Source organism: Nonomuraea fuscirosea (assembly GCF_003001935.1).
GTDB classification, from domain to species: domain Bacteria; phylum Actinomycetota; class Actinomycetes; order Streptosporangiales; family Streptosporangiaceae; genus Nonomuraea; species Nonomuraea fuscirosea.
Map to the genome: position 1 here is coordinate 1 of NZ_PVNG01000022.1, position 110,217 is coordinate 110,217.

Here is a 110,217-nt window from a genome sequence, read left to right on the forward strand (position 1 = left end):
CGGTGCCGGTGTCGGGTTCGTACAGGCCGGACAGGATCTTGGCCAGGGTGGTCTTGCCCGAGCCGTTCTCCCCGACGAACGCGATCACCTCACCCCGCTTGATCTCCACCGAGACGCCGTTGAGGGCGGGGGTCTCGGCTCCTGGATAGGTGAAGGTGACGTCGTCGGCCGTGATGCGCTCGAAGGTGTCGGGGACGGGCAGCGGGCGGGAGCCGGTCAGGCGCTGCTCCGCGTCCTCGCAGAACGTGACGAAGTCGGTGAAGTAAAGGCCCTCCTCGTAGAGCTCGTTCGTGGCGTACACCAGGTTGCCGAGCGAGTTCTGGGCCGAGCGGATGGCGAGGACCGCAGTGCCGGCCACCGCGAGCGGGATGGCGGCGACGGCGAGCAGCACGCCGAGCGCGACGTAGACCAGGGCGGCGCCGAGGCCGCCGAGCGCCTCGCCGACGAGCCTGGCCGTCATCTGCCGCCGGGCCAGGCGCAGCATGACGTCCTGCTCGGCGCGGGCGACGGCGTCGTACACGCGCAGCAGGAAGCCGCGCATGGTGAACGAGCGCACCTCCGCGGCCGGCTCCCGGTCGGCCAGCAGCTCGGCCACGATCCACTTGCGGCGGTGCACGGGGATCAGGGCGTAGAGGGTGGCGTAGCGCATCTTGGCGCTGCGGACCAGCGCCCAGGCGTCGGGCAGCACGGCCAGCAGCAGGAGCGGGAGCAGCACCGGGTGCAGCACGCCGAGCACGCCGGCCACGGCGGTGATGCCGACGGCCGCGGTGACCACGTCGATGGCGCTGCGGACCACCGCGTCGGACATGGCCACGCCGCGCAGCCTGGCGCGTTGCAGCGCGTCGTGGAACTCGGGGTCGTCGTAGGCCACCAGGTCGACGCGGCTGGTCAGGCCGTACAGGCGCTCTTCCGTCAGCCGGGACACCTGCGGGGTGAGGCGGGACTGCGCGAAGCCCGCGCCCGCCTGCGCCGTCGTGCGCAGCACCGCCGCGCCCGCGACCAGCGCCAGGCTGGGCAGCGCGGCCACGACGCGGTCGGGGGTCGGGCCCTGGCTGAACAGCGCGGTCAGCACGCCCGTGGTGGCCAGCAGGCCGAACGCGGTGAACACCCCGGTCAGCAGGTTGAGCGAGATCGTCGCCACGGTGTCGCGCGGGCTGGCCCGCCAGGCGGTGCGCATCGCCTGGCCGACGAGCGCGGGCAACCGGCGGGCGATGGTCAGGAAGCCCACCTCGGCGAGCTTGTCCATGTGGGCGTGCCAGTCGGAGAAGGAGATCTCGCCGAGTTCGAGCGGCTCATCAGCCATGAGGTGAGTGTTCCCGCCGGCGTCGGCTTTCACGTACGCACAAGGGCGTGCATACACAGATCGTCGTATGGACGAACGGCCATCACCGCCCTGTGTACACGTCTACACATGGTCATGCCTGCCGCGCTTACATCCTCGAATGGCCATGTCAGCGCATGTGCCGGCCCCTTCTGCACATCTACCGTTCTACGTGTGATCGACCGCACCGCGCGTTCCTCGCCCCTCGCGTCGGGGGCGTCGCGGCCGATCGGTCGGGGACGTCACGCGTCCGCACGGGGCCGGGCCTTCTCGGAGGGGTGGGGGCCCGGCCCCGGGCGCGTGACAGCGGGCTCGGGCCGCGCAGGGCTCGAGCCCGCCCTTACTCATGGCCGCGCTCCTTCTTCGCGCTGAGGCCGGAATATGCGGAGCTGTTACCGCTCATCCCTTGACGCACGGCTGCCGGAAGTGGGTTGATAGCCGTTGTTGACAACGTTGTCAAAATCACCGACTTCGGGGGGCTTCGAAGGGATGGTGTGGGATGCGACGGTGGTTAGCGGCCGTATCGATCACGATGGTGAGCGTGCTGGGCCTGGCTGCCTGCGGCGGCGGAGGCGGGAGCACCACGCCGGCCGGACAGTCGCCCGCGGCGAGCGGCGGCAAACAGCAGGTTGAGGTCTTCTCATGGTGGACGGGCCCCGGCGAAGCCGACGGCCTCCAGGCCATGAGGAAGATATTCGAAGAGAAGAATCCGAACTACACCTTCTTCGACGCGGCGGTGGCCGGTGGCTCCGGTGACAAGGCCAAGGCGCTGCTGCAGTCGAAGTTGCAGGCCAGCACCCCGCCCGACACCTTCCAGGGGCACGCGGGCGCGGAGTTGCAGGGCTACATCAAGGCGGGCAACCTTGAGGACCTGACCTCGCTCTACGACGAGCTGAAGCTCAAGGACGCCTTCCCCGCGCAGCTCGTCGAGCAGATCAGCGTCGAGGGCAAGATCTACTCGGTGCCGGTGAACATCCACCGCTCCAACGTCCTGTGGTTCAACCCGGCCGTGCTCAAGGACGCCGGGGTGGCCGCCGCGCCGAAGACGATCGAGGAGTTCATCGCGGCGCTGGAGAAGGTCAAGGCCAAGGGCAAGGTCCCGCTGTCCATCGGGTCGGAGTGGACGGTCACCCACCTGATGGAGAGCGTGCTGCTCGGCTCGCTCGGCACCGACGCCTACAACGCGCTGTTCAAGCCGGGCGCCGACTGGAACAGCCCCGAGGTGACCAAGGCGCTGGAGAACTTCGCCAAGATCCTGTCGTACGCGGGCGACCCGCAGGACGACTGGCAGCCGGCCGCCAAGCAGGTGGCCGACGGCGACGCGGCGTTCAACATCATGGGCGACTGGGCGTACGGCTACTTCCACAACCCGCCGGAGGGCGGGCTGGGCAAGACGTCGAAGACCGACTTCGACTGGGCGCCGGCTCCCGGCACCGAGGGCACCTACCTGTGGCTGTCCGACAGCTTCACGCTGCCCAAGGGCGCCAAGAACCGGGAAGGGGCGCTGGCCTGGCTCAAGGTCGCGGCCAGCAAGGAGGGGCAGGACGCCTTCAACCCGAAGAAGGGCTCCATCCCCGCCCGCAAGGACGCCGACCAGTCGCTCTACACCGACTACCTGGGCGACGCGCTGAAGGACTGGTCCAGCAACAAGCTGGCCGGCTCCATCCAGCACGGCGTGGCGGTCAACCAGCCGTGGCTGGCCGCGATCAACGAGGCGGTCGGGCTGTTCATCGCCAGCAAGGACGCCAAGGCGCTGCAGCAGGGCCTGGCCGACGCGGCCACGGCCAACGCCCAGTAAGTCGGGTCAAACCGCAAGATCACTGCAGGATGCGGCGGGCGCCGGTGCGCGCCTGCCGCATCCGTGAGAGGGAATGCTTGTGAGGCGGGCGCGTACGTGGCTGCCCGGACTCCTCCTCGTCACGCCGTCGATCGTGCTGATCGGCGTCTTCGTGTACGGCATGCTCGGCTGGAACTTCCGGGTCGCCATGACCGACCAGCACGATGCCGTGTCCGAGGGGAAGTTCGTCGGGCTGCAGAACTTCGTCGACATCTGGGACCTGCCCCGGTGGCACCTGTCGGTGAACCACGCGATCATGTTCACGGTCGTGTTCGTGCTGGGGGCGCTGCTGCTCGGGTGGCTGCTGGCGTTCCTCATGGAGAAGGGGATCAGGGGCGAGGGCACCTTCCGCGCGATCTACCTGTTCCCGATGGCCATCTCGTTCGTGGCGACCGGGATCGTGTGGCGCTGGCTGATGAACTCCGGGACCGGGGAGCGGGCGGTCGGGCTCAACCGGCTGTTCGACTGGATCGGGCTGCCGCAGTGGCAGTGGTTCCGGGATCCGGACTGGGGGATGGCCGCGATGGCGCTGCCGGCCATCTGGCAGATGTCCGGATATGTCATGGCACTTTTCCTGGCGGGATTCCGCGGCGTGCCCGAGGAACTGCGCGAGGCCGCGCGGGTGGACGGCTGCACCGAGTGGGGCGTCTACCGGCACGTGGTGCTGCCCCTGCTCAGGCCGGTCACGCTCTCCGCGCTGATCATCCTGGGGCACATCTCGCTCAAGGTCTTCGACCTCATCGTGGCGGTGTCCGGAAAGCAGATCATCACGGACGTGCCCGCCGTGTTCATGTGGGTGGCCGTGTTCGACTCGAACGATCCGGCGAAGGGGGCCACGATCGCCTCCTACATCGTGCTCAGCGTGGCGATCTTCGTGATCCCGTACCTGGTCTGGTCGGTGCGTAAGGAGAGGCGATCATGACGGCGGTGGCCGGGCGCAGGGCGGCGGTGTTCGGCTGGACGAAGGCCGGCCTGCTGATCCTGTTCGTGTTCGTCTTCCTCATCCCGATCTACGTGCTGCTGGTGACCAGCTTCAAGCCGCTCACCGAGGCCGACCCGGGCCAGGCGTGGAACCTGCCGCAGACGTGGACGACCGAGGCGTGGCGGGTGGCCTGGGAGAAACTGGCCCCCGGCCTGTGGAACAGCGTGCTGCTGGCGGTGCCGGGGTCGCTGCTGTCGTGCGCGCTCGGCTCCATGAACGGCTACGTGCTGTCCAAGTGGCGCTTCCCCGGGGCGGACGTGCTGTTCACGCTGTTCCTGTTCGGCATGTTCATCCCGTACCAGGGGGTGATGATCCCGCTGGTGCAGCTGCTGGTGTGGGTGGACGAGCAGGCCGGCCTGCAGGGCGTCTTCTACGGCGGCATCCCCGGGCTGGTGCTGGCGCACGTCGTGTACGGCATCCCGATCTGCACGCTGATCTTCCGCAACTACTACGTGACCATCCCCGACGAGCTGATCGAGGCCTCACGGGTCGACGGGGCCGGGATGTTGCGGGCGTACTGGTCGGTGGTGCTGCCGGTGTCCGCGCCGGCCATCGCCGTGGTGATCATCTGGCAGTTCACCTCGCTCTGGAACGACTTCCTGTTCGCCGTCTTCCTGACCGGGCCGACGAGCTGGCCCACGACCGTGATGCTGAACAACATCGCGGGCGCGCAGGCCACCCCGTACAGCCAGCAGATGGCGGCGGCCATCCTGGCGTCCGTCCCGACGATGGTGATCTACGTCGTGCTGGGCCGGTTCTTCATGCGCGGCCTGATGGCGGGGGCGCTCAAGGGGTGACCCCACAGCGACCCCCGAGCGCCCCCATGCGGACCCCTTCAGGGGGTCGCCAGATGGGCGAGTGGCTCGCCGCGTACGTAGCGGGCCACGTCCGCCGCCACGATCGAGGCCGCCTTCATCGCGGTCTCCTTGCTCGCCCCGGCCAGGTGCGGGGTCATGACCAGGTTCGGCGTGGTGAGCAGGCGTGAGCCCGCCGGGATGGGCTCCTCGGGGAAGACGTCCGTCGCCGCGCCGAACAGGTGGCCGGAGTCGAGGGCGTCGCACAGGGCGTCGTAGTCGAGCAGCGCGCCCCTGGCGCAGTTGACCAGGACCGATCCCCTGGGCATGGCCGCCAGCTCGGCGGCGCCGATCATGCCGGCCGTCTCGGGGGTGGCGCGGGCGTGCAGGGAGACGAAGCGGGAGCGCCGGAGCAGCTCGTCCAGCTCGACCTTGCCGGGCAGGTCCACGTACGGGTCGTGTACCAGCACCTCCGCGCCGAAACCCTCCAGCATGCGGGCCACGCGGCTGCCGATCGCGCCGTAGCCGACCAGGCCGACGGTGCTGCCGTCCAGCTCGGGGCCGACGTTGTCGTAGGTGTAGTAGTCGCCCCGCCACACGCCGCCCGCCAGGTCGCCGTGGGTCTGCGGGATGCGGCGGGTGGCGGCCAGCAGCATCGCCAGCGTGTGCTCGGCGGTGGCGACGGCGTTGCGGCCCGGCGCGTACGTCACCGCGACCCCTGCCCGCGCGGCGGCCTCCAGATTGGCGTTGACCGGTCCGCCCCTGCTCACGCAGAACAGCCGCAGGTCGGGGGAGGCGTCCAGGACGCGCTTGGTCAGCGGCGCCATCTGGGTCACGCACACCTCGACGCCGCGCAGCGCCTCGATCAGCTCGTCCTCCACGTCGGAGGCCTCGTCCACCTCCCCGACCCGGCCGAACGGCTGCACCGGCCACGGCAGCGTCAGCTCGCTGAGGTCCACCCCGCCGGGGACCTCGCGTCTGAGAGCGTCGCCGAACAGGCTGTTGCGGACGAAGTGATCACCGGCGGCAAGGATCCGGATGGTCAACGAACGGCTCCAATCGGGGAGTTGTACTGCAGCAGCGCCACCCGGCCCGCCCTCAGGCGCAGCTCGGTCAGGGCGCAGTTGTCCAGGCGCGGGAACAGCCGCCGGTACTCGCCGAGCGGCACTCCGATGAGCCGGCACAGGGTCAGCCTGATGGCCGTCGTGTGCGCGACCACCAGGACCCGGCCGCCGGGATGCGCAAAGGCGACGTCGTGCAGCGCGCCGGCGAAGCGGGCGGCGGCCTCGTGCGGGTCCTCGCCGTCCGGCAGCGGGTTCGCGGCGGGGTCGGCCTCGAAGGCGGCGCGGGCCTCGGGGAAGCGGGCCGCCATCTCGGCCGTGGTGAGGCCCTCGCCCTGGCCGAAGTCCAGCTCGCGGAGCCGGGCGTCGGTCCGCACCGGCAGGCCCGCCTGGTCGGCGGCGGCCTGCGCGGTGATGCGGGCGCGGCTGAGCGTGGAGGCCCACACGGCGGCCAGGCCCGCGCCCGCGGCCCATCCGGCGAGCCGGGCGGCCTGCTCGTGGCCGCGCGGGGTCAGCTCGATGTCGCTGACGCCCGCGTAGCGGTTCTCGGCGTGCCAGACGGTCTCGCCGTGACGGACGAGCACGAGGTCGGTCATGGGGTCGTCCTCTCGTGGGTGAGCACGAGGTCGGTCATGAGGGGGTCCTCTCGCGGGTGCGCCCGAGGCAGGTCATGCGGTGGTCCTCTCGCGGGCGTGGGTGGCGGCCTCGGGGTCGAGCCAGCCGCGCCGCTCCAGCTCGGTGACGAAACGGACGTACGCCTCGCCCAGGCGGGCCTCTGAGGGCTCGACCACCGCGCGGGTCCTGATCATGCGGGCCGGGTCGCCGCCCGCCAGCACGGCCATGCCCAGGGCGGGCTCGGCGTTCTCGCGCAGCGTCACGGGGCGCTCCAGGACGTCGGCGCGCAGCTGGGTCCAGTACGCGCTCCTGGTGGCCCCGCCGGTCAGGATGAACTCGCCGTCCACCGGGGCGCCGAGCAGGTCGAGGTAGTCGAAGCAGAGCCGCTCGACGAAGGCCGCGCCGAGCAGGATCGCGGTGTACCGCTCGACGTCGTCGGCCGGCTCGCCGAGCGTGAACGACTCGGCGTCCGGCGCGGCGAAGGGGAACCGCTCACCACGTGAGACCAGCGGATAGGTGACAACAGGTGCGCGGCCCGGCCGGGGGCCGTAGCGGGCGGCGGCCTGGGTGCTCAGGGCGTCGAGGTCGCGGCCGGGCAGGTCGCGGGTCAGGACGCCCGCACCCGTGCTGGACGCCCCGCCGGGCAGCCACGAGCCGTCGGGGGCGCGGTGCGAGTACACGACGCCCAGCGGGTCGTGGATCAGCTCCTTCGTGACCCCCTTGAGCACCAGCGTCGTGCCCAGGACCGAGTTCCAGCTGCCGGCCCGCTGCGCGCCCGCGCCGAGCTGGGCCGCGCAGCCGTCCGTGGTGCCGGCGATCACCGGGGTGCCCTCGGGCAGGCCGGTCTCCCCGGCCGCCGCAGCGCACACCTCGCCCAGGCGGGCGCCGGGACGTACGACGTCGGGCAGCATCCCGGCGGGCACGCCCAGCGCGTCGAACACCTCCATCGGCCAGCGCTCGCCGATCAGATCGACGCCGGTCTTGAGCGCGTTGCTCAGGTCGGTGGCCACCTCGCGCCCCACCAGGCGGCGGTTGACGAAGTCGCTCTGGTGGGCCAGGCGGGCGCCTGCCGGAGCGCCGGGCAGCAGCCACAGCAGCTTCGGCAGCCCCCAGTTGGGCTGCATCCGCCGGTAGCCGAGCCGTTCCCACACGGCCGCGCCCGCCTCGTTCGCCCGTTCCGCGCCGGCGCGGCGATCGTCGTACATGAGGGCGGGCGTCAGCGCCCGGCCCGAGGGGTCGGTGAGCAGGATCGTTCCAGAGGTCGCGTCCACCGCCACGCCCTCGACCCGCTCGCCGGCCGGCACGCCGCGCAGCGCCTCGCGGGTCGCCGCGGCCAGCTCGCGCCACCACTGCTCGGGGTCCTGCTCGTGGCGGGGGCCGTCGCGGTGGCTGGTCAGGGGGCGGCTGCCGGTGCCGAGCACCGTGCCGTCGCCGGTGACGGCCAGGGCACGCACGCTCTGCGTGCCGAGGTCGATGCCGATCCACACGCTCATGTACGGCCTCTCATCGCGCCGAGCAGCGGCCAGGCGCCGGCGTTGTTCGCGCGCAGGGTCAGGAAGTCCTCGTAGAGCTGGTCGTAGCGGGCCCGCCGCGAGGGGTCGGGCTCGACCGCCTCGCGCAGCCGTACGTGCTGCCCGGCGGCCTCGGCGATGGACGGCGCGGCACCTGTGGCGGCCAGCCCGACCAGGCCGGCCCCGCGCGCCCCCACCTCGGTGTCGGCCGAGCGCCGCACGGGCAGCCCGGTGACGTCGGCGATGAGCGCGAGCCAGGTGGCGCTGGCAGAGCCGCCGCCGCACACCCGCAGCTCCGTGGGGTCGGCTCCGGTGGCCGCGAGACAGTCGCGGATGACCATGGTGAGCCCTTCCAGTACGGCCCTGGCGACGTGCTCGCGGCCGTGCTCGAACGACATGCCCAGCAGCGAGCCCCTGGCCAGCGGGTCGGAGAACGGCGCCCGCTCACCGGCAGGCGACAGGTACGGCAGGAACGCCAGCCCACCCGCCCCCGGCTCGCTCAGCAGCGCCAGCTCGCCCAGGTCGGCCGGGCCGTCGAGCCCGAGCAGGCCGCATGTCCACTGCACCACCTCGGTGCCGGCGAACGTGGGGAAGGCCCGCAGGTAGCCGCCGGGCAGCGCGATGGTGATGCCGGTCGGCGCGCCGTCCAGGTCGGGGGTGTCCACGACGACCTCGGTGCACAGCGTGGTGCCGAGGATGCCGCACGCCTGCCCCGCCGACACCGCGCCCGAGCCCAGTGCCGTCGAAGCGATGTCGTACGGGGCCATGACGACCGGCGTCCCCGCGGCCAGGCCGAGCGCGGCGGCGGCGTCGCGGGACAGCTCGGCGACCGGGCAGGCCCGGACCGGGGGCAGCAGCCGTTCTGCCCACTCCAGGCCGAACAGGGACAGCAGGTCCGGTGCGTACGCCCGCGTCCGCAGGTCCATGAACGGCGCCGACGCGTCGGACTCGTCGGCCACCAGCTCCCCGGTGAGCCGGGAGTAGATCCAGCCGCCGCAGGTCAGGTTCGCGTGCGAGCGGGCGAGCCTGCCGGGGTCGTTCGCGTGCAGCCAGGTGAGGATGGCGTGCGGAAGGCCGGAGGCGGCGGCGGAGCCGTTGCGCCGGAAGGCGGTCTCGGCCAGGCCGTCGCGCGTCCAGGCGTCCACGTACGAGGCGGCCCTGGCGTCGTTCCAGAGGATCGCGGGGCCGGTCGGTTCACCGGCGGCGTCCACCAGCCAGCAGCCGTCGCCCTGGGCGGTGACCGCCACCAGGTCGGCGCCGCCCACCTGGGCGGCGACCTCGCGCACGGTGGCCGCGACCGCGTCCCAGACCGCGCCCATGTCCTGCTCGGCGTGTCCGGGGGCGGGTCTGGACACGACGGTCGCGCGCCGGGCGACGGCCGCCTCGGCGCCGGAGGAGTCGTACCCGACCGCTTTGATGACCGTGGTGCCCGCGTCCACGCAGATGATCGCCATCAGGCCCTGCCGTGGGAGGTGCGCGACCGGCGCGACACGGAGTCGACGACCACGGCGAGCAGCAGCACGGCCCCCGTGACCACGAACCTGATCGAGGAGTCGAGGTTGAGCAGGGTCAGGCCGCTGGAGATGGACTGGATGACGATGATGCCGAGCAGCGCGCCGAACGCGGTGCCGCGCCCGCCGAACAGGCTCGTCCCGCCGATCACGGCCGCCGCGATGGCGTTGAGGTTGACGTCGCCCGCGCCGCTGCTCTGGTTGGCCGCCGCCAGCCGGGCCGCGGCCATGATGCCGCCGACCGCGGCGAACGTCGAGCAGAGCACGAACACGGAGGTGAAGACGGCCTTGACGTCGATGCCCGCCCGGCGCGCGGCCTCCACGTTGCCGCCCACGGCGTAGACCGAGCGGCCCCACTTCGTCCGCGACAGCAGGTAGTGCATGATCAGCACGAGCGCGACGAAGAAGACGAACATCCAGCCCACGCCGCGCGTCTGGCCGAGGTACCAGACCACGAAGGCCAGCACCGCCAGCAGCGCCACGCTCCTGACGACCAGCGTCGACAGGCCCTTGGCCGACAGCCCGGCCTTGCGCCGCGCCTGGGCGTGCAGGTAGCCGCTGAGGAACAGCCAGGCGGAGGCGATCACGGCGAACGCGTACGACAGCGGGGCCGGGACGAAGTCGAGCTGGGCGAAGTTCACCAGCGCCGAGTCGAACGGCAGGTTGATCGACCCCTTGGTGCCCAGCACGTACAGCTGCAGCCCGAGGAAGGCGAGCAGCCCGGCCAGCGTGATGACGAAGCTGGGCACCCCGAACCGGTTGAACAGCTGCCCGTACAGCCACCCGATGACCGCGCCCATGAGGACCGAGGCCAGGATCGCCACCCAGACCGGCAGCCCCTGGCCGACGAACAGCACGGCCAGCACCGCGCCCGACAGCCCGCTGACCGAGCCGACGGACAGGTCGATCTGGCCCACCAGCAGCACGCACACGATGCCGAGCGCGATCACGCCGACGGCGGCCGACTCCAGGGTGAGGTTCACCAGGTTCGCGCTGGACAGGAAGATCGGGTTGAGCGCCTGGAACACCGACCAGATGACGATGAGCCCGACGACGACCGGGATGACCCCGAGGTCGCCGCCGCGGGCCCGTTCGACCACGTCGGTGATCGCGCCGCGCCACCCGTCACGGCTCTGCAACCGCTCGTCCTGGCGGTCGGTCGTCACGGCGCTCACTGCTGCCCCCTCTGGTTGCGGCGGGACACCACGTTGTCCGTGGCACCGGTGATGGCGGCGATGATGTCCTCGGTGGAGACCTGGTCCACCGCGAACACCCCGTTGTTGCGGCCTAGCCGCAGCACCGCCACGGTGTCGGCGACGGCCTTCACGTCCGCCATGTTGTGGCTGATCATGATCACGCCCAGCCCGTTCTCGCGCAGCCGCTCGACCAGGTTGAGCACCTCGGCCGTCTGGGCCACGCCGAGCGCGGCGGTGGGCTCGTCGAGGATGATGACCTTCGGGTCGCCGAGCAGCGACCTGGCGATGGCCACCGTCTGCCGCTGCCCGCCCGACAGGGCCGCCACCGGCACCCGCACGCTCGGGATCTTGGCGGAGAGCTGGCGCAGCAGCTCCCACGAGCGGGTCTCCATGGCCACGTCGTTCAGCCGGAGCGGACGGATCTCCTGGCCGAGGAAGAGGTTCTGGATGACGTCGAGGTTCTCGCACAGCGCCAGGTCCTGGAAGACGGTGGCGATGCCGAGCTTGTGGGCGGCGGCCGGGGTCGGGATCTCCACCTGACGGCCCTCGAACGTGATCGTGCCCGAGTCCGGCGGATGCACCCCCGACAGGATCTTGACCAGCGTGGACTTGCCCGCGCCGTTGTCGCCCACGACGGCGACGACCTGGCCGGCGGCGACGTCGAGCTCGATGTCGGTGAGCGCGGCCACGGCGCCGAAGGTCTTGTTGATGCCGCGCAGCGACAGGACGGTCATCGGTCCGCTCCTACTTGATGCCGAGCTCTTCGCAGCCCTTGGCGTACGCGCCCGTGCACACGTCGGCGGCCTTCATGATGCCGCTGTCGAACAGCACTTCCTTGGTGTTGTCCTTGGTCACGACCGTGGGGACGAACAGCTCGGAGGGCGTGTCGTAGAGGGTGGTCTTGCCGGCGGGCTTCTTGCCCTGCATGAATTCCCAGGCCACGTTGGCCGAAGCCTCGGCGACGATCTTGATGGGCTTGGAGATCGTGTTGTACTGGTCGCCCGCGATGATGCGCTGCGCGGCGGCGATCTCGGCGTCGTTGCCGGTGACCGGCGGCACCTTCCCGCCTGCGGCCTTGAACGCGGCGATCGCGCCGCCGCCGGTGCCGTCGTTGGCCGCGACCACGCCGACGATCTGGTCCTTGAACTGGGTGATCTGGCCGCTGACCCAGGTCTGGGCCTTCTCCGGCTGCCAGTCGGGGGTGTCGTACTCGGCGAGCAGCTTGAAGCCGCTCGGGTCGACCGCGCTGTGGATGCCCTTCTTGATCAGCTGGGCCGCCGCGTCGGTGGGGGAGCCGTTGACCTGGAGGATGCCGCCCTCGGCCTTCTCGGCCTTGAGGTGGTCCACCAGGGACTGGGCGATCATCGAGCCGATCTTCTCGTTGTCGAACGAGATGTAGTAGTCGGCGGGCGTGGCCGGGATCGGCCGGTCGTAGGCGATGATCGGCACCTGCTGCGACTGGGCCGACTTGACGATCGTGGCCGCGGCGGCGGAGTCGACCGGGTCGATCACGATCGCCTTGACGCCCTGGGCGAGCGCGGAGTTGGCCTGCTGCTGCTGCTTGGCCGCGTCGGAGTCGGCGTTCTGGTAGATGACCTCGCAGGTCGGGCAGAGCTGCTTCATCCTGGCCTCGAACAGCGGCTTGTCCTGCAGCTCGTATCGGGTCGAGGCGAGGTCGGGCATGAGGAAGGCGACCTTGGCGTTCTGCAGGTCGCCGCCGCCGGTGTCGCCGGCATCGCCACTGCCGCCGGAGCCGCCGCCGCACGCGGCCAGCACCGAGGTCGCGAGCACCGCCACTGCGGCGAACGCGGAGGTCCGCATCTTAGCTCTGTTCACGGGTGTTCCTTAGGTTCCTTGACGCTCGCCGGCCCCCGAGAAGGGGACACGCCCTCACGGGAGGGCATGTCCCGTGGTGCGGCTCACGTTAGCGCGCGTTCAGAAACTTTGTCCAGCAAATGTGTTCAGAGTTGGTGGGCGGCTGCCAGCAGGCCCTCCGCGGTCGGGGTGTCCGTGACGAGCTGGTTGAAGTAGCCGCCCCTGGCTCCGGCGACGATCGAGAGCACCTTCTCCGCGCCGACGGCGACGGCGATCGTGTGGGGGATGCGGCGCAGCTCCTCCGGCTTCGCCGCGACCAGGCGCTCGCTGCCCGGATAGGTCACCGGGGCCCCGTCGCGGTCGTAGATGCGCATGCACACGTCGCCCACGGCCTGGCGCAGGCTCTCAGCGTCGCGCGGCATGAGGGAGGGCACCATCTGCCGCATCAGCGGGGCCGAGCCGACGCCCACGATCGCGCACTTGGCGTGCGCCCACAGGTCCATCACCCGGCGCACGGACGGCTCGTGCTGCAGCGAGTAGAACAGCTCGGGACCGGGCAGCGCGGGGGCGTAGAGGTAGGCGGGCACGCCGCCCGCGCGTTCGGCCAGGATGCGGGTGGTCTCGTTGGTCTGGAACCAGGGCTGCGGCTCCTCCTGGCCGCCCACGGCCGGGGCGATCGTGACGCCCGGGTACTGGCCCAGGCCCTCGCGGGCGCACTCGTACACCGTGGTGCCCGAGGAGACGAGCACGACGTCGCCGGATTCGAGGCCGACGGCGGCCAGCGCGCGGGTCACGCCGGGCGCCAGCCACGGGCCCAGCGTGGGGCCGCTGACCTTGGGGACGAGATAGACGCGCGCCAGCCCGAGCGCCCGCGCCACCTCGTCGGCCAGCGGGCCGTCCTCCAGCGCGGCCGGCCGGTGCACCTTGATCTCGACGATGCCCTGCCGGCGCGCCTCGGTGAGCAGCCGGCTCACGGTCGCCCTGCTGACGCCCAGGCGCCCCGCTATGTCGCCCTGTGTGGCGTCCTCCATGTAGTACTGCTGGGCCGCCGCGTACATCAGCTCGGGGGCGAACCTCGGCTGTGCCTCGGGGGCGACGTCGGCGGCATTCATGCGCGCGCTCCTGATACGGCTTGTGAACAAAGTTGCAGAATGGATGCCCAACGACTATACCTGCGTGCCCAGGCTAGCCGTTGATCAAGGCCTCGCCCAGAGGGGTGCGCGTGTACAGGACACTCCGGCCGACGCGGGTGCCCACGATCACGCCCGTCCTGCGCAGCGCCGCGAGATGGCCGCCCGTGGTGCCCAGGCTCTGCCCGAGCAGCGCGGCGAGCTGAGTGGTGGTGGCCGGCTCCGCCAGCTCGGCGAGGATGCGGGCCCGGCTGCGGCCGATCAGCGCCGCCAGGTCCGCGTCGGGCGCGGGCGGAGCGGCCGCGAGGCCCCTGACGGGATAGACCAGCGCGTACGGCCAGGCGTCCTCCAGATAGGTGCCGATGGCGCCCATGAACGCCGACGGCAGGAACAGCAGGCCCTTGCCGTCGAGCCGGTGGGTCCCCCGCCTGGTGGTCAGCTCGACCTCGATCCGGCCGCTGCGGTGCCAGCGCACGTTCGGGCGCAGGTCTTCGAGGGCCGCCTGCCAGCCGTACGCGGCCAGCCGCCCGGCCCGCTGCGCCACGTCGCGCTGGAGCACCGCGCGGAAGCGGGGCCAGTCGTGGGAGAGGATCTCGCGCCACAACGCCTCGTACGCCGCCGCGAACCGCCGCACCACGTCGGGCCCCAGCAGCAGCTCCCTGATCCAGTCCGGCACGGGCGGCCGGGCGGCCAGCGCCCGCCGGATCTCCCCGTGCGCCGTCTCCAGCGGCGTCGCGCGCATGGCCGCGAGTTCCGCCTCGAACGGCACGTCCACGGCCGTCGGCGGGGGCGCGACGAAGTCGACGTTGGCGTCCCCCTTGTTGCCGCTGATCACGGCCGACGCCCGCAGCACGGGATGCTCCGCGACGAGCTTCTGGTACGTCTCGCGCCACCGCGCCACCCACGGGCCGTTGGCGCCGGCGGGGTAGCGGCCGGCCAGCACCCACTGCGCGTGCATGGTCTCGATGAGCGGTGAGATCGCGAACCTGCTCGCCATCACGTCCTGAGGTACGACCTCAATCGTCACCATGTTTCGGTTATATCCGAATAAGTCGCGTGGGGAGGGAGCGGGCCAGCACCATCTGGCGTGTGAAAGGCGCGACGTTCGGCGAGGTGTTCGCCGTCAGGGAGTTCCGGGTGCTGTTCGGCAGCTTCGTGCTGCTGGTCGGCGGAGACTCGATCAAGATGCTGGCCCTGTCGGTGCTGGTCTACACGCGGACCGGCTCACCCGGGCTGTCCGCGGCGGCGTACATGGCCGGGTGGCTGCCGTTCATCGTGGGCGGGCTGTTCCTGCTCTCGCTGGCCGACCGCCTGGCGCCGCGGGCGCTGATGGTGGCGGGCGAGCTGATCAGGGCCGTCACGTGCCTGCTGCTCGCCTACGCCGGGCTGCCGGTCTGGGCGATGCTGGCGCTGGTGCTGGTCACGGGTGTGTTCTCGCCGGTGTTCTTCGCGGCGCGGGCCGCGATGCTGCCCGAGGTGCTGCCGGGGGACGCGTTCGTGCTCGGGCGGTCGATGCTCAACGTGGCCTCGGCCAGTGCGCAGGTCGTCGGGCTGGCGGCCGGGGGCGCGTTCCTCGCCTTCGCCGGACCGGCCGGCGCGCTCGCCGTCACGGCCGGGCTGTCGGTGGTGGCCGCGCTGGTGCTGCGGTTCGGGCTGCCGTACCGGGCGGCACGGGGCGGGGAACGGCGCGGCGCGGTCCGGCAGACGCTGCGGGTCAACCGGCGGCTGTTGGCCGACGGCCGGGTCCGCGGGCTGCTGCTGGCCGGCTGGCTGCCGTGTGTGTGCCTGGCGGGCGCCGAGGCCATGGTGGTGCCGTACCTGGGCGGGCAGGGACAGGCGGGGGTGGTGCTGGCGGTGGCGGCCTGCGGGATGGCGGCCGGCGAGTTCGCGGTGGGGCGGTTCGCGGCCCCAGGACTGCGGGAGCGGCTGTCGTTGCCGCTGGCGGTGCTGCTGGGGGTGCCCTGGCTGGCGTTCGCGCTCTCGCCCGGGGTCGCCTGGGCGGCCGTGCTGGCGGCGATCGGGGCGGCCGGGCTGTCGTACCAGCTGGGGTTGCAGCGGCGGTTCGTGGACGCGGTGCCGGAGGAGGTGCGGGGGCAGGCGTTCGGGCTGCAGTCCGCCGGGCTGATGACGGGGCAGGCGGCGGGGGCTGCGGTGGTGGGCGTGCTGGGGGAGGTGGTCGCGCCTGGGCAGGCCATCGCGCTGTCGGGGGCCGCGGGCGTGGTGGTCGCCCTCTCCCTGGCCCGCGTGCTGCGGCCCGCGCGACTTGCTACAGGTGTTCAGGGGTGAGTTCGCCCGAGCCGCGGGGGATGAGGCGTACCGGGAGCTCGATGTGCTCCGACGGGCCCGTGTCGCCGCGCAGGCGGCGGAACAGCAGCTCGGCCGCCACCCGCCCCATCCAGGACGGATCCTGCGCCACCACGCTCACCCCCGGGTCGAGCAGGTCGGCCAGCTCGAAGTCGTCGAACCCCACCAGCGCCGGCCGCCGCCCGTCCAGCACCCGCAGGGTGGTGACGGTGCAGCGGCCGTTGCCGGTGAACAGCGCCGTCGGCGGGTCGTCCAGGCCGAACATGCGCTCCACGGCCGCCCGCACCGCCTCGGGCGCAGGTGTCCGCATCGAGACCAGCCGCTGGTCGAAGAGCCCGCCCAGCTCCTCCTTGTAGCCCTGCAGCCGCCCGGCCGCGGTGAAGATGGCCGGGTCGTCGCCGAGGAAGGCGATCCTGCGGTGACCGTGGCTCAGCAGGTGGCGCACCGCCTGCCTGGCGCCGCCCACGTTGTCGCTGAGCACGGTGTCCACGTCGATCCCCGCACCCGGCGGCCGGTCGGCGAACACCACGGGCGTGCCCGCCTCCAGCTCGGGCCGCAGGTAGGTGTGGTCGTCCCCGGCCGGCACCATGATCAGCCCGTCCACCCGGCGCGCGCAGAAGGTCTCGACCAGCTCGCGCTCCCTGCCCGGCTGCTCCCCTGACGACCCGCTCAGCAGCAGGCAGCCATGGTCGATCACCACGGTCTCCACCGCCCGGCTCAGCCCCGCGTAGAACGGGTCCGCCACGTCCTCGATGACCAGCCCGATCGTGGCGGTCGTGCCTCTGCGCAGCACCCGGGCGCTCTCGTTGCGGCTGTAGCCCAGCCGGTCGATGGCCGCCCGCACCCGCTCGGCCGTCTCCGGATGCACGCCGGGCTCGCCGTTCACCACCCGGGAGACGGTCTTGAGCGCCACGCCCGCCGCCGAGGCGACGTCCTTCATCGTCGGTCTCACGTCTGGATCATTCCCTAATCGGGACCTGTAGACAACGTTGTCAAGAGGTTATGCGAGAGTGGTCCTCTATGTCGTTCAGATCCGCTCTGCTCGTGGCGGGGTTCGCCCTGGCCGCGCTGAACCTGCGACCGGCCATCGCGGGGCTCTCGCCGCTGCTCGACGAGATCATGGACGACGTGGGTCTCAGCCCCGCGGGCGGCGGCGCGATCACCACGGTCATGGTGGTCTGCCTCGGGGTGTTCGGGCCGCTCACGCCGATGCTCGCGCGCCGCTTCGGCCTCGACCGCACCCTGCTGGCGGGCCTGCTGGTCATCGCGGCCGGCCTGGCGCTGCGCGGTCTCGACGGCGCCCCCGTGCTCTACCTCGGCTCGGCCCTGGCCGCCACGGCCATCGCGGTCATGAACGTCTCCATGCCCGGCATCGTCAAACAGCACTTCCCCGACCGGATCAACCTGATGACCGGCGTCTACGTCTCGTGCGTGGTGGCCGGCGCGGCGGCCGCGTCCGCCCTCGTCGTCCCGATCGAGCACACCACCGGGTACGGCTGGCGCGGCGTCTCCGCGCTCCTGGCGGTGCCCGCGCTGCTGGCGGCGCTGCTCTGGCTGCCGCAGGCGCTGCGCGGGCGGCCCGGCGGGCAGAACGGCCCCCGCCCCTTCGGCGCGGTGCTGCGCAGCCGCGTCACCTGGTACGTCACCGCCCTCATGGGCCTGCAGTCCCTGACCTTCTACGTCATGCTGGCCTGGCTGCCGACGATCTACCTCGAAGCCGGCCTCGCCGCCGACCAGGCCGGCTACCTGCTCAGCCTGACGAACCTGGTCCAGGTCGGCACCTCCCTGGCGGTGCCCGTGCTGGCCGGGCGGCGGGCCTCGCAGGTGCCGTACGTGATCGGCGCCGGCGTGCTGACCGTCTTCGGGTACCTGGGCGTGCTGCTGGCCCCGACCACGCTGCCGTGGTTGTGGATGATCGTGCTCGGGATCGGCCAGGGGGCCTCGTTCGCGCTGGCCCTGCTGATCATCGCGCTGCGCCCGGCCGACCCCGCCGGGGTGACCGCGCTGTCGGCCGTGGCCCAGTCCGTCGGATACGTGATCGCCGCGCTGGGGCCGCTGCTGTTCGGGTACCTGCGGCAGGTGTCGGGGTCCTGGACGGTGCCGCTGACGGTGGGGCTGGGTGTGGTCGGGGTGCAGCTCGTGGCCGGCTGGTTCGCCGGCCGCCCTGGTACGTTGATCAGGTCCGCCCCCTAGTTTCCCCGGGAGAGGCAGCGTGCTGACCGAGACGCTCCAGCGGATCGCCGACTCGCGCGGCGGGGTGCTCGGCGTGGAGCCCCGCCTGGTCATCGAACCCGACGAGAGCTGGACTCCGGTCGCGGAGCTGCTGCGGGAGCCGTACGAGCTGCTCGGGCGGCTCGTCGACGACACCGCCGCGCGCTGGAACGCGCCACGGCACGTCGGCGCGGCGTTGTTCTGGAAGACCTACAGCTACTGGCACACGCTGCCGATGGCGCTCGGCTGGGCGCTGGACGGGCGGGTGCCGATCATGCGCCTGGCGGACACGTGGTTCAAGGTGTCGGGGGCCGGGGTCACGCTCGCGGCCACGCACGTGAGCTGGGACGCCGGCGCCGCCGCGATCTCCAGGGCGCTGGAGGAGTCGCAGCGACCGCTCGTCGAGGCCATCGGCGTCCTGGCCAAGGTGGGCGAGCGCACGCTGTGGGGATCCACGGCGGAGGCGATCGCCCATCCGCTGACCTCGATCGTGCCCGGCGACTACATGAGGCTGCTGCACGAGCTCGGCCGGCCCGTGGACGGGCTGATCGAGCCGGCCGGCGACGACTACTTCCGCCTGACCTGCTGCCTGTGGATCACCCTGCCCGACGTGGAGCCCTGCGGCAGCTGCTGCGTCCTGCGGCCGCCGGGTCCCCGTAGCGCCTGAGACCCTGCGAAGCTCAGGCCACCGAAGTGATCGGGTCGTCCATCGGGCGCAGCTCGTCGGCGTAACTGACCGAGACACGGCGCATGACGCCGGTCCCGTCGATCGAGTACTGGCCCAGCCGCCACAGCGGCGGCGAATACGCGTGGATCGACACGCTCTCGTCCACCGCGCCCGTCAGCCGGTGGATGTGGTCGGGCCCGAACGAGAACGACTGACCCGCCGGCACCACCGTCTCCAGATGCTCGCCGCCGATGCGCGGGTTGCACTCCCGCAGCGCGCCCCGCACCACGTGCACGGCGCCCGAGGAGATGTCGTGGTCGTGCCAGCCCGTGTCGTCCTCGGGGCGCCAGCACAGCAGCCAGACGTCCACGTACGCGTCGCGGTAGAGCGAGGCGTAGTGACGTCCGCCGTCGGCGGGGAAGTCCACCTGGTCACGCCACTCCTCGGGATGCGCGGCCAGGTCGTTCACCAGGTCGCGCAGCTCACGACGGTCGAGCGTGCGCTCAGGGAGCTCGGCACAGGTGCCCCCGCCCTGGATCTGGTCAGTGGTGGTGCTCACTTACGGAGTCTCCCTTCGCGTTTGTTGCCTGTGTGCATCGCCTTCAAGAAGACGGGCTGGGTTGACGGTCCTGATGGCGTGGGCGGCGGCTGCGCCGAGGCCGGGGTCGGGGGCGGTGGCATAAGGGGCGTCCGAGCCGTTGACGACGACGTCGATGCCGAGTTCGCGGACGATCGCGTCGATCGCGCGCGGGCCGTACGAGGAGGTCTCCACGAAGAAGTCGCGGTCCACCAGGCCGCGTCCGCCACCGCCGCGGGCGATCAGGCGCTCGGAGTGCAGCGGCGCCAGCCCGGCGAGCAGCGCGAAGCAGACCCGCAGCCGGGGATGGCGCGGCCGGACGACGGCGTGGAAATAGTGCCACGACGCGTGCATCTGCTGCACGTACGGCACCAGCGCGGGCCACCACGACGGCCTTCCCGCCGGCGCCAGGGCCGGTCCGGGGTGCACGAGGAGCGGCAGGTCCCTGGCGGTCAGCACGTCGAGGAGCCGGTCGTCCGGAATCGCGGTGGCCGGGATCTGCAGGCCGGCCAGGCCGCGGTCGAGGTCTCCGGCCAGGCGGTCGGGGTCGGGCTCGCTGTGGCAGGTGGCCGCCCACACCCCGAACGGCTCGCCCAGCGACAGGCCGCCGTCGTGGTGGGCGTCGATCAGCGGCCAGCACTCCTCGGGCGGCAGGAACTCGATGCCGAGCGGGCTCGACAGCGACACCAGCGCCAGCTCCAGGCCGGTGGTGTCGCGGCGCTCGTGGTCGGCGGGATCGACCTCGTACGGGGGCTCGCCGTCGAGGATGAGCGTCCAGCCGTCGAGGTAGGGCGGCTTCGTACGGGCGCGCAGAGCATCGACGAACGTGCTGGTCCACAGGTGCTGATGCACGTCGACGCTCATGGCGGCCTCCCCTCTCCCGCTATTTCCTACTCACAATACATGTAAACGCTCTGCGCTGTGTCGTCTTGGAGGTGAACCGTTTCACTGATACGTTTCAGTGAACCGCTTCACAAGAGGCTTGTCAACGGTCCGCCCAGCTCGGAAACCCGACAGAAGGGTGTCGGGAAATCGGCTTCTGTCGGTGCCACGCAATAAGCTGGCTGAATGCCTCGCAAGAGAGCCACCATCCGTGAGGTGGCCCAGGCCACCGGCCTGTCACCGGCGGCCGTCTCCTACGCGCTACGCGGCCTGCAGGTGTCGGAGGAGACCAAGGAGCGGGTGCGCGCGGCTGCCGCCGAGCTCGGCTACGAGGCCGACCCCATCGCCAGGGCGCTGGCCAGCGGTCGCACCGGGATGATCGGCCTGCTCTGCGGCTCCCTTGAGGACCTGTGGCAGCAGGCGCTGGCCGTCGGCATCAGCCGCGGTCTGCGGGAGAAGGATCGTTACGCGCTGATCCTCGACGCGGTCGGCGATCCGGCCAGGGAGCGGGCGCTGGCCCAGCAACTGCGTGACCAGCGCGTCGACGGGCTGATCGTGCAGTCGATCGATCCGGCGGCCGGGTTCTGGCCCGAGCTGTGCGAGTCGGTGCCGGTGGTCGCGATCGGCGACTCCATCGCCGGCACGGCGGGCGAGGTCGTCTTCGACAACCGGCGCGGAGTGACGCTCGCCCTGGAGCACCTGCGTGCCTCCGGCCACCGCCGCATCTCCGTCCTGACGCCCACCATGGCCAGCACGCCCGACCGGCCCGCCGACGTGCACGTCACGGCCGAGGCCGACCGGCTGGGGCTCGACATCGAGGTCGCCACCGCGCCCCACGGGCTGGCCGGGGCCACCGCGGCGGCCCGCGAGCTGCTGGCGGGCAAGCGGCCGAGCGCCGTCTTCTGCTTCGCCGACTCGATCGCCTACGGGGTCTACGCGGCCGCGCAGGAGCTGGGGTTGTCGGTGCCGGACGACGTGTCCGTCATGGGTTACGACGACCATCCGATGTCGGGCCTGCTCTCGCCGGGGCTCACCACCGTCGACTGGGACATCGACGGCATCGTCCGCGCGGCGGTCCGGCTCATCTCGGCGGCGGCCGACGGCGGCACCCGGCGGCGGCGCGTCATGCAGACCCCCACGCTGCGCGAACGGGGCTCGGTCACCCGGCTGGCCTCCTGACCCTCCGCCACGTGATCGCCGGCGGGACGGGCCAGAAAGGCGGAAGGGTCCTGGGGCAAGAACCGTAGGGGTAGCCGGTAGCTCAGAGGTGCCGGGCGAGGGCCTGGCGGGAGGTCTCCAGGTCGGCGGTGAGGGGGCGGTCGGGGGCCGAGGCGTGCAGGGCGCGGGCGGCGGCCGTGCGCTCGCAGGCCAGCACGAGCTCCAGCGGCTCCAGGCAGCGCAGCGCGTGCCGGGCGGCCTGCGTGGCGAAACCGGCGTGGTCCTCCGCGCTGCGCGAGATCACCGCGGTGCCCGTCGTCACCGGGTTCGCGAGGTGACGCAGCTCGGCCAGGGCGTCCTGGGCCACGTACTCCAGGATCAGCACCCCTGACGCCCCGGGGCGGTCGGCGAGGAACGGCAGGTGGCCGGTGTAGGCGGGGTCCATGAGGGTCGCCAGGCGGGCCGTGCTGAGCTGGGCCGTCTGCACGAGCGCGGCCCGCAGCGCGTCGAGGGCCAGCGCCACGGGGGCCGCGTGGAAGTTGCCGTTGTGCCAGGCCAGGCCGTCGGCGAAGAGCGGGTTCTCGGTGGAGGCGTTGAGGTCGATCTCCACCGTGGTGGTGGCGCGGTCGAGGGCGTCCACGGCCGCGCCGTGCACCTGGGCGAAGGCGCGGTAGCCGTACGGGTCCTGGACGCGGGTGGTCGGCTCGTGCGCGAGCAGCCCGCGCAGCCGTGCGGCCACGACGGCCTGGCCCGGATGCGGGCGGGCCTCCTGGACGACGGCGGCGAGCGGTTCGGCGGAGGCGTCCACGGCGGTGAACGACAGCGCGGCCACGTCCACGGCGGCGTCGAGCAGCCGGCGCAGGCGGTGACAGGCGATGGCCGCGTCGGCGAGCGTCGCGGCCCCCGAGCTGATGAACGGCAGCGCGTCCCCGGAGGCGAAGGCGTGGTGCGGCGGCTCGGATGGCGGATGCCGGCGCTCCTCGCCGGTGCGGACAAACCCGGCGTGGCCGGACTCCCCGCCGGGGCGGGTGAGCTCGGCGGGACCGGGCTCCCCGTCAGGGTGGACGGGCTCGGCGGGACCGGGCTCCCCGCCGGGACGGACAGGCTCCGAAAGAGCGGACGCCCCGGCGGGGCCGGGCTGGGTGGAAGGGGCCGGGGGCTCGTGGTGCCAGGGGAGTTCGCCGTGCAGGCACAGGGCCGTGGTGGCCAGGGCGGTGAGGTCGCCGGTGCCGATGGCGCCGTACGTACGCAGCGGCGGGGTGTAGCCGTGGTTGATCGCGTACGCCAGCGCCCGGCACACGGCCGGATCCACCCCGGACCCGCCCGCGAGCAGCTGGTTGAGCCGGACCACGAGCATCGCCCTGGCCCTGGCCGGCTCGATCGGCGGCCCGGCCCCGCACACGTGGCTGCGCAGCAGGTCGAGCCCCGCGCCCTCCATCACCACGTCCCTGTTGGCACCCACGCCGGTGCTCCTGCCGTACACCGGGCCGGTCAGTCCCTGCGCGACGGCCCACGCGGCGCGGGCCCGATCGAGCGAGGCGATCGTGACCCGTGCGCCGTCGTATCCGGCCTGGTGGACCTTCGCGCAGGTCAGGCCGGCGCCGTCGAGCTCCACAGCGGGATCAGTCGTTGTCGGGGATGAACAGGCCGAGCAGCCAGCTGACGACGCTGATGATGATCGCGCCCCAGAACGCGGCCGGATAGAAGTTGTCGACGTGGAAGGGGATGTCGAGCTGGCCCGAGATCCAGCTCGTCAGCAGCAGCATGGCCGCGTTGATGACGAGCAGGAACAGGCCCAGCGTCAAGACGATGATCGCGCAGCCGAGCGCCTTCACGATGGGCTTGACGATCGCGTTGATCAGACCGAAGATCAAGGCCACGAGCAGCAGGACGCCCCAGTATCTGGCCGTGTTGGTGGGGGCGTTCACGTCGATGCCGTCGATGAACTGGATGGCCACCCACAGGGCCGCCGCCGCTGCGATGGTTCTGATGATGAATCTCACGCTGGTTGATCCTCCCACTAGAGATCGCCGCTCGATAGGGGTGCCGTCACTACGATGCCCATCGGTTACCGTGCGTAGTCGCCGGTTATCGTGGGCCCATCGGGGAAGAGGCTGCAGGGGGAGGAGTGAGATGGACGCCAACGGGCTTGAGACGATGCCGGCCGCCGAGCTGCACGAACGGGCGGTGCGCTACGCCGTACGCCACGGGGACCTGGGGTTTCTGTGGGAGCTGCTGAAGGTGATCCCGGCCGCCGAGGCCGCCAGCGGTCACCCCAACGAGAGTGCCAACGACCTCAGCAAGGTCTCGGCGCTGCTCAGCGACGCTCTCGCGGCCGGTGAGGGCAAGCTGGGCGAGGCGTTGCGGCCGATCTACATCGACTATCTGCGCAAGCATCCCGACGCTTGACCCCGATCCGGCGTCCCGTCCGCTCCGGTGCTCCCCGGCGGCGTCCGCGCTCAGCCGGCCAGGCGGGACCGGGCGCCGCCGTGCTCGGCGAAGCCGGGCGTCGTCACCTCCTGCCCGTCCGGAAGGACGATCATCGTCTCGTACGGCCCCGAGCGGGCCAGGTCGGCGGCGAAGCGGCGGCCGGGCATGGGCCCCATGGCGAAGACGGCGGTGGCGTAGGCGTCGGCCAGGCCGAGATCGGGGCCGATGACCGTGACCGCGCGCAGCCCGTCCTGGATCTCGCCGGTGCGCGGGTTGACCACCGGCGCGCCGCCCGAGGTGGCGATGCCGAGGTCGTGGGCGCAGACGACCTTGCGGACGACGCCGTCGCGCGGGTCGCGGACCCCCACCCGCCAGCGCACGCCGGGCGCGGCCGAGCCGCGCACCCTGGTGTCGTTGCCCGCGGTGATGCGGTGGTCGCCGGCGCCGGCGTTGGATAGGGCGCGCGACAGCCGTTCGAGCGCCCACCCCTTGATGTAGCCGGACGGGTCGGTCACGCCGTCGATGCGGGCCTCGAAGTAGCCCTCGGTGGCCTCGCTGAGCTCGTCGCAGCGGTGCAGGACCTCGACCAGTTCGGGGATCTGCCGCAGGGTGCGGCCGCGGTTGAGCCGGCCGATCTGGCTGTCCTCCTTGACCGGGCTGAAGGTGTCGTCCACCCAGCGCAGCCAGGCGAACGCGTCGTCCAGCAGGGGGTTCAGCTCACGGGCCGGCAGGGCGGTGCGGATGTCGACGCTGACCGGCATGCCCATGATCAGTTCTACCCGGGCGCTGCCGGGGAAAGCCGCGGTCTCCGCGACGTCGGAACTCGCTATGAAGGCGGTCGTGGTGGACTCGGCGTGCTGAGAGATCGTCATCGTGCCTCCTCCTTGTCCGGCGTCCACGCTCTCAGACCGGCCGTATGGTGGGCCTAAACACCATGGCCGATTTCGAAATGAATCTGTGACTTCGGGATGGCAAGGCGTGACAACGCCCCGGCCACGTACCGCTTGAACGGGCGCGGCCCGGCCACCACCACTTCGCGCTCGGCGATGTCGGGGATCTGCCGGCGCAGCCCGGAGGCGCTCACCCGCTCCTTGACCGCGGGGTCGTGCTCGTCGCCCACGACGAGGATGAGGCCGAAGCGGGACTCCAGCTCGCGCAGCTCGTCGGTGACGCGGTCGGCGCGGTAGACGGCCACGATGTCGCCGGCGGCGTCGGCCTGCGGGACCAGGCGCTCACGCAACGCGCGCGGGTCGAGCCCGGTGGCGATCAGCAGGACCGGCCGCCCGGTGCCGGGGACGCGGTGGCTCCGTACGGCCATCACGGCAGCCAGCGCGTACAACAGGAGCGCGCCGACGCGGAAGGGGCCGGTCACGTAGGCGGTGGAGCTGAACTGGTGGGCCACGAGGAGCGCGCCCGCCAGGTAGCTCCCGAGGCGCAGCCGCTGCCTGGCCTCCGCCGTACGCAGACTGTCGGCCGCCTTGACGCTGAGCCAGCCGAGCGCCACGACGAGCGCCACGCCCGGATAGGCGGCCGGGGTCCACGGGTAGCCGGAAGCCGGCTGGATCGCGCCGAACTCGGCGACCGCGACCCCGGACCAGAAGAGGATCGGACCCTGATGAGCATTCGCCTCGCTAGCCATGCCTTCACGATGCTGAACGAACATGAAAGCAACCTGAGTAGGGTCTGAAACATGGCTAACGTGCGTGTCGAACGGACTGAAGAGGGCGGATTCCGGGCTACCAACGCCCGTGGCGCCGAGGTGGCGATCGGTGGCGGCGACCAGGAAGGGGTGTTCACTCCGGTCGAGCTGCTGCTGGCGGCGGTGGGCGGGTGCAACATCGTGACCGTCGAGCCGCTCACCGCGAAACGAGGGCATCGGCTGGTGCGGCTGGCCATGACGGTCGGCGCGGAGAAGGTCGAGCAGAACCGGCTGGGCCCGGTCACGGTCACGTACGACGTCGAGCTGCCCTCCGAGGAGGCCGACGAGGTGTTCCGGGCGGTGGCCGAGCGGGTGCACCAGAAGTACTGCACGGTGAGCAGGTCGCTGGAGGAGGGCACGGAGGTTCGATTGGAGCTTCCGTAGGCGGATTAAACAGATATTCGACCCCGTTATGACGCGAGCGTTGCATTCGTCTCGGTAGCGTTGTAGCAGGTCAGGAGCACTGCGACTGGCCGAGAGACCTTCACCGAAGCGGACGCGGAGGGGGACCGCGGTTCGCGAGTGCGGGCCCGTCGGCGCTTTTGGGGGAAAGCGCCGGCCTGGACCGCCGCCGATCGGGCCGGGCAGCTTTGGGGGAACTGCCCGGCCCGATCCATGCGTATCCTCCGGTGACGTGAAGAAGATAGTTGTTGACTGCGACCCCGGCATCGATGACGCGCTCGCCCTCGCCCTGGTGGCCGGCTGCTCCGACTCCCTCGACCTCGTCGGCGTGACCACGGTGGGCGGCAACGTCGACCTGGAGCTGACCACGGCCAACGCGCTGGCGCTGCGCGAGTTCCTGCGGCTGGACGAGGCGCCGGTGACGCCGGGCAGCGCGGGCGCGCTGCTGCGGCACACGGTCAGGGCCAGCCATGTCCACGGAGTCACGGGGCTCGGCGACGTGGTGCTGCCCGCGCCCGAGCGGGGACCGGCCGACGGGCACGCGGTCGACTACCTCGTGGAGACGCTGCGGGCCGCCCCCGGCGAGATCACGCTGGTGGCCGTCGGCCCGCTGACGAACCTCGCCCTCGCCGTACGTCGTGAGCCCCGCATCGTCGAATGGGCCCGCGACCTGGTCATCATGGGCGGCTCCTACACCCGCGGCAACCACAACCCGGCGGCCGAGTTCAACATGCTGGCCGACCCCGAGGCGGCCGCGATCGTGTTCGAGGCCGGGTGGACGGTCACCATGCTGGGGCTCGACGTGACGCTGACGGCGGCGGTGACGTCGGCCGTGCTGGAACGACTGCGGCCGCTCGGGCGGCTGTCCGACCTGCTCGTGCCCGCGGCGCAGTCGTACGGGGTGGTGACCGAGGTGAGCGGGCCGGCCGTCCACGACGCGTGCGCGGTGGCGTACGTGGTGGATCCGTCCCTGTTCACCTGCGTGCCGGCGGTGGTGAACGTGGAGACCGTGGGGCAGTTCACCAGGGGCATGACCGTGACCGACTTCAACGTCGGGGACCGCAGGCCCAACGCGCTGGTGGCGACCGCCGTGGACGTGCCGCGGTTCTGGGACCTGGTGGTGGGGGCGTACGAGAAGCTGGCGGTGCGGCTGGGCTGAGGCCGGCCGGTGCGGGCCGGCTGAGTGGCGGGTGACGCGGTGCGGGCACTGTCCGGTGGCTGATAGAGTTTTCCTTGTTGCGCCGCTAGCTCAGTTGGTCAGAGCAGCTGACTCTTAATCAGCGGGTCCGGGGTTCGAGTCCCTGGCGGCGCACCAGCCATCGGCACCGGGCACTGTCCAATCTTCGGACAGTGCCCGTTGTCGTTTCCGCGTCCTCAGACGAGGCGTTCGTCGACGCCGACGGCGCCGACGCCGGTGCCGAGGCGGCCGCAGGCGCCCTGCGACTGCCCGGAGTCACGCGGCCGCAGCGTCACCCACTCGCCGACGACGTCCGGCGCCCAGCCGCAGGTGACGACGGCCCGGAACCGCCAGGTCTGGCCGGTGGGGTTGTCGCACATCGCGATGCCGACGTAGTCGTCGTTGTGGTGGACGAAGGTGTCGCAGTGCAGCACCGTGGCCGCCGCCGCTGTCGCCGGTGCGGTGAGCCCCGCCGACAGCAGTGCGACGGAACCGGCCACGGCCGCCGCGATACGCGTTCCCTTGGACATTGCCCCTCCTGGACCAGAGATCGACGATCACTTTCCGTTGCCGATCGTACGCGGAGAGTCGCCGAAGGGAAATCGATTATTCGCTGTAGTAGCCCTCGACCGGGACGCGGGCCTCCTCGTACAGGGCCGGGCCTTCGGCGGGGGCGTCGGTGAAGGCGGTGCCGGGCGGCTTGAGGCCGTCGAGCTGCTCGCCGGACAGCGCGTACACCACCCGGCCGAGGCCGGAGCGGGCGATGGCGCCCGCGCACATGCCGCAGGGCTGGCAGCTGGTGAACATCGTGGTGGCCGCCGCCACCTCGGGGGTGAGCTCGCGGGCGGCCCAGCGGGCCAGCTTGAGCTCGGGGTGGGCGGTGATGTCGCGGTCGGTGAGCGAGCTGTTGCGCTCCTCGGCCAGCACGGCGCCGTCGGGGCCGGCCAGCAGCGAGCCGAACGGCGGGTTGCCGCCCGCCCGGGCCTGCGCGGCCAGTTCGATCGCGCGGCGCAGCAGCTTCTCCTCGTCGTGGGTCACGGTGTCGTTCGCTCCTCGGGTGGTACGGATCTCACGGTTCGCGTGAGGTGACCAGACTGCCACGAGAGGCTCACAGCGTGCCGCTCACGACTCCCCGGCGGCGGCGGATCATGGCCTGCGCCTGCGGGTCAGGACTCCTGGAGGCGGCGGATCATGGCCTGTTTGGCCGTCGCGAACTCCTCGTCGGTCAGCACGCCCGACTGGTGCAGCCGGCCGAGCTCGGCCAGCCGGCGCAGGACCGCGTCGTGGACGTCGTCGGCCACCGGAAGCGCGGGCGGCTCCGGCGCCTCGCGCGGCAGCCGGGCCAGCACGGCGGCGGCGACCAGGGCGGTCGAGCCGCCGAAGCGCTGGATGCCCCACGACACGCAGCGCAGGTCCTTCTGCGGCTGCTGCACCGGGCCCTCGCCCTTGACCCGGAAGCGCAGCGTGCCGTAGCTCATGCCGGTCTGCGGCTTCCACTCCACGCCGGTCAGGCCGGACAGCGGGTATTCCTGCGGCCCCGCCTTCTCCTTCTCGGACCCGGCCCACCCGGTCCACTCCAGCCGCACCCGCTCCCCGTCGAAGAGCGCCGTGCCGTCGCCGGCCGTGGCGGAGACGGGCACGTCGGGGACGCGTAAGAGGTAGCCGTCGCAGGGGCCGGCGGGCGTGCGGTTGACGAGAAGGGTGTCGCGGATCTCGTCGGCGAAGTATTCGGCGGCGCCCACGCGGGTCTTCGGCACGGCCAGCCGGTAGGGGTCGGCGGGCGGCGTCAGCGTGCCGGCCACGACGTCGGACAGTGCGTCGGCGCCCTTGCGCAGCCGCAACCGCAGGTGGCCGCCCTTGCGGGCTGGCTCGAACGTCACGCCGGCGATGGCCTCCAGCGGCACGCTCACCTCGCCGAGCGTCCTGCGCAGCTCGTCGACGTCCTTGTCGCTGCCGGGGACGATGCGCAGCATCTCCCCGTCGAACGTCCATGACCCGTCGGGGACGGCGATCTCGGCCATATTCTCAGCCTAGGACACGCTCGCGGCACGATCGCAGACGAAGGAGCCCGATGGAGATCTTCACGAGCTGGCCGTCCTGGGCGCACGCGGAGGGCCCCCTGAGCGCGGCGCTGCCCGAGCCCACGGTGCGTGACCTGCGTGAGGCGGTCACGTTCGCCGGGCGCCGGCACGGGGTGCAGCAGCGGCCCACCGGGCGCCCGTACCTGGAGCATCTGCTGGAGGCCCTGGAGGTGGCGGTGGCGGGCGCCGGGCTGGTCGACCGGGACGTGCTGGTCGCGATCGTGCTGCACGACGTGCTGGAGGACACGTCCTGCACCGAGGCGGAGATCGCGCGCAGGTTCGGGCTGGAGGTGGCGGCGCTCGTGCGGTGGGTGACCAAGCCCCGCGGCGGGGCGAAGGTCGACTATCTCGCCTCGCTGGTCCGGGCGCCGCAGGGGGCCGTGCTGGTCAAGCTGTCCGATCGGGTGAGCAACGTGCAGGAGTTGCAGCGGATGCCGTGGCGGTTCCAGCGGCGCTACTACATGGAGACGGTCGCGTACGTCATGCCGCTGGCGGGCGCGCATCCGTGGTACGCGAAGTGGTTCAGCGAGTGGCGGGGGCATTGGCGGCGGGTGGAGCGCTGGCCCGCCTGAGCGCCGTCACCCCTCGATGCGGGCCGCGCGGTTGCGTACGCCCAGGAAGTGGGCCTGCACGGCGACCTGCGCGGCGGCGCGGTCGCCCGCGAGGACGGCGGCGTAGATCTCGCGGTGCCGTCTGGCCACGTCGGCGGCGGGCTCGTCCGGCGCTCCTAAGGCGTCGCGGAGCTGGTAGTAGACGTCCCAGAACGCGCCCAGCAGCGTGGTGACCAGGGGGTTGCCCAGCGGGCGGTAGAGCAGGTCGTGGAAGAGCCGGTCGGTCTCGGGGGAGACCAGGCCGGCCCGCGCCTCGCTCTCCATCCTGGCCATGACCTCGGCCACCGGCGTCAGGTCGGCGTCGGGGCCGAGCTCGATCAGCCGCACCACGAGGCCGCTCTCCAGGATCTCGCGGATGTCGATCAGGTGGGCCAGGTGGTTGGCACCGTTCTGGAGGGTGATGCGGCTGTGGAAGGTCAGCTCGTCCACCAGGCCCGCCAGGGACATCCGGCCGACGAACATCCCGAAACCATGGCGGATGTCCACGATTCCCACCGCCTGGAGGGCCTTCAGCGCCTCCCTGATCGAGTTGCGGCTGACGCGAAGCTCCTCCATGAGCTCCGACTCGGTGGGCAGGGGGTCGCCCGCGATGAGCCCGCGCCGCACGATGAGGTCCTTGACGCCCTCCTGGGCCTCGACGGCGCGGCTGGGGCGCGCCGGGCGCGGGACTGTGGTCATGAAGGTTCCTTTCGTCGTAGGTAACAATCCGGAAATCTTCCGTTGACCTGACGCAGGTGCGGCGTTTAGCGTCCACTTTACGCACAACATAGGACATGGGATGTCCCACGTTCTACATTCGGCCGGCGTTCACCGGGCGAACGCAAGGAGCGCGCGCCAGCGCGCGACATCATCCCCCTTGGAGGCATCCGTGAGCTCTGAGTTCAGCCGCCGCGACTTCCTGCGTTACAGCGGGGCGAGCGGGGCGGCGGCGTTCATCGCGGCCACGCTCTCCGCCTGTTCAGGAGGCCCGGCCTCGACCGGGTCGGTCGGCGCCGGATCCGACAAGGACCTCATCACCGCCGTCATCGGGTACGGCAACGACCAGAGCTGGGACCCCACCCAGACGGCCTCGGCCTTCGCCATGGCCGGGATCAACCACGTCTACGAGGGCCTGCTCGACACCGACCCGATCACCCGCGAGCCGTACCCGGCGCTGGCCACCGCGCTGCCGTCCGACCTGAACGCGACCACGTGGACGTTCACCCTCAGGGACGGCGCCACGTGGCACGACGGGCAGCCCGTCACCGCCGACGACGTCGTCTTCACGTTCGAGCGGGTGCTCGACCCCGAGGCGAACGTGCTCATCGGCAACTTCTTCAGGACCTGGCTGAAGGAGGTGAAGAAGGTGGACGAGAAGAACGTGGAGCTGGTGTTCAAGTACGCCTTCCCCGACGCGGCGCCGCGGCTGACCATCGCCAAGATCATGCCGAAGCACGTGTTCGGCCAGCCGGGCGCCTGGGACCAGGCCAAGGGCGGCAAGGCGGTGGGGTCGGGGCCGTACAAACTGGCCGCGCACAACCCGAAGTCCAACACCGCGTTCGAGGCGTTCGACCGCTACAACGGGCCGCGCCCGGCCACGGTCAAGAAGATGAACTGGCTGACGATCGTGGACGCCGCCGCCCGCGTGGCCAAGATCTCCGGCGGCTCGGCCGAGGCGCAGATCGCCGACAACATCCCGTACGCCAACGTCGACCAGCTCAAGCAGCAGGGCCTGACGGTCGAGGGCGGCAAGGGCATGAACCACATGTTCCTGATGTTCAACACCGGCACCAAGCCGTTCGACGACGTACGGGTGCGCCAGGCCCTGCACTACGCCATCGACAAGCAGAAGATGATCGACGTGGCGCTCAAGGGCCACGGCACCGCCTCCAGCTCCTTCCTCAACGAGGGTCACCCCGACCACCAGCGCGCCTCGGTCGTCTACGACTACGACCCGGACAAGGCCAAGGCGCTGCTGAAGGAGGCGGGGGTCACCGACCTGACGATCAACCTGATGGCGGTGAACGTGAGCTGGATGGTGGACTGCCTGCCCACGATCGCCGCCTCCTGGGAGGCCGTCGGCGTCAAGACCACGCTGGAGCCGCAGGACACGGCCGCGCTGTTCACCAAGATGGACCAGATGCAGGACTACCAGGCCGTCGCCGCGGCATCCAACCCCAACCAGTTCGGCATGGACGCCGACCTGATCCTGCACTACAACTACGTGCCCGGCGGCCTGTGGATGAAGTACGCCCACTGGGACGGCACCAAGGACGCCGAGAAGCTGTTCACGATGATGGACGAGGCGGGCAAGGAGACGGACAAGGCCCAGCGAACCGAGCTGATCCACAAATATCTGGACTTCGTGGCTGAGCAGGCCGTCCTCTACCCGGTCGTGCACAACGAGCTGATGACCGCCTACGACCCGAAGAAGCTGTCCGGCGTCCGCGCCCAGCCGTACCCCGGCATCACCCTGCTGCAGGCCAAGAGGACATGACGCTCGTCATCCGGATGCTGCTGCGGCGGCTCCTCATCCTGATCCCCCTGGTGCTCGGCGTGATCGCGTTCGTGTTCATCGTCATGCGCTTCTCCAGCAGCAAGCCGGAGTACGCCTACTTCCAGGGCGCGAACCCGACCCCCGAGCAGATCCACCAGTTCCAGCTCGAGAACGGCCTGCTGGACCCGCTGCCCGTGCGTTACGTGCGCTTCGTCGCCGACCTCGCGCAGGGCGACATGGGCACCAGCGTGCTGACCAGGAAGCCGGTCATCGAGTCGGTCATGACCGCGCTGCCGCTGACCCTGCAGCTCACGCTGCTCGGGCTGGTGGTGGCCGTGGTGCTGTCGCTGGCGTTCGGCGTGACGGGGGCGCTGTTCCGCGACCGCTGGCCCGACCAGGTGATCCGGGTGGTGTCGCTGATCGGGGTGGCGGCGCCGGCGTTCTGGCTGGCGCTGCTGATGATCCAGTGGCTGGCCGTCGGGGAGGGGCTCTTCCCGACCGGCGGCTACATCAACCCGGCCGACTCGGTGACCGGGTGGCTGCGGTCGATGACGCTGCCCGCCCTGTCGCTGTCGCTGCCGATCGCCGCCCAGCTCATCCGCGTCATCCGCACGTCGATGGTGGAGGAGCTGGACCGCGACTACGTCCGCACCGCGATCGGCAGCGGCCTGCCGATGATCGTGGTCGTCGGCCGGAACGTGCTGCGCAACGCCCTGATCAACCCACTGACCGTGCTCGGCCTGCGCATCGGCTACCTGATCGGCGGCACGGTCGTGATCGAGACGATCTACGGGCTGCCCGGCATGGGCCAGCTCATGATCAACGCGGTCCGCGACGGTGACCCGGCGGTCGTCCAGGGCGTGGTGCTGACCATCGCGATCGGCTTCATGGTCGTCAACCTGATCGTCGACGTCCTCTACCTGCTGGTCAATCCCCGCCTCAGGAGCGCCACATGAACCGGTTCCAGCTGCGAGGAGGACTGGCCGAGCGCCTGTCCAGGCCGGGCGTCGGCTTCCGCCGGCTCAGACCGCTGTCGTGGGTGGCGGTCGGCATCGTCGCCGTGGTCGTGCTGGCGGCGCTGCTGGCGCCGTGGATCGCGCCGCACTCGCCGTACTTCCAGGAGGCCGCCGGCGGCGGCCCCTCCGCCCAGCACTGGATGGGCCTCGACAGCGCCAACCGCGACATCCTGTCCAGGCTCCTGTACGGCGCCCGCTGGTCGCTCATCATCGGCCTCGGCGCCACCGGGCTCGCGCTGGTCGCCGGCGCGATCGTCGGCGCGGTCGCGGCCACCTCGCGCCGGGCCGTGGACGAGACCGTCATGCGCCTGCTCGACGTCGTCATGGCCTTCCCCGGCATCGCCCTGGCCGCGGTGCTCGTGGCGGTGTTCGGTGGCAGCATCCCGGTGCTGGTCATGGCCATGGCCTTCCTCTACATGCCGTCCGTGGCCAGGGTCGTGCGGGCCAACGTGATCGCCCAGTACGGCGAGGACTACGTCGCCGCCGAGCGCATCATCGGCGCCCGCACCCCGCACATCCTGATCAAGCACGTCGCGATCAACTGCGCCGCGCCGGTGCTGGTGTTCTGCACGGTCATGGTGGCCGACGCGATCGTGTTCGAGGCGTCGCTGTCGTTCATCGGCGCCGGCGTACGCCCGCCGAACCCCTCATGGGGCAGCGTCATCGCCGACGGCAAGAACATGGTGCTGCTCGGCGGCTGGTGGGCCACGGTCTTCCCCGGCCTGCTGATCCTCGTCACCGTGCTCGCGCTCAACATCCTGTCCGAGGGCATCTCCGACGCCTGGGCCGCCCCGGCCGCGCGCAAGCCGGTCGCCCGCAAGGACGACGCCTTCGAGCGGGCCACCCCCGGCTCCGGCGAGGTCGTCGAGCTGCCGGGACTGGCCGAGGCCGCGCGCAGGCTGGCCGAGCGGGCCCGCCCGCTGCCGCAGGGCCCGCCGATCCTCACCGTCGAACGGCTGCGGATCGGGTTCGCCGAGGGCGTCGACATCGTGGACGGCATCGGCTTCGAGGTACGCCCGGGAGAAGTGCTCGGCCTGGTCGGCGAGTCGGGCTGCGGCAAGACGCTGACCGCCCTGACCGTGATGGGCCTGCAGCCCCGCCACGCCCGCGTCAGCGGCCACATCCGCTTCGACGGGCGCGAGCTGCTCGCGGAGCCGAAACGGGCCCGCCGCCGGCTGCTCGGGCACGAGATGGCGATGATCTACCAGGACGCCCTCTCCTCGCTCAACCCGGCCATGACCATCAAGGCCCAGCTCAAGCAGCTCACCCGGCGCGGCGGCCGGCGCAGCCCCGCCGAGCTGCTCGAACTCGTCGGCCTCGACGCCCGCCGCACCCTGACCTCCTACCCGCACGAGCTGTCCGGCGGGCAGCGGCAGCGGGTGCTGATCGCGATGGCGCTCTCGCGCGACCCCAAGCTGATCGTCGCCGACGAGCCCACCACCGCGCTCGACGTCACCGTCCAGGCGCAGGTCATCGAGCTGCTGCTGAAGCTGCGGGAGGAGCTGGGCTTCGCGCTGATCCTCGTCTCCCACGACCTCGCGCTGGTCGCCGACGTGACCGACCGGGTCGTGGTCATGTACGGCGGCCAGATCGTCGAGACCGGCGTCACCGCCGCCCTGGTCGGGGCGCCCGCCCACCACTACGCCCGGGGCCTGCTCGGCTCGGTGCTGTCGCTGGAGTCGGGGGCCGAGCGGCTGACCCAGATCCGCGGCGTGGTGCCGGCTCCGGCCGACTTCCCGCCCGGCTGCCGGTTCGCCGACCGGTGCCCGATGGCCACAGACGTGTGCCGTACCGAGAGCCCGGCGCTGGACGGGGACGCCACGCATCGCGTCGCCTGTCACCATCCCGCGCAGGCGCTGGTGAGGAGTGAGCAGCATGCTTGAGCTGAAGGACGTGCACGTCGTGCACAAGGCCCGCTCGGGCGGCCTGTTCGCGCGCGACCGCGTGCACGCGCTGACCGGCGCCAGCCTCACGGTCGGCGCCGGCGAGACGGTCGGGATCGTGGGTGAGTCGGGCTGCGGCAAGTCCACGCTGGCCAAGGTGCTGGTCGGGCTGCAGCGGCCGGTCTCGGGCAGCGTCACCTTCCGCGGGCGCGAGCTGTGGGGGCTGAAGGAGTCCGAGCGGCGCGCGCTGATCGGCTCCAGCGTGGGGATGATCTTCCAGGACCCGGCCACGGCGCTCAACCGGCGGCTGCCGATCCGTCAGGTGCTGCGCGACCCGCTCAACGTGCACGGGCGCGGCACCCCCGCCCAGCGCGACGCCCGCGTGCGCGAACTGCTCGACCTGGTCGGCCTGCCGGCCAGCGCGGCCGACGCGCTGCCGAGCCAGCTCTCCGGCGGCCAGCGGCAGCGGGTGGCCGTGGCCAGGGCGCTGGCGCTCGAACCCGAGCTGGTCGTGGCCGACGAGCCGACCAGCGCGCTCGACGTGTCCGTCCGCGCGCAGATCCTCAACCTGCTGCTCGACCTGAAGGAACGGCTCGGCCTGGCCCTGGTGTTCGTCTCGCACGACATCCAGACCGTACGCCGGATGAGCGACCGGGTCGTGACCATGTACCTGGGGCGCATCGTCGAGCAGACCCCCGCCGCCGCGGTCCCGCTGGGCGCGCGGCACCCCTACACGCGGGCGCTGTTCTCGGCCACGCCCGGGCTGATCTCGCCGATCAACCCGATCCCGCTGGTGGGCGCCGTGCCCTCGGCCACCAGGCCGCCCAGCGGATGCCCGTTCCGTACCCGGTGCTGGCGGGCGGACGACGTCTGCGCGGCCGAATGGCCGGCCGCGCAGACCCAGGACGGCCACCTCTTCCACTGCCATCACCCGGTGGCGGCTGGCGCCACCGACCTCGAACTGATCCAGGAGCATGCATGACGACCTCTGCCGCCCCCCTGACTGGAGTAATCCCCCCGGTCTGCACCCCCATGACCCCCGACTACGAGGTGGACGTCGCCTCGATGGTCCGGCTGGTCGATCATCTGGTCGGGGGCGGGGTGGACGCGCTGTTCGTGCTGGGGTCGTCGTCGGAGGTGGCGTACCTGACGGACGCGCAGCGGCGCACGGTGCTGGACACCGTGGTCGGGCACGTCGCCGGGCAGGTGCCGGTACTGGCCGGGGTGATCGACATGACCACGCCGCGGGTGCTGGAGCACGCCCGGGTCGCGATCGAGGCGGGGGCGGCCGGCCTGGTGGCGACCGCGCCGTTCTACACGCGGACGCATCCCGACGAGATCCGCACCCACTTCAGGACCCTCGCCGCGCGGACCGGGCTGCCGGTCTACGCCTACGACCTGCCGGTGTCCGTGCACACCAAGCTGAGCGCGGACCTGCTGCTCGAACTGGCCGCGGAAGGCGTACTGGCCGGGGTGAAGGACTCCAGCGGCGACGACGGCGGCCTGCGCGCGGTCATCCTGGGCCGCCGGCCGCCCTTCAGCGTCCTCACCGGGTCCGAGGTGACCGTCGACTCCGCGCTGTGGATGGGCGCCGACGGCGTCGTGCCCGGACTCGGGAACGTGGATCCGCACGGCTACGTCGAGCTCTACCGCTGCGCCGCGCGCGGCGACTGGCAGGCGGCCAGGGCGGAGCAGGAGCGCCTGGCCCGGCTGTTCGGCATCGTGCACGTCGGCGGCGCGCGCATGGGCGGCAGCTCGTCGGGGCTGGGCGCGTTCAAGGCCGCGCTGCACCTGCGCGGCGTCATCGACTGCCCGGTGACCGCGCTGCCGCAGATCCCGCTGAACGAGGACGAGATCGGCCGGATCGGCAAGCTGCTGGCCGGTGCCGGCCTGCTCTGACGGCCTGTTCTCAGGGGGTTCACGTCCCGCCTCCCCGGAGGGAGAGGCGGACGTGAAGGGACGGCGGGTCAGGCGTGCGTGGCCCGCTCGTTCGGCACGCAGTGCGTCATCTTCAGGCCCTCGACGTCACGGGGGCCGTTCCTGCCCAGCTTGGCCAGGCGGTCGCGGTCCTCGTCGGTGAGGTCCTGGCTCTGCAGCGGCTCCAGGCCGGCGACGTCGTCGGGCGTGATGCCCAGACCCTCGCCCACCCGCAGCCCCAGGTCGTCCTCGACCAGCAGGAAGTGCCAGACCATGCGCTCCTGGATGGCCCGGTCGCACTGCTTGAGAGCCGTGACGAAGTTGAGCACCAGATCGTCGCGCTCCCACTCCTCCATCAGCAGATAGCGCTGACCGGCCTGCTTGTAGTCGTTGGTCCGCGGGATCCGCTTGCGCGTGAGCCGGCCGCTGACCTGCGGGCCGACCTCGTCCGGATGCGGATAGTGGGCCTCGCGCAGGCCGTCGCGCAGCGAGGGCTCGTAGTTGATGTGCGGGCTCTCGCCGGCCGAGTCGACGAAATACGTCATCTGGCCGTCGCGCTGGTTGGTCCGGCAGGTCGCCTTCGTCTGGTTGACCGGGAGCTGCAGGTAGTTCGGGCCGACCCGGTAGCGCTGCGTGTCGCTGTAGGAGAACGTCCGCCCGACCAGCATCTTGTCGTCGGAGAAGTCGAGCCCGTCCACGAGCACGCCGGTGCCGAACGACGCCTGCTCGTTCTCGGCGAACTGGTTCTCCACGTTGCGGTCCAGCACCAGCCGCCCGACCGGCAGCGCGGGGAAGTCGTTCTCCGGCCAGGTCTTGGTGTCGTCGAGCGGGTCGAAGTCCAGCTCGGGGTGCTCGTCGTCGCTCATGACCTGCACCAGCAACTCCCACTCGGGGAAGTCGCCGCGCTCGATCGCCTCGTACAGGTCCTTGGTGGCGTGCCCCAGGTCCTCCGCCTGCACGGCGGCGGCGTCGGCCGCGGTCATGCTGCGCACGCCCTGCTTGGGCATCCAGTGGTACTTCACCAGATGCGTCTCGCCCTGCGCGTTGACCCACCGGTAGGTGTTCACGCCGAAGCCCTGCATGTGCCGGTAGTCGGCGGGGATGCCGCGCGGGCTGAACAGGTTGACCAGCATGTGCATGCACTCGGGCGTCTGCGACATGAAGTCGAAGATCCGGTTCGGATCCTGCCTGAAGGTGACGGGGTCGGGCTTGAGCGAGTGGATGACGTCGGGGAACTTGATGGCGTCCCGGATGAAGAAGACCGCCAGGTTGTTGCCCACGAGGTCCCAGTTGCCGTCCTCGGTGTAGAACTTGATCGCGAAGCCGCGCGGGTCGCGGGCCGTCTCGGCCGAGTCGCGCCCGCCGATCACGGTGGAGAAGCGCAGGGCGACGTCGGTGCGCTTGCCCGCCTCCTGGAACAGCTTGGCGCGCGTGTAGCGGGCGATCGGCTCGTCGCCGAGCTTGCCGTACGCCTCGAAGTAGCCGTAGCTGAGCGCGCCCCTCGCGTGCACCACGCGCTCGGGGATGCGTTCCCGGTCGAAGTGACTGATCTTCTCCAGGAACTGGTAGTTCTCCAGCGTCGCCGGCCCGCGCGGGCCGATCGTGCGCTGGTTCTGGTTGTCGTAGACCGGGTGCCCCTGCCTGTTGGTGAGCACCTCACGCTGGTCGTCGGGCCGCGAGCCCTGGCCAGAGACGTCTGTCATCGCATTTCCCTTCCCCCGGACGAGGTTTTCCCCGCCTGCCCTCAAGGCCGGAACGGAAACGGGCAAAGATCCGCTAACCGCGGCGGCTGCCCGGCGGGACGACCTGGAGGGCGGCCTCCAGCGCGGTGGCCTCCTCGGGGGTGAGGCGTTCGAGGAAGTGGACCAGGGTGGCGGCCTGGTTGCCGCTGCCGGCCAGCGCGTGGCGCATCAGCTCCGCGGTGTAGGCCTCCTTGGTGGCGATCGGCTCGTAGACGTAGGCCCGGCCGACCGGCTCGCGCTTGAGCAGGCCCTTGGTGTGCAGCTTGTCCATCACGGTCATGACCGTGGTGTAGGCGATCTCGCGCTCCGTACGGAGGTCTTCGAGCACGTCACGGACGGAGGCGGGCCTGCGGTAGGACCACATCCTGTCCATGATCGTGGACTCGAGCTCTCCCAGAGGCCGCTTCATGCCCACATGCTACGGGTTGCAGCCGGCCACAACCGGTTCACAACCGGGCCGGGCGACCCTGACAGGCGTGACTGCTGACAACAAGCCCGCCATCTGGGAGATGGTGGTCGTCCACCGCATGTTCCGGCGCGAACTCAAGCTCGCTCCCGGGCTCATCCGCCAGGTGCCCGCCGGGGACACCGCCAGGGCCGGCACGCTGGCCGCCCACGTCGAAGAGGTCCTTGAGGGCCTGCACCACCACCACGAGGCCGAGGACAAACTGCTCTGGCCGCTGCTGCTGCGGCGGGTCGCGTTCGAGGCCGAACTGGTCAACACGATGGAGGCCCAGCACGAGCGGGTGGCCGCCCACATCGAGACGCTCGGCCGGCTGGTGCCCGCCTGGCGGGCGAGCGCCGCCCCTCAGGACGGCGAGCGGGTCGCCGCCACCGTCGAGCTGCTGCACGGGGAGCTCGTCGTCCACCTCGACCAGGAGGAGGAGCGGATCCTGCCGCTGGTGTCGGAGCACGTGACCAAGGAGGAGTGGGACCGGCTCGCCGAGTACGGCCGCTCCCACCTGTCGAAGGACCGGCTGCTGGTCCAGCTCGGCGCGCTGCTGGAGGACGCCACCGACTGGGAGCGGCGCGAGTTCCTGTCCCTGTTGCCGCTGCCCGCCCGGGTGCTGTGGTCGCTGGTCGGCAAGCGGCAGTACCGCAAGGAGGTCGTCCGCGTACGCGCCGCCTGACGCCTTCCTGCACTGCCGGCCGGCGCTGTCGTCCGGCGCTGTGCTCAGGCGCTGGGCTCAGGCGCTGGGCTCAGGCGCCCGCCACGGGCGCCGGAACCAGGTGGTCAGCGGTTGACGCCGTCGGCGGGGCGGCGCAGGAGGTCGAGGTCGGCGCGGCGCGGCAGGCTCTCCCAGTCGCCCTGTGAGGTGACCGCGAACGCCCCCGCCGCGCACGCCGTGCTGAGCCGCCGCTCCGGCTCGGCCCCGGCCAGCCAGTCCGCCAGCCAGCCGGCCGCGAAGGCGTCGCCGGCCCCGACGGAGTCGACCTCGCTCACCCGGTACGGCTCCGCCCGCCGCACGACGTCGCCGGACAGCTCCATCGCCCCCTCGGCGCCGAATTTAATCAGCACGTGCCGCGGCCCCATCCCCGCCAGCGCCTCGGCCAGCTCTTCCGCCCCTTCGACATCGGCGATGAGCCGGCCCTCCGCCTCGGTGGCGAACAGCACGTCCACGCTCCCGGCCGCCTCGCGCAGCCAGGCCCCGGCCTCCTCGGGCGTCCACAGCGCCTTGCGGTAGTTGACGTCGAGCGAGACCAGCACGCCCGCGGCCCGAGCCACGGCGATCGCGTGACGTACCGCCTCCCGCGCGGACTCCGAGAGCGCGGGGGTGATGGCCGAGACGTGCAGCACCCGGGCGGACCTGATCAGGTCGTCGTCGAGGTCGGCGGCGCACAGCCGCGAGCCGGCGCTGTCCTTGCGGTAGTAACGCACGTCGATGAGGTCGGCCGTGCGCCTGCCCTTGATCATCAGCCCGGTGGGCGCGGCCGGGTCGGGGATGGCGCGCACGTCCACGCCCTCGCCGGCCAGCGTGGCTCTGATGAGGTCGCCGAACTCGTCGGCGCCCACCCGGCCGACCCACGCCGTGCCGTGCCCGAGGCGGGCCACGCCGATCGCGACGTTGGACTCGGCGCCGCCCAGCCCCAGGTCGAAGTCACGGGCGAAGCGCAGCGGCCCCGTGCGCCTGGCGGCGAACAACGCCATGGTCTCGCCGAAGGTCACCAGCTCGGTCGTCGGCCTCGTCATCGCTTCTGGCTACCCAGCTTTCTGGAGATCCGCGCCGCCGCCCCGGCCACCAGCGGTCCCAGCTCGCGCACCCGCGCGGCGGTGATCCGCGAGGTGAGGCCGGAGACGGAGATGGCCGCGGTCACGGCGTCGTCGTGGTTGAAGATCGGCGCGGCCACGCAGCGCACCTCGGGTTCGTTCTCGCGGTCGTCGACCGCGTAGCCGCGCCGCCTGATGTGCGCCAGGTCCGCGCGCAGCCGCTCGGCGTCGGTGATCGTGTGCTTGGTCCGCGGTTCGAGGGTCAGGCCGGCCACGGTCTGCTCGGGCAGCCAGGCCAGCACGGCCTTGCCGACCGCGGTGCAGTGGAGGGCGCCCCGGCTGCCGATGCGCGAGGCCATCCGGACGTTGGCCGCGTTCTCCACCTTGTCGATGTAGACGACGTGCGGCGGGTCGTGGACGACCAGGTGGACGGTCTCGCGCACCTCGCTCATCAGCCGGTGCGACTCCTCGGCCGCGACGGAGCGCAGGTCGAGCGTGGCCAGGTAGGACTGGCCGAGGCTGAGCGTGCCGTGGCCCAGCCGGTAGGCGCCCGTCTCGCGGTCGCGTTCGAGGAGGCTGGCCTCGATGAGCGGCGCGGACAGGCGCAGCACCGTGCTCTTGGACAGGCCCACGGCCTCGGACAGCTGCGTGAGCGAGACGCCCGGATGCTCGCGCACGTGTTCCAGCACGGCCAGGGCGCGTCTGAGGGAGGCGGACTGGTTACGTTCTGGCACGCGCCCCAACATACCGGCCGATGCTCATCTGCAACACGTCGTTGTGCACTGCACAACAGGGCGAGCGATCAGGGTCGGGAGGGGCCGTCCGAGACCGTGACCTCGTGCGCGTCGCCAGGGGCCAGGAACGCGAGCAGCCGCCGGCCCTCCTCCTCGACCGCGTCCAGGTCCTTGACCGGCTCCCACAGATGCAGGCCGAGGGTGGAGGCGCCCTTCGCCCGGGTGATCGTCCAGTCCCCGGCCGTGACGCCGTCCACCAGGATGACCCTGGGCATCACGTTGGTGCCCATGAAGCCCTGGAACGCGGCCAGGCCGGTCTCGGTGATGACCCGCGAGCGGTCGGCGTGTGAGAGGAACAGGTTGTCGAAGTCGTACATGAGGCGGGGCGGGGCGGGCACGTCCGGGTCGGGGCGGACGGCGTCCGGGAGGTCGTACAGGGTCCTGCCGCTCTCGTCCCTGAACCTGAGCAGGTCGAGCGGCTCGACCACCTCGGCCAGCCGGGTCAGCCCCGACCACGTCTGCACGTCCTGCACCGACGCGGGCCCGAACGCGGCCAGATAGCGCCGCACCAGCTCGGCCGGCGTCATGGGGGCCTGCTCGAAGCCCAGCCACGACTCCGCGCTCGTGTGGGCGACCGGCCCGCTCCTGCCCCACAGGCCGCGCGGCGGCACCTGCACGAGCGGCACCAGCCAGCGCACCCCCTGGCCCAGCGCGTGCGGGTCGTGGTCGGGCCAGCGCTCGTTCAGCGCCCGGCCCAGTTCGGCGAAGGTCATCGGCCGCTCCTCCAGCAGCGCCCGCCCGACCGCCTCCAGCTCGTCGAGATCCACCCCGGCCAGCCGCTTGCCGAACGTCGTGCGCGTCCCGCGTTCGGTGACCTGCTGCAGCAGCGGCCGCATGGCCAGGCAGTCGCGGGCCGAGACCAGGTGGATGGTGGAGCGCTGCAGCGCGATGCGCACCAGAGCGCGCGAGGCCAGCAGGTCGGCCGCGTCGGCGGCCGCGAAGCCCTTGATGCGGGTCCACAAGCCGGTGTACCAGGTGTGCGGGGTCTGCGCCTGGAGCCCGCCCAGGTGCTCCACGACCTCGATCACGGGCCGGACGGTGCGCCGTAGCAGGAGCTGTCTGTCCAGGGTGGCCCGGTTGAGCGCCCGGTGACTGATGAGGGGATCCATGGCACCAAGGTAGGGGCTATTGCGGCCGGTCCCGGGCCGCAATAGCCCCAACGGCGCCGGTGGATGCCGGCGTGTGGCCTCTACCGCCCGATGGTACGCGCGTTGTGGAGATTTCGCCCTCCCGCGCTTGCCGGTTCACGGGGAGCGAGGTCTTCCGGTGAACAAGGGCGTTCGTCCACGTTGGACGCCATGAGCGGGCTCCGCCGCGCGCATCAGGGAACGCCCTGGGGATGACCCCGGGCCCAGCTCGGCCACGCCTGCGAGGGCCGGTCGGGGCTGGTCGTGCTGGAGGGCGAGCTGCTTGGAGAACCGGGCCGGGCCGTGGCCCGATCCGAGCCGGCGGCACACGGGTACAGGCGAGTCGCCGACACACGGATGCGCACGCCGGGGGTACACGGGTGCACGCGAGCCGCCGGGATCGCCGTGGTTATGATCGTTTTGATCTGATGTGCGTTCGGGGGAGCGAAATGACCGAATACCGGCCCAAGGCCCTGCTCGCCATGAGCCCGCAGATCGCCGGACGGCTTGTCACCGGCCCGGTACGCGACCGCCTGACCGCCGTCGCCGACGTGGACCCCGACCTGGTGGCCGCGGACTTCGCCGACCCCGCGGTGGCGGCCGCGCTGGCCGCGGCCGAGGTGCTCTACACCAGCTGGTACTGCCCGCCCGTCACCGCCGAGGTGCTGGCCGCCGCGCCCCGGCTCAAGGCGATCGTGCACGCGGCCGGCTCCGTCAAGCACCACGTCACCCGGGCCTGCTGGGAGCGCGGCCTGCTCGTCTCCTCCGCGGCGGCGGCCAACGCCGAGCCCGTCGCCGAGTACACGCTGGCCTCCATCCTGTTCGCGAACAAGCGGGTGCTGGAGCTGGCCGCGCTCTACCGGGACAGGCGCGCACCCCTCGACGTGTACGGGCTGTCCAGCGGCATCGGCAACTACCGGCGCACGATCGGGATCATCGGCGCCTCCAGGATCGGGCGGCGGGTGATCGAGCTGCTCCGGCCGTTCGACCTGGACGTGCTGGTCGCGGACCCGTACCTGACCGAGGACCTGGGCGTTCCGCACGTCGGGCTGGACGAGCTGTTCGAGCGGTGCGACGTGATCAGCGTGCACGCGCCCGCGCTGCCCGAGACCGAGCACCTCGTCGACGCAGCCAGGCTGGCCCGCATGCGCGACGGAGCCACGCTGATCAACACGGCGCGCGGCGCGCTCGTGGACACCGGCGCGCTCACCGCCGAGCTGACCTCCGGCCGGCTGTACGCCGTGATCGACGTCACGGAGCCGGACCCGCTGCCGCCTGACTCGCCCCTCTACGACCTGCCCAACGTCCTGCTCACCCCGCACATCGCCGGCTCGCTCGGCGGCGAGCTGGCCCGCATCGCCGACCTGGCCGTGGACGAGCTGGTCAGGTACGCCAAGGGGCTGCCCTTCGAGTACGGTGTGGCCGCCGCGGAACTCGCCACCAGTGCTTGACCGCCCCCTGACAGCAGAGCCGGCCGGCCGCCCTCGATGGCGGGGGCGACGGCGCGGCCCTACGCTGCTGCGCATGCACAAGCGCGTGATCGACGACCGCTTCGAGCTCGTGGAGCGGCTCGGCGGCGGGGGCATGGGCCTGGTGTGGCGGGCCTGGGACGTGGCCCTGCACCGCGAGGTCGCGCTCAAAGAGGTACGCCCGCCCGACCCGTCGATGGACGAGCAGGACCCGGACGGCGCCCGCGACCTGCGTGCCCGCGTGCTGCGCGAGGCCCGCGCGCTGGCCCGGCTCAACCACCCGCACGTGGCCACCATCCACCACATCGTCGACCCGGGCGAGCAGGGCTACCCGTGGATCGTCATGGAGCTGGTCCCCGGCGGCTCGCTGCAGGACCGGATCCAGCACGGTCCCATGCCGCCCGAGCAGGTCGCCAAGCTGGGCCGGGAGGTCCTGTCCGCGCTGCGGGCGGCCCACGCCGTCGGCATCCAGCACCGCGACGTCAAACCGGCCAACGTGCTGCTGCGCGAGGACGGGCGCTCGGTGCTGACCGACTTCGGCATCGCCGCCGTACGGGAGTCCACCAGCCTGACGGCCACGGGGTCGTTCATCGGCTCGCCCGAGTACATGGCGCCCGAACGGATCAACGGCGTGGAAGGCGACCCGGCCTCTGACCTGTGGTCGCTCGGGATGATGCTGTACGTGGCGGTGGAGGGACGGCATCCGCTGCGCAGGGCCACCACCCTGGCGACGCTCGCGGCGGTGCTCAACGCCGACGTGCCGCCCGCCGAGCGCGCGGGGCCGCTCGGGCCCGTGCTCGCGGCCCTGCTCACCCGGGACACGGCGGCCAGACCGGACGCCGAGACCCTGGACCGGATGCTGGCCGCGGCCGAATCAGGCCGCACACCCCCGCCACTTCACCCCTACACCCCTCATCCACCCACCCCTCATCCACCCACCCCACAGCCTCCCGGCCCGCAGCCGTCAGGGCCTCAGTCGTCAGGCCCGCAGGCTTTCACCCCCCAAGCGCCGGGCCAGCGGCCGTCCGCTCCCTACAGCTCCGGCCCTCACGGCGTCGGCTCTCAGGGCCCCGGCCCTCACGGTGCCGGCCACCACGGCACCGGTCCCCAAGGTGCCGGTCCCCATGGCGCCGGTGTCCAGTCCGGTGGTCCCGGGTGGGGCGCGGCGGCCTTCCCGCCCGGCGGGAACGCCGGCGGGCCGATGCCACCTGGATCAGGGCCGTCCGGGGCGGGGCCGGGCGCGTACGCGGGGAACACCGTGCCGCCTCAGGCCGGGCACACCGTGCCGCCCGGTCACGGGGGCCCGTGGGGCAAGGCGCCGGTCTCGCACCACGACACCATGAACCGGCGCCGTCCCCGGCGCGGCGGGACGATGCTGGTCGCGGTGATCGTCTCGGTGGTCGTCGTGGTGGGCGTGGTGGGATGGCGCTTACTCCCCGCCATCGGCGACCTCGGCGGCGGCCGTCCCCAGACCGACCGGCTGGCGGCGTCGGACGCCCCGAACACCGGCAGGACCCCGCGCGTCCCCGCCACGGACGACACGACCGGCGATCGCACGGGCGACACGACGGACGACCGAACGGAAGACCAGACGGACGACCCCACCGAGCAGGCCGTCGAGGAGAACCTGCTGACCCCCGCCGGCATGCGAGGCATGATCGCCAAGCTCAAGCCGGCCATCGGCGGCACCAAGGTCGTCAAGATGGTCGTGTACCCGACGTACGCCTCCGTCGACGCCCCGCTCAAACGCGACCCCGACCTCTACGACAGCTACGACTACCGCGACGGCGCCGTCTCGGAGCCCAGGAAGGGCAGCCAGGTGCGCACCGGCACGGCGGACCTGGCCAAGTACAACTGGAACGCCCTCCCCAACCTGATCAAACGGGCGACGAAGGACCTCGGTGCCTCCAACCCCACGACGGTCTACGTCATCGTGGACCCGAACTACGTGTTCACCGCCACGAAGGAGGTGCTGCTCGTCTACGCCTCCGACGACTACGGCCGCGGCGGCTACCTGGTGGCCAGCCCCCAGGGCAAGGTGCTCAAGCTCGTCGGCGACTAGTGGGGTGATCACCAACCGGCCGAAAGTAGGGTTGTGGACGGCACTTTCGACCGATGCCGCGGTAAGGGCACGGCCCCGCACACTTGGGCCTCATGTCAGAGAGAAGACGGCGCATCGACGCGCTCGATGTGATCCGCGGATTCGCGCTCTGCGGGATCCTGCTGGCCAATGTCGGGCCGATCTCTAACATCAGCGGCAGGATCGTGCCGCCCGGCCCGAGCGAGGGTACGAGCGACTGGACGGGTTACCTCGTCGATCATCGTTTCTTCCCCATCTTCGCCGTGCTGTTCGGTGTGGGGTTCGCGCTGCTGCTGGAGTCGGCAGAGGGCCGTACGGCGAGTCCGCGGCTGCTCCTGGTGCGCAGGCTGCTCGTGCTGCTCGTGATCGGCCTCCTGCACATGTTCCTGATCTGGCCGGGTGACGTGCTCGCCATCTACGCGGTCTCCGGGCTGCTGTTCCTGCTGCCGTCGACCTGGCTGCCGCGGTGGGCGGTCGCGGTCCTCGCCGCCGTGGTCCTCGTGGCATCCCTGTTCGTCACCGACGGCTACCTGCTCGCCCCCGGCCTGCTGCTGGGGGGCGCCGCCCTGGTCAGATACGGCGTGATCGACCGGATCGAGCGGTCCGCGAAGGGGCCGGCCATGACAGGGGTCCTGCTCGCGGCGGCCGCGGTGCCGACGCTGGCGCTGCAGGTCGTCTTCCAGCTGAACGATCCCGCCGGCCGGACCGCCGGCGTCGTGACGGCGGTCGCCGGCATGGTGATCGGCGGGATGTACGTGTGCGTACTGCTGCTCCTGCTCAGGACGCCGCTACGGGCGGCGCTGCACGCGCTCTTCGCGCCGCTGGGGAGGATGGCGCTGACGAACTACCTCACCGCTTCGATGCTGGTGCTGGCGGTGGCGCACCTGCACGGCCGCCCGCAGGACTGGACCCGGCCCGTGCAACTGGCCGTCGTGATCGGGGTTCTCGCCGCGCAGTGGCTGTTCTCCACGCTCTGGCTGCGCCGTTACCGGTTCGGTCCGCTGGAGTGGCTGTGGCGCTGGGCCACCTGGGGCCGCCGTCCGGCCCTCCAGCACGCCTAGCCGGGCCGGGTGATCCTGCTGCCCGGGGTGGCCGGTGCGGCCCGTCGTCAGCAGACGTCCTGGTAGCCGGTCTCGGGGATCAGCCGGGCCCATTCCTGCCGGCTCAGCGCCCCGCCCGCCCGGGTGCAGACCTCGCTCGCCGTCAGGGCGGGATCGACCGCGATCTCGTGTACGGTCCCGTCCAGCGCCACGCCGCGCAGCCGCCTGCCGTCCTGGCTGAAGGCCAGGCCCGCCGCCCACGAGCCCACCTGGCCGACCTCACGCAGCGTCTTCGTGTCCCAGAGCGAGGTGCGGGAGCCGTCGATGGCCAGCAGGTCGCCCTTCGGGGAGAACCGCAGCTCGTCCACCGGGGTGGTGCCGGCCTCGATCGTGCCGAGCGGCCGGCGCTCGCGTACGTCCCACAGCAGCACGCTGCCGCCCTCCAGCCCGAACGCCAGCCTGTCGCCACCCGGCGAGAAGGCCAGCGCGGTAGCGGCGGCGCCCCCACCGGCCTCGGCGGCCAGGCTGAGCGGAGTGATCCGGCCGGTGGGCAGGTCGAGCAGGCTGTCGCCGGCGGCCAGCGTCCTGCCGTCGGGGCTGAAGGCCAGGGCCAGGTCACCCGCGCTCTCGTACGTCTTGATCCGGCGGCCCCTCCGCACGTCCCACGTCTCCAGGATGCTGCCGCGAGCGGTGGCCAGCGTGCCGCCGTCGGGGGAGAGCGCCACGGCCGGTACGTCGCCGCCCGCGTTGATCGCGGCCACCTGCCTGCCCCCGGTCACCTCCCACACGGTCACCGGGTCCCCGGCGACGGCCAGCAGCCGGCCGCTCGCGTCGAAGGCCAGGTCGCCGGCGGCGGCGATCCGGCCCAGCGTCCTGCGCGCCTCGGTGTCGGTGAGCTCGATCGTGTCCCCGACCTCCTTGGCGGCGACGCGGCCGTTGCCGGAGAAGGCGGCGACGTGACCGTCCTGGGCGGGCATCGGAAGGCCGGAGACGTCGAGCGAGACGACCGAGCCGGTGCCGCTGAGGTAGCGCAGCGTCCGGCCGTCCCTGGAGAACGCCAGGCCGTGGCTGGGGTCTTTGAGGGGGTACGCGCCCGCCAGGCGGCGTTCGGCCACGTTCCAGACGCGTACCTCGCCGTCGCCGGGGAGGGCGAGCAGGCGGCCGTCGGGGCTGAACACGAGCGGCCCGGCCAGGGCGCCAGGAGGCGTCTCCAGCCCGTCCACGATCTCGACCCCCCAGCCCCGCTCCTTCGCCGGCCCTTCATCGGGATCACGCTCCCGCGCCCCCACCTCGGCATCGGGCTCAGGCGACGCCGCCGAAGCTCCGCCGTCGGGCTCCTGCGCGGCTGCTCCGGCATCGGGCCCAGGAATGGCCGATTGCGCTCCGGCATCCACCTTGGGCACAGCCGACTCGGCTCCGGCGTCGCGCTTGGGCACGGGCGATGGCGTGACGGCCTTGAGCGCGGACGGTGGCGGCGGCGCCGGAAGCGCGCGCAACCCAGGCCCGGGAACCGCACCCTGCGCCGCCAGACCTCCGGAGGGCGCCGCCTGCGCCCCCAAGACGCCGGCGGGCGGGGCCGCGAGGGTGCTGGGCCATCCGGCCTGCCCTTGAAGGGGCAGGGCGGGTGCCGCCGCGGTGGCGCTGGGCTGTGCCGTCCGCCGCTCAAGGGGGCCGGTCGGTGCGGCCGCGCGGGCGCTCGGCCGCGCGGCCGGGCCGGTTGGCGAAAGCTGGGCGGCGAAGGATCCGGACGGTGGAGACTGCGCCCCGAGAGGTCCGGACGGTGGGGCCTGCGCTCCCAGACGACCGGTGGGCGGGGCCGCGAGAGGGCCGGAAGGTGCCGGCTGCGCCCCGAGGGGGCCGGTGGGCGGAGCCGCGAGAGGGGCGGAGGGTGCCGTCTGGGCCGCCGGGTCGCCGGTGGGTGGGGCCGCGAGGGCGCCGGGGTGTCCGGCCTCGCCTCCCAGAGCGCCGGTGGGGGAGGGGGTTCGGGCCTTGAGGGGCTGGGCGGGGGCCGAACGGGCGGTACGGGTCCGTTCGTCCTCCACGAGCGTGACCCCGTCGCGCCCCGCCACCGCCAGCGTCCCCCCGTCAGGACTGAAGGCGAGGGCCGGCGCCCCGGCGTCGACACCGGTGAGCGGCTCGACGGCGACGACACCCGTCCTGACCCGCCGGGGCACCAGGTCCCACAACTCCACCCGCCCCGTCAGCCCCGACACGGCAGCCCTGGAACCGTCGGGGGACAAAGCCACTTTCTTGTCGCTCACGTCGAACAGCACCCGGCCGCCCCGGTAGACGACCGTTCTGCCGGCCCGGCTGATCGCGTACACGGCGTCGCCCGCCGGCGCCTGCCCCGTCGTCACGTCGATGGGCCGCCCGCCGGCCCCCTCCGCGTGGCGGCCGTCGTCGCTGAGCGCGGTGCTTCCGGCCGGCAGCTCGTACGTGGCCGTCCGCCGCCCGCCGGCCACGTCCCAGACGGTGACGGCGTCGGCGTCCCAGCGCACCAGCTCGTCCCCCCGCAGCAGGTAGCGCGCCCGCGCGTCGGCGCCCGGGTCGGTGAACACCCCCAGCTCCGGCTGCACGAGCGAGGCCTGCAACGCGGCCCGCGCCTCGAACACCGGCGCCAGCCGCCACGCGGCCACGCTGAGCCGCATCGCGGTGCGCGGGTCGGAGCCGCGCATGGTCTCCGCCCTGGCCGCCACGGCCCTGGCGTCGGCCTCGATGAGGCGTCCGCGCAGGTCGTCCTGGCCGTGCACGGACACCACGCTCATCGTCACCGCGACGGCCAGCACGGCCGCGACCGTGGCCAGCGCGGGCACCATGAGCTTCCTGCGCTGCTTGGACAGGGTCACGCTGTCGTTGATGAAGTCGCGTTCGAGCTGGTTGAGCCGCAGGTGGCGGCGCTTGGTCGCGGCCCAGCCGAGCGCGGAGTCGAGCTCATGGCCGCGGAAGAGGTGGCTGCGGTCGCGACGGTGCTCGGACCAGGTCCTGGCGGCCTCGCGGATGCGCCGGTGCGACGGCATGCCGTCGCGCTCGTCGGCGACCCAGCCGCGCAGCCGGGGCCAGGCCCGGTAGAGGGCGGCGCTGGCGGCGGCCACCCGGTTGTCGCTGACGGCCACGAGCTTGCCCACGGACGTCTCGGCGGGCGGCACGCGGACGCTGCGCCGCACGAGCAGGCCGGCCTCCATGAGCGGGGCGAGCACCTGGCCCTCGTCGTGCGGGTCGTCGCCGTCGAGCAGGCGCAGCAGCAGGCCGGGCACCTCCTCCTGCTGCCTCGGGGTGAGCGAGAGGTAGACCTCCTCGGCCACCTCGCCGAGCGAGCGCGTCGGGGCCCACGTCTCGGGCGGGCGCAGCCGGGCCTCGCTGTCGATCAGCAGCTCGGCCGCCGCCGGCCGGTCGGCGCGGTTCTTCGACAGCGCCCGCTCCACCAGCTCGCGCAGGGGGTCGGGCAGGCAGCTCAGGTCGGGGTCAACGGTCAGCAGCCGGTGCATGATCCCGCCGAGGCTCTCCCCCTGGAAGGGGTCGCGGCCGGTGGCCGCGAACAGCACCACCGCGCCCCACGCGAACACGTCGGCCGCCGCTCCGGCGGGCTGCCCGGTCAGGACCTCGGGGGCGAGGTACGTGCACGTGTCGCCGGCCGGGTCGCCCGCGGGCAGGCCCAGCTCGATCACCCGGGGCCCGTCGGCGGCCAGCAGCACGGCCTCCGGGTTGAGCCCGGAGTGCGTCAGCCCGGCCTCGTGCAGGGCCCGCAGCGCGGAGGCGAGCGCGGCGGCCAGCGCGACGAGCTCGTCACCGCAGTAGGGGCCGTGCAGCGCGACCGCCTCACGCAGGTCGGGCCCGCTGACGAACTGACTGACCACGTAGGGGACGCCTCCGTCGGACCCGACGGCCACCACCTCCGCCAGATGGCGGCAGGTCACCTTCTCGAACCGGTGCCCGACCTCGCCCCTCGGCACGGTGACCGCGAAGCGGCGGCCCTCGTCGTCGTAGGCGTCGTAGACGACACCGCGCTTGCCCGCGCCGAGCCTGGCCGCCGGCCAGAAGCCGCCGAGCCTCTCGGGATCACCGGGCACCAAGCGCATCGTCACTGATGCTTAGATGCACGACATCGCCCTTTGGTTGCCAGGAAAGACGCCACAGGTCCCCCGCGCGCCTCGGGGGACCCATGAGTCATGATCATTATGCCAGGCTTCCGGATCTTGACTGCCACTCGGGCCGGAGCACGGACATCAGCACGGCGTCGTGCCACTCGCCGTCCCAGAGCAGAGCGTCGCGCTCGACCCCCTCCTCGACGAAGCCGATCTTCTTGTAGACGTGGCGGGCGCGCTCGTTGAAGGTGTAGACGCCCAGGCTGATCCGGTGGATCGGCGTCGCGGTGAAGGCGTGGGCCAGCAGCAGCTCGATCGCCTCCGTGCCGTAGCCCTTGCCGAAGGCGCGCGGGCCGACCAGCGCGATGCGCAGGTTGCAGGACAGGTTGTGGGCGTCGAGTTCGTTGAGCACGATCTCGCCCACGACCTCGCCGTCCGCCATGATCACCAGGTCGAGCCGGTCGGCGTGCTCGCCGCGCGTGGCGTACCAGGCCCGCAGCCGATCCACCTCGAACGTGCCGTGCGAGCCCGTCAGCCGGCCCACCTCGGGGTCGGAGACGAGCTCGACGAGACCGTCGAGGTGTTCGAGGCCGATCGGGCACAGCGTCACGCGCTCCCCCTTCAGCGTGGGTTTCTCGGCGAACATGCTCTCTGGCATCCCCTTTGGCTATCAGGTGTGATCGCCGTCGGGCAAACCCATTTTGCGCAGCACCTCGTCGCGTACCTGCTCGGGGCTGAGCACGCCGACGTCGCAGATCAGGTCCGCCACCTCGTGGAAGAAGCGTTCGCGCCGGGCCCGCATGGTCGCCGGGTCGTAGTCGGGACGGTGATCGCTCGTGCGCATCCGCCGCGCCAGCACGTCGTCCGTCGCGTCGACCCAGACCACGAACGCCCGGCCCATCGCCGCCCGCACCTCGGGGCTCTCCAGCGTGCTCGCCGCCGCCGCGATCACCTTCGGCTCACCCGCCAGCATGTCCAGCACGTGCTCGGCCTCGTAGCGGTGCAACGTCTCCTTGCCCTCCCTGGCGGCTATCGGCGCCGAGGTGGCGCCGTAGCGGTCCTGGAGGTACTGGTCGCTGTCGGTGAACGGCAGCCCCAGAGCCGCCGCGATCAGGCGTCCTGAGGTCGTCTTGCCTGATCCCATCAGCCCGATCATTACGACGGGTTTGTTTTTCGCCATGTGGATAGAGGTTCCTTCGTGTCAAGGAGGTAAATCTGATGACCATCGCCGGAAGCATCATCCTCATCATGCTCGGTGCGATCCTCACCTGGGCCGTCGAGTTCGACCTCGCCGGTCTCGACATCAACGTAGTGGGTGTCATCCTCATGCTCGGCGGCATCGTCGGACTCCTGTTCGGCATCTACAGGATCCGCGTCACCCGGCGAGCGGTCGGCCCGATCGAGGAGCCGGTGCATCGCCACGAGATCTACGAGGAGCCCGAGGCGCGCAGGACCACCGTGTACGAGGAGCGCCGCCACGAACCGCCCCTCTAGGAGGTGAGATCGACATGCCAGGCGTTGAAGAGCTGCCATCGACCGTCAGGCGTTCTCCCAAGAAAGCGCAGCGTACCTGGATCAAGGCGCACGATTCGGCCGTCGAGGAGTACGGCGAGGGCCGGCGCGCCCACATGACGGCGTTCGCCGCGCTCAAGCACTCCTTCGAGAAGGTCGGCGACCACTGGGAGCCGAAGGACGAGAAGGGCCCTTCCGACAAGGGCGCCACGGACCGGTCCGGGCGCACCCAGGAGGGGGTGGACGCCAACGCCAGCAAGGAGCACCTGCGGGGCGTGGCGGCCAGGCTGGGCGTGGTGGGCCGGTCGAAGATGACCAAGCAGGAGCTGGTGGCGGCCATCAAGAAGGCCAACAGGAAGGCCACGGCCAAGTCCCGCTGAGAGCCCCCGTCAGTCCTGGAAGAAGGGCCGGTGGTCGGAAGACCACCGGCCCTTCACCGTGCCGCCGCCCGGTCGTCACAGCAGCCGCTTGACCGCCGCGACGATCGCGGCGCGGTCGATGCCGGCGTCGGCGAGCTGTTCCCGCGGGGTCGCGGATCCGGGCAGGTCGGTCACGGCCAGCTTCACCACTCGCGGCCCCAGCTCGCTCACCGCGTCCGAGACCGCGTCGCCGAGCCCGCCCTCGGCCCGGTGGTCCTCGACCGTGATCAGGGTGCCGGTGGTGGTCGCCGCCTCGATCAGCGCCGCCGCGTCGACGGGCTTGATCGAGTACAGGTCGATGACGCCGACCGGGATGTCGCCGGCCCGCAGCTCGTCGGCCGCGGCCAGGGCCTCGTGCACGGTCACGCCGGCCGCCACGATGGTGGCCCGGTCGCCGGGGTTCTGCCGCAGCACCCGTGAGCCGCCGACGGGGAACCGCTCGCCCGGCTCGTAGATCACCGGGGTGTCGCCCCGCGTGGTACGCAGGTAGGACACGCCTTCGAGGTCGGCCATCTCGGAGAGCAGCGCGGCCGTCTGGTTGGCGTCGCACGGGTAGAGCACGGTGCTGCCGTACGTGGTGCGCAGCATGGCCAGGTCCTCAAGGCCCATCTGCGAGGGGCCGTCCTCGCCGATCGCCACCCCCGCGTGCGAGCCGACCAGCCGGATGGAGGCCCCGCTCACCCCGGCCATCCTGATGAAGTCGTGCGCCCTGGTGAGGAACGCCGCGAACGTGGCCGCGTACGGCTTCCACCCGCGCACCTGCATCCCGACGGCCGCCGCCACGAGCTGCTGCTCGGCGATGTACATCTCGAAGAACCGCTCGGGGAACTCCTCGGCGAACACCTGGGTCTTGGTGGAGTCGGCGACCTCGCCGTCCAGCGCCACGACGTCGCCCCTGGCCGCGCCGAGCGCCTTCAGCGCCTCCCCGTACGCGGCCCGCGTGCTGACCTGGTCCCCGACGGGCCAGGCGGGCACCTGCATCCCGCTGGTGGCGAACCGGTACGGCGTCGCGTCGGACTCGGGCCTGTGCACCTCGACCCGCACGTTCCTGCTGCCGCCCAGCTCCGTCACGGCCTTGTCGGGGTCCTTCAGCGCCTTGCCGTGCGCGCCCTCGCGGTTCTCGACCTCCAGGACCCCTTCGCCCTTGCGGGTCTTGGCCAGGATCGCCGTCGGCCGCCGGCGCGTGTTGCAGGCGTCGTTCAAGGCGTAGTCGATCTGTCCTGGGTCGTGGCCGTCGATCTCGATCGTGTGCCAGCCGAACGCCCCGAACCTGCGCGCGTACGCGCCGGTGTCCCAGCCGTGCCGGGTGGGGCCGCGCTGCCCGAGCCGGTTGACGTCCACGATGGCGATCAGGTTGGCCAGTCCTTCGGCCCCCGCGTGTTCCGCGGCCTCCCAGATGGATCCCTCGGCCAGCTCGCTGTCACCGCAGAGCACCCACACGCGGTACGGCACCCGTTCCAGCCGCCCGGCCATCGCCACGCCCACGCCCACGGGCAGGCCCTGCCCGAGCGAGCCGGTGGCGACGTCCACCCAGGGCAGCCGGGGTGTCGGATGCCCCTCCAACCGGCTGCCCCGGCGCCGGAACGTCAGCAGCTCCTCGTCGTCGATCACGCCCGCGGCCTTGTAGAGCGAGTAGAGCAGGGGAGAGGCGTGCCCCTTGGAGAAGATCAGATGGTCGTTGGCCGGATTGGCCGGGTCGTCGAAGTCGTAGCGCAGGTGACAGGCGAACAGCACCGCCATCAGATCGGCCGCGGACATCGACGAGGTGGGGTGGCCGGAGCCCGCCTCGGCGGCGGCTCGCACGGAGTCGACGCGTAGCTGTGCCGCCAGTTCGGCGAGGTACTGGAGATCGCGTTCAGGCATCATCGCCTCCTCGAAAGCGGTTTCTGCAGCGCCTACCCCCGCGCGATCCCGTTAACGCGATCGGGAGCGCGCGGTGACGCGGTGTGCCGGAGTCGCGCTATGAGCGCCTGAACCGGACCACGGCGGCGACGGCGGCGGCTGTGCCCGCGGCCAGGGTCAGCAGGACCGGCCGCCGGTGCTGGGAGAGCCAGAGCTGGGGGCTGCGCTCGTGGGAGCGGGAGTCGAAGGAGCCGTGGGCACCGTAGTCCGTGGACTCGTCGGCCGGCTCCCACAGGTTGGCCACGCCGGTGGGCGCCTTCTCCTCCGTCACCTGGGACTTCGCGCCCGACCTGGCCAGGTAGCGGTCCACCAGCGCCGGGGCGGCGCGCTGCGCGAGCAGGGTGAGCGCGGTGCTGGTGCCGACCCAGTACTCCTTGCGCTCCGGGTGCTCGGCCGCGTACACGATCGCCCTGGCCGCCACCTCGGGCTGGTAGATCGGGGGTACGGGCTGCGGATGGCGGCGCAGCTTGGACAGGACCCAGTCGAACTGGGGCGTGTTGACCGCGGGGAGCTGGACGAGCGTGATGTCGATGCCGCTGCCGTCGCCCATGAGCTCCGTGCGGACCGACTCGGTGAAGCCCTTGATCGCGTGTTTCGCCCCGCAGTACGCGGACTGCAGGGGGATGCCGCGATAGGACAGGGCCGAGCCCGTCTGGACGATGGCGCCGGCGTTGCGCGGGCCCATGACGTCCAGGGCTGCCTTGGTGCACCAGACGTAGCCCAGGTAGGTGACCGCGGTGGTGCGTTCGTACTCTTCCGGGGATATGTCGGTGAACTTGGCGAACACCGAGGAGAAGGCGGTGTTGATCCATACGGCTATGGGGCCCATCTCCTTCTCGATGCGCTCGGCGGCGTGGCGTACCTGCTCGTAGTCCGCCACGTCGGCCTCGTAGACCTGACCCGTGCCGCCTTCGGCGCCGACGTCCACGGCGGCGGCGCCGAGGCCCGCGGTGCCGCGGGCGATCAGCGCCACCTTCGCGCCCTGCGCGCCGAGCATGCGGACGACCGCGCGCCCGACTCCGCCGCTCGCGCCCGTCACCACCACTACCCGCCCTCGAAGTGGTGCCATGTCGAGATCAGCCCGCCTCTCCGTGTGCGCCCTTGTTCTTCTGTCGCTTCACCGCCAGCGTGATGTCGACCACCGTCGCGATCGCCAGCAGGACGGCGATCCCCGCCAGTACCCATGCTTGGGCGATGATGCCGAGCACCGTGAACGCGAACAGGAAGACCAGGAGGAACGAGCCCACCCTGATGTGCACCACGTCGCGCGGAGTGGCGGGCACCATGGCATGACCTCGCCGATCCCGCTGCTCGTGCCACTCTCCGTTATCAGACATGTGCCTCACCTGCCCGTACCGTTTGCCGCCTAACGTCCGGGGTAGCCGCCTCCCGTGCCTGATCGTGATCCTCGTATGGAGTCGTCCCCCGGGCCGGAGCTGCGCCCGAGCGACCAGAACGAGCCGGGGATCGTCCGCCGGCGGCGCGGCCGGGGGTTCAGCTATCTCGGCCCCGACGGCGCGCCGGTGCGCGACCCGGACACGCTGGCCCGGATCAAGGCGCTGGCCATCCCGCCGGCCTGGCAGGACGTGTGGATCTGCGGCTCGCCCGACGGCCATCTGCAGGCCGTGGGGACGGACGCGGCGGGCCGGCGGCAGTACCGCTACCACGACGTGTGGCGTGAGCAGCAGGACCGGGTCAAGTTCGACCGGGTGCTGGACGTCGCCGAGCGGCTGCCCGCGTTCAGGAAGGCCGTGGACGACCAGCTGGAGGGGCGCGGGCTGACCAGGCAGCGGGTCCTGGCCGCCGCGGCCAGGCTGCTCGACATCGGCTTCTTCCGCATCGGCGGGGAGAGTTACGACACCTACGGGCTGGCCACGCTGCGGATGGAGCACATCACCTGCTCCAGCGGCATCATCGTCTGCTCCTACCAGGCCAAGGGCGACATCGCGCGCGAGGTCGAGGTGGCCGACCCGGCGGCGTGCAAGGTGCTCAGGGCGCTCAAGGGCCTCGGCGTGCAGGGCGAGCTGCTGCGTTACCGGCACTCCGGCGGCTGGAGCGACATCAGGAGCGAGGACATCAACGAGTACCTGCGCGAGATCATCGGCTACGAGGTCACCGCGAAGGACTTCCGCACCTGGCACGCCACCGTGCTCGCGGCCGTCGGGCTGGCGGTGTCGCGGCCGGCCAGGACTCACGGCCGCACCGGCAAGCAGCGCGCGGTGACCCGGGTGATGCGCGAGGTCGCCGAGTACCTGGGCAACACGCCGACCGTGGCCAGGGCGTCGTACGTGGACCCGCGCGTCGTGGAGGCCTACGACCGGGACAGGACCATCGCCGCGGCGCTGACCGAGCTGGGCGCGGACGCCGACTTCGGGCAGCTGGCCACGGCGGGCCGGGTGGAACAGGCAACTATTGAGCTGATTCGTGCCGTTTGAGGGGTTCTAACCCGGGCATGCGGCGACAGAAGAGGGAGGCTTGCGATGGAAGCTCCGCAGTACGTCGCGGCCCGCGTCCAGCAGGCGCTGGCCGAGGACGGACGGACGCACGAGCTCGGAATTCGCGTCGACATCAGAGGTGACCAGCTGTTCCTGCGCGGCCAGGTGAGCGGGACGGAGCAGCGCGAACGGCTCGGACAGGTGGCGCACGAGGCCGCGCCCGAGCTCCATGTGCACAACGAGATCAACGTCGTGGAGGCGACCGCGCCGGGGGAGGATGAACATCTTGACTGACCTGCGCATAGCCGCGGTGGGGGACATCCACCTGGGCGAAGACGTCAGAGGCCGCTACCGCAAGAAACTCGACGGCATCGAGGACCGCGCGGACGTGTTCATGCTGGCGGGCGACCTGACCAGGCACGGCACGCTGGAGGAGGGCAGGCTGGTGGCCGACGAGCTGCGCGGCCTGCCGATCCCCACCGTCGCGGTGCTCGGCAACCACGACTACCACTCGGACCTCCAGTACGAGATCGCCGCCGAACTGCGCGACGCCGGCGTCATCGTCCTGGACGACGACGGCGTGGTGATCCAGTGCGGCGACAAGAAGCTGGGCGTGGTCGGCGGGAAGGGCTTCGGCGGCGGGTTCGCCGGCAAGTGCGCCAGTGAGTTCGGCGAGCGCGAGATCAAGAACTTCGTCTCCCACACGCGCCAGATCGCCGAGAAGTGGAAGGTGGCGCTCAAGGAGATCGTGGCCGACGAGCGGGTGGTGCTCTCCCACTACTCCCCGACCAAGGAGACGCTGGAGGGGGAGCCGCACGAGATCTACCCCTTCCTCGGCAGCTACCTGCTGGCCGAGGCGGTCGACACGGCGGGCGCCGACCTGATCCTGCACGGGCACGCGCACAAGGGCAGCGAGAAGGGCATGACGCCGGGTGGCATCAGGGTGCGCAACGTGGCGCTGCCGGTGCTGAACCGGGCCTACGCCGTCTACTGCCTCGACTGCGAGAACGGCTTCGCCGCCGAAGGCGGCTGAACGGCGCGGACACCGAAGCGCACAGGCTCCTCGGAAATGAGGAGCCTGTGCGCTTTTCCGGGTGCTTTTCCGGGTGCTTTTCCGACGGGCATGAGAGACCGCTGGGCCGTTCTCGGAGATCGGCCCAGCGGTCGGGGACGGGTGGGCGGCCGGTGACGGGCGCCCCTAGACATTGAAGATGCTGACCCCACCAGGCCCGACCAGGAAACCGATCACGATGAGGACGATCCCCCAGAGCAGGTCGCGCCGGGCCAGGATCACGTAGATCCCGGAGATGACGAGAATGACGGCGATGATCCAGAGCAAAGTAGCCATGCGCACCAACTGCCCTCAGCGGTCACCCCTTAACGTCTTTTCCTTCCGGTAAGAGGAAGAAGATCTTCTCGTCCGTTCGTCACTCGCCGGCCGACTTCATCAGTTTCGCGTAACCCAGCTGCAGCCAGTCGGAGATCGCGACCGCGGTCATGGTCGCGCCCACGAGCCTGGTCGCCTTGGGGGCGAGCACCAGGCCCGCCGCGTACCCGGTGGCCACCCACTGGGCCAGGCAGAACGGGCAGGCGAGCAGCTCGCCGATGGCGCCCTTGGGCTTCTCCTGGAGCTCGGAGGGGCCGCCCTGGCCCTCGTACTCGGTGAAGGGGGCGCGCAGCGGGCTGGTGACGGGGTCCTTGGCCAGGCGCCGCGACACCTTGTGCGTGCACGCCGCCATGAGCACGAGGTCCATGACCCCGACGTGGTCGGGCGCGCGGCGGCCGGCCAGCAGCGCCGCCGCGGCGGCCATCGCCACCGTGCCGCCGTACGCGCTGAGCAGCCCGAGATAGCCGCGGAGCGGGCGATCGTGCTCTCCCTCGTACGCGCGCTCCGTCTTTTCCAGTATTTCGGTCATACGCCCTGGCGCTACCCGGAAGCCTTACCCTCCAACGTCTAGCCGCCGATGGGCTGGGTAGCCCGGTCACATGAGCAGCCACGGTCACGCGGTCACCGACGCCATCCTGGACACGCTCAAGCGTGCCAGCTCTGGGCTGAAGGACGCCGGGGTGAAGTTCGCGCTGGCCGGCGGCTGCGCGGCCTACGCGCGTGGGGCGGCGCCCTCGCTGCACGACGTGGACTTCGTGCTGACCGAGCACGACGTGCCCGCCGCGCTGGAGGCGCTGCGCGGGCTGGGCTTCCAGACGGCCAAGCCACCGGAGGACTGGCTGGTCAAGGCCTACGACGAGGGCCGCCTGGTCGACCTCATCTTCCGGGTGTCCGACCTGCCGATCACCGACGAGCTGCTCGACCGGGCCGAGCCGCTGAAGGCGTCGGCGGTGATCGTGCCGGTGCTGGAGGCCACCGACCTGGTCATCTCGTGGCTGCTGCCGCTGTCGGAGCACGCCTGCGACTACGGCGCGCTGCTGGCCCAGGTGCGGGCGCTGCGCGAGCAGGTCGACTGGTCCCGGGTGGCCGCCGTGACGGCCAAGTCGCCGTACGCGGCCACGTTCATCACCCTGCTGGAACGGCTGGGCGTGCTGGACGGCCCGGTGGTCGCCTCCGGCGACCCCACCTGGCCGTGAGCGCGCTCAGCCCCTGCGGGTGGCGGCGGTGACGCGCTTGAGGATGCGGTCCCACTCGGTGCCGAACGGGTTGTCCTGGACCAGGTAGGTCCACGTCGCCGTCGGCCGCCCCAGATCGGGCTCCGGCGCCTCGAACGACTCCAGCGAACGCCGCTCCACCTCGGCGAGCAGTGACTTGTACTCTTTGACCGCCTCGCGGTGGAACTCGTCGATCGGGCTCATCCGGCCCAGCGCCCGCAGGTGGATGCCCTCGCGCAGGTCGGTCAGGAACGCCAGGTGCTCGGTCCAGCAGCGGTCGATGGCGTGCAGCACGATCTGGCGGGCCGTCTCGTTTCTGGTGTCCTCAGGCAGCTCCGCCCAGCGCTCGGGATCGGCCTCGGCCAGCGCCTTGGCGGCGGCGTCGCCGTGCAGCACCTTGTCGCGCCACTCCAGGATGAGCTCGCGCTGGTGCTCAAGCAGGCGCGTGTAGCGCCACGTGTTGCGGTGGATCTCCAGGTTGACGCCCTCGGCGACGCGCTGGGCGTGGCCGACGAGGTAGGCGCCGCGCCGGTGGCGGACCAGGCCGTCGGCGTCGGCGGCGGGCGGGCGCTCGTCGGGGACGAACTGGGTGATCAGGTCGTCCTTCATGCTGACGAAGAAGACCGAGCCGCCCGGGTCGCCCTGGCGGCCCGCGCGCCCGCGGAGCTGGTCGTCCAGGCGGCTGCTGGCGTGCCGGCCCGAGCCGATCACGTAGAGGCCGCCCAGCTCGGCCACGCCGTCGCCGAGGCGGATGTCGGTGCCGCGCCCGGCCATCTGGGTCGAGACCGTGATGGCGTCGCGCTCGCCGGCCCTGGCGATGATCGCGGCCTCTTCGGCGTCGTTCTTGGCGTTGAGCACGACCGGCTCCAGGCCGCGCCGCTGCAGCAGCTTGGCCAGGTTCTCCGACTCGGCCACGTCGAGCGTGCCGATGAGGATCGGCCGGCCGCTCTCGTGCACGGACTGGATCTCCTCGACCAGCGCCGCGTCCTTGTCGGGCACGGCCGGGTAGACGCGGTCGGGCTCGTCGGTGCGCACGCACGGCCGGTTGGGCGGGATCACCGCGACCTTGAGCCCGTAGAACTCGCCGAGCTGCTCGCTGACCGCCACGGCGGTGCCCGTCATGCCGCAGATCTGCGGATAACGGCGGATCAGGCCCTGCACGGTGATCGAGTCGAGGATCTCGCCCTTCTGGCTCGGCGGCAGCGCCTCCTTGGCCTCCACGGCCGCCTGGAGGCCGTTGGGCCAGCGCTGCAGCAGCGCCACCCGGCCGCGCGAGGGGTTGATCAACTGCACCTTGCCGTCGCGCACGATGTAGTCGACGTCGCGGGCCAGCAGCGCGTGGGCGTGCAGGGCCAGGTTGAGCTCGATCAGCGTGCCGGGCTCGTGCTCGTCGTAGAGCTCGACGCCGAGCAGGTTCTCGACACTGTCGGCGCCCTTGGGGGTGAGGTAGACGTTGCGGGCCTGCTCGTCGATCTCGTAGTGGTAGCCGCGGACGAGCTGGCGCACCAGCGCCGCCATCTCCGGCACCGCGCTGCCCGGATCGGCCGCGCCCGCCATGACCAGCGGCACCCGGGCCTCGTCCACGAGCACGGAGTCGGCCTCGTCGATCAGCGCCACCTCGGGCGCGGGCACGATGATCTCGCTCGCGTCGGTACGCAGCCGGTCGCGCAGCACGTCGAACCCGATCTCGCTGACCGGCCCGTACGTCACGTCCTTCGCGTACGCCGCGCGCCGCTCCTCGGGCGTGGAGTTCTGGTCGATCCAGCCCACGCTCACGCCGAGCGCCTCGTAGAACGGGCCCATCCACTCGGCGTCACGCCTGGCCAGGTAGTCGTTGACCGAGATGACGTGCACCCGCTTGCCCTGCAAGGCGTAGCCGGCCGCCGCCATGGCCCCCGACAGGGTCTTGCCCTCGCCGGTGGCCATCTCGGCGACCTTGCCGTCGAGCAGGGCCAGCGTGCCGAGCAACTGCACGTCGTAGGGGCGCAGGCCGAGGGTGCGGTCGGCGGCCTCGCGCGCGACCGCGCAGAACTCGGCCAGATCGTCCATGCCGGGCGAGGGCAGCTCGTCGAGCTCGCCGACCCGGCCGGCGCGCGCGTGCGCCGCCTTCACGACCTTCTGGTAGGGCGTCAGAGGAACGCCTCCCGGCCGATCCAGAAGGTTCCTCAGTATTCCCTTGAACGAGGCCACACTTCCTCCAACGCGCGCTTCGCCGACACCGTTCCCTCGGCCGGCCCTGTGCCGGCTCCGCCGGCCTTCTGCCGTGTCAGGGGGAGCGGAGCGACGGTCCGGCAAGCGTCGCCGTACCGGACCTTAACTCATCCGGCCGCCTGCGCCGTCACATCACGCCGCATCGGCCCGTGCGGCGAGTACGGTGACGGCGGCCAGCAGCAGGCAGCCGGCCCAGGCCGGCGCCGTGAGCCGTTCACCGAACAGCACGACCCCGAGCAGCGCCGCGCCCACCGCCTCGCCGAGCGAGATGATCGACACGGTGGTGGCCCGCAGGGCGGTCAGCGCGCGGAAGAACAGCCCGTACGCCAGCGCGGTCGGCACCGCGCCCAGATAGACCAGCAGCCAGGCCGAGGTCCAGCTCAGCTCGGGCACCACCCCTTCGGCCAGCGCGAACGGCGCCAGGCAGACAGCGCCGACGACGAACCCGCCGATCGACACGGACTGGGGGTCGTCGTCGCGGTAGCGGCGGGAGAAGAGCGTCACCCCCGCGTACCCGGCGGCCGAGCCCAGGGCGAAGGCGATGCCGAGCACGGAGGACGCGCGGGCCTGCAGCACGCTCTCGCCCGTGAGCAGGAGCAGCCCGGCCAGGGCGGCGGCCAGGGCGGCGAGCGCGACCCGGCCGAGGTGCTCGCGCAGCAGGAAACGGCTGCCCAGAGCGGTGAAGACCGGGGTGGCGCCCATGGTCACCACCGTCGCGAGCGCGACGCCGGTGTGCGCGATGGCGGCGAAGTACGCGGTCTGGTAGACGGCCATCCCGGCGCCGACGACCAGGACGCGCCAGGTGAGCAGCCCGCCCCGAGGCCGCCGGCGGGCCAGGGCGAGCAGGAAGGCGGCGCCGAGCAGGTAGCGCCAGAGTGACACGCCGACGGGGCCGAGGCCGCCCGTCTCGAAGAGCAGGACGCCGGCCGCGCCGCCGGTGCCCCAGGCGGTCGCGGCCACGGACACGTAAAGGGCGCCCCGCCGGGCGGAGACATGGGTCATGACAGGGGTTCTCCGGATGGAGTGGTCGGAATGGGCCCGTATGCGGGCAGCGACCACCCCCGGATCCGTCAGACCCGGCGATATCTGGACAGGCCGCCCGCTAGAGGGCGGGCGGAGGGGAGCAGATCAGACGTCGCGGCATGGGCCACAGCGTAGCGGCCGCGCGGGGCTCACCGCGACGGCGTATCCGCGCCGCACGTCCACGGCGTTCCGGGCCGCACATTCACGGCGTTCCCGGCCTCATGGTTTGCGGGCCACCCCGCCCACCAGCAGTTCCTCCCAGGGCGCCAGCGGGCCGGGGAGGCGATCGTCGGGATGCCACTCGGGGAAGTGCACGACGCCGGGCTCCACGAGCGTCAGACCGTCGAAGAAGCGCTCGACGGTCTCGCGGTCGCGGAAGTGCCCGGTGCCCATGGTCGCCTGGAGCATGATCTCCAGCGCCTTGGCCTTCGGGTTGTCCGAGGCCAGGAAGTTGGAGGCGGCCAGGTGACTGCCCGGGGCCAGCGCGTCCATGTACCGCCGGATCAGGGCGTGCGGCTGCTCCTCGTCGGAGAACAGGTGCAGCACGCCGATGACCAGGATCGCCGTCGGCTGCGACAGGTCGATCAGCCGGCGCAGGGCCGGATGGCCGAGCACGGCATCCACGTCGCGGGCGTCGGCGGTGATGGCGTCGGCGTTCGGGTTGCCGCCGAGTATGGCGCGGGCGTGCGGCTCCACCATGGGGTCGATGTCCACGTAGACCACCCGGGCCGCAGGGTCGGCGAACTGGGCCACCTCGTGGGTGTTCTCGACCGTGGGCAGCCCGGCGCCGAGGTCGACGATCTGCTTGACGCCCGCCTCGCGGACGAGGAAGTCGACGACCCGGCCGATGAAGGCCCGGTTGCACCACACGAGGTCGACGACCTCGGGCACCGCGTCCTTGAGCCGGCGCGCCACCGAGCGGTCGGAGGAGAAGTTCTCCTGGCCGCCCAGCAGGGCGTCGTGCACCCGGGCCACGCTGGGCCGCTCGGGATCGACGCCCGGAGGGGCCCACTCCTGCTCGCCGCTGAGACTCATCCGAGCTCCTTCTGCCATCCGTGACGCGGATCGTATCCAGAGCCGGGGCGCCCACGCTCCGGCTGGCGTGCGGTTGTCAGGAGAGTCAGCTCACGCAGTCGGGCTGCCCGCCGGGACCACGGCGTGCGCGGGCGGCTCCCGTTTCGACAGCAGCCGCTTGAGCCGGGGCGCGAGCGGCCGCTCCACGAACCGGTGCACCAGGTACGCCGCCCCCAGCATGACCGCGATCATCGCCACCAGCAGCACGTATTTGTTGACCGTGTCCTCCAGCCGGGCGAACAGGATGAACCCGACGTGGGCGTGCAGCAGGTACAGCGGATAGGTGAGTGCCCCCGCCGTCACCAGCGCCGGCCTGGCCAGCACCCGCGTCACCCGCAGCGCCACGAACGTCATGATCAGGAAGATGAGCACGACCACGGCCGTGATGATCGCCGGTGAGTACGTCACCGAGTACCGCGTGCCGACCGCCTCCGCGTACCCGATGGCCCGGTAGACCGCGTTGCCCAGGCAGATCGGCACCAGCAACGCGATCTGCACGCTCAGCCCGAAGCGGTAGAGCATGAACAGCGCCATCCCGGCGATGAAGTAGTGGGAGAACTCCGACTGCACGACCAGGTCCGCGATGCCCGGCAGCAGCCCCAGCTCGACCAGGAAGGTCAGCGCCAGCCAGCCCCACAGCCCGGCCATGATCCGGCCCTTGGTCATCCCGATGAAGGTGAAGGCCAGCATCAGCAGGTAGAACCGCATCTCGGCCCAGAGCGTCCAGTAGACGACGTCCACGTTCTCGATGTTCGGCACCGACTGGAACATGGTCAGGTTGGCCAGCACCTGCGGTAACGAGACCTGGAACAGCCCCTGTCCGAGCGTCACGGTCACCACGGCGGTGATCGCGATGCCGATCCAGTACGCCGGATAGAGCCGGACCACGCGGGACACCACGAACTGCCGGGGCGTCCTGCCCCAGGCGCTCATGAGCACGACGAAACCACTGATGAGGAAGAACAGGTCGACGCCGAGATAGCCGTACTTGGCCCAGGCGCTCTCGGTGACGAACGTCACAGTGGTCTTGCCGCCCGCCCACCCGGAGAAGACGTAGTGGAACAGCACGACGCAAAGTGCCGCCAGCAGCCGGAGCCCGTCGATCTCATAGAGCCGTTCTGGCCTGGTTCGCACGGTTGTCTCCCTTCTGATGTGGACAGGGTGGCGGCATCAGCTTGCAAGTTGGTTAACGAACGTCCAAGGCATTCTTACGGGTTTACACGAATACCGACGGGTAGTTGATGTTCTGCCCGAAAAGACGGAAGAAGAGAGGAAGAGAGCCCGATGGCGCTCTGGGACTATCGACCTGACGTCTACGACCGTGGGCAGGCACTGGACATCGCTGGATTCCACGTCCAGGCCACCGACGGGAAGATCGGGTCCGTCGATGAGGCGACGTACGAGGTCGGCGAGAGCTATGTGATCGTCGACACCGGTCCGTGGATCTTCGGCAAGAAGGTCATGCTCCCGGCCCAGGTGATCACGAGCATCGATCCGCAGCAGCGGAACGTGTTCGTGTCCCGCACCAAGGCCGAGATCAAGGACGCCCCCGAGTTCGACGAGGGCACGTTCAAGGAGCCCGAGTACCGCACGCGGCTGGGGGACTACTACGGCCGTATGCACGGGTGACGCCGTGTCGCCAGAGGAGGGCCGCGCCCGAGGGTGCGGCCCTCTGGCATATGTCCGCGATGTACCTGACAGAAGATGGCAGGTACGGCTGCGAGGCTGAACGGCATGACAACGAAAGCAAGGCTGCTGGCCTTCACCATCGACTGCGCCGACCCCCGCACCCTGGCGACCTTCTACCACGAGGTGACCGGGATGGAGATCACGTACGCGGAGGACGAGTACGCCGCCATCACCGACGGCACCACCAGCATCTACTTCGGCCGGGTGCCCGAGCGCGAGCCGGCCGCCTGGCCAGGGCCCGGCAAGCAGTTCCACCTCGACTTCCGGGTGCCGGACGTGGAGACGGCGGTCAAGGAGTACGTCGCGCTGGGGGCCACCAGGCCCGAGTTCCAGCCGGGCGTCACCGAGGAGGGCACGCGCTGGGTCGTGCTGCGGGACCCGCAGGGACACCTCTTCTGCGTCTGCCCCGAAGCATCGTAAGGGGGCTGGAACGGGGCGAAACGCCTGGTCGGGCTCAAGGATGAGCCACATGTCCGTGCGAGTCGCCCCCGACTTGTAATGTTTTATCAGCCTAAAGGATGATTCTGCGGCCTCCCCGGCCTCATAAGCTGGAGCAATGCTCTTGAGAGGATCCCCGAGTCTGCGCGGGCCGCGATGACGTGGGTCGGCATGCTGATCGCCCTCGCGGGCGCGCTGGGATACGCGTTCGGGGCCGCGCTGCAGCAGTACGAGGTCGTGGCGGAAGGCGCCTCGCTCAAGCTCGCCAAGCGTCCGCGCTGGTTGGTGGGCGGCGCCATCTCCCTCAGCGGCGCGTGCCTGCACGCCGTGGCGCTCAGCTTCGCGCCCCTGGTCGCCGTGCAGCCGATCAGCGTGGCCACCCTGGTGTTCGCGGTGCCGCTGGCCGCCTTCATGTACGGGCGGCGGCCGTACCGCGCGGAGATCCTCGGCTCCATCGCCGTGGCCGTGGGCCTGCTCTGGCTCATGCTCCTGGTGCCCACGCACAACGTGACGCCCAGGCTCGGCGACGGGGCGGCGCTCGGGTTCATCGCCGTCATCGGGGTGGTCACGCTGGCCACCCAGGTGATCGCGAGCCGGGTGCACGGGCCGGCCAAGGCGCTGCTGCTGTCGATCGGCGCGGGCGCCGCCACGGCGAGCGTGTCCACGTTCGTGCGCGTGATCGGCGGCGGCATGCAGGGCGACTGGGGGCGGCTGATCCACTGGTTCAGCCTGGTCGTGCCGGTGCTGCTGATCTGCGCGGTGGTGCTGCTGCAGCGCTCCTATGCCGTGGGTTACTTCGGCATCGCCTACGCCGGGGTGCAGGTCATCGACCCCATCACCTCCGTGCTGGCCGGAGCGCTGCTGCTCGGGGAGCCGCTGCCCACCGACGCCTCGACGGCCGTGCCCGCCGTGCTGGCCGCCGCGCTGACCATCGGCGGCACGATCACGCTGGGCCGCCTCGCCCCCGACCACAACGCCAAGCCGGTCACCGCCCAGCCCGCAGCCCAGCGCGCCGCCCAACCGGCCAACGGCTCCGCGCAGCAGGCCGCCAAGCCCGCCAACGGCTCGGCGCAGCGCGCCGGCCGGCCTTCTCCTGAGCGGGCCGCGCCGCCGGTCGAGCGCACGATCACCGTGCAGGTTCCCCAGGTGGACGCCAGCGCAGCAGCTCGTCCATCGACCGCAACATCAGACCTGGGCTGAGCCGGGCCGCCGCCGACAGGCCGGCGTCGCGCAGCCACACCGCCGCCGGGTTGCGGATCTTGCTCATCCGGCACAGCGTCATCGATCGCTGAACGATCTTCGTGGTGCGCTCCACCCGGGCGGCCGAGTACGCGGCCAGGTCGCCCCCGGCCACGTGCGCCAGCACCACGCCGTCCTCGATCGCCTGGCAGGCGCCCTGCCCGAGGTTCGGGGTCATCGCGTGGGCGGCGTCCCCGACCAGCGCCACCCGGCCCCGGTGGAAGGCGGGCAGCGGCCGGGCCTGGTGGATGTCGTTCCTGATGATCATCGCGGGGTCGGCCGCCCGCAGCAGCGCGGGGATCGGCTGGTGCCAGCCGCCGAACCTGCGCAGCAGCTCCTCCCGCTCGTCGGCGTGCACGGTCCCGGCGGGCAGCACGTCGGTGGCGTAGAAGTAGACCACGTCCCCGGCCAGCAGGTGGACGCCGAACACCGTGCCCCGGCCCCAGCTCTCCGAGCGCGGGACGGTCAGGCCGCCGCGCGGGACGAGGCCGCGCCAGGCCGTCACCCCCGAGTACGCCGGCCCTGGATGGCCGGGGAAGAGCGCGCGCCGGGTGGCCGAATGGATGCCGTCGGCCGCCACGACCAGGTCGGCGTCCAGGTCGCCCGCCTCCGTGCGGACGACGCCCCGGTCCGCGTCCACGTCCTTGACGGCCGTGCCGAGCAGCAGCCGGTCGTGGCCGAGCGCGTCCAGCAGCACCTCCATCAGCGTGGCGCGCAGCAGGACCACCACCGAGTCGCCGTAATCGGCGTCGGCGTCCGCCTCGGTGGCGCGCACCATCCAGCGCCCGTCCGAGCGCCGCACGCCGAAAGGACCCTCCGCCGCCGAGAGCGCGCGGATCCGGTCGCCGAGGCCGACGGCGTCGAGCGCCTTGAGCGCGTTGGCCGAGATCGCCAGCCCCGATCCGACCGGCTCGATCATCGGCGCGCGCTCCAGAACGGTCACGTCCCATCCCTTGCGGCGCAGCGCCACCCCGGCGGCCAGACCGCCGACCCCGCCGCCGATCACCACGGCTTTCGCCATCGCGCATCACTCCCTCACTACGTCTGTAGTGTCACTGTACTACGCCTGTAGTTCGCTTCCACTACCCCTGTAGTATCGGTTTCCGTGAAACGCTCAGACGTCGTGGCGGACGCGGCCATCACCCTGCTGGCCGAGAGGGGCATGCGCGGCTTGACCCACCGGGCCGTGGACGAGGCCGCCGGCCTGCCGCCCGGGTCCACCTCCAACCTGGCCCGCACGCGGGCGGCGCTGCTGGAGCTGACGCTGGCGCGGCTCACCGAGCTGGAGGTGCGGGCGCTGGCGGGGGCGTACGGGGCGGAGTCGTACGAGCCGGCCGAGCTGGCCGCCCGCATGGCCGACGCCCTGCACATCCAGCTCAAGGACCGCCGCCGCACGCTGGCCCGCTACGAGCTGGCCCTGGAGGCCACCCGGCGGCCGGAGCTGCGCACGATCTACGACCAGGCCGGGCGGCGTTTCCGCGATCCGGCCGTCGCCCTGCTGGCGGCCCTCGGCTCGCCTGAGCCGGTACGGCACGCGCGCGGCCTCGTGGCGTTCGGGGAAGGGCTCATGTTCGACGCCATCGCCGGGGCGGGCGCCGTACCGGACCGGGACGAGCTGGAAACGGACCTGCGCGAACTCCTGACCGGCATGCTCGGCCGCACCCCCGGCCCGCAACCCTGACCCGCGCCCGCCTCTGCCCGCGTGGGCTCAGGTGAGCGTCACCGGGCCGGGCCGGCCGGACAGCACCACGGTGAGCGTGGGCCGGCGGCCCTCGGCGAGGTCGAGCCGGGTGCCCACCGCCGCCAGATCGCGCCGTACGGCCTCGGGATCGGGATGGACGGCGGACACGGACACCAGCTCGACCACCGGCAGCCCGTCGGCGGGATGGCGGGCCGAGCCCCAGTCGATCAGGAACGGCACCAGCCGGCCGTGCCCGGCCCGGTCCGGCGGGGTGAGCCGCCAGCTCAGCAGCTCGCCGGACGGCGTGCGGCGGGACATGTCCTGCGGGTCTCCCGGGTCGTAGCCCTGCTCGCGGGCGCGGGCGGTCACCGCGTCGATGTCCTCCACCGCCAGCGCCCACCCCGCCAGTCCGGCCGCCCGCAGCCCGTCGATCCCGAACGGGCGCGGCCCGGCCGGGTCCTCCTGCTCCGGGTCCGGCCCGACGATCTCCAGATAGCTGCGGCCGCCGAGCCCGACCAGCCGGTTGCGGGTGCCGAAGCCCGGGTGCCGGCCGCCCTCGGCCGGGCGCACGCCGAGCAGCCGTTCCAGCTCGGCCACGGTGGCGTCGAGGTCGGGGGTGGCGTACACGAGATGGTCCAGGATCATGAACGCATTCCAGCACGCCGGGCGCCCCCGGCGGGCGTTTGGACCCGGCGCTCCTAGGAAAGCTTGAGGCGGGCCGCCAGGCGGTCGCGGTGCGGCGGCCACTCGTCGTCGAGGATGCCGAAGCAGACGGTGTCGCGCCAGGTGCCGTCGGACCTCCTGCGGTGCCGGCGCAGCGTGCCCTCGTGCAGGCCGCCGATGCGCTTGATGGCGTTCTGGGAGCGCAGGTTGAGGTTGTCGGTCTTGAGCAGGACGCGGTTGTAGCCGAGCGCGAAGGCGTGGTCGATCAGGAGCAGCTTGCAGCTCGTGTTCACGGCCGTGCGCCAGGCGGCGCGGCCGTACCAGGTCCAGCCGATCTCGATGCTCTCCTCGAAGCCGGGCACGTCGCAGTACGTGGTCCAGCCGACGGCCCGCCCGCTCTCCTTGGCGATGACCGCGTGGGGCACGTGCCGGTCGTCCTCGATCAGCGTCCGCGCGGTCGCACCCAGCGCGGCCTCCGTGCGCGGGGTGTCGATGGGCAGCCAGCGCCAGACGTCGTCGTCCCCGCCTCCGGCGGCGAACAGGTCGGGTACGTGGTCCAGGGCGAGCGGCTCGATCCGGACGACGTCGTTCTCGAGCACCACAGGCGCGGGCAGCTTCGCGGTCATGCGGGCCACCCTATGAGGCCAGGTCAGCCCGGTTCATGGCCACCTGTCCCTTTTTACGGGGAACCACCTGTCGACACTCATACCGGCCGGTCGGTAGGCTCACCGCATGGACTTCGCCTATGACCACGTCACCGAGGACCTGCGCGAGCGACTGCTCCGCTTCATGGACGAATGCGTCTATCCGGCCGAGCCCGCCTTCGAGGAGCAGGCGGCCACCTCCGGCTGGAGCCCGCCACCGCTGCTGGAGGACCTGAAGGACGAGGCCAGGAAGCGCGGCCTGTGGAACCTCTTCCTGCCGGGCGAGCACGGCTCGGGGCTGACGAACCTCCAGTACGCCCCGCTGGCCGAGATCATGGGCCGGAGTCCCAGCATCGCGCCCACGGCCACGAACTGCGCCGCGCCCGACACGGGCAACATGGAAGTGCTGTCCATGTTCGGCAGCGAGTGGCAGCGCAAGGAGTGGCTGCGGCCGCTGCTCGACGGCGAGATCCGCTCGGCGTTCGCGATGACCGAGCCCGACGTCGCCTCCTCCGACGCCACCAACATCTCCACCTCGATCACCCGCGACGGCGACGAGTACGTCATCAACGGCCGCAAGTGGTTCATCTCCGGCGCGATGAACCCCGGCTGCAAGATCTTCGTCGTCATGGGCAAGACGAACCCCGAGGCGCCCAAGCACCGGCAGCAGAGCATGATCCTCGTCCCCCGCGACACCCCCGGGCTGCACGTCAAGCGCGGCATGCACGTGTTCGGCTACACCGACGCCGACCACGGGGGTCACGCCGAGGTCGTGTTCGAGGACGTACGCGTGCCGGCGGAGAATCTCATCGGCGAGGAGGGCGGCGGCTTCGCCATCGCCCAGGCCCGGCTCGGCCCCGGCCGCATCCACCACTGCATGCGCCTGATCGGCATGGCCGAGCGCGCGGTCGAGATGATGTGCAAGCGGGCCCTGGGCCGGACCACCTTCGGCAAGCCCGTGGCCCAGCAGGGCGTGGTCCAGGACTGGATCGCCGAGTCCCGGATCAAGATCGAGCAGGCCCGGCTGCTCGTGCTCAAGACGGCCTGGCTGATGGACACGGTGGGCAACCAGGGCGCCCACACCGAGATCCAGGCCATCAAGATCTCCACTCCGATCACCGTGGAGTGGATCCTCGACAAGGCCGTCCAGGTGCACGGCGCGGGCGGCGTCTCCCAGGACTTCCCGCTGGCCGCCCTCTGGGCCGGGGCGCGCTCCCTGCGCCTGGCGGACGGGCCCGACGAGGTGCACAAGCGGTCGCTGGCCTATCGCGAGCTCAAGAGGTGGATGTGAACGAGACGGAGATCAAGGAGCGCGTGGCCGCGTTCCTCGGCGAGCACGATCCCGGCGGCGACCGGCTGGAGTTCCTGCGGGCCAGGTTCGACGCGGGCCTGGCCTGGGTGTGGTTTCCCGAGGGGCTGGGCGGGCTGGGGGCTCCCAGGGAGCTGCAGCAGGTCGTGGAGCGCGAGCTGGCCGACACGCCGCAGATCAACGGCGGGCTCCAGGGGATCGGGCTGGGCATGGCCGCCCCGACGATCCTGGCCTTCGGGACCGAGGAGCAGAAACGCCGCTTCCTGCGCCCGCTGTGGACGGGGGAGGAGATCTGGTGCCAGCTCTTCAGCGAGCCGGGCGCGGGCTCCGACCTGGCCACGCTGGCGACCAGGGCGGTCAGGGACGGCGACGAGTGGGTGGTGGACGGGCAGAAGGTGTGGACGTCGGGTGCCCATCACGCCCGGTGGGCCATCCTCGTCACCCGTACCGACCCGGACGTGCCCAAACACCGCGGGATGACGTACTTCGTGTGTGACATGCACGCCCCCGGCGTCGAGGTGCGGCCGCTGCGCCAGATCACCGGCGAGGCCGAGTTCAACGAGGTGTTCCTGACCGGCGTGCGGCTCCCCGACGACCTGCGGCTCGGTGCGGTCGGCGACGGCTGGCGGGTCGCGCAGACGACGCTGATGAACGAGCGGGTGGCCATCGGCGGCGCCCCCACCCGGCGCGGCGGCGGCGCGATGGCCGCCGTGCTCGGCGCCTGGCGCGAGCAGCCGGAGCTGCGCACCCACGACCTGCACCAGCGGCTGCTGTCGCTGTGGGTGGAGGCCGAGGTCACCAGGCTGTCCGGGACGCGGTTGCGCGAGCAACTGTCCGCGGGCCAGCCGGGCCCCGAGGGGTCGGGCATGAAGCTGTCGTTCGCCCGGTTGAACCAGGCGCTGTCCGGGTTCGACGTGGAGTTCCGGCGTGACCTCGGCTACGACGACTGGGCGTTCCGCCGTTCCGAGGACGTCGACTTCTTCGGCCGCGGCCCCGGCTACCGCTACCTGCGGGCCAAGGGCAACTCGATCGAGGGCGGCACCTCGGAGATCCTGCGCAACATCATCTCCGAGCGGGTGCTCGGCCTGCCCTCGGAACCCCGTGTCGACAAGGACGTGCCCTGGAAGGACCTGCCGCGATGACGCTGCTCTACTCCGACGTCGAGGAGGAACTGCGCGCGGCGGTGCGCGGGCTGCTCGCCGACCGCTGCCCGCCGGCGACGGTGCTCAAGCGGATCGAGTCCGAGCCGTACGACTTGGACCTGTGGAAGACGCTGGCCGGTGAGATCGGGGTGGCCGGGCTGCTCGTCCCCGAGGAGCTGGGCGGGGCCGGCGCCTCGGCCAGCGAAGTGGCCGTGGTGCTGGAGGAGCTGGGCCGGGCGGTGACGCCGGTGCCGTTCTTCACCAGCTCGGTGCTGGCCACGCGGGCGCTGCTGCCGACCCGCGACGCGCTGCTCGGCGAGCTGGCCGAGGGACGCAGGACGGCCGCGCTGACCGTGTCGTTCGCGGCGTCGCCGTACCAGCCGGGGCGGGGCTCGTCCGTGAGCGTGGACGGCGACGGGAGGCTGTCCGGGACCGTCACCGGCGTGGCCGGGGCCGAGGTGGCCGACGTGCTGCTCGTGCCGGTGGACGGCGACCTGTACGTGGTCGAGGGCGCCCCGGCCGAGGAGGCGACGGTCGAGGTGGTGACCTCGCTCGACCTGACCAGGCCGGTCGCCACCGTCACGCTGCGGCGGGCGCGGGCCCGGCGCGTGGGCGCGTGCGACCTGGCCGGGGTGCTGCGGTTCGGGGCGGGGCTGCTCGCCTCCGAGCAGCTCGGCGTGGCCGAGTGGTGCCTGGACACGACGCTGGCCTACGTCAAGGAGCGGCACCAGTTCGCCCGGCCGATCGGCTCCTTCCAGGCGATCAAGCACCGCCTGGCGGATCTGTGGCTGGATGTGGTCAGGGCCAGGGCCGCCGCGCGGAACGCGGTCGCCGACGGCTCGTCGATCTCCGTGGCCGTGGCCCAGTCGTGGAACGCGGGCGTGGCCGTGCACGCCGCGGAGGAGGCGGTGCAGCTGCACGGAGGGATCGGGATGACGTGGGAGCATCCCGTGCACCTCTACCTCAAGCGGGCCAAGGCCGCCGAGATCGCGCTCGGCACGCCGGGCGACCACCGGGAGGCGCTGGCCTCAATGGCGGACGTCCCCGGCCCGGGGTGAGCCGCCGTCGCCGGATGCGGCTTCGAGCGAGGACAGCAGCAGGTCGGCGAAGTGCCGGCCGACCTGGGCGCCGGTGAGCGGCCCCGCCGCGGAGAACCACGTGCCCAGGTGGTGCACCGAGCCGAAGAAGTAGTCGACGACCAGCTCCGCCGGGACGCGGTCGCTGAAGATGCCGGTGCGCTGCCCCTCGGCCACGAGCGCGCGGAAGCGCTCGTGATAGCGGCGGCGCTCGGCGCGGACGTTCTTCTGTGTCTCGGGCGCGAGCAGGTGGATGGACCTGAAGAAGATCTTCGAGTCGTCGAGGTTCGCGGCCGTCGTCTCCACGACGTCGGCCGCGGCCCGGTGCAGGCGCTCGCGCAGCGTGCCAGGCCCGTCGGCGATCCGCGTCAGCCGGTCCATCTGCATGCGCAGGACGCGGGCGTAGATCTCGTGCAGCAGATCATCTTTTGAATCGAAATAGTGGTACATGGCGCCTTTGGTGACCCCGGCCGCCACCACGATCTCCTGGACCGAGGTGCTCTCGAAGCCACGCTCGGCGAACAGCCGGGTCGCCTCGGCGAGCAGGCGCTGTCTGACCGGTTCCTCTTTCACACGATCCCCCTTGGTCACCGCCTTAGCGTACCGACTGGTCGGTTGCGGCAGGGTCAGTGGTCTTGCGGGTACTAATTCCGTCACCTTAGGCTCGCCTTGGTTAGGGAACGGGTATCTCTTGACCGGCGAGGGATCTTCGGCGTGGCAGATCCTGCAACACCTACTCATTCGGGGAGTTTGCCGTGCCCGGTGGCTCTATCTACGTGCAGCCCAACGAGAAGTACACAGGATCTTCCCCGCAGTGGTGGTACGAGAAGTTCTGGCGCGAGGACGCGCCTGCCCGGCGTAAGTACCGATACGTCAAGGCCGCTGTGGGATTCGTCGTCGGCGTGGCGCTGGGCCTGCGGTTCGGCTTCGCCGGCGGCTCCGCGTTCACCGGACTGCTGCTGGCGGGAGCCGTCGCCGGAGGCGACTGGCTGCTGCATTGGCACGCCTTCCACAAGACGGCCGTGTGGCGCGGCGCGCGCCGCGGCGAGGCGATCACCGGCCGCATCCTGCGCCGGTCGCTCAGCCGCCACGGCTACCACGTCCTCGACGGCCGGGCGATCCGCGGCCAGGCCTCGATCGACCACCTGGTGATCGGTCCCGGCGGCGTCTGGATCCTCGACAACGAGTCGTGGGCCCCCGACATCGAGATCGCCTGCTACGCCGGACGGCTGTTCATCGGCGAGAAGTACGGCAGCAAGGTCGCCAAACCGCTGGTGGAGCAGGCCGAGGCGTTCTCCGAGCTGCTGACGCGGGAGACCGGCGTCCCGGTGAGCATCATGCCCGTGCTCGTGGTGCACTGCGGGATCCTGCCCAAGGAGGGCGTGGTCATGGGCGAGGGGCTCACCTTCGTCAAACCGCGGACGGTCGCCAGGCTCATCAAGTCGGCCGAGCCGGGGGCGCTCAACGAAGCCCAGATCGAGCTGCTGGCCCGTACCGCGGCCCGCGAGCTTCAGCGCGTCTAGCCCCGGGACTCACGCGCTGGGGACTCACGCGCTGGGGACTCATGCGCTGGGCTCACGGCGCGTTCAGCCGGGGCTCACGCCAGTGTCTCGATGAACGCGGTCAGCTGGGCGACGTTACGGCACTCGTACATCGGCACGACCGTGCCGTAGTCGCTCGCGACCGAGTCGCCGGTGTCCCACTGCTGCCTCGGCTCGGGGTTGAGCCAGTAGGCGTGGCGGCACCGCGACGTCAGCGACTTCAGCACGTCGAGCGCGGGGGGCTGGTAATTGGAACGGGCGTCGCCCAGGATGAGCAGCGACGTCTTAGGGCCGATCGCGTCGCCGTACCGTTCGGCGAAGCGCTCCAGCGCGTGCCCGTAGTTCGTCCGGCCGAAGCGCACCATGTCGGCCTCGTCGGCCAGCCTGGTCATGGCCTCCACCACGTCGGAGCCCGGCAGGAAGAACCGGGTGATCTCGTCCACGGTGTCCACGAAGCCGAACGCCCGTACCTTCGTGAACTGCTCTCTCAGCGCGTACGTGAGCAGCAGCGTGAAGTGCGCGAACGACGAGACCGAGTCACTGGTGTCGCAGAGGACGACCAGCTCGGGCTTGTGCGGCCGGGGCGGCTTGAAGTGGGTCGTCAGCGGCACGCCGCCGCTCTGCAGCGAGGCCCGCACAGTCCGGCGGAAGTCGAGTCTGCCCCGTTTGCCCTTCCTGTGCCTGATGGTCAGGCGAGCGGCCAGGCGCCGGGCCAGCGGATGCACCTCCCTGCGCAGCCGGGCCAGGTCCGCCTTGGTGACGCGGAGGAAGTCGACCTGGTCGAGCGGCGGGCGCACGGCGGAGCGGGCGATGCGCTCGATCCCCGAGTCCTCGGCGATGCGGCGGCGCACGTCGGTGGCCACGGCCTCCTCGAAGCGGCGCCGGTTGTCGTCGACCCGCCGGCGCAGGGTCTTCTCCGCCAGCCCGCCGCGCTCGTGCCCCTGCAGCACACTCCGCAGGATGCCGGCCATCAGCGTCTCGGGCGACAGCGCCCGCATGACGCTGTAGGAGAACCAGTTCTGCCGTCCAGGCCCCGACTCCTGCCGGCCGAACCGCTCCACCATGGCCTGGGCGAACGCGCGCAGCTCCTGGTCGGTGGCCCCGGTCAGCAGCGCCGCCAGGTGCTCGCGCAGCTCCTTGACCTCCGCCTGCGCCAGGTCCGTACGCGGGACGTGGGGCCTGATCCCGCTCGTGGAGGCCGGGAACCACAGGTCGAACAGCACGTCGAACCCCGGCCGGTAGGCCGGCTTCTTGACCAGCGTGGCCGCGTACGCCGCCCGCAGCGACTCCCGGTCGGCCAGCTCGACCACCCGCAGCGCGTTCGCCGCGTCCAGCCCTTCCGCCACCGACACCGGCACCCCGGCCTCGCGCAGCGCGTGCACGAAGCCGACGTGCCGATCCACCAGGGATCCCGGCTCAGGCATCGCCCAGCCCCAGCTCCTTGACCGCCCGCGTGTGGTCGGAGGCGTGCTTGAGCACGACGCCGAGCGTCCCCGCCACGGTCGCCTCGTCCAGCTCGTCGCGGCCGAGCGCCAGCAGCGTGTTGGCCCAGTCGACGGTCTCGGCCACGGACGGGGCCTTCTTCAGCTCCAGGGCGCGCAGCGTGGCCACCGTCCTGGCCAGCTGCTCGGCCAGCTCGGCCCGCAGCCCCGGCACCTGGGCCAGCACGATGTCCCGCTCGCGCTCGGGCGTGGGGTACTCGATGTGCAGGTAGAGGCAGCGCCGCTTGAGCGCCTCGGACAGCTCGCGGGTGGCGTTGGAGGTCAGCACCACGTACGGCTTGCGCGTCGCGGCGATCGTGCCCAGCTCGGGGATCGTCACCTGGAAGTCCGACAGCAGCTCCAGCAGCAGCCCCTCGACCTCGACGTCGGCCTTGTCGGTCTCGTCGATGAGCAGCAGGGTCGGCCGCTCGGACCTGATCGCCTTGAGCAGCGGCCGCTCCAGCAGGAACTCTTCGCTGAAGATGTCGTCGTCGGCGCTGGTGGCCTGGATCCGCAGCAGCTGCTTCTTGTAGTTCCACTCGTACAGGGCCCTGGCCTCGTCGAGCCCCTCGTAACACTGGAGCCTGATCAGATCGGCCCCCGTCGTCAGGGCCACCGCCTTGGCCAGCTGCGTCTTCCCGACCCCGGCCGGCCCCTCGACCAGCAACGGCTTGCCCAGCGCTGCGGCCAGGAACACCGAGGTGGAGATGGCGTCGTCGGAGAGGTAGTCCACGGCGGCGAGCCGCTCCGTCACATCGGTGGGCGAGTCGAACATCGATGCTCCTGTTCTTGGGGCCGAACTTTATTCTAGCGGCTCATGTCCAGGGGAATCCGATTCGACCAGGATGCGGATCACCGGTATATTCCTTCCTGCCAGCGCCGCTAGCTCAGTTGGTCAGAGCAGCTGACTCTTAATCAGCGGGTCCGGGGTTCGAGTCCCTGGCGGCGCACCGCGACGAAACCCCAGCTCAACATGTTGAGCTGGGGTTTCTCGGTTCTCCAAGAGCGGCGGCCCTTCGTCGGCCCTGTGCCTGCGTTTGACGTCGGAGAAGCCCGCGATCGAGGTCGCGATCCGTAGCCGACCCTCCGCGCGAGTGCGGAAGTGGTGGCGGTGCACGAGCCATCATTTCGAGGAAACATGAACTGCTCTCTTGGTTCTCTCGCTGTGTGGCACGATCAGACCTTCCCTCATGCGGAAGATCGACTGCGTGTACTCCGGTCGGAGGTGCCTGGTGTCAAGGGTTGCCTGCTGGCTGCTGGCCGTCATCACGGTGGCCGGCGCCGTAAGGCCCGCGGCGGCCGAGGTGGTGCCCGCGCCACGAGATCAGATCGGCGTCTACCACTGGGGGCCGACCGCCGCTGCCTGGCCGGGCACGCCCGACAAGCTGACCTGGGGCGCCGACGCCGTCGCCGCGCTCGGAAGCCGGACGATCCGCGTCGCGCTGTCCACCCGCGATGACTACAAGGTCAACAACAGCAAGAGCGCGCTGAGCGCGATCGCGGGTCAACCCGCGTACGCGAAGCTGTTCACCGACTCACGCTTCTCGACCTACCTGCTGACCGTCTACTCGGCGGACGACCTCACCGGCAACTGGTCCGACGGGTACTCGAAGGCCGAGCAGGACGCCGGACGAGCTGAGATGGCCCAGCTGGGGACATATCTGCTGAAGACTTACCAGAACAAGAAGTTCATCATCCTGAACTGGGAGGGCGACAACGCGCTGTCCGCCTTCCCCAGCAGCGACGCCACGGCGTGGGACGGCTATGTGAAGTGGGCGACGGCCCGCGTCCACGGCGTCAGGGACGCGCGCGCCGCGGTGCCGGCCGCCACCAGCCGCATCTCTTCAGGGCTGGAATTCAACGCGATCAAGCGCCTGGACAGCGGCGCCGCGTGCGACACGACCACCAACAAGTGCGTCATCAGCTATGTCGCGCCCCGGGTGGACGCCGACTACTACTCCTATTCCTCCTGGCAGTCGCTCGACTCCGACGGCAGCCGCCTGACCCGGGACCTCACCGTCGCCTACGACCTGGTGTCGGCCACACGTCCGGCCGTGACGCACGCGAACTTCCTCGTCGGCGAATTCGGCGCCGCGCGTGACATCAACGGCGAATGCAAGGCCGCTGCCCAGGTCCGCGCCACGGTTGCGGCGCTTGAAGCGTGGGGCGCGTCGTACGGGATCTTCTGGCAGGCCTTCGACAACGATCCAGCCAGCGGCATCTACGACGGCTTCGGCGCCTACCGCCGTGACCGCTCGCTCTCGCTGTCCGGCCAGACCCTCGAGAACCTGTACGCCACCGGGACACCGACCGTCCCGGCGGCCACCTGCGCCGCGATCAACGCCGGCGGTGTGGTCAACGGCAAGACGTTCAAGCCCGTCATCCATCCCGGCGACGTGATCTCCATCTTCGGTTCGGGCTTCTCCGCATCGGGCAACATCGTGTGGATCAAGCAAGGGGCGAAGTCCTACCAGATCAAAGCGGGCAGCCCGTGGTGGCACGAGTCGGCAGGCCAGATCAACGCCACGCTTCCGGCAGGCGTCGTGACCGGCCGCAACGTCAACGTGTACGTCACGCGCTCCGACGCTCGCGTCTCCAACGGCCAACTCATCGACATCACCCCATCCTGAACGCCGAGCCGGCCTCGGCCATCATGATCCGGCCGTCGCCCGCCGTGCGCATCTCCAAATGCCCGACGGAACCATCGGACATGGCGACGCGATCGACCTGGGCCCGTGACCGGAGCCGGCGGCTACTCCTGACGTGAGCGCCACAGCCCGATGGCGGTGACGCGGGAGTCCACGCCCGACTACCACGGGCCCCGGCGGCACGCCGAGGAGTGCGAGGCGGCTCGCCGCTGGCTCTCCGTCCCGTACGTGATCGACGGCGTGCTCGTCCACGTGGACGACGTCGATGTCCACTACCGGCGGGCCCGCGACGCCGGCGCCCGGATCCTGTCGGAGCCGGAGGCCACCGGCTTCGGCAAGGTCTACCGGGTCGAAGACGCGGAAGGCCACCGCTGGCTGTTCACCCAGGCGTGACACGCACCGGCCCACCCCGCGGACGGGCGCGATTTTGGGCTGAACGCGCCCGAGCTCCGGCCTGTGTCTCGGTAGTCCGGGCGCACCCCCCGGTCCCCTCTGTGCCGAGGCACACGTCCGCATTGCGTCATGCACTCCATGGCCGAGAGGCCCCGGCGCTCGGGGCGCGTTTCAGGAGGCTGGGTTCTGCTCGCCGGTGGCGGTGTAGACCTCCAGGAGGCGTTCCGAGCCGTGCAGGAGGGTTTCGCAGATCAGGTCCGGGTCGAACAGGCAGCCGGCCGCCATCGCGCCGTCGCGCATCATCACGAAGTGGCGGGCCGCGGCCTCCGCGCCCGGCTTCTGGATCCGGGCCAGCTGCTCCGTGACGGTGTCCAGGAACCACTGGCGGTGGGCGAGCACGGCCTGGTGTACCGGTGACTCGGGGTCGGGGTATTCGGCGGCGGCGTTGAGGAAGGCGCATCCGCGGAAGCCGGGGGACTGGATGCCCTGGGCGATGGACGCGCTGATGGCCCTGATGGTGTCGGCCGGGGGCAGGCCGGCGGCGATGACCTCCTCCGCCTGGCCGCGCAGGGCCCGGTCGGCCTCGTTCAGATAGGCGAGGACGAGTTCTTCCTTGCCGGTGAAGTGCCGGTAGAGGGTGGCCCGGGTGACCTGCGCCTCCATGACGATGCGATCGATGCCGACGGAGTGGATGCCCTCCGTGTAGAAGAGCCGCGTGGCCGTGCTGAGCAGCCGGTTTCGGGCTTCGGACGGCCGGGCTTCGGTGGGGCTGCGCATGTCCGTCATTCTAGCGGTAGAACGTTCGGTCTTGACAGTGCTCGCGCGACGGGACCATACTCGGGGCGATAGAACGTTCGGTCTTGTGGAAATCCCCACGGAAAGGCTCGTCATGAGCGCCATCGCTGCTTCATCCGGCATCTCCACCACCGCGTCCGCACTGCGGCGGCTCTACTTCGTCCGCTTCGCGTTCGCCATCATCTGGGCCCTCGTGATGTTCACCACCGCGATGAACCTGGGACCGCTCGCGGTCACCCTGCTGGTGCTCTACCCCCTGTTCGACGTCGGCGCCGCCATCGTGGACGCCCGCTCGTCCCGCTCCACCGGATCGCCGACGCTCCTGTACGTGAACGTCGCGGTCAGCTCGATCACCGCCATCGCCGTCGCCGTCGCGAGCACCTCCGGCATCCCCGCGGTCCTGCGCGTGTGGGGCGCCTGGGCGATCGTGGCCGGGCTGGTCCAGCTCATCGTGGCCGTCCCCCGCCGCAAGATGGGCGGCCAGTGGCCGATGATCCTCAGCGGCGGCATCTCCGTCCTCGCCGGCTCCTCGTTCATCCTCGGCGCCTCCGCCGCCAACCCGACGCTGGCCAACGCGGCCGGCTACGCCATCCCCGGCGGCATCTTCTTCCTCATCTCGGCCCTGCGTCTCGGCCGCGCCGCGAAGGGCAAGTGACATGAGCGAGCACACCTACGACGTCATCGTTCTCGGAGCCGGCCCTGTCGGCGAGAACGTCGCCGACCGGGCGGTGCAGGGCGGGCTGAGCGCCGCCATCGTCGAACGCGAGCTGGTCGGCGGAGAATGCTCCTACTGGGCCTGCATGCCGACCAAGGCCCTGCTGCGCAGCGCGGCGGCGTTAAGGGCGGCGCGGCAGCTGCCCGGAGCGCGTGAGGCGGTGACCGGTGAGCTCGACGCGGCCGCGGTGCTGGGCCGGCGCGACTCCTTCGCCTCGCACTGGAAGGACGACGGCCAGGTGGCCTGGCTCGAATCGGCCGGTATCGCCCTGCACAGGGGCCAGGGCCGGATCGTGGCCGAGAAGACGGTCGAGGTCACCGGCGCCGACGGCGTCCAGGTCACGTTGAGGGCGCGGCACGCGGTGGTCGTCGCGACCGGGACCGGCGCGCTGGTGCCCGACCTGCCCGGCCTGCGCGAGGCCGCCCCGTGGACCAGCAGGGAGGCGGCCGCCGCGGCCGCGGTCCCCGGCCGGCTCGCGATCATCGGCGGTGGCGTGGTGGCCTCGGAGATGGCGACCGCCTACGCCGCGCTCGGCTCCACGGTGACGATGCTGGCCCGCGACGGCGTGCTGCCGCAGGCCGAGCCGTTCGCCGGAGAGCGGGTCACCGAGGCGCTGCGTGAGGCCGGCGTCTCGGTGCGCCTCGGCGCGGAGGCCGCGTCGGTGCACCGCGACGAGACCGGAACGGTGCGCATCACCACGGCCGACGGCGGTCAGGTCGAGGCGGACGAGGTCCTGGTGGCGGTCGGCCGTACGCCGAACACCCAGGACATCGGCCTCGGCGCCGTCGGCCTGAAGCCGGGCGCCTGGCTCACGGTGGACGACACGCTGCGGGTGCTCGGAGCGGACGGGACCCCGGTCGGGGACGGCTGGCTGTACGCGGCCGGCGACGTCAACCACCGGGTGCTGCTCACCCACCAGGGCAAGTACCAGGCCCGCGCGGCCGGCGACGTCATCGTGGCGCGGGCGAAGGGCGAGGCGGTCGACGACGGCCGCTGGGGCCGGCACGTGGCCACGGCCGACGAGCGCGCGGTGCCCCAGGTCGTCTTCACCGACCCGGAGCTCGCGTCGGTGGGGCTGACCGCGGCCGCCGCCGAGGCCGCCGGGATCAGGACCCGCGTCGTCGACTACGACCTCGGCGCCGTGGCCGGCTCCTCGCTGCACGCCGACGGCTACCGGGGGCACGCCCGCATGGTCGTCGACGAGGACCGCAAGGTGATCGTCGGCTTCACGCTCGTCGGCCCGGACACCGCCGAGCTGCTGCACGCCGCGACGATCGCGGTCGTCGGCGAGGTGCCGCTGGACCGGCTGTGGCACGCGGTCCCGTCGTACCCCACGATCTCCGAGGTGTGGCTGCGGCTGCTGGAGACGTACGGCCGCTGATCGGCACGGCACCCCGCGAGCCCTCGGGGTGGCTCGCGACCGTGGTAGAGGCCCAGGCCAGGACGGCCTGGGCCTTACCGTCGTCAGCTCGCGGCCGGCCCGATGCCGTCCAGGGCGAACGTCCTGTTCCCCTCCTTCACCCAGGCCCGGCGGAATCGCCATGTGCGGCGCGTCGTGGACGTCGTTGTAGCGGAACGTGTTGCCGACGCCGTACATGTAGCCGGCCGGCGTGTACGTGGCCAGCTTCGAGAAGTCGTAGATCTCGTTGTGCTCCACCACGTGGTCACCGCGTTCGGGCGAGTCGCGGTCGCCGCCCGCGGTGAAGACGCCGCCGCCGCCCAGGTCGTGCAGCCTGCTGTTGACGACGCGGTTGCGGACGACGCCCGGCCTGCGTTCGCTGGTCCGGCCGGTCAGGGCGTCGCGGGCGCGTTCAATCGTGGCGAGCGGGTCTTCCTCGGTGCCGGTGGCGTCGTCCTTGCTGGTCTTGGCGACGTACACGGAACCGTGACGCCCGCGTGGCGCGAGTTCAATGGTTTGACCAACCGACATGCAATGACGTAACCCGATATATGCCGATTCATCGGCCGTGCCGCTCGGATAAGGTGATCAACCGGAAGCATCGGGAGGGCTGCCACCATGGAGTTCGCCGTTCTGGGCCCCCTGCGCGCGCACGGACCCGACGGACCCGTGCACCTCAGCGCCAAGCAGCGGGCCGTCCTAGCCACCCTGCTCATGCACCCCCGCGTCGTGGTCTCCACCGAGCGCCTGATCGCCGCCGTCTGGGACGATCCGCCCAGGTCCGCCGTCGCCAACGTGCAGACCTACCTCTCCCAGCTCCGCCACGCCCTGCGCGGCACCTCGCTGCGCCTGCGCACCGAGTCCTCCGGGTACGCCTGCGAACTGCCGCCCGACCAGCTCGACCTGCTGGCGTTCGAGGAGGCGGTGCGCCGGGCCAGGCGGGCCAGGGAGGCGGGGGAGCGGCAGGCCGCCGAGCGCGCCTACGGCGAGGCGGTGGCGCTGTGGCAGGGCAGCCCGGCCGAGGACGCCAGGCTCGGCGGCGTGATGGCCGCCAGGATCGCCGAGCTGGAGGAGCAGCTCGTCCTGGCCAGGTCCGAGTGGATCGACGTACGGCTCGAACTCGGGCGGGACGACCTCGTGGCCGAGCTGCGCACCGTGGTCGCCGCCCATCCGCTGCGCGAGCGGTCGTGGGCGCAGCTCATGCTCGCCCTGCACCGCAGCGGCCGGCGCAGCGAGGCGCTCGACGCCTTCCGCGAGGCCCGCGCGCTGCTCGCCGGCGAACTCGGCATCGAGCCGGGCCCCGAGCTGGCCGAGCTGCACGCCGCGCTGCTGGCCGGGGACCCGGCGCTGAGCGTACGCCCGGGCGCGCCGGCGTTCCTGGGTCCTTCGTGCCAGCTGCCCGCCGACACCTCCGACTTCGTCGGCCGCGAGGCCGAGCTGGAAGTGCTGCTCACGGCGGCGCGGGCGCGGCGGGAGCGCGGCTCACCGCCGATCGTCGTCGTCTCCGGCCTGCCCGGCGTCGGCAAGACGACGCTGACCGTGCACGCCGCCCACCGGTTACGCGCCGACTACCCCGACGGGCAGGTCTTCCTGCGGCTCGGCCGCGACGCCGCCGGGCCGCGCCGTCCCGCCGACCTGCTCAGCGAGCTGCTGCGCTCGCTCGGCGTGGACGGCACGCTCATCCCGGAGCACCTGGAGGAACGGGCCAGGCTGCTGCGCCAGCGCCTGGCCGACCTCGCGGTGCTCATCGTGCTCGACGACGCCCAGGACGAGACCCAGGTACGCCCCCTGCTGCCCGGCACGGCCCGGTGCTGCGTGCTGGTCACCTCCAGGTCGCGCCTGCCCGTGCTGGAAGGCGCCACCCGGTTACCGCTGGACCTGCCCGGCGAGGACGACGCCCGGCTGCTGCTCGAACGGATCGCCGGCGGGGCCCGGCTGGGGGCCGCGCCGGACGCCGAGCTGGACATCCTGCGCGCCTGCGGCATGCTGCCGCTGGCGATCAGGGTGGCGGGGGCGCGGCTGGCCATCCGCCCCGCCTGGCCGGTCCGCGAGTTCGCCGGCCGGCTCGCCGACCGGCGGCTGGACGAGCTGGTCGTGGGCGGGCTCGACGTCCGCGGCACGTTCGGCGGCAGCTACGCCGCCCTGCCCGAGCCGGCCCGGCGCGCGTTCCGGCTGATCGGGCTGGCGGACCTGGGCAGCATCGCGGAATGGTCGGCCGCCGCGCTGCTCGGCCGCACCGGCCTGGAGGCGGACGCGGCGCTGGAGACCCTGGTCGCGGCGGGCATGCTCGACTCCAGGGAGATCGACGAAGCCGGGCAGCCGCGTTACCGCCTGCACGACCTGCTGCGCGTCTACGCCGAGGAACGCGCCCTGGCCGAGGACAGTCCCGAGGAGCGACGGGCCGCGCTGGGACGTCACGTGCTGGAGTGCCTGCGCCGGATCAGGGCGGCCACCAGCGACCTACCCATCCCGACCGCGCCGCCGTACCTGCTGGAGAAGCCCGAGCCGCTGCCGGAGGGCGCCGGCATCGGCTGGCTGACGGCCGAGCGCAGGACGCTCGTCCACAGCGTCTCGGCCGCGGTCGAGCTCGGGCTGGTCGCGGAGGCGGCCGAGCTGGCGCACCACCTGTCGGCGTACCTGAACCTCGAAGGCTTCCTCGACGACGTCGAGCGGACGCAGCGGGCCGTGATCGCGGCCGCCCGCGACGAGCGCACCGCGCTGCGGGCGGAGCTGCTGCTGGCGGGGGTGCCGCTGTCACGTGGCGCCTTCGGCACGGCCGGGGATCACTTCAGCCGGCTGTACGACGGCTTCCAGCGGATCGGGGACCGGCACGGGGCCGCGTACGCGCTGATCAACCGGGCGGCCTGCCACCACGGGGCCGGGCTGATGGACGAGGCGCTCGACGACGCCCAGCGGGCCATCGGCCTGCTGGAGGAGCTGGGCGACACCGGCGGGCTGGACTACGCCTGGACCTGGCCGATCTGGATCCACATGGAGCTGGGACGGCACGCCGAGGCCAGGCGGCTCTGCCAGGACCGGCTGGCCGGGGCCGGCGACGACCGGCGGGTGCGCGGCGACCTGCTGCGGGCGCTGGGCACGGCCTGCTACCTGAGCGGTGAGGCGGCCGAGGCGGTCCGCTACTACCGGGAGAGCTTGCTGATCAGCGAGGTCATCGGGCACCGGGTGGCGGCCGGCAAGGTGCTGCGCCGGCTGGGCGAGGCGTTAGGGGCGCTCGGGCGCTTCGACGAGGCCGTGGACGCGCTCGACGGGGCCCGCTCGCTCTTCCGCGAGAGCGGGGACGGGCTGGGGGAGGCGCTGGCCACGTACGCGCTCGGGGAGGTGCGGCTGCGTCAGGAGCGGGCGGCGGAAGCGCTCGCGCTGCTGGCCGGCGCGTACGAGCGGCTCGGGCCGGACGGGCCGCCCGTGTGGCGGGCCCGGGTGCTCAGGGAGCTCGGCCGGGCGCACGCCGGGGTGGGGGAACGCGAGCGGGCGGAGGCGGTGTGGCGGGAGGCGCTGCGGCTGTTCGAACACGGGCCGGAGGCCGCCCAGGTGTCCGCCTACCTCGCCGATTCCGCGTGACGTGTACGCACGCCCTGCCCGACCGGCTGCGGCGCTCGCGGACGGCTCACTCGACCGGCCGCAGTGCCCGCGGGCGGCTCACTCGACCGGCTGCAGGAACGTGACCACGGGCACCGTCTCGGCGCCCGACTGCCTGGCCGCCCGCCGGGCCGCGCCGGGCGTCGGCCCCTCGCCCACGACGCCGCCGTCCGCCAGCGCCACCCACCGGCCCTGCGCCGCGACGGCGTGCGCCGGCTCGGGAACGAACTCCAGCGCCCGCTCCACCTCGGGCCGGCTCGGCACGGGCACGGGACGCGACCGCCAGTACAGCCACTGCACCACGATCAGCGGCCCCAGCGTGGTCAGCAGCGGCACCGCGCCGCCCCCGCCGAGGAAGGCCGCCACCACGACCGCCAGCAGCGCCGCGTCCACGCCGGCCGCCGTCCACCCCGCGACCCGCCCGTAACTCCGGTACGCCACCAGCGGCCACAACGTCAGCATGAGACAGTCACCGAGCCCGACCAGCGACGGCTCGGGAGCGCCCCGCGTGGCCAGCACCGGCGCGAACGGCAGCCCGTCCAGCCGCGCCACGAACTCCAGCGTCAGCGAGGTGAGACCCGTGGCCAGCGTGTCGTACAGGGTCAGCGCCGCGGCCAGCGCCGCCACCTGCGCGGGGCTGATGGCCGTCTGCACCCACAGGTTGACCGCGCCCACGACCAGCAGGACGACCGCCACGTCGTTCAGCACCAGGACGACGCCGCTCCACCCGGCGAAGTACGCCGCCACGTCCCCGCCGCACAGCACCAGCGCGGCGAACCCGGCCACCCGCCCGCCCAGCACCGGGGCCAGCGTCAGCTGGGTGAACGTGAACACCACCACCCCGAACACCGACACCACGATCGCGACCGGCACGTGCAGGTACGCGAACGGCATGGCCACCAGCGCGACGACCATGACGGCGATGTCGGCGCGGACGAACCGGCCCACCGGCGGACGCGGGATCGTGTAACGGGACAGGAACCAGGCGGACAGCGCGACCGTCAGCGCGATGAGCGCGTGCAGGCCGAGGACGTGCGGGATCACCGGACTCCTAGCGGTACGGGGGCGGCGTGCTCGAAGCTGTGCTCGATCAGGTCCGCCCTGACCTGGCAGGGGGTAGGCAGGTCGTCGGGGGTCTCGACCAGGGCGATGCCCTTGATCGGCAGCCCGGTGGCCCGCTCCTCCAACCGGCTGAGCAGGGTCGGGTCGTCCTTGCCCGACACCACGAACAGGACGTCGTCCTCGACCGCGTACCTCGTCGGCAGCGGCAGCGCCCGCTCGCCCTGGAGCAGGTCGAGGACGTCGCGGGTGGTCAGGCCGTCCGTCCCGGTGAGGCGGCCGAGAACGCGGGAGGTCGCCGGGATCGCCGCCATCGCGCACGTCGCGGGCGCGGACTCGGGCAGCGTCTTGACCAGGTCGCCGGTCACGTACCGGAGCAGGAGGGTGGTGTCGCGGAAGGAGGAGTACGGGGTGATGACGAGGACCCCGGTCGTGTCCGGCGCGGCCGGCTCCAGCGTGACCGGGTCCAGCACCTCCACCAGCCCCTGGTCGGCCGGCAGATGCAGGTGCCCGTCGTCGCACACCTGCCCGGTGACCGGGGCGATCTCCGTCATCGAGTAGCCGTCGAAGACCTTGGCGCCCAGCACCTCCTCGGCCCGCACCCGCAGCGCGTCGGTCAGCACCTCACCGCCCGACCACACCTCGATCAGCCCGAAGTCGCGCGGGCTCCAGCCGCTCCGCTCGGCCTCCTGGACGAGTGCCGCGAGATAGGACGCGGTCACGTTGACATGGCTGATCAGCGGGCGCTTGCCGGGCACGTGCAGCGGTGTGGCCAGCCGGTCGAGGGCGGTGCGCGGATCGATCATGCCGAGATGCACGAACCCGGCGCCCGTCATGGGCACCGCCCGCTCGGCCACCACCTGGGCGATCGACCGCGAGCTGATGGCGTTGGCCCAGAGATGCTCCTCGCGCACCCCGCCGGTCAGCATGAGCGCCAGCGCCGCCATCGAGGACATCAGCTCGACCTCGTACGCGGAGAACCAGACCAGCGTGGGGCTGCCCGTCGTCCCAGTGGTGTGGGCCAGCACGGCGGGACGGGCCCGGTCCGACACGAAGGCGGCCGGCATGCCGCGCAGCGCCTGCTTGGGCGTCGGGGGCAGATCGGCGAGGGCCATGCCAGGCTCGCCGAGGCGGCGGTAGTAGGGGACCTCCGCCAGCGCGTGCTTCATCGTCCTGCGCAGGCGCCGCTTCGTGAGATCCTCCTGGATCTCCGGATCGGCGGCGGCCAGCATGTCGTCGGAGCCCTCACCGGGCGACCCGAACGCCTCCATGGTGGCCCGCGTGTCGTCCACCAGCGCGCGCACGTCCCGGATCCGGAACCGCCGGCCGGACATCATCGTCCACGCGTAGCCCAGTTGCCGCATCGCTGTGCCGAACACGCCTCACCTTCCTCCGCCGTTCCCCCCGGGGGCTGATCCCCCGGGGGGCGTGAACCTGCCCGGCGGGTCAGCCGATGTGCACGAACACCGCGGTGGACAGGGCGCTGACGGCGTACTTGGCGTAACGGCGAGCGGTCTTGATCATGGGCTCTCCCTCTCGTTCCCAGGACGGGGCTCGACGCCCCCTCTCACACGGCAACGATCAGTTCAGGCCCTACAAAGTGACTACAGAGCCGCTACAGGGCTCTCTTCGGCCTGCGCCGGCGGAGACCGGCGAGCGCGGCCACCGTGATCACGAGCCCCGCCGCCACCACCATCCGCCCATCCGGCCCCGCCTCCCCACCGGCCCCCGTCGCCACCCCTCCGGTGGGAGTCTCCTCCGGGGTTTCGGCGGGGGTCTCCGTCTCGGTGGGTTCGGAGGTCTCCGTGTCGGTGGCGTCGGGGCTGGGGCTCTCGCTCGGGGACTGGCCCGCCCCGGCGACCGTGAGGGGGTACTCCTTCAGGGAGTCCTTGTCCTTCACCTCACACTCGATCACCGGCCCCTGAGGGCGGGGGCCGAAGTTGATCGCGGCCGCGTGCACCGTGCCGCTGCCGGGCTTCCCCGGCGTCGTCCGCACCTCGGCCGTCGAGGGGAGCACGATGGGCTCGCCCGGCACGACGGCGTCGAGCGGCGCGACTCCGGTGGCCGAGGTCAAACCGTCGATACCGCTGATGCCCGCGTAGACGTACATGTTCACCTCGCCCTCCAGGCCCGTCTCGGGGGCGAGCAACTGGGAGCCCGCCGCGTAGGCGCCGGTCCAGCCGATGGTCATCTGTGTCTTCACCGTGGCCTGCGCCGGCACCGTCAGCCCGACGTCGATGCTGACGGACTGCTTTTCTTGCGTGGCCCTGGTGGTGCACTCATATTCCACGACCTCCTGGACCTTGGCGGAGGCCGTCCCGTGTGCGGCGGGAGAGGCGGCGCAGGACAAGATCACGGCGGCTAAGACGGCCAGCGGGACACGCACGGCGGCTCCTCTGCGACGGACGGTGCACAAGGGAGACGGGGTGAACGTGCACTCGGTTGTCACAGAATGCCGCTCGTCCTGGCCGGGCGAGAAGACCGATCACCTACAACGCGTGCGTCAACATACGTCGATGTAGTAGACCGGATCCCAGTCGACGCGAACGATCTTGCCCGCGTCGATGGTCCGCAGCGTCTTCTTGTTCTTGTCCATCAGGACGACCTTCGCGTTGTTGACCTGGTGGTTGGAGACGGCGCCGTCGCCGATGAAGTTGGACACCCAGCGGTCGTCCGGCCTGCAGTAGGTCACCTCGAAGACGGTGTGCTCGCCGTCGCCCTCACCGGCGGCCAGGCACGCGTACTCGCTGTCGCAGTTGTGCAGCATGGTGTCTCTGAGCAGTGTGGACGCGTCGGGGGTCACGGTCTCGTGCGGACCGAAGAACTGCATCCACGGCTCCCACGCCGCCGTGCCGGCACCGGCCCCCTGGCTTTCCGACTCCTTCGCCTGCGCCGCCGGCGCGCCCGCGGACAGCGCCGTGACGAGCGCGAGAACGACGACAGAGGCCGACGCGACTCCGGGCCGTCGCTTCATGAAGCTCCGCATGATCGGGTCCTTTCTCAGCGTTCGGACCAGACCAGTCAAACAACGACCCGCTGCAGATCGGCTTCTGCTCGGCTTCACCCAGGGCGTTCCGCGGTGCCCTGGGCGGCCAGGAAGGCGGAGATCTGGGCCGCTCCGGTCCGTCGCAGCCAGGTACGCAGGTCCATCAGGCCGGGGTGCAGGGCGCGGGTGAAGGCGACGTCGGCGCGGTAGCCGCGTTCGTTCAGCCAGGTGTAGGCGTAGGCGAACTCCTCGCCGATCCGCGCGATCGTCTCGATCGGGATCTCCACGTACGGCAGCGGCCGGCCGACGGCTTCGGAGATCTCGGCGGCGATCCGGCGCGGGGTGAGTTCGTCGCCGGCCAGGTCGACCGCGCGGCCGATCCACTCGCCCGGCTGGGCGAAGGCCAGCGCGGCGAAGACGCCGACGTCGTCGACGGCCATGATCTGCTGCGGTACGTCGGCGGCGAACGCGGTCGCGACGGTGTCGTCGTGCAGGTGGTACGCGCCGGTGTAGTTCTCCATGAAGGAGACCGGGCGCAGGAAGGTCGCGGGCAGGCCCAGCCGGATGATGTGCTGTTCGACCCGCCACTTGCTGATCACGTTGCCCGGCAGTCTCTCGGTGTCGTGGCGGCCCGCGCCGGCCAGCGAGGCGTAGACCAGGTGCCGGACGCCGGCGGCGTGTGCCGCGTCGGCGACGTTGCGGCCCCAGCGGACCTCGTCCTCGGCCGAGAAGCCCGCGGGGGTGCCCGGGGATCCGACGGTGGGCTGCACGCTGAACAGGCCGTGGGCGTCTTCGGCGGCGGCGACGAGGGAGGCGGGGTCGTCCATCTCGGCGCGGACGAGTTCGGCGCCCGCCTGTGCCAGCGCGCGGGCCGCCGGGGCGTCCGGATCGCGCGTCACCGCCCGTACCCGCCAGCCGCCGGCGAGCAGCTGCGCTGTCACGGCCCGGCCCTGCAGGCCGGTCGCTCCCACGACCACGATGGTCTTCACGAAATGTCTCCAGACGGTAGGCACGCGGCGGCCAACTCCCTAAGTGGGGTGGCCCCCCGGTTATGGGTGAGTACGATATGGAGGGCCACCCCGTTTACGCAAGCCCGCCGGAGCACACATGCCGCCCGACAGCCGTACGACCGCATCCGTGCGGCCGATGCGCGCGGACGCCCGCCGCAACTACGACCGCATCCTGACCGCCGCCGCCGAGGCCATCGCCGAGCAGGGAGCCGAGGCGTCGTTGGAGGAGGTCGCGCGGCGGGCCGGCGTCGGCTCGGCCACGCTGCACCGCCACTTCCCCTCCCGGCAGCGGCTGCTGGAGGCCGTCTTCCGCGACAAGGTCGAGGACCTGTGCGCCGTCGCCGCCGACCTGGCCGCCGACCCCGACCCGGGGCGGGCGCTGGCGACCTGGCTGGGAGCGGTCGCCCGGCACGCCGTGTCCAACCGGGGCCTGGCCGCCTCGCTGATGCGCGGCGCCCACGACGGCGATCCCGCCTGGGGCGCCACCTGCCACACGATGATCACCGACGCCGGAGCAGACCTGCTGGCCCGCGCCTGCCGGGCGAACGCCGCACGCCCCGAGGTCTCGATCACGGACCTGCTCACCCTCGTCAACGCCATCTGCCTGGCCGTCGAACACGACCCCGACGGCACCACCCACGCCGACCGCCTGCTCACCCTCGCCCTCACCGGAATCCGCCCTGAGGGACCCCAGGTGGTGAACCGGTGACCACGCGGGGCGGGTGGCGGCGTCGCCATGGTGAACCGGTGACCACGCGGGACGGCCGCCCATGCCGCGGGTGGCGGCGTCCCCGCGGTGAACCGGTGACCACGTGGATGGTCAACGTTGCGCACGTGACGGCGCCCGGCCCTGTGCGGGCTCAGCGGCCGTTTTCCTGGAGGCCCTCAGCCACGTGCGGAGGGTGGCGGTGCCGTCGGCTCTGCCGTAAAGGATGAGGGTCGGTGAAGAGAAGACGACGGAGACCCCCGCGACCGCGGAAGCCCCTCAGACCTGTCCGATCCCGCCATCCACGGGCCGGTCGATCCCGGTGACCCGCTGGGAACCGACGCTCTCGCCGGACGAAGATCCCGAGCGGATCGCCATCCGCGAGGCGCTGCCCTTCGGGAAGGCTCTGTACGACCGGCGGATTGCTCGCGCCGCTTGATCTGGCCGACCGGCTGACGGTGGGCGGGGCGGTGGTCGTAGGGTTCGGGTATGTCGTTCATCGTCACGACGGGTGCCACCGGTGCGCTTGGTGGCAGGATCGCCGCGCTGCTGGCCGAGGCCGGTGCCGAGCAGCGGCTCGTCTCGCGGCGGGCCGTCGGGCGCGCGCCCCGGCTCGATCGCGCGACGGCCGTCGATGCCGAATACGGTGACCCGGCGGCGATGCGGCGGGCGCTCGACGGGGCCTCGACCGTGCTGTTCGTGTCCGGGTCGGAGAGCGCCGACCGTCTCGACCGGCACCGCGCCTTCGTGGCCGCCGCCCGTGACGCCGAGGTGGCTCATCTGGTGTACGTCTCCTTCTACGGCGCCGCTCCCGAGGCCACGTTCACGCTGGCGCGCGATCACTGGGCCACCGAGCAGTGCATCCGCGAGAGCGGGCTGGCCTTCACCTTCCTGCGCGACAACCTGTACGCCGACTTCCTGCCCGCCATGGCCGGCGACGACGGCGTGATCAGGGGGCCGGCGGGGCGCGGGCGGGTGGCGGCCGTGGCCCAGGACGACATCGCGCGGGCGGCGGCCGGCGTGCTGCTGCGGCCGGGACCGCACGAAGGGGCGACGTACGACCTCACCGGGCCTCAGGCGCTGACGCTGGAGGAGGTGGCCGCCACCATGACCGAGGTGACCGGGCGGGAGGTCGCCTATCACGAGGAGACGGTGGCGGAGGCGTACGAGTCGCGCCGGGTCTATGGTGCGCCCGCGTGGCAGGTCGAGGCCTGGGTGTCGACCTACCTGGCGATCGCGGCCGGGGAGCTCGAAGGGGTCACCGACGCGATCCCCGTCCTCACCGGCGAACCGGCCACGACCTTCGCGGATCTCCTCAGGCGGCGAACACCTGAGAGTGGATCTGCTCAGGCGGTGAGCACTTGAGAGCGGAGCCGGTCAGACGGCGAACACCTGAGAGTCGTCCGCGAACGCCTTGAACTCCAGGGCGTTGCCGGCCGGATCGAGCAGGAACATCGTCCACTGCTCGCCCGGCAGCCCCTCGAAACGCAGGTACGGCTCGATGACGAACGCGATGCCCGCCTCCCGGAACCGGCCGGCCAGCTGGTGGAACTCCGGAATCGTGAGGATCAACCCGAAATGCGGCACGGGGACGTCGTGGCCGTCCACCGGGTTGTGCGCCCGCTGCGCCCGCGACGGCGCCAGATGGGTGACGAACTGGTGCCCGCGCAGGTTCCAGTCGATCCAGGTGCCCGAGCTGCGGCCCTGGGCGCAACCGATCAGATCGCCGTAGAAGTGGCGGGCCGCGTCGAGGTCGTCCACGGGGACGGCGAGGTGGAACCGGGGACGTGCGGGCGTGGTCATAGGGGGAATCTCCTTTCCGAGATGATCACTAGGTACCCGCCGCCGCGGGAAGCTCACCAGCCCTTGTCGAAGTCGCAGATGTTCACCGTGACGCTCTTCTGGCTGCGGGCCGGGGTGATCACCTCGAAGACCACGCGGTACGTGCCCTCCTGCTTCCACGTGATGGACGGGAGCAGCGGCCGGGACGCCGACGTGCCCGACTGCCGGCCCTGGTTCTGGCCGTTGACCAGCCAGCGGTAGCTGTAGGTGCCGGTGGCCGAGACCTTGGCCCAGATGTTCATGTCGTAGCGCCAGCAGTCGCCCAGCCTGATGCCCTCATAGGTGAACGCCACCGACCTGACGCCGCCGGCGGTGGACGGCTTGGCGGTGGTGGGCTTGGCGGTGGTCGGCTTCACCGTCGGTGTCGCGGTCTTCTTCGTGGGGACCGACGTGGAGGTGGGCGTGTGTCTGGGAGTCTTCGGGGTTGTGGGGGTCCGCGAAACCTTCGGCGTCTTCGGAGTCTTGGGAGGGCTCAGGGTCTTGGCCGACTGCTTGGCCTTGCCGGTCGGGCGGGTCGAGGCGGGGGTGGAGGCCGCGCCGGTGATGGCGGCGCTCGTGCCGGGGCCGCCGCGCCAGGTAGGCCACCACACCACCGCCGCGGCCACCCCCGTCGTCACGACGACCGCCGTACCGCCGGCCAGGAGTGCGAGCACGAGATGGTTGCGGGACGAGGTGCGCGTAGGACCGGTCCTCCCATGCGCGAAGCCCCCGTCCCGGCCGGGTCCGCCGGCCGCGGCGGGGAAAGGCGGTCCTGCGGGGAAGGGGGCCGGGTGGGGTGGCTGGGCCGGGCGTGCGGGGGAGGCGCCGATGAGCTGGAAGAGGACGTCCTGCATGGCCGGACGGGCCGCGGGGTCCTTGGCCAGGCAGGTGCGCACGATCGAGCGCAGCGGTTCGGGCACGCCGTCCAGCCGCGGCTCCTCGTACTGGATCCGCCGGAGCACCGCGGGCAGCGAGTCGTTGCCGAACGGTGGCGCGCCGGTGGCCGCGTACACCATCACCGACCCCCACGCGAACACGTCCACGGCCGGTGCGGCGGGCGCGCCGAGGAACTGCTCGGGAGCCATGTACGCGGGCGTCCCCACGATGCTGCTGGTACGGGTCACCGCGTCGTCCATCGCGCGGGCGATGCCGAAGTCGATGACGCGCGCCCCGTCGCGGCCGAGCAGCACGTTCGCCGGCTTGAAGTCGCGGTGCACGACCCCGGCCCGGTGGATGGCGGCCAGCGCGGTGGCGGTGGCGACGGCCAGGCGTTGCAGGTCCGCCCCCGTGTGCGGGCCGGCCTGCTGGAGCGAGGGCCCCTCGACGTACTCGGTCACGATGTACGGCCGCCCGCCCAGCGAGGCGTCCAGCACCTGCGCGATGCAGAACGGCTCCACCCGCCGCGCGGCGGCGATCTCCTTGGCGAAGCGGCCGTCACCGATCACGCCCTCGCGCAGCACCTTGATGGCGACGCGCGTGCCGTCGGGGGCGGAGCCCAGGTAGACGATCCCCTGGCCGCCCTCCCCGAGTGTGCCGACGATCCGGTAGGGGCCGATGGCCTCGGGCGTCATTGGTAGTCGTCCATGGAGCAGACGTCGATCGTGATGCTCTTGCGGGTGGCGGCGGGCGCGGTGACGTTCAGGGTGATCGTGTGACGGCCGGCGTCCAGCATGTACTGCCCGGACGTCACGAACGCCGTGTATTCGCCCTCCGACACCCACGATCTGCTGTTCACGCGGACCCGGCCGTCGATGGCCCATTTGTACGAGATCCAGATGCCCGGCCTGCTCGACTCCACCTGCGTCTGGAAGTGCACCGGGGGCATGTAGCAGCCGCTCGCGCCCGATTGGCCGGGGCCGCCGGACAGGTCGATCTGCAGGATGCTGATCCTGGCACTGGTGGCCGGTTTCCTGGTGGTCCTGGTCGGGGCTGGGGTCGGGCGGGCGCTCGTGCGCGCCGGTGTGCGGGTCCTGGTGGGGGTCGAGGTGGGGGTTGAGGTGGGCTTCTGGGTGGGTCTCTGGGTTTCAGGGGCGGTGGTACGGGGCTTGGACGTGGTCTTCGTGGGCTTGTGACCGGGCTCGGCCGTCCTGCCCGCCGTGTCGTCCGGATCGGCGTCCGGATCGGAGTCCTGGCCGGCGTCGGACGTGGCGTCCGGGGTGGGGGAGCCCGCGGAGAGGAACGCCGCGCCCTGCCAGCCCGACCAGGGGGCGACCCAGACCACCCCGGCGACGAGCGCCGCCACCAAGACCCCGCCCACCCCGCCGGCCACAGCCACCAACGCCGACCCCCGCCGCCGCCCCCGAGACCCAGGCCCAGGTCCCGGCGCATGCCCAGGCCCAACTCCGGGCCCCATCAGCGGGCCCTGCCCCGGCCCCCACGGACCCGGTCCCGCAGCCTGGGGTCCCGCATCCTGGAACCCCGCGCCCTGGAACCACGCGCCCTGGGATCTCGCATCCTGGGATCCCGCGCCCTGGGATCCCGCATCCTGGGGTCCCGTGCTCGGCGGGCCCGGTGGGGGAGTGTGGTGTGCCCAGCCGCCCGACGCCGCCTCCGCTCCGGGCTGCGGTGGTGGGCCGGGGTTCTGGCCGCTGAGGAGGCGCAGGATGACGTCCCGCATCGTCGGCCGTCGTCTCGGATCCTTGGCCAGGCAGTCGTACACGATCGCGCGCAGCCCGTGCGGCAGCTCGCCCAGGTGCGGCTCGTTGTGCAGGATCCGGTTGATGATCGCGGGCATCGTGTCCTGGCCGAACGGCGGCGCGCCCGTCCCCGCCCACACCATCACCGACGCCCACGCGAACACGTCCGCCGCCGGCCCGAGCGGTTCGCCCGCGAGCTGCTCGGGCGCCATGTAGGAGAGCGTCCCCACGATCGCGCCGCTGTGCGTGACGGGGTCGTCCATGGCGCGGGCGATGCCGAAGTCGATGACGCGCGGCCCGCCGGGCCCGAGCAGCACGTTCGCGGGTTTGAAGTCGCGGTGCACGACCCCGGCCTGATGGATGGCGGCCAGCGCGGTGGCCGTGGCGACCGCGAGCCGCTGCAGGTCCGCTCCGGTGTGGCGGCCCGCCTGCTGGAGCGAGGGGCCTTCGACGTACTCGGTCACGATGTACGGCTGCCGGTCGTCCGGCGAGGCGTCCAGCACCTGCGCGATGCAGAACGGCTCCACCCGCCGCGCCGCCTCGATCTCCTTGGCGAACCGCGCGCCGAACCCGGCGCCGCCCCGCAGCACCTTGACCGCGACCCGCCGGCCGTCGGGCGCCTGCCCGAGGTAGACGGTGCCCTGCCCGCCCGCGCCGAGGCGGCCGAGCAGCCGGTACGGCCCTGCCGCCGGTGGGTCGTCCTCCCGCAGCGGTTCGACGTTCGCCATGAGAGAAGTGACTCCTGAGACGGGTGCGGCAGATCTTTACGTACGATAGCGACTCAGATCAGGATTTGTGGTGAAGTCATACACCCACCGAAGCTTCGTTCGAGAGCGACGGCCACCACACCAGGCCCGGGCCCGACCGCGTCAGTCCCGCGCCCGGGGCAGTGCCGCCACCACGATCAGCCCGCCGCCCTCCCTGGGCCGCGCCCTGACGTCACCCCCGTGCGCCACCGCCACCGACCGCACGATCGACAGCCCCAGCCCCGCGCTGGTCCCGGTCACCGTCCGCTCGGGCCGGTGCCGGTGGAACGGCTTGAACAGCAGCGGCACGTCGTACGGCGCCACGCTCGGCCCGGTGTTGCTCACCTCCACCTCCACCCGATGCTCGGACACGGTCCGGCTGACGACCCGCACCCACCCGGTGCCGTCGTCGAGGTTGTAGCGCAGGCCGTTCTCCACCAGGTTGTGCACGAGCCGTTCGAGCAGCAGCGCGTCCCCGGTCGTCGGGGCGGGCGCGGTGACCTCGTACAACGTGACCTTGCGGTCGGCGGCCTCGTCGGCGCTCTGCGCGGCCACGTGCGTCACCACGTCGGCCAGGTCCACCGGCGAGCGGTCCGCGACGTCCTGCTCGGATCTGGCCAGCAGCAACAGCCCGTTGATGAGCCGTTCGTGCCGGGTGTTGATCTCCAGCAGGCTCTCGCCCAGCTCCTTGACCTCACTCGTGGCCGTACGGCGGTGCATGGCCAGCTCGACCAGCGCCCGGTTCAGCGTCAGCGGCGTGCGCAGCTCGTGCGAGGCGTTGGCCACGAACCTGCGCTGCCCGTCGAAGGAGTGGTCGAGCCGCTCCACCATGGTGTCGAACGTGTCGGCAAGGTCCTTGACCTCGTCGGCGGGGCCGTTCAGCGCGATGCGTTCGTGCAGCCCGCGTTCGGCCATGGGGGCGGCGGCGATCCTGCGCGCGGTGTCGGTGACCAGCCGCAGCGGCGCGAGCATGCGCCCCGCCACCACCCAGCCCAGCCCCACGGCCCCGCCCCCGACCACGACCAGCGCGACGGCGCCCTGCGTGAGCAGCGAGGTGAGCGCGGCGGACTGGATCCCCGCCTCCTGCTGCCGCAGCCACTCCTTCGCCTCCTCGCCGTAGACGGTGACGCCGTCCCTGGTCAGGAAGACCTGCTTGGTCCGGCCTGGCTCGGAGGAGGCGAACCGCTCCTCGAAGGTCCGGTCGAGCTGCTGGTTGAACAGCAGGTACGTGACCCCCAGCAGAGCCAGCCCGGCGAGGAGGAACAGCGCCCCGTACACGGCCGTGAGCCGCAGCCGGAGCGTGGGCCGCGGCGGACCAGACGGGGAGAGTCTCATGCGATCCGGTACCCCACCCCGGCCACGGTCTGCACGACCGGCGGGTCGGCGAGCTTGCGGCGCAGCTTGAGTATGGTCAGCCGGACCGCCCCGGTGAACGGGTCGGCGTGCTCGTCCCAGGCCTTCTCCAGCAGCTGCTCGGCCGACACGACGGCGCCGTTCGCGCGCAGCAGCTCGGTCAGGACGGCGAACTCCTTCTTCGACAGCGGCACGAACCGCCCGTTCCTGAACACCTCCCTGCGCGCCGGGTCGAGCGTGATCCCGGCCCGGCGCAGCACGGGCGGCACGGCCGGCCGCGAGCGCCGGCCGAGCGCGAGGACCCTGGCGGCCAGCTCGGGGAAGGCGAACGGCTTGGGCAGGTAGTCGTCGGCGCCCAGGGACAGCCCGCTCACCCGGTCGTCGAGCTGGGCGGCGGCCGTGAGCATCAGCACCCGGGCGGCGCACTCGGAGGCCACCATCTCCCGGCAGACCTCGTCGCCGTGCACGCGCGGCAGGTCGCGGTCCAGCACGACCACGTCGTAGTCGTTGACCGCGATCCGCTCCAGCGCGGCCGCGCCGTCGTGCGCCAGATCGACCGCGTGGGTCTCCTCGCGCAGCCACTCGGCGATCGCGTCGGCGAGCATCGGCTCGTCCTCAACCACCAGCACCCGCATGGCGTTCTCAGGTCCTTTCCGTCCGCTTACGAAGCTGAGTGTGACGGAACGGATATCCGTTCCGGATAAGCCGCCGCGTTCTGGATAATCCGCCAGGCGGAAACGCTGAGGAAACGCCCGGAGCTATTGCATCTCCCCTCGAACGGCATTCATCCGCCGGCATTCACCCGCCGGCGTCCGACGGAGGGAACTGTCATGCGAGGACGAATCCTCGGCGCGCTGGTCACGGCGCCGCTCACGCTCACCCTGGTCCTGGCGGGCTGCGGCTCGGACGGCGGGGGAGGGGCGGACGTGGCCTCGGTGAGCACGGGCGCGGCGAGCCAGGGCACGGCCGCGGCCAAGCCGAGCGAGGACCCGCAGGAGAAGGCGCTCAAGTTCGCCCAGTGCATGCGCGAGAACGGCATCGACGTGCCCGACCCCGACTCCAGCGGCAGGTTCACGATGAGGTTCGACAAGAACACGCCCCAGGAGAAGGTCCAGGCGGCCCAGGACGCGTGCAAGCAGTACGCCCCGAGCGGTCAGCGGAAGGGCGGCGGAGACCCCAAGATGGGCGAGAACCTGCGCAAACTCGCCCAGTGCATGCGGGACAACGGCGTCGAGAACTACCCCGACCCCGAGGGCGGCATGATGCGCATCACCCCCGACGTCGGCGGCGACCCCGACTTCAAGTCCGCGCAGGAGAAGTGCCAGAAGGAGTCCGCCGAGGCCGGTATGGGAGGTTCCTGATGGGCCCGGTGACCGAAGGGAGCACCCTCGACGGCACGGCGGAGCGCGCGGCCCCGCCGCCGCGCCGGCGCCGCCGCGGCAGGGGCCGGCTGGTGGCCGGGCTGCTGGCGGTGGCCGCCCTCGCGGGCGGCGCGCTCGTCGCGGTGAACGGCGCGGGCGTGCTGGAGGCGGGCGCGGGACCGACCAGGGCGGCCGCCGTGCTGCCGCCCGCGACCACGACGGTGACCAGGCAGACGCTGAACGACACCAGGGACGCCGACGGCGAGCTCGGCTACGGCCCCGTCACCACCGCCGTGAGCAGGCAGCCCGGCACCGTCACCTGGCTGCCCGCCAGCGGCGCCACGATCAGCTGCGGCCGGTCGCTGTTCCGGGTGGACGACAAGCCGGTCGTGCTCATGTACGGCGACCGGCCCGCCTACCGCGACCTGCGCTCCGGCATGGAGGGCAAGGACGTCGAGAACCTGGAGCGCAACCTCGACAAGCTCGGCTACGACGGGTTCACCGTGGACGACGAGTTCACCTGGGACACCGCCCAGGCCGTCATGGAGTGGCAGGAGGATCGCGGCCTGGCGGAGACCGGCGTGGTCGAGCTGGGGCGGGTCGTGTTCGCCCCGGGCAGGGTGCGCGTGGAGAGCCTCGACACCGAGGAGGGCGCGCCGGTCACGCCGGGCATGAAGGTCCTGACGTACACGGGGACGGCCAAGGTGATCACGGTCCAGCTCGACGCCGAGGACCAGCGGATGGCCAGGAAGGGCGCCAAGGTCGAGGTCACGCTGCCGGACGGCAAGGACGTCAAGGGCAAGGTCACCGAGGTGGCCACGGTCATCGTGCCGGGGGAGGGGCAGGAGGAGCCGCAGACGCGGGTGGAGGCGCTGGTCTCGATCGGCGCCGCCAAGGCCGCGAAGGGGCTCGACAAGGCCTCGGTGGACGTGACCTTCACCGCCGCGCAGCGCAAGAACGTGCTGACCGTGCCGATCGCGGCGCTCGTGGCGCTGCAGGAGGGCGGGTTCGGCCTTGAGGTCGTCGAGGGCGGGAAGTCCCGTTACGTCGGGGTCGAGACCGGCCTGTACGCGGGCGGCCGGGTCGAGGTCTCGGGCGACGGACTGAGCGAGGGCATGACCGTGGGGCTGGCGAAATGACGTACCCCATGATCGACCTGAGGGACGTGTCCCGGACGTATCCCGGCGGCGTGGCTGCACTCAGGTCGGTGTCGCTGCGGATCGGCCACGGCGAGCTCGTCGCCATCGCCGGCCCGTCCGGGTCGGGGAAGTCGACCATGCTCAACGTCGTCGGCACCCTCGACCGGCCCTCCTCCGGAACCCTGCACATCGACGGGTACGACGTCTCGGCGTTGTCCGACAACCAGCTGTCGGCGCTGCGGGCGACCACCATCGGGTTCGTCTTCCAGTCCTTCCACCTCGCCGCTAAGGTTCCGGCGCTGGACAACGTGGCCGACGGCCTCGTCTACACCGGCCTCGGCCGGGCCGAGCGGCGCCGCCGCGCGGCGGTCGCGCTGGAACGGGTGGGCCTCGGGCACCGCATGGACCACGAACCCCACGAACTGTCGGGCGGGGAGCGGCAGCGGGTCGCCATCGCCAGGGCGGTGGCGGGCGATCCGCCGCTGCTGCTGGCCGACGAGCCGACCGGCGCGCTCGACTCGGTCTCGGGCGCCGGGGTGATGGAGCTGCTGCACGAGCTGAACGCGGGCGGCACGACCATCCTGATCATCACCCACGACCGGGAGATCGCGGCCGGCCTGCCCCGGCAGGTGCGCATGCGCGACGGCGAGATCGTCTCCGACTCCGCCGCCGGCTCAGAGCCCTTGGAAGGGCTCTCGGAAGAGTCCGTGTCGTCTGAGTCTGGGTCGTTCAGGTCTAAGTCGTCCGGATCGGTCTCGTCCGGGTCCGTGGAATCGGGGGTGGCGTGATGGGGGTCGTCGAGGTGCCGCGGCCGAAGCCGGCGCCGGCCAGGATGCGACCGCGCGACGTGATGCGGGTCGGCGCGGTCGGCCTGCGCACGCGCCCGCTGCGGGCGTTCCTCTCAGCGCTGGGCATCGCCATCGGCATCGCGGCCATGGTCGGCGTGGTCGGGCTCTCGTCCTCGTCCGGCGCGGAGCTCGACCGCCAGCTGTCGGCCCTGGGCACGAACCTGCTGACCATCTCGTCGGGCACCACGCTCATGGGCGAGGCGGCCCAGATGCCGGTGGACGCGGAGGTCATGATCGAACGGATCGGCCCGGTACAGGCGGCCTCCTCGATCGGAAAGGTCGCCGACGCGAAGGTCTACCGCTCGGAGCGGATCCCGAAGGCGCAGACGGGCGGGCTCAACGCCTATGCCGCCCGCCTCGACCTGCCCGCCACGGTGGGCGCGACCTTGCGCAGCGGGAGGTGGCTCAACGCGGCCACGGAGCGGTACCCGGCCGCCGTGATCGGCGCGGCCGCGGCCCGGCGGCTCGGCATCGGGCCGGTCGGCGAGGACACGCAGATCGTCGTCGGCGGCGTGCGGTTCGCGGTCGTCGGCGTGCTGGAGCCCGTGGCGCTGGCCGACGAGCTGGACAGCGGCGTCCTGGTCGGCTGGCCCGTGGCCGAGGAGCGGCTGGGCTTCGACGGGCATCCGACCGTCCTCTACACGCGGGCGGAGGAGGCCAGGCTGGAGTCCGTACGCCAGGTGCTGGCGGGCACGGCGAACCCGCAGGCCCCGAACGAGGTGGACGTCTCCCGCCCGTCCGACGCGCTGGCCGCCAAGCAGGCGACCAACGAGGCCTTCGCCAACCTGCTCCTGGGCGTGGGCGCGGTGGCGCTGCTGGTGGGCGGGGTCGGGGTGGCCAACACGATGGTCATCTCGGTGCTGGAACGCCGCGCGGAGATCGGCCTGCGCCGCTCGCTCGGGGCGACCAGAGGGCAGATCCGCACCCAGTTCCTGGCGGAGTCGCTGCTGCTGTCGGCGCTGGGCGGGCTCGGCGGCATCCTGCTCGGGACGGCGGTGACGACGGGGTACGCCCTCTACAGCGGCTGGCCCTCGGTCGTGCCGGCCTGGGCCACGCTCGGTGGCCTGGCCGCGACCCTGGCCATCGGCGCCGTCGCGGGCCTCTACCCGGCCGTCCGCGCCTCCCGCCTCTCCCCGACGGAGGCGCTGGCCACCCCGTGACCCCGAAGGAGGCGTCGCTCACCCCGTGACGCCGGCGGAGGCGCTGTCCGACCCCGTGACCCCGCCCGGGTGTCAGCCGCTCGCGTAGCAGATCGTCTTGCCCACCACCCGGACGCCGGGCCGGTCGCCGGACAGCACGGTCAGCTCGAACGTCACCCGGGTCAGGGGGTCGCGCAACACCGACACCTGGTTGGCCTCGTCACGCAGGTCGAGGTCGTCGACGACCTCGTCATACCCCATGTCCCGCAACCGCCGCAGCAGCCCGGCCGGCGCGTCCTCGGCGTCGGTCTCGGCCTGGAAGAAGTGCCGGGTCTGGCCGGGGACGCAGGTGTCGTCGTCGGCCCGCCGCACCGCCGACAGCCCCAGCTCCGTCGCCCCGAGCAGGTCGCCGGCGTCGGAGTCGAGCCGCCGGGAGGCCTCCGCCAGGGTGGGCAGCTCGGACGGCGCCGCGCACGCCGTCATCGCCGCGAGTCCGAAGAGCACCGCGGACAGGGCGTGACGGCGGGTGCGCACCCGCCGATCTTAGCGAAGATCACCAATCGCTAACGACCCCATCACGAAAAGATCAGCCCGCGTGCCAGGGCCGCCAAGGCGCCGATCCCCGGATCCGCGCGGCGCGGCGTACGGCCGTCAAGGCCGCCAGCGGCGCAGGTCGCTCTCCTTCTCGTACGCCTGCGGATCCGGATAACTCACCAGCTCCACGGTCGAGCCCCAGGGCGTGCGGCAGTGGACGAACCGGTTGCGCTCGCCCGCCTCCGGCCCCGGCAGCGGCACCGGCTCCGACAGGGCGCTCCCGCCCGCCTCGGTCACCAGCCGCAGCGCCTCGTCCACGTCGTCCACGTACACGGCGACGTGCTGCCAGCCCAGGTCGCACGGCAGTACGGCCGCCCCCTGCCGGGGCCCGTTGAACTCGAACAGCTCGATCCCGGGCCCGTTCGGCAGCCGCAGCATGCGCACCGCCACCTCGGCCGTTCCCTGCGGCACGCCGAGCCGCCGTTCCGTGCCCCATCCGCCCTTGGGGCCGTCCGAGCGCGGCAGGGTGTCGTAGAGCACCTCGGCGCCGAAGGCGCGGGCGAAGAACTCGGTCGCCGCGTCGAGGTCGGGCACGGTCACCCCGACGTGGTCGATGCCGCGTGCGGTCATGCGCCACCTCCTGTCCTGGCCAGCGCGTCGAGCTTGCATTCGATGCGGTCGAGCCGGGCGCGCAACTCGTCGACGTCGCCGCGCTCGGCGTTCTCCTCCTCAGGGCGCAGCCGGACGAGCACCGCGCCGCCGGGCTCCAGGCGCACGAGCCGTGTGTCGGCCACGCTCGTACCGCCCCTGAGCTGGATCGTCACGTCCAGATCGGTCTGACGCAGGCCCAGCCGCCGCAGCGCGCGGGTCAGGTACCGCCCGTCGCGGGCCAGCACGACCGGGCCGCCCTCCACGAGCTTGCCGGCCATCGGCACGGCGGCGGCCAGCCGCACCACCACGGCGTTGACCGCCATCAGGATCACCACCCCGGCCAGGCCGCCGGCCAGCGAGTTGTCCGGGCCGATGATCGCGTTCTGGACGACGTTGCTCATCAGCAGCATGACCACGAAGTCGAAGTTGTTGAGCTGGGCGATGCCACGCTTGCCGCCGATCCGCAGCAGCGCGGCCACGGCGAGATAGACGACGACGGTCCTGATGGCCTTGTCGGCGAGCGAGACGCCCGTATGGAACAGGTCGTCCGTCATGGACGCCCCCGGAGCCGCCGGAACGGGTCGTCCGTCATGGACGCCCCCGAAGCTGCCGGAACGGGTCACCCGTCATGGACGCCCCCGGAGCCTCCCGATCGGTCCCAGTTCGTCCACGCACCGCCCCAGCCCGAGTGCCACGGCCTCCAGCGGGCGCTCCGCCCGGCGTACCGGCATGCACAGGGTCTCGCGCAGCCGCCGGCCGAGCCCGCGCAGCAGCGCGCCGCCGCCGACCAGCACCGCGCCGCGCACCCCGAGGTCGGCGGTCAGCTCGGCCGGGCAGCGCTCGACGGTCTCCATCGCCGTGCGCACGATCGACTCGACCGGCTGCGCGGCGGCCTCGAAGATCCGCTCCACGGGCAGCGCCAGCTCGCGTTCGCGCCCCGTGTCGGGGTCGCGGGCGTGCACCATGATCTGCCGGTCCCCGCCGCCCGCGCGGCGCTTGGCCGACTCGGCCTCGGGCTCGTCGAGCAGCAGCCCGTGCTCGCGTTCGACGAAGCGGGCGATGGCCCGGTTGACGGCCTGCCCTCCGTACGGCACCGAGCCGGCCGCCACCACCGACTCCCCGGACAGCACCGCGACCCGCGCCGCGTCGCGGCCGATGTCGATCACCATGTGCCCGGTGCAGTCCGTCAGCTCCATCCCCGCACCCAGCGCGGCGGCCAGGGCGTGCGGGACGAGCTGCACCGTCCGCGCCTCCGCCTCGTAGGCGATGTCGCGCAGGGCGGCCCGGTCGATCGGGGTGGAGTCGGAGGGCAGCGCCATGATCACCCGCGGCCGGGCGTAGGGATGCCAGTGCACCTTGCGCAGGAAGTGCCGGATCATGCGCCGGGCCAGCTCGGTGTCGGCGGGCAGCCCGCCGCTGACCGGCCAGCACGTACGCCCGCCCCCGCCGAGCGCGGCGGCTTCGGCGCCGTACCCGATGACCTTGCCGGTCCGGCCGTCGCACATGACGGCGGAGGGCTCGTCGAGCACGATGCCCTTGCGTCTGGCGTAGATTCGCGTGCTCGCGGCTCCCAGATCCATCGCGAGGTCACGGCCGAGGAGTCTCATTGGCGTATCCCTTTCCTGGACCGCTCCAAAGCAACACCAGGAACGTAACGGAACCCCTTTACCCTGAGGCCGCGAAGCCCGCCCTGATGCGTTCGATCACCTCGATCGCCTCGTCCCGCTCCAGCAGCGGCAGCAGGAACGCCTGCAACGCGCTCTCGGCGTCGTCTTCCTGGCCCGCTACTTCTAGGAGGCGCTGCGGTTCAGCGCCACCGAGTCGGGCCTGCGGATCTACCCGCTGGCGCTGGCGATGGTGCTGGGCAGCGTGCTGATGGGCGCGCTCATGTCCATAACGGGCCGGTACAAGCCGTGGCTGGTCGCCGCGCCGTTCCTGCTGGCGGCCGGGGCGCTGCTCTGCCTGAACCTGAGCGTGGACAGCGGCGGCCTGGCGCTGGCCCTGTGGATGCTGCCGCTGGGGCTCGGGATGGGCCCGATGTTGTCGGGCCTGACCGTGGCCGCGCAGCAGTCGGTCGACCCGGGTCAGCTGGGCACGGCCTCGGCCGACCTCACCTTCTTCCGCCAGATCGGCGGCTCCGTGGCGCTGGCCGTCGGCGGCACCCTCTACACCTCGGAGGTCACCGCGAGCGCACCCCTCCACGGGGCGGCCGCGGCCCACGCCTCGGCGGCGGCGCTGGTCGTCCGCGCGCTCGGGATCGCGGGGGCCGTGATCGCGCTGGTGGCGCTGGTGGCGCTGCCCGACCGGCGGCTGCGGCCGCCTTCTGTGCCACAAGGCAAGGTCGAGGCCGGTTTCGCGTCGTAAGCGGTGTCATGCGAAGCTGTGACTGTCCCCAACACCTTGGAGGTCCTCATGGCGGATACACCGGAGCCGGAAGTCAGCGAAACTCCCGAGGACGAGATGAAGCGCAAGTTCCGTGATGCACTGGAGCGCAAGCGCAACCAGGCCGCGGGCGCGGGCGCGGGTGGCAGGGGCGTCGACCCTTCGAAGATCCACGGGGCGCACGGTCCGGCTGCGAGTAAGAGATCGTTCAGGCGCAAGAGCGGCGGCTGAGGCGGAAAAATCCGAGGGGGTACGGCATGCCCGTGCCCCCTTCTTCATTCCCTGACGAAGGTAGATCTTTCGACCGGTTTGTGATGGAACGTTTGCGTATGTCCGTTTGCGTAGTTAGAGTAACGGCCATTACCAGCCGGTGACCTAGTCCTTACCCACAGGGACAGCCGACTGGCGCCGAATCCCGAACCCAGGGAACCGGGGACCCACCTCATGGGGTGAATCCGGCCACCACGCCGGTAGGGCATCTCCACGCCCGAACCCGTCAGCTAACCCGGTAGGTGTGATGGAGAGGACGAATTACCCCATGCAGCAGCGCGTCGTACCCCCGGACCGCGTGCCGGCCGCCTACTAGAGCGGCCCCCTTCTCCCAAGGCTCGTCAATTTGCGCCCCGCGTAGCGACGTCAGGTGATTTTCCCGCTACGTGTATTCCCCCATGGGCGCAACTCCCTGTCCCCTCGCGAAGGGTTTACCTTTTCATGTCTGCCCGTTCTGGCCTGCGTTCCCTCACCCTCCTCACCGCAATCGCCATCGGTACGCTGACCATCGCCGGCCCGGCCGCTCACGCCGAGACCGGCACGGACGAGAAGGTCCTGCTCAAGGGCTCCACCACGGCCTCGTACTTCTGGGACGACGCCTCCGGCCGCGCCGGCGACACCGGCCTGCCCGCCAGTGGCAAGCCCATGCAGAAAGGGCTGGCCGCCAGCCCCAGCTGGCCCCTCCTGACCGAGGGGTACGTGATGTACAAGGGCAAGAAGATGCCCTTCTTCGTGGGCGATCGCGGCCCCGGCGAGCCCTCCAACCGCGGCATCATGCTCGACCTCGACGCCAAGACCTTCGCCGAGCTGACCGGCGGCAGCTTCAACTCCAGCACGCTGGGCGTGGACGGCGTCGGCGGCCAGGGCCACATCGAGATCGACTACGTCATCACCAAGTGGGGCGACGGCGTGGGCAAGAAGAATTACCCGGTCCCGTTCTCGACCGGCGCGTGGGGCGAGCGCGACCGCAACCCGGCCACCCCGCCGCAGGACTGACTCGGACGCCCACCTTTGCGGAGTCAGGACCAGAATGTCATTCTGGTCTCCGTGACCAACCGCGCAGCCGCGAACGGCATCGACATCGCCTACGAGAGCTTCGGCTCACCGCAGGGCCGGCCCCTGCTCCTCATCATGGGCCTGGGCGCCCAAATGATCCAATGGGACGAAGGGCTCTGTGAGCTCCTCGCGGAGCAGGGGCACCACGTCGTCCGGTACGACAACCGCGACGTGGGGCTGTCCACCCACTTCCACGACGCGGGCGTGCCCGCGGCGGGAACCCCCGCCCCCTACCTGCTGGACGACCTGGCCGACGACGCCGCGGCCCTCATGGACGTGCTCGGCTGGCCGTCCGCCCACGTGGTGGGGGCCTCGATGGGCGGGATGATCGCCCAGGCGCTGACCATTCGCCATCCCGGGCGGGTGCTGACCCTGACCTCGATCATGTCGACCCCCAATCCGTCCGTCGCCCCGCCCACGGAGGCGGCCTCCTCGGTGCTCATGGGCCGGCCGCCCGCCGACCGCGAGACGGCGCTGGAGCAGGCGGTGGAGCGGTGGGCGGTGATCGGCTCGCCGGGCTACGAGCTGGACCGCGAGCGGATCGTCGAGCTGGCCGGGCGCGCCTTCGACCGCAGCTTCGACCCGGCGGGCACGGCCAGGCAGTTCGCCGCCATCATGGCCTCGGGCGATCGTACGGAGGGGCTGAAGGGGGTCCGCGTGCCGACGCTGGTGCTGCACGGCGAGGCCGACCCGCTCGTCCCCGTGGCCGGCGGCCGGGCGACGGCGGCGGCCGTCCCGGGAGCGCGGCTGGTGACCTACCCCGGCATGGGGCACGACCTGCCGCGCGAGCTCTGGCCCGCCTTCGCCGCGGAGATCACCAAGCTCACCTCCGCCTGAGACGGCGAGCGGTGGCCCGCGCCCCGGGGCGCGGGCCACGGCGCGCTCAGATCTCCAGCTTCTCCTCGATGCCGCGCAACTGGTGCCGGGCCAGCGCCAGGTTGGCGCGCGAGCGGTCGAGCGCGAGGTAGAGGAACAGCCCCTTGCCGCCGCGCCCCGTGATCGGGCGGATGATGTGGTACTGGGTGCCCAGCGTGATCAGGATGTCCTCGATGGTCTCCTTGAGCCCGAGCGAGTCCATCGTGCGGA

General features: G+C 71.8%; 110 protein-coding genes, 2 tRNA genes and 1 riboswitch (1 of these 113 only partly in view). Of the genes, 52 read left to right on the forward strand and 60 right to left on the reverse strand.

Features of this window, described 5'->3' with window-relative positions; genetic code table 11:
* Window positions 1-1,303: ATP-binding cassette domain-containing protein (locus B0I32_RS40725; protein ID WP_106249172.1), on the reverse strand; the 1,303-nt coding region annotated here is incomplete at its 3' end.
* 517 nt (window positions 1,304-1,820) lie between these two features.
* Here B0I32_RS40725 and B0I32_RS40730 point away from each other — a divergent pair.
* From B0I32_RS40730 to B0I32_RS40740, 3 genes are all read left to right on the forward strand, one after another.
* Entirely contained in the window at window positions 1,821-3,119 is a 1,299-nt protein-coding gene (locus B0I32_RS40730) for an ABC transporter substrate-binding protein (RefSeq protein ID WP_106248844.1), read from the forward strand.
* Window positions 3,120-3,192: 73 nt separating this feature from the next.
* Entirely contained in the window at window positions 3,193-4,080 is an 888-nt protein-coding gene (locus B0I32_RS40735) for a carbohydrate ABC transporter permease (protein ID WP_106248846.1), read from the forward strand.
* The gene (locus B0I32_RS40740; protein WP_106248848.1) at window positions 4,077-4,937 is read left to right on the forward strand and encodes a carbohydrate ABC transporter permease; all 861 of its coding nucleotides are present in this window, start codon (window positions 4,077-4,079) and stop codon (window positions 4,935-4,937) included. The genes B0I32_RS40735 and B0I32_RS40740 overlap by 4 nt, the downstream gene beginning before the upstream one ends.
* A 38-nt stretch (window positions 4,938-4,975) precedes the next feature.
* Here B0I32_RS40740 and B0I32_RS40745 read toward each other — a convergent pair whose 3' ends face one another.
* From B0I32_RS40745 to B0I32_RS40785, 9 genes are all read right to left on the reverse strand, one after another.
* Window positions 4,976-5,980: a 2-hydroxyacid dehydrogenase gene (locus tag B0I32_RS40745; protein ID WP_181308340.1), complete on the reverse strand. Its 1,005-nt coding sequence runs from the start codon at window positions 5,978-5,980 to the stop codon at window positions 4,976-4,978.
* Entirely contained in the window at window positions 5,977-6,591 is a 615-nt protein-coding gene (locus B0I32_RS40750; RefSeq protein WP_106248850.1) for a histidine phosphatase family protein, read from the reverse strand. The genes B0I32_RS40745 and B0I32_RS40750 overlap by 4 nt, the downstream gene beginning before the upstream one ends.
* A 72-nt stretch (window positions 6,592-6,663) precedes the next feature.
* Window positions 6,664-8,103, reverse strand: coding sequence for an FGGY-family carbohydrate kinase (locus B0I32_RS40755; protein WP_106248851.1), 1,440 nt, complete (start codon window positions 8,101-8,103; stop codon window positions 6,664-6,666).
* The gene (locus tag B0I32_RS40760) at window positions 8,100-9,575 is read right to left on the reverse strand and encodes an FGGY-family carbohydrate kinase (RefSeq protein WP_106248853.1); all 1,476 of its coding nucleotides are present in this window, start codon (window positions 9,573-9,575) and stop codon (window positions 8,100-8,102) included. Before B0I32_RS40760 ends, B0I32_RS40755 begins: the two co-directional genes overlap by 4 nt.
* Entirely contained in the window at window positions 9,575-10,807 is a 1,233-nt protein-coding gene (locus tag B0I32_RS40765; protein WP_219912281.1) for a sugar ABC transporter permease, read from the reverse strand. Before B0I32_RS40765 ends, B0I32_RS40760 begins: the two co-directional genes overlap by 1 nt.
* A complete protein-coding gene (locus B0I32_RS40770; protein ID WP_106248855.1) occupies window positions 10,804-11,562 on the reverse strand; it encodes an ATP-binding cassette domain-containing protein in 759 nt (252 codons plus the stop codon). Before B0I32_RS40770 ends, B0I32_RS40765 begins: the two co-directional genes overlap by 4 nt.
* A 10-nt stretch (window positions 11,563-11,572) precedes the next feature.
* A complete protein-coding gene (locus B0I32_RS40775; protein WP_219912282.1) occupies window positions 11,573-12,664 on the reverse strand; it encodes an ABC transporter substrate-binding protein in 1,092 nt (363 codons plus the stop codon).
* A 125-nt stretch (window positions 12,665-12,789) separates the two neighbouring features.
* Window positions 12,790-13,755 (reverse strand): sugar-binding transcriptional regulator, encoded by a 966-nt coding sequence (locus tag B0I32_RS40780; RefSeq protein ID WP_106248857.1) that lies wholly within the window; start codon window positions 13,753-13,755, stop codon window positions 12,790-12,792.
* A 73-nt stretch (window positions 13,756-13,828) separates the two neighbouring features.
* Window positions 13,829-14,803, reverse strand: a complete 975-nt coding sequence (locus B0I32_RS40785; protein WP_245956341.1) for an ArsR/SmtB family transcription factor — start codon at window positions 14,801-14,803, stop codon at window positions 13,829-13,831.
* Window positions 14,804-14,862: 59 nt separating this feature from the next.
* Here B0I32_RS40785 and B0I32_RS40790 point away from each other — a divergent pair, with 59 nt between their 5' ends.
* The gene (locus B0I32_RS40790) at window positions 14,863-16,059 is read left to right on the forward strand and encodes an MFS transporter (RefSeq protein WP_245956342.1); all 1,197 of its coding nucleotides are present in this window, start codon (window positions 14,863-14,865) and stop codon (window positions 16,057-16,059) included.
* Here the strand turns inward: B0I32_RS40790 and B0I32_RS40795 are convergent.
* On the reverse strand, window positions 16,040-17,029 hold the full coding sequence (locus B0I32_RS40795) for a LacI family DNA-binding transcriptional regulator (RefSeq protein ID WP_245956343.1): 990 nt from the start codon (window positions 17,027-17,029) through the stop codon (window positions 16,040-16,042). The two genes, B0I32_RS40790 and B0I32_RS40795, sit on opposite strands and share 20 nt — an antisense overlap.
* Before the next feature lie 68 nt (window positions 17,030-17,097).
* Between B0I32_RS40795 and B0I32_RS40800 the strand changes: the two genes are divergently transcribed.
* Together B0I32_RS40800 and B0I32_RS40805 are read left to right on the forward strand one after the other, a co-directional pair.
* A complete protein-coding gene (locus tag B0I32_RS40800) occupies window positions 17,098-18,270 on the forward strand; it encodes a CynX/NimT family MFS transporter (RefSeq protein WP_106248861.1) in 1,173 nt (390 codons plus the stop codon).
* Window positions 18,271-18,289: 19 nt separating this feature from the next.
* Window positions 18,290-18,955 (forward strand): hypothetical protein, encoded by a 666-nt coding sequence (locus B0I32_RS40805; RefSeq protein WP_106248863.1) that lies wholly within the window; start codon window positions 18,290-18,292, stop codon window positions 18,953-18,955.
* Between the two features lie 13 nt (window positions 18,956-18,968).
* On the opposite strand, the gene B0I32_RS40810 is transcribed toward B0I32_RS40805, so the two are convergent.
* Together B0I32_RS40810 and B0I32_RS40815 are read right to left on the reverse strand one after the other, a co-directional pair.
* Window positions 18,969-19,514, reverse strand: a complete 546-nt coding sequence (locus B0I32_RS40810; protein ID WP_106248864.1) for a cysteine dioxygenase — start codon at window positions 19,512-19,514, stop codon at window positions 18,969-18,971.
* Window positions 19,515-20,396 (reverse strand): amidohydrolase family protein, encoded by an 882-nt coding sequence (locus B0I32_RS40815; protein WP_106248866.1) that lies wholly within the window; start codon window positions 20,394-20,396, stop codon window positions 19,515-19,517.
* Between the two features lie 204 nt (window positions 20,397-20,600).
* On the opposite strand from B0I32_RS40815, the gene B0I32_RS40820 reads away from it, so the two are divergent.
* Complete coding sequence (locus tag B0I32_RS40820) at window positions 20,601-21,593, forward strand: LacI family DNA-binding transcriptional regulator (protein ID WP_106248867.1); 993 nt, start codon at window positions 20,601-20,603, stop codon at window positions 21,591-21,593.
* Window positions 21,594-21,675: 82 nt separating this feature from the next.
* On the opposite strand, the gene B0I32_RS40825 is transcribed toward B0I32_RS40820, so the two are convergent.
* Both B0I32_RS40825 and B0I32_RS40830 read right to left on the reverse strand, forming a co-directional pair.
* A complete protein-coding gene (locus B0I32_RS40825) occupies window positions 21,676-23,187 on the reverse strand; it encodes an aromatic amino acid lyase (protein ID WP_106248869.1) in 1,512 nt (503 codons plus the stop codon).
* Window positions 23,188-23,194: 7 nt separating this feature from the next.
* On the reverse strand, window positions 23,195-23,575 hold the full coding sequence (locus tag B0I32_RS40830; RefSeq protein WP_106248870.1) for a phage holin family protein: 381 nt from the start codon (window positions 23,573-23,575) through the stop codon (window positions 23,195-23,197).
* Window positions 23,576-23,705: 130 nt separating this feature from the next.
* On the opposite strand from B0I32_RS40830, the gene B0I32_RS40835 reads away from it, so the two are divergent.
* A complete protein-coding gene (locus B0I32_RS40835) occupies window positions 23,706-23,981 on the forward strand; it encodes a hypothetical protein (RefSeq protein ID WP_106248872.1) in 276 nt (91 codons plus the stop codon).
* Between the two features lie 50 nt (window positions 23,982-24,031).
* Here B0I32_RS40835 and B0I32_RS40840 read toward each other — a convergent pair whose 3' ends face one another.
* Both B0I32_RS40840 and B0I32_RS40845 read right to left on the reverse strand, forming a co-directional pair.
* Window positions 24,032-24,874 carry an FAD:protein FMN transferase gene (locus tag B0I32_RS40840; protein ID WP_106248873.1) on the reverse strand — a complete coding sequence of 281 codons (843 nt, stop codon included), beginning with the start codon at window positions 24,872-24,874 and terminating at the stop codon, window positions 24,032-24,034.
* A gap of 53 nt (window positions 24,875-24,927) precedes the next feature.
* Window positions 24,928-25,641, reverse strand: a complete 714-nt coding sequence (locus B0I32_RS40845) for a ferredoxin reductase domain-containing protein (RefSeq protein WP_106248875.1) — start codon at window positions 25,639-25,641, stop codon at window positions 24,928-24,930.
* Window positions 25,642-25,692: 51 nt separating this feature from the next.
* Here B0I32_RS40845 and B0I32_RS40850 point away from each other — a divergent pair, with 51 nt between their 5' ends.
* The 3 genes from B0I32_RS40850 (at window position 25,693) to B0I32_RS40860 (ending at window position 27,418) form a co-directional block, all read left to right on the forward strand.
* The gene (locus tag B0I32_RS40850) at window positions 25,693-26,085 is read left to right on the forward strand and encodes an OsmC family protein (RefSeq protein WP_106248876.1); all 393 of its coding nucleotides are present in this window, start codon (window positions 25,693-25,695) and stop codon (window positions 26,083-26,085) included.
* A gap of 250 nt (window positions 26,086-26,335) precedes the next feature.
* The gene (locus tag B0I32_RS40855) at window positions 26,336-27,262 is read left to right on the forward strand and encodes a nucleoside hydrolase (RefSeq protein WP_106248878.1); all 927 of its coding nucleotides are present in this window, start codon (window positions 26,336-26,338) and stop codon (window positions 27,260-27,262) included.
* Between the two features lie 79 nt (window positions 27,263-27,341).
* Window positions 27,342-27,418 (forward strand) — tRNA-Lys (locus B0I32_RS40860).
* Window positions 27,419-27,477: 59 nt separating this feature from the next.
* Here the strand turns inward: B0I32_RS40860 and B0I32_RS40865 are convergent.
* From B0I32_RS40865 to B0I32_RS40875, 3 genes are all read right to left on the reverse strand, one after another.
* On the reverse strand, window positions 27,478-27,810 hold the full coding sequence (locus B0I32_RS40865) for a hypothetical protein (RefSeq protein ID WP_106248880.1): 333 nt from the start codon (window positions 27,808-27,810) through the stop codon (window positions 27,478-27,480).
* Between the two features lie 76 nt (window positions 27,811-27,886).
* On the reverse strand, window positions 27,887-28,318 hold the full coding sequence (locus B0I32_RS40870; RefSeq protein ID WP_106248882.1) for a nucleoside deaminase: 432 nt from the start codon (window positions 28,316-28,318) through the stop codon (window positions 27,887-27,889).
* A gap of 128 nt (window positions 28,319-28,446) precedes the next feature.
* The gene (locus B0I32_RS40875) at window positions 28,447-29,301 is read right to left on the reverse strand and encodes a DUF4429 domain-containing protein (RefSeq protein ID WP_106248883.1); all 855 of its coding nucleotides are present in this window, start codon (window positions 29,299-29,301) and stop codon (window positions 28,447-28,449) included.
* Window positions 29,302-29,351: 50 nt separating this feature from the next.
* Between B0I32_RS40875 and B0I32_RS40880 the strand changes: the two genes are divergently transcribed.
* A complete protein-coding gene (locus B0I32_RS40880) occupies window positions 29,352-29,933 on the forward strand; it encodes an HD domain-containing protein (RefSeq protein WP_106248885.1) in 582 nt (193 codons plus the stop codon).
* Between the two features lie 6 nt (window positions 29,934-29,939).
* Here B0I32_RS40880 and B0I32_RS40885 read toward each other — a convergent pair whose 3' ends face one another.
* Window positions 29,940-30,650 carry a FadR/GntR family transcriptional regulator gene (locus tag B0I32_RS40885; protein WP_106248887.1) on the reverse strand — a complete coding sequence of 237 codons (711 nt, stop codon included), beginning with the start codon at window positions 30,648-30,650 and terminating at the stop codon, window positions 29,940-29,942.
* Window positions 30,651-30,840: 190 nt separating this feature from the next.
* Between B0I32_RS40885 and B0I32_RS40890 the strand changes: the two genes are divergently transcribed.
* The 5 genes from B0I32_RS40890 to B0I32_RS40910 are packed head-to-tail and all read left to right on the forward strand — an operon-like array spanning window position 30,841 to window position 37,246.
* Window positions 30,841-32,448, forward strand: a complete 1,608-nt coding sequence (locus B0I32_RS40890) for an ABC transporter substrate-binding protein (RefSeq protein WP_219912283.1) — start codon at window positions 30,841-30,843, stop codon at window positions 32,446-32,448.
* A complete protein-coding gene (locus tag B0I32_RS40895) occupies window positions 32,445-33,404 on the forward strand; it encodes an ABC transporter permease (RefSeq protein ID WP_106248891.1) in 960 nt (319 codons plus the stop codon). Before B0I32_RS40890 ends, B0I32_RS40895 begins: the two co-directional genes overlap by 4 nt.
* Window positions 33,401-35,347, forward strand: a complete 1,947-nt coding sequence (locus tag B0I32_RS40900; protein WP_106248892.1) for a dipeptide/oligopeptide/nickel ABC transporter permease/ATP-binding protein — start codon at window positions 33,401-33,403, stop codon at window positions 35,345-35,347. Before B0I32_RS40895 ends, B0I32_RS40900 begins: the two co-directional genes overlap by 4 nt.
* Window positions 35,340-36,329 (forward strand): ABC transporter ATP-binding protein, encoded by a 990-nt coding sequence (locus tag B0I32_RS40905; protein WP_181308342.1) that lies wholly within the window; start codon window positions 35,340-35,342, stop codon window positions 36,327-36,329. Before B0I32_RS40900 ends, B0I32_RS40905 begins: the two co-directional genes overlap by 8 nt.
* Complete coding sequence (locus B0I32_RS40910) at window positions 36,326-37,246, forward strand: dihydrodipicolinate synthase family protein (protein ID WP_106248895.1); 921 nt, start codon at window positions 36,326-36,328, stop codon at window positions 37,244-37,246. Before B0I32_RS40905 ends, B0I32_RS40910 begins: the two co-directional genes overlap by 4 nt.
* A 68-nt stretch (window positions 37,247-37,314) precedes the next feature.
* Here the strand turns inward: B0I32_RS40910 and B0I32_RS40915 are convergent, their stop codons facing one another.
* Together B0I32_RS40915 and B0I32_RS40920 are read right to left on the reverse strand one after the other, a co-directional pair.
* Window positions 37,315-38,967, reverse strand: coding sequence for a catalase (locus B0I32_RS40915; RefSeq protein ID WP_106248897.1), 1,653 nt, complete (start codon window positions 38,965-38,967; stop codon window positions 37,315-37,317).
* Window positions 38,968-39,040: 73 nt separating this feature from the next.
* Window positions 39,041-39,415: a BlaI/MecI/CopY family transcriptional regulator gene (locus B0I32_RS40920; RefSeq protein WP_106248898.1), complete on the reverse strand. Its 375-nt coding sequence runs from the start codon at window positions 39,413-39,415 to the stop codon at window positions 39,041-39,043.
* A 67-nt stretch (window positions 39,416-39,482) separates the two neighbouring features.
* Between B0I32_RS40920 and B0I32_RS40925 the strand changes: the two genes are divergently transcribed.
* A complete protein-coding gene (locus tag B0I32_RS40925) occupies window positions 39,483-40,136 on the forward strand; it encodes a hemerythrin domain-containing protein (RefSeq protein WP_181308344.1) in 654 nt (217 codons plus the stop codon).
* A gap of 104 nt (window positions 40,137-40,240) precedes the next feature.
* Here B0I32_RS40925 and B0I32_RS40930 read toward each other — a convergent pair whose 3' ends face one another.
* The 3 genes from B0I32_RS40930 to B0I32_RS40940 all read right to left on the reverse strand — a co-directional run bounded on the left by B0I32_RS40930 (window position 40,241) and on the right by B0I32_RS40940 (window position 43,118).
* Window positions 40,241-41,197 (reverse strand): sugar kinase, encoded by a 957-nt coding sequence (locus tag B0I32_RS40930; protein ID WP_106248901.1) that lies wholly within the window; start codon window positions 41,195-41,197, stop codon window positions 40,241-40,243.
* Window positions 41,194-41,949, reverse strand: coding sequence for an IclR family transcriptional regulator (locus B0I32_RS40935; RefSeq protein ID WP_245956344.1), 756 nt, complete (start codon window positions 41,947-41,949; stop codon window positions 41,194-41,196). The genes B0I32_RS40930 and B0I32_RS40935 overlap by 4 nt, the downstream gene beginning before the upstream one ends.
* A gap of 68 nt (window positions 41,950-42,017) precedes the next feature.
* Window positions 42,018-43,118 (reverse strand): winged helix DNA-binding domain-containing protein, encoded by a 1,101-nt coding sequence (locus tag B0I32_RS40940; protein WP_106248904.1) that lies wholly within the window; start codon window positions 43,116-43,118, stop codon window positions 42,018-42,020.
* Window positions 43,119-43,585: 467 nt separating this feature from the next.
* Here B0I32_RS40940 and B0I32_RS40945 point away from each other — a divergent pair, with 467 nt between their 5' ends.
* The 3 genes from B0I32_RS40945 (at window position 43,586) to B0I32_RS40955 (ending at window position 47,746) form a co-directional block, all read left to right on the forward strand.
* Window positions 43,586-44,587 carry a hydroxyacid dehydrogenase gene (locus tag B0I32_RS40945; protein WP_106248906.1) on the forward strand — a complete coding sequence of 334 codons (1,002 nt, stop codon included), beginning with the start codon at window positions 43,586-43,588 and terminating at the stop codon, window positions 44,585-44,587.
* A 73-nt stretch (window positions 44,588-44,660) separates the two neighbouring features.
* On the forward strand, window positions 44,661-46,667 hold the full coding sequence (locus tag B0I32_RS60420; protein ID WP_245956345.1) for a serine/threonine-protein kinase: 2,007 nt from the start codon (window positions 44,661-44,663) through the stop codon (window positions 46,665-46,667).
* Between the two features lie 92 nt (window positions 46,668-46,759).
* The gene (locus B0I32_RS40955; RefSeq protein WP_106249181.1) at window positions 46,760-47,746 is read left to right on the forward strand and encodes a DUF418 domain-containing protein; all 987 of its coding nucleotides are present in this window, start codon (window positions 46,760-46,762) and stop codon (window positions 47,744-47,746) included.
* A gap of 47 nt (window positions 47,747-47,793) precedes the next feature.
* Here the strand turns inward: B0I32_RS40955 and B0I32_RS61155 are convergent, their stop codons facing one another.
* The 3 genes from B0I32_RS61155 to B0I32_RS40970 form a co-directional block, all read right to left on the reverse strand.
* Window positions 47,794-51,792, reverse strand: coding sequence for a protein kinase domain-containing protein (locus tag B0I32_RS61155; protein WP_181308346.1), 3,999 nt, complete (start codon window positions 51,790-51,792; stop codon window positions 47,794-47,796).
* 106 nt (window positions 51,793-51,898) lie between these two features.
* Window positions 51,899-52,465 (reverse strand): GNAT family N-acetyltransferase, encoded by a 567-nt coding sequence (locus B0I32_RS40965; RefSeq protein ID WP_245956346.1) that lies wholly within the window; start codon window positions 52,463-52,465, stop codon window positions 51,899-51,901.
* Between the two features lie 12 nt (window positions 52,466-52,477).
* A complete protein-coding gene (locus B0I32_RS40970) occupies window positions 52,478-52,987 on the reverse strand; it encodes a shikimate kinase (RefSeq protein ID WP_219912284.1) in 510 nt (169 codons plus the stop codon).
* A 38-nt stretch (window positions 52,988-53,025) separates the two neighbouring features.
* On the opposite strand from B0I32_RS40970, the gene B0I32_RS40975 reads away from it, so the two are divergent.
* Complete coding sequence (locus B0I32_RS40975; protein WP_106248911.1) at window positions 53,026-53,301, forward strand: hypothetical protein; 276 nt, start codon at window positions 53,026-53,028, stop codon at window positions 53,299-53,301.
* A 14-nt stretch (window positions 53,302-53,315) separates the two neighbouring features.
* Window positions 53,316-53,699, forward strand: a complete 384-nt coding sequence (locus B0I32_RS40980) for a ChaB family protein (RefSeq protein WP_106248912.1) — start codon at window positions 53,316-53,318, stop codon at window positions 53,697-53,699.
* Between the two features lie 75 nt (window positions 53,700-53,774).
* Here the strand turns inward: B0I32_RS40980 and B0I32_RS40985 are convergent, their stop codons facing one another.
* The 3 genes from B0I32_RS40985 to B0I32_RS40995 form a co-directional block, all read right to left on the reverse strand.
* Window positions 53,775-55,604 carry a transketolase gene (locus tag B0I32_RS40985; RefSeq protein ID WP_245956347.1) on the reverse strand — a complete coding sequence of 610 codons (1,830 nt, stop codon included), beginning with the start codon at window positions 55,602-55,604 and terminating at the stop codon, window positions 53,775-53,777.
* Window positions 55,605-55,698: 94 nt separating this feature from the next.
* Entirely contained in the window at window positions 55,699-56,709 is a 1,011-nt protein-coding gene (locus B0I32_RS40990; protein WP_106248914.1) for an SDR family oxidoreductase, read from the reverse strand.
* Between the two features lie 7 nt (window positions 56,710-56,716).
* Window positions 56,717-56,977 (reverse strand): hypothetical protein, encoded by a 261-nt coding sequence (locus B0I32_RS40995; RefSeq protein WP_146178497.1) that lies wholly within the window; start codon window positions 56,975-56,977, stop codon window positions 56,717-56,719.
* A 75-nt stretch (window positions 56,978-57,052) separates the two neighbouring features.
* Between B0I32_RS40995 and B0I32_RS41000 the strand changes: the two genes are divergently transcribed.
* The 3 genes from B0I32_RS41000 to B0I32_RS41010 are packed head-to-tail and all read left to right on the forward strand — an operon-like array spanning window position 57,053 to window position 59,108.
* Window positions 57,053-58,075 carry a DNA topoisomerase IB gene (locus B0I32_RS41000; protein WP_106248917.1) on the forward strand — a complete coding sequence of 341 codons (1,023 nt, stop codon included), beginning with the start codon at window positions 57,053-57,055 and terminating at the stop codon, window positions 58,073-58,075.
* A gap of 45 nt (window positions 58,076-58,120) precedes the next feature.
* On the forward strand, window positions 58,121-58,369 hold the full coding sequence (locus tag B0I32_RS41005; RefSeq protein ID WP_106248918.1) for a BON domain-containing protein: 249 nt from the start codon (window positions 58,121-58,123) through the stop codon (window positions 58,367-58,369).
* Complete coding sequence (locus tag B0I32_RS41010; protein WP_219912285.1) at window positions 58,362-59,108, forward strand: metallophosphoesterase family protein; 747 nt, start codon at window positions 58,362-58,364, stop codon at window positions 59,106-59,108. Before B0I32_RS41005 ends, B0I32_RS41010 begins: the two co-directional genes overlap by 8 nt.
* Window positions 59,109-59,273: 165 nt before the next feature.
* Here B0I32_RS41010 and B0I32_RS58230 read toward each other — a convergent pair whose 3' ends face one another.
* Both B0I32_RS58230 and B0I32_RS41015 read right to left on the reverse strand, forming a co-directional pair.
* Window positions 59,274-59,423, reverse strand: a complete 150-nt coding sequence (locus tag B0I32_RS58230) for a GPGG-motif small membrane protein (RefSeq protein ID WP_181308348.1) — start codon at window positions 59,421-59,423, stop codon at window positions 59,274-59,276.
* 79 nt (window positions 59,424-59,502) lie between these two features.
* The gene (locus B0I32_RS41015; protein WP_106248921.1) at window positions 59,503-59,991 is read right to left on the reverse strand and encodes a DUF1360 domain-containing protein; all 489 of its coding nucleotides are present in this window, start codon (window positions 59,989-59,991) and stop codon (window positions 59,503-59,505) included.
* A 70-nt stretch (window positions 59,992-60,061) separates the two neighbouring features.
* Between B0I32_RS41015 and B0I32_RS41020 the strand changes: the two genes are divergently transcribed.
* A complete protein-coding gene (locus tag B0I32_RS41020) occupies window positions 60,062-60,658 on the forward strand; it encodes a nucleotidyltransferase (protein WP_106248923.1) in 597 nt (198 codons plus the stop codon).
* 6 nt (window positions 60,659-60,664) lie between these two features.
* On the opposite strand, the gene secA2 is transcribed toward B0I32_RS41020, so the two are convergent.
* The 4 genes from secA2 to B0I32_RS41040 form a co-directional block, all read right to left on the reverse strand.
* Window positions 60,665-62,788 carry an accessory Sec system translocase SecA2 gene (secA2, locus tag B0I32_RS41025; RefSeq protein WP_245956348.1) on the reverse strand — a complete coding sequence of 708 codons (2,124 nt, stop codon included), beginning with the start codon at window positions 62,786-62,788 and terminating at the stop codon, window positions 60,665-60,667.
* 231 nt (window positions 62,789-63,019) lie between these two features.
* Window positions 63,020-63,889, reverse strand: a complete 870-nt coding sequence (locus B0I32_RS41030) for a DMT family transporter (protein WP_106248926.1) — start codon at window positions 63,887-63,889, stop codon at window positions 63,020-63,022.
* Window positions 63,890-64,129: 240 nt separating this feature from the next.
* Window positions 64,130-64,945 carry an SAM-dependent methyltransferase gene (locus B0I32_RS41035; protein ID WP_106248928.1) on the reverse strand — a complete coding sequence of 272 codons (816 nt, stop codon included), beginning with the start codon at window positions 64,943-64,945 and terminating at the stop codon, window positions 64,130-64,132.
* A 90-nt stretch (window positions 64,946-65,035) separates the two neighbouring features.
* Complete coding sequence (locus tag B0I32_RS41040) at window positions 65,036-66,118, reverse strand: acyltransferase family protein (protein ID WP_181308350.1); 1,083 nt, start codon at window positions 66,116-66,118, stop codon at window positions 65,036-65,038.
* A gap of 150 nt (window positions 66,119-66,268) precedes the next feature.
* On the opposite strand from B0I32_RS41040, the gene B0I32_RS41045 reads away from it, so the two are divergent.
* The 3 genes from B0I32_RS41045 (at window position 66,269) to B0I32_RS41055 (ending at window position 68,311) form a co-directional block, all read left to right on the forward strand.
* Entirely contained in the window at window positions 66,269-66,613 is a 345-nt protein-coding gene (locus tag B0I32_RS41045; RefSeq protein WP_106248932.1) for a hypothetical protein, read from the forward strand.
* A 105-nt stretch (window positions 66,614-66,718) separates the two neighbouring features.
* Window positions 66,719-67,093 carry a VOC family protein gene (locus tag B0I32_RS41050; RefSeq protein WP_106248934.1) on the forward strand — a complete coding sequence of 125 codons (375 nt, stop codon included), beginning with the start codon at window positions 66,719-66,721 and terminating at the stop codon, window positions 67,091-67,093.
* Between the two features lie 189 nt (window positions 67,094-67,282).
* Window positions 67,283-68,311 (forward strand): DMT family protein, encoded by a 1,029-nt coding sequence (locus B0I32_RS41055; protein WP_245956349.1) that lies wholly within the window; start codon window positions 67,283-67,285, stop codon window positions 68,309-68,311.
* On the opposite strand, the gene B0I32_RS41060 is transcribed toward B0I32_RS41055, so the two are convergent.
* Window positions 68,238-69,371, reverse strand: coding sequence for an FAD-dependent monooxygenase (locus tag B0I32_RS41060; protein ID WP_106248935.1), 1,134 nt, complete (start codon window positions 69,369-69,371; stop codon window positions 68,238-68,240). The genes B0I32_RS41055 and B0I32_RS41060 overlap by 74 nt on opposite strands.
* Window positions 69,372-69,455: 84 nt before the next feature.
* Between B0I32_RS41060 and B0I32_RS41065 the strand changes: the two genes are divergently transcribed.
* Entirely contained in the window at window positions 69,456-70,031 is a 576-nt protein-coding gene (locus B0I32_RS41065; protein WP_106248937.1) for a TetR/AcrR family transcriptional regulator, read from the forward strand.
* Window positions 70,032-70,058: 27 nt separating this feature from the next.
* On the opposite strand, the gene B0I32_RS41070 is transcribed toward B0I32_RS41065, so the two are convergent.
* Together B0I32_RS41070 and B0I32_RS41075 are read right to left on the reverse strand one after the other, a co-directional pair.
* Complete coding sequence (locus tag B0I32_RS41070; protein WP_106248938.1) at window positions 70,059-70,676, reverse strand: VOC family protein; 618 nt, start codon at window positions 70,674-70,676, stop codon at window positions 70,059-70,061.
* A 53-nt stretch (window positions 70,677-70,729) separates the two neighbouring features.
* Window positions 70,730-71,320 carry a GNAT family N-acetyltransferase gene (locus B0I32_RS41075; protein ID WP_106248940.1) on the reverse strand — a complete coding sequence of 197 codons (591 nt, stop codon included), beginning with the start codon at window positions 71,318-71,320 and terminating at the stop codon, window positions 70,730-70,732.
* Between the two features lie 106 nt (window positions 71,321-71,426).
* On the opposite strand from B0I32_RS41075, the gene B0I32_RS41080 reads away from it, so the two are divergent.
* The 3 genes from B0I32_RS41080 to B0I32_RS41090 are packed head-to-tail and all read left to right on the forward strand — an operon-like array spanning window position 71,427 to window position 74,847.
* Window positions 71,427-72,629, forward strand: coding sequence for an acyl-CoA dehydrogenase family protein (locus B0I32_RS41080; protein ID WP_106248941.1), 1,203 nt, complete (start codon window positions 71,427-71,429; stop codon window positions 72,627-72,629).
* Entirely contained in the window at window positions 72,626-73,789 is a 1,164-nt protein-coding gene (locus B0I32_RS41085; RefSeq protein WP_106248943.1) for an acyl-CoA dehydrogenase family protein, read from the forward strand. The genes B0I32_RS41080 and B0I32_RS41085 overlap by 4 nt, the downstream gene beginning before the upstream one ends.
* On the forward strand, window positions 73,786-74,847 hold the full coding sequence (locus B0I32_RS41090) for an acyl-CoA dehydrogenase family protein (protein WP_106248945.1): 1,062 nt from the start codon (window positions 73,786-73,788) through the stop codon (window positions 74,845-74,847). The genes B0I32_RS41085 and B0I32_RS41090 overlap by 4 nt, the downstream gene beginning before the upstream one ends.
* On the opposite strand, the gene B0I32_RS41095 is transcribed toward B0I32_RS41090, so the two are convergent.
* Window positions 74,818-75,438 carry a TetR/AcrR family transcriptional regulator gene (locus tag B0I32_RS41095; RefSeq protein ID WP_245956350.1) on the reverse strand — a complete coding sequence of 207 codons (621 nt, stop codon included), beginning with the start codon at window positions 75,436-75,438 and terminating at the stop codon, window positions 74,818-74,820. The genes B0I32_RS41090 and B0I32_RS41095 overlap by 30 nt on opposite strands.
* Window positions 75,439-75,620: 182 nt before the next feature.
* Between B0I32_RS41095 and B0I32_RS41100 the strand changes: the two genes are divergently transcribed.
* A complete protein-coding gene (locus B0I32_RS41100) occupies window positions 75,621-76,388 on the forward strand; it encodes a nuclease-related domain-containing protein (protein WP_106248948.1) in 768 nt (255 codons plus the stop codon).
* Between the two features lie 74 nt (window positions 76,389-76,462).
* On the opposite strand, the gene B0I32_RS41105 is transcribed toward B0I32_RS41100, so the two are convergent.
* Together B0I32_RS41105 and B0I32_RS41110 are read right to left on the reverse strand one after the other, a co-directional pair.
* Window positions 76,463-77,830: a vWA domain-containing protein gene (locus B0I32_RS41105; RefSeq protein ID WP_106248950.1), complete on the reverse strand. Its 1,368-nt coding sequence runs from the start codon at window positions 77,828-77,830 to the stop codon at window positions 76,463-76,465.
* On the reverse strand, window positions 77,823-78,662 hold the full coding sequence (locus B0I32_RS41110; RefSeq protein ID WP_106248951.1) for an AAA family ATPase: 840 nt from the start codon (window positions 78,660-78,662) through the stop codon (window positions 77,823-77,825). The genes B0I32_RS41105 and B0I32_RS41110 overlap by 8 nt, the downstream gene beginning before the upstream one ends.
* A 101-nt stretch (window positions 78,663-78,763) precedes the next feature.
* On the opposite strand from B0I32_RS41110, the gene B0I32_RS41115 reads away from it, so the two are divergent.
* From B0I32_RS41115 to B0I32_RS41125, 3 genes are all read left to right on the forward strand, one after another.
* Window positions 78,764-78,837: transfer RNA gene (locus tag B0I32_RS41115), tRNA-Lys, on the forward strand.
* Window positions 78,838-79,119: 282 nt separating this feature from the next.
* Window positions 79,120-80,517 carry a hypothetical protein gene (locus tag B0I32_RS41120; RefSeq protein WP_146178498.1) on the forward strand — a complete coding sequence of 466 codons (1,398 nt, stop codon included), beginning with the start codon at window positions 79,120-79,122 and terminating at the stop codon, window positions 80,515-80,517.
* Window positions 80,518-80,673: 156 nt separating this feature from the next.
* The gene (locus tag B0I32_RS41125) at window positions 80,674-80,928 is read left to right on the forward strand and encodes a VOC family protein (protein ID WP_219912286.1); all 255 of its coding nucleotides are present in this window, start codon (window positions 80,674-80,676) and stop codon (window positions 80,926-80,928) included.
* Between the two features lie 171 nt (window positions 80,929-81,099).
* On the opposite strand, the gene B0I32_RS41130 is transcribed toward B0I32_RS41125, so the two are convergent.
* Window positions 81,100-81,705, reverse strand: a complete 606-nt coding sequence (locus B0I32_RS41130; protein WP_106248957.1) for a TetR/AcrR family transcriptional regulator — start codon at window positions 81,703-81,705, stop codon at window positions 81,100-81,102.
* Window positions 81,706-81,817: 112 nt separating this feature from the next.
* Between B0I32_RS41130 and B0I32_RS41135 the strand changes: the two genes are divergently transcribed.
* From B0I32_RS41135 to B0I32_RS41150, 4 genes are all read left to right on the forward strand, one after another.
* The gene (locus B0I32_RS41135) at window positions 81,818-82,378 is read left to right on the forward strand and encodes a hypothetical protein (protein ID WP_106248958.1); all 561 of its coding nucleotides are present in this window, start codon (window positions 81,818-81,820) and stop codon (window positions 82,376-82,378) included.
* 1 nt (window position 82,379) lies between these two features.
* Entirely contained in the window at window positions 82,380-83,819 is a 1,440-nt protein-coding gene (locus B0I32_RS41140; RefSeq protein ID WP_106248960.1) for a dihydrolipoyl dehydrogenase family protein, read from the forward strand.
* A gap of 279 nt (window positions 83,820-84,098) precedes the next feature.
* Entirely contained in the window at window positions 84,099-84,380 is a 282-nt protein-coding gene (locus B0I32_RS41145; RefSeq protein WP_146178499.1) for a hypothetical protein, read from the forward strand.
* A gap of 75 nt (window positions 84,381-84,455) precedes the next feature.
* A complete protein-coding gene (locus B0I32_RS41150) occupies window positions 84,456-87,416 on the forward strand; it encodes an AfsR/SARP family transcriptional regulator (RefSeq protein ID WP_106248963.1) in 2,961 nt (986 codons plus the stop codon).
* 78 nt (window positions 87,417-87,494) lie between these two features.
* Here the strand turns inward: B0I32_RS41150 and B0I32_RS41155 are convergent, their stop codons facing one another.
* The 5 genes from B0I32_RS41155 to B0I32_RS41175 all read right to left on the reverse strand — a co-directional run bounded on the left by B0I32_RS41155 (window position 87,495) and on the right by B0I32_RS41175 (window position 92,468).
* Window positions 87,495-88,478 carry a hypothetical protein gene (locus B0I32_RS41155; RefSeq protein ID WP_106248965.1) on the reverse strand — a complete coding sequence of 328 codons (984 nt, stop codon included), beginning with the start codon at window positions 88,476-88,478 and terminating at the stop codon, window positions 87,495-87,497.
* The gene (locus B0I32_RS41160) at window positions 88,475-89,872 is read right to left on the reverse strand and encodes a phenylacetate--CoA ligase family protein (protein ID WP_106248967.1); all 1,398 of its coding nucleotides are present in this window, start codon (window positions 89,870-89,872) and stop codon (window positions 88,475-88,477) included. Before B0I32_RS41160 ends, B0I32_RS41155 begins: the two co-directional genes overlap by 4 nt.
* A gap of 236 nt (window positions 89,873-90,108) precedes the next feature.
* Window positions 90,109-90,879, reverse strand: coding sequence for a hypothetical protein (locus B0I32_RS41165; protein WP_106248969.1), 771 nt, complete (start codon window positions 90,877-90,879; stop codon window positions 90,109-90,111).
* A gap of 117 nt (window positions 90,880-90,996) precedes the next feature.
* Window positions 90,997-91,479 (reverse strand): hypothetical protein, encoded by a 483-nt coding sequence (locus B0I32_RS41170; protein ID WP_106248971.1) that lies wholly within the window; start codon window positions 91,477-91,479, stop codon window positions 90,997-90,999.
* A gap of 74 nt (window positions 91,480-91,553) precedes the next feature.
* On the reverse strand, window positions 91,554-92,468 hold the full coding sequence (locus B0I32_RS41175; protein ID WP_106248973.1) for an NmrA/HSCARG family protein: 915 nt from the start codon (window positions 92,466-92,468) through the stop codon (window positions 91,554-91,556).
* Window positions 92,469-92,586: 118 nt separating this feature from the next.
* Here B0I32_RS41175 and B0I32_RS41180 point away from each other — a divergent pair, with 118 nt between their 5' ends.
* Both B0I32_RS41180 and B0I32_RS41190 read left to right on the forward strand, forming a co-directional pair.
* Window positions 92,587-93,198, forward strand: coding sequence for a TetR/AcrR family transcriptional regulator (locus tag B0I32_RS41180; protein WP_245956351.1), 612 nt, complete (start codon window positions 92,587-92,589; stop codon window positions 93,196-93,198).
* Between the two features lie 486 nt (window positions 93,199-93,684).
* The gene (locus B0I32_RS41190; RefSeq protein ID WP_106248975.1) at window positions 93,685-94,560 is read left to right on the forward strand and encodes an SDR family oxidoreductase; all 876 of its coding nucleotides are present in this window, start codon (window positions 93,685-93,687) and stop codon (window positions 94,558-94,560) included.
* Between the two features lie 12 nt (window positions 94,561-94,572).
* Here B0I32_RS41190 and B0I32_RS41195 read toward each other — a convergent pair whose 3' ends face one another.
* The 5 genes from B0I32_RS41195 to B0I32_RS41215 form a co-directional block, all read right to left on the reverse strand.
* A complete protein-coding gene (locus B0I32_RS41195) occupies window positions 94,573-94,998 on the reverse strand; it encodes a VOC family protein (RefSeq protein WP_106248977.1) in 426 nt (141 codons plus the stop codon).
* 53 nt (window positions 94,999-95,051) lie between these two features.
* Window positions 95,052-96,587 carry a serine/threonine protein kinase gene (locus B0I32_RS61160; RefSeq protein WP_281262655.1) on the reverse strand — a complete coding sequence of 512 codons (1,536 nt, stop codon included), beginning with the start codon at window positions 96,585-96,587 and terminating at the stop codon, window positions 95,052-95,054.
* Complete coding sequence (locus tag B0I32_RS61165; RefSeq protein WP_281262656.1) at window positions 96,584-98,380, reverse strand: serine/threonine protein kinase; 1,797 nt, start codon at window positions 98,378-98,380, stop codon at window positions 96,584-96,586. Before B0I32_RS61165 ends, B0I32_RS61160 begins: the two co-directional genes overlap by 4 nt.
* Before the next feature lie 141 nt (window positions 98,381-98,521).
* Window positions 98,522-99,733 (reverse strand): sensor histidine kinase, encoded by a 1,212-nt coding sequence (locus B0I32_RS41210; RefSeq protein WP_106248979.1) that lies wholly within the window; start codon window positions 99,731-99,733, stop codon window positions 98,522-98,524.
* On the reverse strand, window positions 99,730-100,386 hold the full coding sequence (locus tag B0I32_RS41215; RefSeq protein WP_106248980.1) for a response regulator transcription factor: 657 nt from the start codon (window positions 100,384-100,386) through the stop codon (window positions 99,730-99,732). Before B0I32_RS41215 ends, B0I32_RS41210 begins: the two co-directional genes overlap by 4 nt.
* Before the next feature lie 195 nt (window positions 100,387-100,581).
* Here B0I32_RS41215 and B0I32_RS41220 point away from each other — a divergent pair, with 195 nt between their 5' ends.
* From B0I32_RS41220 to B0I32_RS41235, 4 genes are read left to right on the forward strand one after another with little or no spacing between them, the layout of a single operon-like run.
* Window positions 100,582-101,112: a hypothetical protein gene (locus B0I32_RS41220; protein ID WP_106248982.1), complete on the forward strand. Its 531-nt coding sequence runs from the start codon at window positions 100,582-100,584 to the stop codon at window positions 101,110-101,112.
* Window positions 101,112-102,251: an efflux RND transporter periplasmic adaptor subunit gene (locus tag B0I32_RS41225; protein ID WP_106248983.1), complete on the forward strand. Its 1,140-nt coding sequence runs from the start codon at window positions 101,112-101,114 to the stop codon at window positions 102,249-102,251. Before B0I32_RS41220 ends, B0I32_RS41225 begins: the two co-directional genes overlap by 1 nt.
* Window positions 102,248-103,039: an ABC transporter ATP-binding protein gene (locus tag B0I32_RS41230; RefSeq protein WP_281262657.1), complete on the forward strand. Its 792-nt coding sequence runs from the start codon at window positions 102,248-102,250 to the stop codon at window positions 103,037-103,039. The genes B0I32_RS41225 and B0I32_RS41230 overlap by 4 nt, the downstream gene beginning before the upstream one ends.
* Complete coding sequence (locus B0I32_RS41235; RefSeq protein WP_245956353.1) at window positions 103,039-104,259, forward strand: ABC transporter permease; 1,221 nt, start codon at window positions 103,039-103,041, stop codon at window positions 104,257-104,259. Before B0I32_RS41230 ends, B0I32_RS41235 begins: the two co-directional genes overlap by 1 nt.
* Before the next feature lie 72 nt (window positions 104,260-104,331).
* Here the strand turns inward: B0I32_RS41235 and B0I32_RS41240 are convergent, their stop codons facing one another.
* The 4 genes from B0I32_RS41240 to B0I32_RS41255 form a co-directional block, all read right to left on the reverse strand.
* Window positions 104,332-104,772, reverse strand: a complete 441-nt coding sequence (locus B0I32_RS41240) for a hypothetical protein (RefSeq protein ID WP_106248985.1) — start codon at window positions 104,770-104,772, stop codon at window positions 104,332-104,334.
* 117 nt (window positions 104,773-104,889) lie between these two features.
* The gene (locus tag B0I32_RS41245) at window positions 104,890-105,402 is read right to left on the reverse strand and encodes a VOC family protein (protein WP_106248986.1); all 513 of its coding nucleotides are present in this window, start codon (window positions 105,400-105,402) and stop codon (window positions 104,890-104,892) included.
* A complete protein-coding gene (locus tag B0I32_RS41250) occupies window positions 105,399-105,977 on the reverse strand; it encodes a DUF421 domain-containing protein (protein ID WP_106248988.1) in 579 nt (192 codons plus the stop codon). Before B0I32_RS41250 ends, B0I32_RS41245 begins: the two co-directional genes overlap by 4 nt.
* 72 nt (window positions 105,978-106,049) lie before the next feature.
* On the reverse strand, window positions 106,050-107,030 hold the full coding sequence (locus tag B0I32_RS41255) for a rod shape-determining protein (protein WP_106248989.1): 981 nt from the start codon (window positions 107,028-107,030) through the stop codon (window positions 106,050-106,052).
* A gap of 193 nt (window positions 107,031-107,223) precedes the next feature.
* On the opposite strand from B0I32_RS41255, the gene B0I32_RS41260 reads away from it, so the two are divergent.
* From B0I32_RS41260 to B0I32_RS41275, 4 genes are all read left to right on the forward strand, one after another.
* Window positions 107,224-107,787 (forward strand): MFS transporter, encoded by a 564-nt coding sequence (locus B0I32_RS41260; protein ID WP_146178500.1) that lies wholly within the window; start codon window positions 107,224-107,226, stop codon window positions 107,785-107,787.
* Window positions 107,788-107,835: 48 nt separating this feature from the next.
* The gene (locus tag B0I32_RS41265) at window positions 107,836-108,036 is read left to right on the forward strand and encodes a DUF5302 domain-containing protein (protein ID WP_146178501.1); all 201 of its coding nucleotides are present in this window, start codon (window positions 107,836-107,838) and stop codon (window positions 108,034-108,036) included.
* A 165-nt stretch (window positions 108,037-108,201) separates the two neighbouring features.
* A riboswitch (cyclic di-AMP (ydaO/yuaA leader) is annotated at window positions 108,202-108,335 on the forward strand.
* A gap of 181 nt (window positions 108,336-108,516) precedes the next feature.
* Window positions 108,517-109,071: a hypothetical protein gene (locus B0I32_RS41270; protein WP_106248995.1), complete on the forward strand. Its 555-nt coding sequence runs from the start codon at window positions 108,517-108,519 to the stop codon at window positions 109,069-109,071.
* Window positions 109,072-109,122: 51 nt separating this feature from the next.
* Entirely contained in the window at window positions 109,123-109,968 is an 846-nt protein-coding gene (locus B0I32_RS41275; protein WP_106248996.1) for an alpha/beta fold hydrolase, read from the forward strand.
* Window positions 109,969-110,014: 46 nt separating this feature from the next.
* Here the strand turns inward: B0I32_RS41275 and B0I32_RS41280 are convergent, their stop codons facing one another.
* Window positions 110,015-110,217: the 3' portion of a hypothetical protein gene (locus tag B0I32_RS41280; protein WP_106248998.1), read on the reverse strand. It continues 169 nt past the right edge of the window; the window shows 203 of its 372 coding nt (coding positions 170-372); its start codon lies off the right edge, out of view; the stop codon is at window positions 110,015-110,017.

What these genes read in the sequence shown, in the direction of transcription:
- B0I32_RS41265 (WP_146178501.1), top strand. Translation starts at nt 107,836, where the DNA reads ATGGCGGATACACCGGAGCCGGAAGTCAGCGAAACTCCCGAGGACGAG.
- B0I32_RS41070 (WP_106248938.1), bottom strand. Translation starts at nt 70,676, where the DNA reads ATGATCCTGGACCATCTCGTGTACGCCACCCCCGACCTCGACGCCACC.
- B0I32_RS40900 (WP_106248892.1), top strand. Translation starts at nt 33,401, where the DNA reads ATGAACCGGTTCCAGCTGCGAGGAGGACTGGCCGAGCGCCTGTCCAGG.
- B0I32_RS40990 (WP_106248914.1), bottom strand. Translation starts at nt 56,709, where the DNA reads ATGGCACCACTTCGAGGGCGGGTAGTGGTGGTGACGGGCGCGAGCGGC.
- B0I32_RS40755 (WP_106248851.1), bottom strand. Translation starts at nt 8,103, where the DNA reads ATGAGCGTGTGGATCGGCATCGACCTCGGCACGCAGAGCGTGCGTGCC.
- B0I32_RS41215 (WP_106248980.1), bottom strand. Translation starts at nt 100,386, where the DNA reads ATGCGGGTGCTGGTGGTTGAGGACGAGCCGATGCTCGCCGACGCGATC.
- B0I32_RS41170 (WP_106248971.1), bottom strand. Translation starts at nt 91,479, where the DNA reads ATGCGGAGCTTCATGAAGCGACGGCCCGGAGTCGCGTCGGCCTCTGTC.
- B0I32_RS40905 (WP_181308342.1), top strand. Translation starts at nt 35,340, where the DNA reads ATGCTTGAGCTGAAGGACGTGCACGTCGTGCACAAGGCCCGCTCGGGC.
- B0I32_RS40865 (WP_106248880.1), bottom strand. Translation starts at nt 27,810, where the DNA reads ATGTCCAAGGGAACGCGTATCGCGGCGGCCGTGGCCGGTTCCGTCGCA.
- B0I32_RS40980 (WP_106248912.1), top strand. Translation starts at nt 53,316, where the DNA reads ATGCCAGGCGTTGAAGAGCTGCCATCGACCGTCAGGCGTTCTCCCAAG.
- B0I32_RS40895 (WP_106248891.1), top strand. Translation starts at nt 32,445, where the DNA reads ATGACGCTCGTCATCCGGATGCTGCTGCGGCGGCTCCTCATCCTGATC.
- B0I32_RS40970 (WP_219912284.1), bottom strand. Translation starts at nt 52,987, where the DNA reads ATGGCGAAAAACAAACCCGTCGTAATGATCGGGCTGATGGGATCAGGC.
- B0I32_RS40885 (WP_106248887.1), bottom strand. Translation starts at nt 30,650, where the DNA reads ATGACCACAGTCCCGCGCCCGGCGCGCCCCAGCCGCGCCGTCGAGGCC.
- B0I32_RS41210 (WP_106248979.1), bottom strand. Translation starts at nt 99,733, where the DNA reads ATGAGACTCTCCCCGTCTGGTCCGCCGCGGCCCACGCTCCGGCTGCGG.
- B0I32_RS40965 (WP_245956346.1), bottom strand. Translation starts at nt 52,465, where the DNA reads ATGCCAGAGAGCATGTTCGCCGAGAAACCCACGCTGAAGGGGGAGCGC.
- B0I32_RS41110 (WP_106248951.1), bottom strand. Translation starts at nt 78,662, where the DNA reads ATGTTCGACTCGCCCACCGATGTGACGGAGCGGCTCGCCGCCGTGGAC.
- B0I32_RS41075 (WP_106248940.1), bottom strand. Translation starts at nt 71,320, where the DNA reads ATGACCGCGAAGCTGCCCGCGCCTGTGGTGCTCGAGAACGACGTCGTC.
- B0I32_RS40880 (WP_106248885.1), top strand. Translation starts at nt 29,352, where the DNA reads ATGGAGATCTTCACGAGCTGGCCGTCCTGGGCGCACGCGGAGGGCCCC.
- B0I32_RS41090 (WP_106248945.1), top strand. Translation starts at nt 73,786, where the DNA reads ATGACGCTGCTCTACTCCGACGTCGAGGAGGAACTGCGCGCGGCGGTG.
- B0I32_RS40945 (WP_106248906.1), top strand. Translation starts at nt 43,586, where the DNA reads ATGACCGAATACCGGCCCAAGGCCCTGCTCGCCATGAGCCCGCAGATC.
- B0I32_RS40915 (WP_106248897.1), bottom strand. Translation starts at nt 38,967, where the DNA reads ATGACAGACGTCTCTGGCCAGGGCTCGCGGCCCGACGACCAGCGTGAG.
- B0I32_RS40785 (WP_245956341.1), bottom strand. Translation starts at nt 14,803, where the DNA reads ATGGTGACGATTGAGGTCGTACCTCAGGACGTGATGGCGAGCAGGTTC.
- B0I32_RS40845 (WP_106248875.1), bottom strand. Translation starts at nt 25,641, where the DNA reads ATGGCTAGCGAGGCGAATGCTCATCAGGGTCCGATCCTCTTCTGGTCC.
- B0I32_RS40750 (WP_106248850.1), bottom strand. Translation starts at nt 6,591, where the DNA reads ATGACCGACCTCGTGCTCGTCCGTCACGGCGAGACCGTCTGGCACGCC.
- B0I32_RS61165 (WP_281262656.1), bottom strand. Translation starts at nt 98,380, where the DNA reads ATGGCGAACGTCGAACCGCTGCGGGAGGACGACCCACCGGCGGCAGGG.
- B0I32_RS40770 (WP_106248855.1), bottom strand. Translation starts at nt 11,562, where the DNA reads ATGACCGTCCTGTCGCTGCGCGGCATCAACAAGACCTTCGGCGCCGTG.
- B0I32_RS58230 (WP_181308348.1), bottom strand. Translation starts at nt 59,423, where the DNA reads ATGGCTACTTTGCTCTGGATCATCGCCGTCATTCTCGTCATCTCCGGG.
- B0I32_RS41270 (WP_106248995.1), top strand. Translation starts at nt 108,517, where the DNA reads ATGTCTGCCCGTTCTGGCCTGCGTTCCCTCACCCTCCTCACCGCAATC.
- B0I32_RS41150 (WP_106248963.1), top strand. Translation starts at nt 84,456, where the DNA reads ATGGAGTTCGCCGTTCTGGGCCCCCTGCGCGCGCACGGACCCGACGGA.
- B0I32_RS41225 (WP_106248983.1), top strand. Translation starts at nt 101,112, where the DNA reads ATGGGCCCGGTGACCGAAGGGAGCACCCTCGACGGCACGGCGGAGCGC.
- B0I32_RS40760 (WP_106248853.1), bottom strand. Translation starts at nt 9,575, where the DNA reads ATGGCGATCATCTGCGTGGACGCGGGCACCACGGTCATCAAAGCGGTC.
- B0I32_RS40995 (WP_146178497.1), bottom strand. Translation starts at nt 56,977, where the DNA reads ATGTCTGATAACGGAGAGTGGCACGAGCAGCGGGATCGGCGAGGTCAT.
- B0I32_RS40740 (WP_106248848.1), top strand. Translation starts at nt 4,077, where the DNA reads ATGACGGCGGTGGCCGGGCGCAGGGCGGCGGTGTTCGGCTGGACGAAG.
- B0I32_RS40800 (WP_106248861.1), top strand. Translation starts at nt 17,098, where the DNA reads ATGTCGTTCAGATCCGCTCTGCTCGTGGCGGGGTTCGCCCTGGCCGCG.
- B0I32_RS41005 (WP_106248918.1), top strand. Translation starts at nt 58,121, where the DNA reads ATGGAAGCTCCGCAGTACGTCGCGGCCCGCGTCCAGCAGGCGCTGGCC.
- B0I32_RS41230 (WP_281262657.1), top strand. Translation starts at nt 102,248, where the DNA reads ATGACGTACCCCATGATCGACCTGAGGGACGTGTCCCGGACGTATCCC.
- B0I32_RS61160 (WP_281262655.1), bottom strand. Translation starts at nt 96,587, where the DNA reads ATGACGCCCGAGGCCATCGGCCCCTACCGGATCGTCGGCACACTCGGG.
- B0I32_RS41050 (WP_106248934.1), top strand. Translation starts at nt 66,719, where the DNA reads ATGACAACGAAAGCAAGGCTGCTGGCCTTCACCATCGACTGCGCCGAC.
- B0I32_RS40910 (WP_106248895.1), top strand. Translation starts at nt 36,326, where the DNA reads ATGACGACCTCTGCCGCCCCCCTGACTGGAGTAATCCCCCCGGTCTGC.
- B0I32_RS41255 (WP_106248989.1), bottom strand. Translation starts at nt 107,030, where the DNA reads ATGAGACTCCTCGGCCGTGACCTCGCGATGGATCTGGGAGCCGCGAGC.
- B0I32_RS41180 (WP_245956351.1), top strand. Translation starts at nt 92,587, where the DNA reads ATGCCGCCCGACAGCCGTACGACCGCATCCGTGCGGCCGATGCGCGCG.
- B0I32_RS41020 (WP_106248923.1), top strand. Translation starts at nt 60,062, where the DNA reads ATGAGCAGCCACGGTCACGCGGTCACCGACGCCATCCTGGACACGCTC.
- B0I32_RS41045 (WP_106248932.1), top strand. Translation starts at nt 66,269, where the DNA reads ATGGCGCTCTGGGACTATCGACCTGACGTCTACGACCGTGGGCAGGCA.
- B0I32_RS41190 (WP_106248975.1), top strand. Translation starts at nt 93,685, where the DNA reads ATGTCGTTCATCGTCACGACGGGTGCCACCGGTGCGCTTGGTGGCAGG.
- B0I32_RS40985 (WP_245956347.1), bottom strand. Translation starts at nt 55,604, where the DNA reads ATGATGCCTGAACGCGATCTCCAGTACCTCGCCGAACTGGCGGCACAG.
- B0I32_RS40840 (WP_106248873.1), bottom strand. Translation starts at nt 24,874, where the DNA reads ATGACGATCTCTCAGCACGCCGAGTCCACCACGACCGCCTTCATAGCG.
- B0I32_RS40975 (WP_106248911.1), top strand. Translation starts at nt 53,026, where the DNA reads ATGACCATCGCCGGAAGCATCATCCTCATCATGCTCGGTGCGATCCTC.
- B0I32_RS60420 (WP_245956345.1), top strand. Translation starts at nt 44,661, where the DNA reads ATGCACAAGCGCGTGATCGACGACCGCTTCGAGCTCGTGGAGCGGCTC.
- B0I32_RS41245 (WP_106248986.1), bottom strand. Translation starts at nt 105,402, where the DNA reads ATGACCGCACGCGGCATCGACCACGTCGGGGTGACCGTGCCCGACCTC.
- B0I32_RS41130 (WP_106248957.1), bottom strand. Translation starts at nt 81,705, where the DNA reads ATGCGCAGCCCCACCGAAGCCCGGCCGTCCGAAGCCCGAAACCGGCTG.
- B0I32_RS40735 (WP_106248846.1), top strand. Translation starts at nt 3,193, where the DNA reads ATGCTTGTGAGGCGGGCGCGTACGTGGCTGCCCGGACTCCTCCTCGTC.
- B0I32_RS40820 (WP_106248867.1), top strand. Translation starts at nt 20,601, where the DNA reads ATGCCTCGCAAGAGAGCCACCATCCGTGAGGTGGCCCAGGCCACCGGC.
- B0I32_RS41080 (WP_106248941.1), top strand. Translation starts at nt 71,427, where the DNA reads ATGGACTTCGCCTATGACCACGTCACCGAGGACCTGCGCGAGCGACTG.
- B0I32_RS40875 (WP_106248883.1), bottom strand. Translation starts at nt 29,301, where the DNA reads ATGGCCGAGATCGCCGTCCCCGACGGGTCATGGACGTTCGACGGGGAG.
- B0I32_RS41195 (WP_106248977.1), bottom strand. Translation starts at nt 94,998, where the DNA reads ATGACCACGCCCGCACGTCCCCGGTTCCACCTCGCCGTCCCCGTGGAC.
- B0I32_RS41030 (WP_106248926.1), bottom strand. Translation starts at nt 63,889, where the DNA reads ATGACCCATGTCTCCGCCCGGCGGGGCGCCCTTTACGTGTCCGTGGCC.
- B0I32_RS41235 (WP_245956353.1), top strand. Translation starts at nt 103,039, where the DNA reads ATGGGGGTCGTCGAGGTGCCGCGGCCGAAGCCGGCGCCGGCCAGGATG.
- B0I32_RS41000 (WP_106248917.1), top strand. Translation starts at nt 57,053, where the DNA reads ATGGAGTCGTCCCCCGGGCCGGAGCTGCGCCCGAGCGACCAGAACGAG.
- B0I32_RS41250 (WP_106248988.1), bottom strand. Translation starts at nt 105,977, where the DNA reads ATGACGGACGACCTGTTCCATACGGGCGTCTCGCTCGCCGACAAGGCC.
- B0I32_RS40955 (WP_106249181.1), top strand. Translation starts at nt 46,760, where the DNA reads ATGTCAGAGAGAAGACGGCGCATCGACGCGCTCGATGTGATCCGCGGA.
- B0I32_RS40920 (WP_106248898.1), bottom strand. Translation starts at nt 39,415, where the DNA reads ATGAAGCGGCCTCTGGGAGAGCTCGAGTCCACGATCATGGACAGGATG.
- B0I32_RS40835 (WP_106248872.1), top strand. Translation starts at nt 23,706, where the DNA reads ATGGACGCCAACGGGCTTGAGACGATGCCGGCCGCCGAGCTGCACGAA.
- B0I32_RS40730 (WP_106248844.1), top strand. Translation starts at nt 1,821, where the DNA reads ATGCGACGGTGGTTAGCGGCCGTATCGATCACGATGGTGAGCGTGCTG.
- B0I32_RS41035 (WP_106248928.1), bottom strand. Translation starts at nt 64,945, where the DNA reads ATGAGTCTCAGCGGCGAGCAGGAGTGGGCCCCTCCGGGCGTCGATCCC.
- B0I32_RS40850 (WP_106248876.1), top strand. Translation starts at nt 25,693, where the DNA reads ATGGCTAACGTGCGTGTCGAACGGACTGAAGAGGGCGGATTCCGGGCT.
- B0I32_RS41105 (WP_106248950.1), bottom strand. Translation starts at nt 77,830, where the DNA reads ATGCCTGAGCCGGGATCCCTGGTGGATCGGCACGTCGGCTTCGTGCAC.
- B0I32_RS41220 (WP_106248982.1), top strand. Translation starts at nt 100,582, where the DNA reads ATGCGAGGACGAATCCTCGGCGCGCTGGTCACGGCGCCGCTCACGCTC.
- B0I32_RS40930 (WP_106248901.1), bottom strand. Translation starts at nt 41,197, where the DNA reads ATGACGAGGCCGACGACCGAGCTGGTGACCTTCGGCGAGACCATGGCG.
- B0I32_RS41055 (WP_245956349.1), top strand. Translation starts at nt 67,283, where the DNA reads ATGCTGATCGCCCTCGCGGGCGCGCTGGGATACGCGTTCGGGGCCGCG.
- B0I32_RS40815 (WP_106248866.1), bottom strand. Translation starts at nt 20,396, where the DNA reads ATGAGCGTCGACGTGCATCAGCACCTGTGGACCAGCACGTTCGTCGAT.
- B0I32_RS41140 (WP_106248960.1), top strand. Translation starts at nt 82,380, where the DNA reads ATGAGCGAGCACACCTACGACGTCATCGTTCTCGGAGCCGGCCCTGTC.
- B0I32_RS40780 (WP_106248857.1), bottom strand. Translation starts at nt 13,755, where the DNA reads ATGAATGCCGCCGACGTCGCCCCCGAGGCACAGCCGAGGTTCGCCCCC.
- B0I32_RS40940 (WP_106248904.1), bottom strand. Translation starts at nt 43,118, where the DNA reads ATGGATCCCCTCATCAGTCACCGGGCGCTCAACCGGGCCACCCTGGAC.
- B0I32_RS41135 (WP_106248958.1), top strand. Translation starts at nt 81,818, where the DNA reads ATGAGCGCCATCGCTGCTTCATCCGGCATCTCCACCACCGCGTCCGCA.
- B0I32_RS41060 (WP_106248935.1), bottom strand. Translation starts at nt 69,371, where the DNA reads ATGGCGAAAGCCGTGGTGATCGGCGGCGGGGTCGGCGGTCTGGCCGCC.
- B0I32_RS41015 (WP_106248921.1), bottom strand. Translation starts at nt 59,991, where the DNA reads ATGACCGAAATACTGGAAAAGACGGAGCGCGCGTACGAGGGAGAGCAC.